Origin of the sequence: Cryobacterium sp. M91, from assembly GCF_002929615.1 — a bacterium.
GTDB lineage: Bacteria > Actinomycetota > Actinomycetes > Actinomycetales > Microbacteriaceae > Cryobacterium > Cryobacterium levicorallinum.
In genome coordinates this window covers 115,344-196,276 of the sequence record NZ_PJJT01000085.1, presented here as the reverse complement: position 1 = coordinate 196,276, position 80,933 = coordinate 115,344, and the positions used below count along the sequence as shown (strand labels likewise).

Sequence of the window (80,933 nt, the reverse complement as noted above, 5' to 3'; positions counted from 1 at the left end):
CGTACCTCGATGATCTTCCCTCCGCTGAACTGCACCTGCTCGACACCGGGCACTTCGCCTTGGATGAACAGCTGGACACCGTCGTGCATTTGATCGATGACTTCATCGAGCGACATACGCAGTAGGAGCCACTCGAAGTACACGTACCGCAAACACAGACAGAAAGATAACGACAATGTCATTTGAGCAGCGCCTCTTAGTCACGGATGTCGATCCTGAGGCCTATAAACCGATGGTTGCCCTTGAGAAGTACATCCACGCGGGAAGCTTGGGTGAAGCCTTGTTAACGCTGGTGAAAATTCGTGCGTCGCAGATCAATGGTTGTGCGTACTGCCTGGACATGCACGGGCGTGAAGCTCGAGCGGCGGGCATCGATCAGCGTCGCCTCGATGTGTTAGCTGGATGGGAAGAAGCGCCGAACGTGTACTCCGAACGCGAACGTGCCGCCATAGCACTCACTGAGGCGGTGACACTCATCGGAAACGGCGGTGTGTCGGACTCGTTGTGGGGGCAGGTGAGGGAATCATTCGAGGAGAGGGAAATTGTGCAGCTGTTGATGGCCATCGCCGCGATCAACGTGTGGAACCGTCTGGCGGTGAGTACTCACCAGAGCCTTCCTCCGCAAACGACCTAACAATCGTGCTACTTGTACGATCGATGGAATGGACGGCGGCATCGCGGTTGGCTCTACCGCCAGCGCCGTGGCGGAACCGTTCATCGGCTGGGAGGGGTTGTCCCTCGTACCCGTTCGGGCCTTTCGGGGCAGTCCCGTCACTGGACGGCCTAGTGAAGATGTCATCGAGAATGGCGCAGCCTGGCTGGGCGACGGACGAATCCACTGGTGCGGATCGGCCGTTACGCCTGAGCTGTCAGCTCAGTGAGCGTACCGCAGTATTGCTCGTGACCTTGATGAAGGAGAATGTTTATGTTGTTTGATACATCCACTACAGCGCTCGTGCTGACGGACCCACAAAACGATTTTCTTAGCCCCGCCGGTGTTACTTGGGAGCTGGTCGGTAAGAGTGTCGAAGAGAATAACACCGTCGAGCACATTGAGCAGTTGCTCGTGAGTGCCAAAGCCTCGGGGTATGAGGTTTTCGTGTCTCCGCATTACTATTTTCCCCACGATCACCAGTGGGAATTCGGCGGAACCTTGGAAAAGATGATGCACGAGATCGGTATGTTCGATCGGCCGGGGCCCTTGGATCTTGACGGATTTTCTGGCTCGGGTGCTGACTGGTTAGAGCGCTACAAACCGTTCCTGCAAGACGGCAAGACGGTAGTGTGTAGCCCGCACAAGATCTACGGGCCCGAGCAGAACGACCTCGTGCTCCAGCTGCGTAAACGCGGAATCAGCAAGGTTGTGCTCGCAGGAATGTCAGCAAACCTGTGCATCGAAAGCCACCTACGCGAGCTGTTGGAACAGGGATTTGACGTGGCCGTCGTTGCCGACGCGACCGCCGCTGCACGGCACCCTGAACTCGGCGACGGGTATGCGGCCGCCCTTACCAACTTCAACTACATCGCCGGGGTAGTGCTTACCACCGAGCGAGCAATAGAAATGTTGGAATCCGCCGTATCCGTAGGAGACCTGTGAGCCGCGGTTCGGCAACGCCACCACGGGTCTCCACCGAGTCCTCCATTTATGGTGATCTGCGGGCGGTTTTCATCAACGCTTGCTGAAGAAAAGTGAACCGTCCCGGGTTTCATGCCGCCGTTTTGTTGGCGGCTTCGATATTTATCGGGCCGTTTGTTTCAGCGTAGTAGTTGCGTTCATATTCTTCGGGCGGCATGTTCCCGAGTGCGCTGTGCAGGCGCCGATTGTTGTACCAGTCCAGCCAGTCGAAGGTGAATTTCTCAACGTCTGCGAGGGTCTTCAACGGTCCCGTCACGAAGGGTGAGTTCTTCGCCGCGGCCTCGTTCTTGTAAAGCCCCATGACCGTCTCCGCGGCCGCGTTATCGTAGGCGTCTCCGATGGTTCCGATCGAGGCGACGAGGCCTTCCAGAGCGACAGTCTCGGTGAATTTAATCGATGTGTATTGAGATCCGGCATCGCTGTGATGTATCAAACCGGGCCGTACGGCGTGGCCGGCATGGTCGCGACGCCAGAGCGCCATATTCAAACAGACCTCAACGAACGGTGTGTCTTTGACCGTTGACGCATGCCAGCCCACGATCGCACGAGAGTACAAGTCGATCGCGAAGGCCACGTAGACGAAGCCGCCCCAGGTTGGGACATACGTGAAGTCCGTGACCCAGGAGTGGTTTGGGCGGGGCGCACTGAAGTTGCGTTTGAGTAAGTCAGGGGCTCGCGCTGACTCCTTGCCCGTCGCCGCCGACGCCCGGGGCTTCCGGCCCCGGATGAGGCCGTTCATGCCCTCGAGACGCATCAACCGGTCGACCGTGTGCTTGGAGACGTCAGTGAACTCGCCCCGGCGGAGTCACGCCGTCATCTTCCGTCGCCCGTAGAGAATCTCGGGCTGCTGACGCCCGTACACATCTCTCACTTTCAAGGCTTTCAGCCGGTCGACGAGTGCCGCGTCGCTCTGAACTCGGGCCGCGTCGGCGCGAGTCTTCCATGCCCGAAATGACCGTGAAGTGACCGTGACGCCCTGCTCGCGCAGGACGCCGCACGTCAACTCGACTCCATGGCCGTTCGCCTTCATCTGGACGATGAAAGCGACTATAGACGGTTGCGAGGGTCGAGCTCCCTCGTGAAGAAAGACGCTGCCGCTTTGAAGATGTCGTTCGTCTCGCGGAGGTCACGGTTCTGGCGCTTGAGGCGTTTGATTTCCTCGAGCTCCTCGGTCGTGGGCCCGGTGCGTTCGCCGGCGTCGGCCTGCGCCTGGGTGACCCATTTTCGGAGCGTCTCGGCGCCGATGTTGAGCTTGGGGGCTAGGTCGCGGCAGGCCGCCCACATCGATGGGTAATCCTTCAAACGATCAAGAGTCATACGGACCGCTCGTTCACGAACCTCTGTTGGGTGTTTCTTGGGCATATCCGAATCCTTTTACCAGAAAGAAAGCGGCAGGAAATCAGGGACGGTTCACTTCGAGGGCCGTGATAGTCAGAAGCTGGGGACTTTCAGCAAGGGCATGCGTCAAAAAGTCGGAATTGCGCAAGCTGTGCTCCACTCACCGGCGGTGCTTTTCCTGGACGAGCCCACCTCGGGGTTGGACCCGGAAGGAGTCCGCACGCTGCACGAAACTACTGTGCGCCTCAACAGCGAACTCGGGATGACCGTATTTATGAATACACACGTGCTGTGAGAGGTCACGAAAACATGCACCAGCATCGGAATTTTGCGTGGTGGGTGCCTCAGCCATCACGACTCGATCGCGAATACTGTGGCGGCGTTCCTCGCGGATGGATCACTCGAGCAGATCTATTTTCAGCTAGAGTCAGCGCCCGCGCTATGAACACTTTTTTTGTCAGAGGACGGCATGAAATGCTGTCCGCCCGCCGTGCGCGAGTTACGCACCTGCTGCTGACCGTTTGAGACCTAACACGAAGTGGACCTTTCGTCTGGGGGTGTCAACGGGATTGCTTTTCGGCACAATGCGCGACCTCTTGCCCCCAGATGCCTCTAAGAATCGGCCCCCGGTGGGGCTCATTTTTGATCATTTTTTAGGAAGCGTATGATGTAATCGGATGATAAGCGCATTGGAACGGGTCTCTCTGGCCATTCGGATGACCTCGCGCGGGTCACCACAAACGGCCCGTTACCGGCTGATATCTGCAGTAGTTGCCCTGGCTAGCATGGTGGTGTCCTTATCGGGCTCCTGGATTCCCTCGTTATGGGGGGACGAGGCAGCGAGCATCATGTCCGCGCAACGATCGCTTTCAAGTTTGTTCACCATGCTGACCACGGTGGATGCAGTCCACGGCACCTACTATCTCGGGTTGCACGCGTGGATAAATGTTTTTGGTGCGTCACCTTTTTCGGTCCGCTTCCCGAGCGCAATCGCCATTGGCATCGCGGTCGCGGGCATCATGCATCTCACCGCACGTTTGTCCTCGAGACGGACCGCGCTGGTCGCGGGTATCGTCTGCGGCATCCTTCCGCGGGTAACGTACATGGGGGAAGAGACGCGTTCATACGCTTTCAGCGCCGCGATTGCCGCTTGGCTGACCGTGCTGCTAGTCGAAATCATTCGACGAAACGGATCGTCGCGGTGGCAGTGGTTCGCCTACGCAGCACTGTCCGCGACGGGTATTTATGTTTTCCTTTATTTGATTCTGCTGGTGTTGGCACATGCCGTCATTCTGCTCAATATTCGGGCTCCGCGCGGCTTCCTCCGAAAATGGTTCTTGTATGCCGCTGCTGCCATTATTTTGGCGACACCGGTGGTGATCTGGGCGGTGCTGGAACGACACCAAATAGGTTTCCTCGCGTCCCGCAATGAAGTGACTTCCCGGAAGTTGCTGGTGTCGCTGTGGTTCGGTAGCAACCAATTTGCAGCTATCGCGTGGACACTGATTCTGGTTGCCGGCATCGCTGCCGTGGTAATCGCCCGACGAGGTCGTCATGACAAACACAACGTCGAAGTCACCGCCGGAGGGCTGCGGATGCCGAGCCTGGAGCTGGTCGCGGCAAGTTGGCTGCTGGTCCCAGCAGTCGTACTCATTGGCGGGCAGTTCCTCGTTCCCGTCTATACCGCCCGGTACCTGTCGTACAGCGCACCTGCGGCCGCGATCCTCATCGCCTCCGGACTGGTGGTCCTCACCCGCAACAGGATGTGGGCGCTATCTCTCGGGGTGCTCCTTATCGTTGCCACCGCGGCTCCGGTTTATCTTGCGCAGCGGACCCCGTACGCAAAGAACCACAGCGACTGGGCGGACATCAGCACACTGCTCGGAGCGCACGCGAAACCCGGGGACGCGGTGGACTTCGACGAAAGTGTCCGTCCATCCCGCCGCCCGCGCCTTGCTCTCCACACCTATCCAGCTGGATTTATCGGGCTGCGCGACATCACCCTGAAGGTGCCGTTTAGTGCTGACCCGACCTGGCACGATACGGCGTACACCATCGCGGAAGCCGCGAACCTTGGCCGGCTCGCTGACGTCGACCGCGTCTGGCTCATCGAATATTCGATCGAGTCCCCAAACGATTACGACAAACAGCAGCTTGCCGAATTGGGCTACACCCCCGTCGCGCACTATGAAACCCACCGCAGCGTCATCTACGAATACACGCTGGCCGGCAACCCCGGACCCTAACCGCGCGTGCCGTCGCGATGTTTTCGATTCTTCCCGATTTCTTAATACTCCAACCGAAACCATAGAACTCATGACCCCTTCCTCAATCTTGTCCAGCGGCCTCATCGACCCCCCCCCCGACGCTCATCACGGGTGCGGGGGTGCGGGGTCTGGCTATCGTGTGTGCCATCGTGTGTGCCGAAACGGGCCTCCTGATCGGGTTTTTCCTTCCCGGAGATACGCTGCTGTTCTTCACCGGTCTGGTTGCGAGCGGGGCGATCACTCAGCTGCTTTGCCTGGTGATTCTGCTTATCGGCATATCCGCCATACTCGGCGACCAGGTCGACTACGCACTCGGACGCAGCACCGGCCCTCGAATATTCGAACGACACGAATCGGGCCCGTCGGAAAAGTATCGATCGAACGGAAAGGTTTTTCACACGATTTGGCCCGGTTGCGGTGATAGTCGCACGATTCGTACCCGTGGTACGAACCTTCGCCGCGTCGCCGCCGGAATCGGGCACATGCCGCGGCGCCGTTTCATTACCTTCAACGTCATCGGCGGTGTGCTCAGGTCCGTTGACACTGCTCACCCTGTCGATTCACCGCAGATGGTGGACCCCCGCCATCCTCATCACCGCTGCCGGGATCGAATCCCTCGCGATGACGATCGCCGGAAAAGACCTGATCGGTCGGGCGTGCCCGCCGCTGATCGGCGCGGTCGCTCCGTACGAATACTCCCATCCTTCCCATCCGGCCACACTCTGAACGCAGTCGTGATCGCCTACCTGCTGATGCTTCGCCAAACAACTCGCCGCGCGCGGGTGTTGACGGGCACCGTCGCAATACTTTTCGCACTCACCATCGGACTCAGCCGTGTCTACCTCGGCCACTACTGGTTCATTGATGTGCTTGTGGCCGTAACCCTCGGACTGGCGTGGCTCGCGATAATCATCACCGCCCACCGACTCTACCTCGCCTCCCGCCAGCGGCGAACAAGAATGCTCGCCTCGCCCCGGACAGGAAGGGAATGACCCGCTGATGAAGGTTTCGATCGTGATACCCACCTACAATGAGGCACCGAACATAGCCGAGCTTGTTGCACGAATTAGTGACGCCACAACCAACTATGACGCGGAAATCATCTTCGTCGATGACTCTTCGGACGACACACCACAGGTAATAGTTCACGTCGGCAACACCGCCCGCCTCCCCGTCCGCATTATCCACCGAAGTACACCCATCGGCGGCTTAGCGGGCGCGGTCCTCGCGGGTATTGCCGCCAGCGGCGGGAAGTGGTGCATCGTGATGGACGGTGATCTGCAGCACCCTCCCGAGATGATTCCGATTCTGCTAGCCGCAGCCGCCAGCGAACACGCAGATGTGGTTGTCGCCTCCCGGAATCTTGACGGCGGTTCATCCGGCGGGCTCGCAGGCATATCGCGCCATATCGTCTCCAACGCAGCAAACCTCCTGACACGCGCGATGTTCCCCGTCAGGCTGCAGAACTGCACCGACCCGATGACAGGCTTTTTCGCCGTACGCCGCGCCACCATAGATGTATCAGTTTTGCAGCCACGAGGATTTAAAATACTGCTCGAGATTCTGGTTCGCAATACGGTCACTGTGGCGGAGGAACCGTTCGTTTTCGGCGAACGACAAGCCGGTGTATCCAAAGCTGACTTCCGGCAAGGGGTCCGCTTCGTCACGCAACTTGCCGCACTCCGCTTCGGTCGCGTTTCCGGCTTCGCCACCATCGGCGCAGCTGGCGCGGTAGCGAACCTGATCATCATGGCGGGACTGCAGGCTCTCGGCGTGTGGTACATCGCTGCTGCAATCATCTTTGCAGCCGTCACAATCGTCGGCAATTTCCTCCTCCAAGAGCGATTCGTCTTCCGAGACCTCCGAGGACCTGCCGCATCCGGATATATCCGATTTGCCCGATTCTTCGCCTTCAACGGTATCGAGGCGACGGTTCGCACCGCTGTGCTCTGGGCCGTCGTCGCGACAGCAGCACTGCCAGAAATTGCAACGCAGGCCGTCCTCATCGGCATCGGATTCATACTCAGATTCGTTCACCACTCCCAACGCGGAACGTCAATGGCGGTATGGTCACCTCGTGGCCCACACAAATCCCTCCATGCTAAATCTCTAGGAAGAGAGTGAACACATGAGTCAAGAAGCAAATATTGCTGCGCAGCAGAAGTTTGGTGACGCCGTCAACAGCGGAGAACTCGACCTTCTCGACGACCTCGTGGCCGAAGACGCAGTTGACAACGATCCTGCCCCTGGCCAAGGCCCGGGCCCCGCAGGCTACAAAGCGTTCTTCGGCGAGATGATTGCCGCTTTTCCCGACCTGCACATCGCAGTCGAGCGCCTCGTCGCAAACGACACCGACGTCGCATTTGCTTACACCCTCAGCGGCACCCACCAAGGCCCACTCATGGGCCACGCCGCTAGCGGGAAAACGATGGCCGTTCGTGGCATGCAAATCAGCCGGTTTGAGAGCGGAAAGCTAGTCGAGCGGTGGGGCAGCAGCGACCAACAGGGCATGCTCGAACAACTCGGCCTCGCACCATAACCTGCGACAACTGGCGTTCCCAATCAGTGGCCGATACCTGTGCGATCTGTCGAACCCCGGCGTTCTGTGCCCGCAGTAGTGCGATCTCCTCTCGCTCGACGATGGTCAAAAACCGCCCGGAAAGCGGTACTCTGCTGATGTCTCGCATCCCGCCAGTATGACGGAACGACCGTGTCCCGACCGGCGCCGACACGCCCGCCCGCTCGCCAACGTCCTCGCTCGAGAGACCCTGCCCGACGAGGTTCCAAAAATCTTGCCGGTGCTCCCGGCGCCACGCCGGCGGCCGGCCCGGCGACCGCATCGGCTCCCGCCCGAGTTGCGCGGCCATCCACCCTTTTGGACGTCCCATAATCCACCTCCATGTCGGGGTGTTGCGACGACCAGTTGAATCCGCCGACGCTGCCGCGGTCGGAGTGCCAGATCGCGTCAGGCTCGATCAGGGTCGTCGCAGCGGCGTTGCGGAGGGCGGCGGCGACGAGTTCGGTGCGCATGTGGTCGGCGATGGACCACCCGACGACTTTCTTCGAATAGCAGTCGATGACGGTGGCCAGATAGATGAATCCTTGCCAGGTGTGGATGTATGTAATATCGCCGACGAACTTCACTCCGGGACGGTCGGCAGCGAAGTCGCGTTTGACGAGGTCGGGCATGCTCGCCGCCGCCTCGGCATCTGCCTCCGTCGTGATGCGGAAGGGCCGTGGTTGGCAGGCTACGAGGCCGATCTGGCGCATGAGCTGCCGCACCAGCTCGGGCGAGCACTCGGTCTGCTCCGCGGCGAGGTCGGCGTGGATTCGGCGGTATCCGTAGGTGCCGTCGGACTCCTCGAAGAAGTGTTGAATGCGGGAGATTAGGGCCTCTCGGCGGGCCGCAGTTGCGGACTGCGGCCGGATTGCCCAGTGGTAGAAACCGGACGTGGACACGGCCAGCCAGAGACACATTTTCACCACCGAATTGTGGTTGGTGGACTCAGATTTTTGGGAGTCGATGTACTCGTACTTGCTCACTACCGCTGCTCCCGCGCGAAGTAAGCGCTGGCTTTTTTCAAGAAAGCGGTCTCCGCCCGCAGCTCTTGAACTTCCCGCTCGAGTTCCTTCAACCTGGCACGTTCCGACACAGTCAAGTCCACTTCCGTGCCGCCGTTAGCCTCACGATATTTGCCCAGCCAGTTCCGGAGCGTCTCCGGGCCGACGCCGTACGCGGTGGCGACGTCCGTGATCGGCTTGGAGGTATTGATCACCTCGCGACACAGCTCGTCTTTGAACTCCTGCGTAAATTTTCTCCGCGCTGCGGTCATGCTGATCTCTACTTTCAGTGATCCCTCATTTTAAGAGGGCCCACTATCCGAGATATCCGCAGCAGGTCAAACCAACCCACTGGGTTAGGAGACACGCCCTAGCGGGCTTCGACTTCCCATTGGGTTTCGCTGCTCATACCCGTCGGCGTTGATCCAATGGCAGCACACATGCCCGCAAGGGGAATGCTAACCAAGCGCGAACCCGGAACTGTTGAGCGTCCATATAGGCGCGACGGTGGCAGCCACGACAAGCACGATCAAAAGGACCCGTAATGCTTTATCGCGGCGTCTGGGTTGAATTACCACGCCGGTGACCAACAGCGCCACAAATAGGGCAACGAGGAATGCGCTGCTAAGAAGTGCGGGACCGGAGCGTGCATCAGGAGCGCAGCTTGGCGGTGCGGGGTAAATTGCGGGGCAAATAGTGGGTAGCGATTGGGCTACCCAGATCAACAAAATAGAGACGGCGGCGATCACGGCAGCTGGCACCGTCCAGCGCCATAAAGCTCGCGCTTTAGCCTGTTCATCCGGTCTGGTCGTCATGGGCTCAGAGTAACGGGGAATTACGCTGGCCTGTAGTTCGTGAAAGCTGGATAAAGTTCTGCCCATAAGGCGACCCCTCTACGGGACCGTCCCAGTCAACCGTGAACGCGGCGTCAGGACGCCCCTGAACGGGCGGCGAAGTCTGTGCCGCTGGACGGCTAGAGGGCGCGAAGTGCTTAACGTTCATCTCGTTCTCGGCGGCTGAGTGCGTGGAGGACAGCCCTGTCTCCATTTCCGAGGCGACGACGCCGTCGGTGGCGATTCGGGTGAGGAGGGCGTCGTGTCCGGTGGGGTAGAACCGGTCAACACCTCCGGCGAGGTACGCGACGGTCTGGCCGTTGCTGGCGAGAGCGGTGCGGTGCGCCATCCCGTCGATGCCATACGCGGCCCCCGACACGATGGTGTGCCCGCGCCCGACGAGCCCGCCGACAATGTCCATACAGACGTGCTCGCCGTACCCGATGGCGGCCCGTGCGCCGACGACGGGGCAATACCGACCAAACGATTACCGCACATTACCCATAGCTCGGCTGTGCGACCAACAGAGCGGTATCGCCCCGGGCCCAGAGGGCCTGCGGGGCGTCCAGTCAAGGTCAGCAAATCCGGCGGGCCAGTGCGGGTGCTCCGGCGTAATCAGGACCGCATCAGCTTTCCCGGCGGCAGTAAATGCCCCACCATGGCGCTGTCAACGACGCGGGGGAGCACTAGCTCCCGAAGATTTGTCAGGTCCACTCCTGCGGCGGTGTCTTCGCCCTGACCCAGGAGCGTGAGGGTGTCGGCGGCTCCGACCGCGTCCTGCTCGCCCAGCTGCTGATCTTCGTACTCAGGACCCTGCTTGCGCTTCTTTGGGCACAAGAAGTTCTCCTTTCGCCGCAGCGACGCCGAGAGGTCTTCCCGGACAGGTACGCTCCACCCCTAGTCCACCGGTAGGACACCTGGGCGACACGTGCGCGTTGCAGCCTGAAGGAGTTCAACGCTTCCAACGCAAGGAGATCCCATGAGCACGCCCACCCTCACCGTTCCGGTCGAATCGTTTCGGCACCGTCGCACTGGCGCCGCCGCGGCCGTTGCCGTTGCCCTGGTCGCCGGTCTGTCCGTTGGCGCGGCACCCAGCGCCTTCGCGAGCGAATCCGACGACGTGATCAACGCCGCGCATCGCGGCGCGAGCGAATCGACTCCCGAGAACACCCTCGCCGCCTTCCGCGCCGGAACGGACCAGGACGCCGATTTGCTCGAGATGGACGTTCAACGCTCCGCCGACGGGGAACTCGTGGTCATTCACGACACGAACCTGGCCCGAACCACAAACGTGGAAGACCTCTTCCCCGACCGGGCACCGTGGAATGTGGGCGACTTCACCGCCGCAGAGATGCAAACCCTCGACGCCGGCTCGTGGAAGGGCGCCCAGTTCACCGGTGAAAAGCTACCGACCTTCGCCGAGGCGATCGAGGTCATTCGGAAGAGCGGCTCCGGCATGCTGCTCGAAATCAAGGCACCGCAGCTGTACACGGGGATCGAAGCCGAGGTATCCGCTGCGCTGCGCGAGTCCCGCGGCTACGTGCAGTCCGCGGTGGGCCAGGACAAGCTCGTGGTGCAGTCGTTCAACTTCGACTCCATGAAAACCTTCACCGAGCTCGAACCGACCGTTCCGGTGGGCCTCCTTGGCACACCGACCATCGATCAGCTCCCGGAACTCGCCACCTGGGCCGACCAAATCAACCCGTTCCACGCGTCGATTGACGCAGCCTACGTGGCTGAGGTTCACCGCCTCGGCATGGACGTGCTCGTGTGGACGGTTAACACCGAAGCAGACATGGTGCGGGCCATCGACCTGGGCGTCGACGGCGTGATCACGAACCGCCCCGACGTGCTCAACACCCTGCTCGAAGACTAGCCCGCGCTAGCAGGCTAGCTGTACCCGGCCATGGCGCTTGTGGCTTAAAGGGTTGAAAAGGGGGGACCTCCGTTGCTTAGTGGAGATGTTAAAAGTCTCACTGCACAGCGGAGGTCAACGCCTGGTTGACCGTTCGGGGAAGGGCTCTTTTGGTGGATAGAGTTCTCGGTGGTCGTCCGGCCACCGTCCAATGTCGCCCTGACCTCCATAGGTGATTTCCCACAAACCGCGCGCAGCCAGTGTGTGTCCAGTTGGCGCTTGGTCGTGAGCGTTGCGAGTGTGGGATCCGAGCCCGCATATGGGACTTGATGCGCGCACCTTTATTCAACGTTTATTGCGTCGAGACCGGCCGAGACGGGCCAAGGCGTTGAGATAGAATTGGACGCACATTCACAAGGAACTCCTGATCAGATCGAGATAAGTCGATATCTGTCGAGGTTTCGACGCGTAGGTCGACAGGTCGATAATGGCCTGTCACAAACCGTCGGTCCCGGGTTCAAGTCCCGGCCGCTCTACTGTAAATTTCATCTGATCAGGGTTTCTTGTCTGTACCGAAAGGGCAAGACTTGACTCACCCATAGTTTATCCATTGCTGATTCCAAAATTTCCGTCCTTCTGGGGTTCCCATAGAGAAGGTGCACGACCCGGTTCGAGTCATCTGGGATGACCTCGATCCATTCGGCCGCGGCGTCGTGGGCGCTGGGGAGGTTTCAGTCTGCCATCGCTGTTTCACCACCCTGGCGTGAGCCACTTCCGTCTCGTGCACGATTGCAGTCTGCGTCGACGCAGCATCCTGTTCGCTGCCCGGAAGCGCGCGATGGGCTCGGTCGACCTGATAGTTGGTACGCGCGAGGTCGTGGCCGACCTTCTTGGCGACGAACTCTTCGCGTTGGATGGCTGCGCCGTCGCGGTCGACCTGGAAGATGTGCGCTTAGCCTTCGGCGACGACGATGTGGCCTTTGGTAAAACGGGATGCCCGGTCCGCGGTGGCGCGGTAGGCGACGAGATTGTAAAGCGTCTGCTCGATGGCGGTAGTGCGATACACGCTGCGGAATCTGTCGGGCCTGTTTCGTCTTCGATTCGAATGAAAATCAACTGTTTGCGCGCACGCGCCTTTCCCGCCTGTCCCGGACGGCTACGTCCGCGACGGGCCAGCGGTGGGCGACGCTTCGAGGTCGGTGTTGCCGCGCGCAATAGACTTGGGAAGATGCGGCGACAAGGGAGACGAATGAGCGAGCTGGAGCATCACGTTCGGGCACTGTGGACGTTGTTTGAGCCGATCCACGCGGTGACGTATTTCTCCCCGGAGGCGAGGGAGGCGTTCGCGGGTATCGGACTCACCCGTTATTGGGACGGATACTTCGCCGGTCGCGCAGCCCCGCTCGGGGCGGTGACGGCTGCTCCGGTGGTGGCGATTTTCAGTGGGTTCGCTCCGTTCTTGGTCGAGCGGGTGCTGCCGGCTGTGTGGTCGACGATGACCGTCGACCGGGTCCTCGACGCGCGGTCGCGGGGTGCAGCAGCGACGTTGCGAAACCTCGTGCCCGACGAACGATCTGTCGCCGAAGCGGCTGACGTACTTGCCAAGATAGCGGCTCGTGTCGACACCATTGGTCGACCTCTCGCGGCGGCGAACAGCGCGCTGGCGGTGGAGGCGGATCCGTATCGCCGGCTCTGGCAGGCCGCTGCCACGCTTCGCGAGCATCGCGGTGACGGTCATGTTATGGCACTGGTGGAGGGCGGGATCGCGGGCATCAGTACTATCGTGTTGCGCAGCGCGGTGGATATCGACGCGACGAGTGTGCGGAAGGCGCGTGGCTGGACAGAGGAAGAGTGGGCTGTCGAAGTCGAAGAGCTCATGACTCGTGGGCTGCTGACCGGCCAGGGCGAGATCAGCGAGAATGGCAGGGTGGCAGTGGAGCGCGCCGAGAACATGACCAACCAGCTGGCGGTCGGTCCGTGGCGCGGATTGAACGACGCTGAGATCGCACGTATCGCCCGCACGCTCGCGCCCATCGCGAGAGTGTGCCAAACGGTTTTTCCGTTTCCAAACCCGATCGGGATGCCCCGGCCCTGGGATCCGAATCTCGACCCGAACGCATCCGCCGTCCCGGTGTCGCCGCGGGCGAGTTGAATGATTCCCCTGTGATATCGAGCAAGCCAACTGCGGCTCAGTAATTTGCCTGAAAGTGCGACGTCGGAGGTCCCGCTTGCGGGCCTGGATTGTGCTCGTTGACAACGGAATACATCTGACGTATGACTACACCAGCCGGCGGGACGTGACCTCGCTGATTGGATAGGTGGTTGCCCGAGCCGCGGTACGTCACGCCATCATACCGACGCCGATGCATCCCCACTCATCCGGTCGGCAGGCCACTCCCTCGCAAATTTTCAGAGATCATGCAGTCACCAACCGCCAGGTCGTGCGCTCCGCAAGTGGGGCCAGTTCAGTATTCGTCCCTACGACGGTAATAAAGCCTTCGCTCCAATTGACGGCGATATTGCCATCAGCTAGTCTGAAGGGAATAAGACCTTCGCGAGGAGAATGTCATGGCTGCACGTGGAGAAGTGAAGGGTCCTGAGGGTCTCGGTCGAATGCTGCAGCAGGGCCGTCTCGTGCGCGGCTTGACGCAGCGTGATCTCGCGGACAGGTTGGAGACCGACCAGAAATACATCTGGGGTTTGGAATCCGGAAAGAACACCATCGTGCTCGAGCGCATCTTTGCGATCATGCGGGAGACCGGTATCCGCATGTATATGGAGGTCGATCCAGGCACCGACGGGCCCCAAGACGACGTTGTGGATGAGCCCCGTGGGTGACTTACGCGTCGAGCTGTACGGCGAACTGGTTGGGCATCTGGTCGGTGCGGACCGTCGCACGTTTGATTTCGTAACCGCGAAGAACGCCATCGAGACCTTTGGGCTCGGCAGCACAATTCTCTCCGCATCGGTGCCGTTCGACCTGGTCAGCAACCGCAGCCGGGCAGCGCGAAGACGCAACTTCTTCGCCGAACTCTTACCCGAGGGCACCGCTCTGGACAACCTCGCCGCGGAGATCAGAGTCTCCACCGACGACACCATTGCGCTGTTGGCACGGTTTGGCCGCGACGTCGCCGGCGCTATTCAGATTTACGATCCAGAGGGTCCGGGGGAGCCGCGCACGCCGGCCGTCGCGCTGGTTGACGGGGTCGAAGTGGGCCGGATGCTCACCAATACTCAAACCGCTCCTCTCGGAAACCGGCCGCAGTCTGGGCGCACGTCCTTGGCCGGCGTCCAAGACAAGATCGTGCTCGCACGACAGGATGACCACTGGTTTCAAGTCCTCGAGGGGTACCCGTCGACCCATATCATCAAGCCATCGTCCGTGCGCTACCCGACCATCACCTTCGACGAAGAATACGGCTTCCGAGCCGCCAAAGCGGCCGGCCTCACCATGCTCCACACCTGGATCGAAGACTTCGGCGGAGTCCCCGGTCTGGTCATCGAGCGCTATGACCGATCACCGCACGCACCCCAGGGACGCCTTCACCAAGAAGACATGAACCAAGCTCTCGGCGCATCAAAGAACGAGAAATATCAAGAGTACGGCGGCAAGGTCTCCCTCAAGCGCATAGCGGATGTCCTCGGTCGCGACGGCGACCGAGCGTCCGTCGAGCAGCTCCTCCGGCTCCTGACCGTCTCGCAGGCCGTGGGTAACCTTGATATGCACGCCAAGAACGTCAGCATGCTCCACCTCCCGGACGGCGGCACGAGAATCACCCCGGCCTACGATGTCGTTCCGCAAACGCACCTCGACAGCGACGGCAAGATGGCTCTGGCCGTCAACCGAAAATACAGTCATGCCGCCATCACGATCGATGACCTTGTGGCCGAAGGCGAGGCGTGGAAAGTGCGCACTCCCCGGTTGATCATCACGTCCGTGCTGGAGACCGTGGAATCCTTTGCCCGTTCAGAGACTCCGGCCACGCAGGCTTATGCCGAGCTCCAGGACGACATTATGCGGTTCACCAAGAACCTCCTCAGCGGACGCCCCACGGGTAGCAACGTCGGCGCGTGAGAACTTGACGCACACATGTTTATTCACCGTTTATCGCTCCGAAACCCGCCGAGACGGCCCGAGGTGTTGAGATAATGACGACGACATCTCACGCAAGAAGCTCCAGATCAGATCGAGAAAAAGCGAGACAAACCGAGGTTTGAATGCGAGCCGAGTATCAGCCTAAATGGCCTCGGTGCAAACCGTCGGTCCCGGGTTCAAGTCCCGGCCGCCCTACTGTAATTTGGATCTGATCTGGGATTTTATCCGGCGAAAATCGTCGAGATTTGACTATAAGAACATCTGTCTCGGGTTCAATTCCGAGAGCGTCGTCAAAACGACACCTGATCAGGTCTTCTCTTCACTGGCGAACGTGTCACATTCGGAGTATTTCCATTAGTTCTGGGTTCAAGTCTCACCACCGCGATTGGAATTCGCTTTGATCAAGAGTTTTCAGTCCGCACAGATGCAACGACACCCGATGTGATTGACGTATATTCCTGAAAGCTGCCTATTGTTGGCGCTGGCGCAGAAGACGCTCAAATCATCTTAGAGTTACTAAGAGCGACCGCGATCGCCGATGGGTGAGGGGTGCCGAATGCCTCCTGAGTTTCAGCCTTGATTCACATTTAACCACGAGGGACCTGGCCAAGTATTTCGACGTGTCCGCTCCATTGAAACGAAGCCCGCTATCGGCGCCGGGGAGTTAGTCCGCGGCGTTGTTGGTGCGCATAGACAGGTGCTCGTGGATACCGAGCCAGGTTCCGCCTGTGAGTGAAAGCACGATGGTCTCAGATTCTTGACTTGTCGACCGTTCGCCCGCAACTTCGGAGACTGTCTCGACATCGTGGGTGAACACGGCGACGGAGCCAACCAGCTGAATGCGGCGGTTCGTAGACGTGCATGAGATGACCGTGAATCCGTCTGATTCCCATTCCAGCCAGAGCTGCTCATACTCTTCCCGCGACTCCAGGCGCCGCCCGACGTTGTGGAACATGAAGGTTGCCTGCGGGCTGAACCGGGCGAAATAGGCGTCGCGGTGGTGATGGCCGAAGTCCTCGATGATCTGGTCGGCTGCGGCCAACGCATCCGCTGTCACTGCTTCGGACATGCTCACGTTGCGGCTCCGACTCGGCGTGCTGCGACCTTGGCGGCGGTGGACGAATGGTCGGTTTCGATGGCAGGGATAGTCGATTCTCTGGTTGGTACGCCGCGTGCGCCTTGATCACCAAACACGAATCGGGGCTCGGGAAAGATCCAAAGCGCTCCAAGATAGAGTACGGCCGCCGAGATCACGGCGATCGCGAGGCTGAGATCGACGCCGCCGCCCAGATTGATGAAGGGTCCAACGATGATGGGCGGGTAGTTCGCAAAGAGCAGTCCGAGGGTAGCGGCTCCGATCCAGGCGACCATTCCGCGCCAGTTGACTCCGTTGTTGAACCAGTAAGCGCCGCCGATTTCACCGCGGTTGAAAACCTGGAGATCGCGCGGGCGAAAGTTGCCTCGGCGCACGATGTAGCCAATGGCCATGATGACCATCCATGGGGTGGTCGTGACGATGATGGCGCCGACGAAAGCGTTCACGGCGCCGAGCAGGTCGAAGAAGATGCGGCCGGTCAGGATGAAGAGGAAGGCGACGATGCCGATACCGATGGTGGCCTGGGCGCGGGTGAACCGAGGAAAGACCGAAGAGAAGTCGAGGCCCGTGCCGTAGAGGGAGGTCGTGCCCGTCGACAGTCCGCCGATGAAGGCCACTCCCATGAGGAGTACCGCGTACCAGATGGGCGATGCCTGGATGAGGGCGACGACGTAGTCGCTCTCGCCAGCGACGATCGTTGCGGTCGCCACACCGAAGAGGAAGGGAATGAGGGTGAGGGACTGGCCGATCAGTGTTGCGCCGAGGATCTTGCGAGTCGGGGTGGTGCGGGGGATGTAGCGGGACCAATCTCCGAGGAACGCCCCGAACGAGATGGGGTTGGAGGCCACGATGAGCGCGGCGGCGACGAATGTCGGCCAGAAGGAGCCGAGCGCAAAGGCCGCGGGTCCGGGATTGTAGGAGCTGTCAAACACACCGTTGAACGCGACTATAGCCAGAAGGATGAGGATCGTGTTGGCGATGACCGCGGTCTTGTTCACCAGCAGCATGAACTGATAGCCGTACACCACCACGACGATGACGATCACTCCGATCACTCCGTAGACCAGGGTGCGAAGTCCGATTGAGTCCGTTATGCCTCCAAGCCGGGTGAGCGCGCCCACGAGTGCGTCGCCACTGACCCACACCGAGATGGAGTAGAAGGCGATGGCGGTGAGAAGGGAGAGGAACGAGCCGACCACTCGCCCGCGCACGCCGAAGAATGCAGCGGATGACACCGCGTTGTTGGTGCCTGTTTTCGGGCCGAATAGTCCCATCGGCATCAGGAAGAACGTGCCGACGAGCACTCCGCAGATCGTTGCGAGGGCGGCTTGCCAGAAGGAAAGGCCAAGGACGATCGGGAAGGTACCGAGCAGCACGGTGGCAAACGTGTTCGCGCCGCCAAACTGGATGCGGAGGAGGTCGAGCCAGGTCGAGGTACGGTCGGCGTCGGGAATGGTGTCGACGCCGAGGGTTTCAACCTCGGTGATTTTTGGCCGCGCGTTTAGCTCGACGGCGGGCGCGGTGTGATGAACGCCATTGTTGTCACTCATGGGTTTGCCTTTGACTCGTGGAGGGGGGCCGGCGGAGGCGGCAGGTTTTGATTGACACTAGCGGGATGTTGTCTCCTGTGCAATAGTTTTTGACTATGAAGACAAACAAGGTCGTGGATCTCTCCCTCCTGGTGAACGCAGACACCCAGGTCTATCCGGGAGATCCTGTGCCACGGTTTGACCCGCACAGCACGATCGATCGCGACGGCTTTAACCTTCTCTCGGTGTCCATGGGGTCACAAACGGGCACCCACGTTGACGCTCCGTACCACTTTGATGATGCGGCCAAGAAACTCGATGAGTTGCCGCTGGACCGGTTCGTCGGCACAGGTGTACTCGTCGACGCCCGTGCCGCGGGCGCGCGCGGTCGCATCACGTGGTCGTACTTCAAGCCCGTCGAGGCGCAACTTCTGCCGGGAGCTATCGTGCTTCTCCACACGGGATGGAGCGCGCACTGCGGCTCACCGACGTACTTCGACAATCCATTCCTCGACGCCGATGCCTGCGCCAAACTCATTTCCCTGGGCATTCGCACCTTCGGGATCGACGCGATCAACATCGATGAGACACCGGACTCCACCCATCACGGTGAGGGCTTTCCCGTGCATCACCTCATTGCAGACGTTGACGGAGTGATCTGCGAGAACCTCACGAATCTTGCGTCGGTCGACTTCGATGAGCCCTTCATCTCTCTGCTGCCCATCGCCTTCGAGGCGGCGGATGGAGCGCCCGTGCGGGCTGTCGCGCTGCAACTTACGCCATAGGCAGGCCGCACTCCCTGTCACCACCGGCTCGCAGATCACTCTTCCACCGACTCCCTCCAAGAAAGCTCCCATGAACAATCCGATCGGTCCATCCGACGCCAGCATTTCACCCCGTTATGCCGGCATCGCCACCTTCGCCCGACTTCCCCGCATCGAAGACGTGCCCAACGCAGACATAGCCGTTGTGGGTGTGCCGTTTGACAGCGGGGTCAGCTACCGTCCCGGAGCCCGCTTCGGCCCGGCCCACGTGCGCGAGGCCTCCCGGCTGCTGCGGCCCTACAACCCCGTGCAGGATGTAGAGCCGTTCGCCACTCAGCAGGTCGTCGACGCAGGAGACATTGCGGCGAACCCCTTCAAAATCGACGAGGCAGTCGCTCAGATTGAGGCAGAGGCAACCCGTCTCGGCGCTGGCGGAACACGACTGCTGACGATTGGGGGGGACCACACCATCGCCCTTCCCCTGCTGCGGGCGGTCACCAAGGTGACGGGCCCGGTCGCGGTGCTGCACTTCGACGCTCACCTCGACACGTGGGACACCTACTTCGGCGCACCTGTGACCCACGGCACGCCCTTTCGCCGCGCATCCGAGGAGGGTTTAATTGACCTCGAAGCCAGCCTGCACATCGGTATTCGTGGCCCGCTCTACGGCCGCAAGGACCTCACCGATGACGCCCGCCTGGGCTTCGCCGTCATTGCCGCCCACGAAGTCGAGACCGAGGGCGTTGCCGGAGTCGTAAAGCGGATGCTGGCCCGCCTCGGCAACCGCCCGGTATACGTGTCCGTCGATATCGATGTTCTCGACCCCGCTCACGCTCCCGGAACCGGCACCCCGGAAGCGGGCGGGCTGACGAGCAGGGAATTGCTGGCCATCATCCGTGCGCTGAGCGCCGTGCGGATCGTCGGAGCCGACGTCGTCGAAGTCGCCCCCGCCTACGACCATGCGCAGATTACGGCCGTTGCCGCCTCCCATGTCGCCTACGAAATCCTTTCGGCCATGACACCGCGCTAAGCCCGGCCCGCGGCGACACCGGCCGTGCGCATGGCGGGGAGCGGCGAGAGATCGCGAGATACTGGGAAACAGTCCCATGTCAGGTCGAAACGCGTTAAGAAAGGCAAGGCACTGTGCGAGCTCTCAACCCGGCACCATCGGGCGCACCGCTCGCGATCGGAGCGAAACTCCGGGCAACGCGGCTAGCCCAGGCCTTGACGATCGCGGACGTAGCCGCGGCAAGTAACCTCAGCACCGGCTTCATCAGCAGAGTGGAGCGAGACGAGACCTCGCCCAGCGTGTCTTCGCTCGTGGCACTGTGCCAGGTGCTTTCCCTTCAGCTCGGCTCGCTCTTCGAGGCGCCCGATAACGAGGTCATAGCCCTCGCCGATGCGGCACTCATCAACATGGGTGGGAAGGGCGCGATCGAAAAGCTGCTCACCCCACGGGGCGAGTCACGGGTGCAAGTACTCCGCTCGACCCTCGCCCCCGGAGCCTCAGGGGGAGACGAGCTCTACACGATCAACTGCGATGTCGAGGTGTTGCACGTGTTATCCGGGAGCCTCGTCCTTCGGCTGGTAGGAGGCGAAGTTGAGCTATCGGAGGGGGACACGATGACCGTCGCGGGGCGCCAACCCCACTCTTGGGACAACCGCAGTGGGGGACAGACCGAGCTTCTCTGGACCATCGTTCCGGCCGCATGGAGCGGCTCGTCCTGACGGTTCCCACAGTTCGGCGCAACGGTTTGAGCGCGATCCGGTGCAGGAAGATTCATGTGGGAAATGGTATGCGCGATACTTTCGCCTGCCGACATCCGGTTCTAAAATAATCGTAGGCAGCCTCTTTTATGCGCCGTCGCGCGTTGCGATGGCATGACTCTCCGTCTTTCAGGTTCTTGTTGCCGAGCATCTGAAAGGCCGCGCCATGTTCGAACTTATTCTGGCCGCCACCGCCAGCACCTATTCTTTCTTGCGCCGGTTCATGCCGACCGCCATCGTGATCGACGCGATTAACACGCGGCGCGGGCTGAAGTGGGGCGTGCTGGCGATGCTGTTCGCCGTTCCGTAGGCGCTTGCAGCTATCTATTGCCGAGCACACATCCGCGTTCACCGCGCTCACCCGGCCGTGAGCAGATAGGCAATCATGGGTAGGCTCGATGAGGTGCGTTTGCTGAACTTGCTGACGTGCCGCTCGGCGGGCAATGTCCCGTCGCGCTCGGCTTGAACGTGAAGGAAACACCGTGTCTGATCACGCAAGAATCAAGGGGCACACAGTAACCCGCACCGTGCACATCGAGGCCTCGCGCGCGCGCGTCTGGAAGGCGCTGACCGACCCCGAGGTGATGGTCAAGTGGTTTGGCGACGGTGCGGGGTTCGCCGCGCTCGAACCCGGTGCTACTGGCAGCATCGACTGGGATGACTACGGCAGCTTCCCGATCGAAATCACCGAGGTCGTGCCCGACGGCTCGTTCGGCTTCCGTTGGTCGGGCATCCCCGCCGAACAGCTCGACGAGTACTCGACGCACGTGCGCTTCACCATCGCCGATGCTAGTACCGGGACGGATGTCACGGTGATCGAATCGGGCTTCGATACACTTCCCGGCGGCACCCGCTACCGTCGCGAACGTCTTGAGCAGAACCGGGAGGGCTGGGACGTCGAACTCGACGAGCTCGCGCTCCTCTTCGAGGGTGTCTCGGAGTAGCTCACGATGACGGGAGTTGCTCGACGAGTTAGCCACGTTGCGCGGCCGGTAGAGGACTATGTGGCGGAGCGCAGAGGATGTGCGTGAAAGCTCGCAAAATCTGCCCAGAGCGCGGTTCGTAACCCCGCCGACGTCGACCAAGGCGTCATGGCGGATTCGGTCGATCAGGGCGGCGTTGCCGGTGACGACGCCGTCCATCGCGTCACCGTGACCGTTGATGTACTTCGTTAGCGAGTGCACGGCGAGATCGGCGCCGTGTTCGAGAGTGCGGAAGAACGGTGGGTGTGTGAAGGTTGCGTCCACGCTCAACAGGAGCCCCTTGTAGTGGGTGATGGCCGCGAGGGAGCTGATGTCGGCGACCTTGGTGGTGGGGTTCGCGATTGTCGCGACGTGGATCAGCTTCGTGCTGGGCCGGATTGCTTCCCGGACCGCGTCGTCGTCGGCGACGTCGACGAAGGACGCTTCGATCCCGTACCGTTCCGGCAGCAGCTCAGAGAACAGTCGCCAGACAGCCTCGTAGGTGACGTCGGAGACGATCACGTGATCGCCAGTGCGCAGCAGGGTGAAGAATACCCCGTGTAGGGCCGCGACACCGGTCGCGAACGCTACCGTCACCTCCCCGCCTTCGAGCGCTGCGATCTTTCTTTCAAGGGCTTCCTGGTTGGCGGAACCATTCCGCCCGTAGACCAGCTGCTCGGTCGCTGATCAGTTCATCGATGCCGGGTCCTCGGGCAGCAAATAGGAGTTCGCCATCACCAACGGGCTCCGGATCGCGCCCGTACCGGCATCGATGCGGTTACCACCATGGACGGCCCAGGTGAGGTCGCCAACGGTCGAGGCGTCGTGCTTGTCCGGTGAAGGCGTCATGGCAGTCCTGTTCCGGGAGGTAGAACGCGAGTGGCGAGGTCAGTTGGGGGTGGGGCGCGCGAGGATTCGCGATTCGACGCCGACGTGGGGGCCGAGCCGGGCGAGGTGGGTGGCGAGGTCTTCGTGCAGCTGCTCGTCGGTCATCGCGGCAAGCGCATCCAAGATGGACAGGGCACGTGTGGTGCTGTCGCTCAGCCGCGTGAGGCGGCCTTGACGCCAGTTCCACCGCCGGCAGGTGACGCCGGCGTCATCGCACTAGACGACCTCACCGGAGTCGGGGTGCTCGGTGACGTCGGCGCCGCCGGCACTGGTATCGAAAGTGTCGTCGCCAGTGGCACGGATGAGGCGGGGTGCGCCGACGTAACGGTCAAGGTCCTCGCCGCCGAGAGGCACCTGATGCAGGACGGAGATCGCGTTATAGAGGTCCGTCAGCCGGTTCACCCGTGGCAGCCCGTCCCCGGCCCGGCGAAGGAGCGCCTCGAGGCTGTTCCTCGTGCGTTGCGGTTTCGCACCGAAGCCACGGTTGGCATCCCGCCACGCCGCAACGTGTGGCACCTCCTCGACCGGTGCTGCTGCCAGGAGGTGCCGGGCTGTTGTCTCCGCCTCGTGGAGCAGAGCGTCACTGGCGTCGTCGCTTTCCCCCGGGGTGAGGCCAGACACGGTGAGGAGGCAGGCGCGGTAGTCCGGTCGAAGCGCGAAGATCTCATCGTCGACGCAGGCCCCGCTGAGGAGGTCGTGTTAGGTCGTCATGGTGTTCCTGCCGTCAGGTGGTCTGGTGGGAGGGGCGTGGGCTGGACGTACCGACGCCGGGCTCGAAGACGGCAAGCGTGAACTCCGCAGTGGATTTCGACGTGTTCGCGTAGGCGTGCGCTTGGTCGCCATCGAACGCGAAGGTGTCGCCGGGGCTGAGGCTCACCTCATCGGGGCCGACGGTGAGGTTCACCACGCCTCTGCCGACGTGCAGGATCTCTCGTGTGCCAGCAACATGGGGCGTGTTTTCGTGGGTATCTCCGGGGGCAAGGGTCCACTGCCACAGTTCCAAGACGTCGGGCGACGGGGTACCCGCAAGCAAAATTCCACTACCGCCGCTCGGGCTTGACCAAAGTTCCGCGCCGTCGCCGCGACGCGTCAGTGCCGCTGGAACACCGTCCCGGGCTGCGACCAGCGTCGGAAGGTCGATTCCGAGCGCATCACTGAGAAGGAGCAGGGTCGCCACGCTCGGGTTGGCCTCGCCTTTTTCGACCTTGACGATCATCCGACGGCTGACCCCGGACTGCGCCGCCACCTCATCGAGCGTCCACTTCAGGGCATGCCGGCACGCTCGAATGCGCGCGCCGATGACCGCCGCCAAGTCATCCGGTTCAACACCCACACGGTGCATTATAGTGCACTAGGATGGAAGGACTGCCGCAGCTACTGCCATCCGAATGGAGTGCCCATGTTCACCGGTCTGAGCGCCTTCCCCTTGACGCCGCTCCGCAACGACGCATTCGACGAGACCGCCTACGCGGGGCTGATCGGGAAGTTGGTCACTGCGGGTGTCGACTCGATCACCGCTCTCGGCTCGACCGGGTCGTACATGTATCTGGACCGCGAGGAGCGACGCCGGGTGGCACTGTGCGCCGTCCAGCACGCCGAGACGGTGCCAGTGATCGTCGGCATTGGTGCGCTCCGCACGTCGCACGTCCTCGCCCTGGCGGAAGACGCGCAGGAAGCTGGCGCACGCGCCGTGCTGCTGGCACCGGTCAGCTACCAGCCGCTCACGGACGATGACGTCTTCGGGTTGTTCGAGGACGTGACCTCGAACCTGTCTGTGCCGTTGGTCGTCTACGACAACCCCGGCACCACCCACGTCACCTTCACCGACGACTTGTACGCCAGCATCGCCCGACTCCCGCAGGTGGCCGCGATCAAGATCCCGGGAGTCCCCGGAGTGCCAGCCCGTGCCGCCGCCCGGGTGCAAACAATCCGGGATGCGGTGCCCGCACACGTGACCGTGGGGGTCTCTGGTGATGCCTCGGCAGCGACCGGGTTGAACGCCGGATGCGACGCCTGGTACTCCGTGATCGGCGGAACACTCCCCGAACTCGCCCTCGCGATCACACGGGCCGCACAAGACGGCGATAGCAGCGAAGCCGAGCAACAGTCCGCGCGGCTCGAGCCGCTGTGGGCCCTCTTCGCCGAGCTCGGCGGGAGCTACCGGGTGGTTGCCGCGATCGCAGAACAACTGGGCTTGGTGGCCCCGGACTGTCTGCCGCGCCCCATCCGAGGGTTGAACGCTCCGGCACGCGCCCGCGTCGAAGCTGTGATGACCAGGCTGCAGCTCGGAGCCGAGACCGCGTGAGCTATTCGACAACCGCGGCCGCCACGGCCTGCAGGCCGCTGCGAATGCGGCTGTCCACCCGGTTTCCCACGGCCAGTTTACCGGGAGGTGCACTGCTTGTGTTCATCGCGTCGTTCGGTGAACTGCTCCGGGTAGGTGTTGAAGGAACCAACTCCTGCGGAGCGGGACTGAATGGTCAGTGAGAGCCCGTCCCGGCAGGCACAATTCTTAGACTGTTCTGTGACGTGACGGGTAAGTCTGGGGGGATGAGCTCAGAAACCCGACCACTGCACAGGTTCGTTCGGACCGCTCTTCCCGCGGCTGGAGTCATTCTCACCGTCATAGCCACTGGGTTCGTGGTCATCGGGTCGGCGGGGTGGACGGACGGGGAGATGAATGTTCTCCGGCAGGTAAACGCTGACCACAGCGCGCCTCTGGACGCGGTGGCCCTCGGCATTGACTGGCTGTTCAGCCCCGCAGTGGGCGTGGTACTGGTCTTGTTGGCAGCCGGATCGGTGCTGCTGTTGACCCGGCGACCCGGCGCGGCGATCCGCTTCGTGCTGGTGGTGATGATTCCCACGCTGGGCGCCGACGTGATCAAACTCCTGGTGCAGCGGGCGCGACCTGACATACCGTCGCTGCCGCACATCCTGCTGCTTGAACCGGGTGGTCTCAGCTTTCCGAGCGGACACACCAGCTTCGCCGCCTGCTTCCTGCTCGGGGTCGTCCTCGTCACGGCCGGTCACCGATGGCATCCGTTTGTGATTGGAACGGCCGCGGTGGTGGTGCTCGCCACGGCTGCGTCCCGGGTCTATTTGGGGGTGCATTACCCGTCGGATGTGGTGGCGTCGGTCGTGTACTCGCTTGCTGCCGTGGCGCTGGTGAACGCCGCTTCGGTGCTACTACTGGCACACTGGAGCGAACGTCGATCCGGCCTCCACGCTGGACCCGTGCACGGAGGAGTCTGGAATGCCCGCTGAGAGCACAGCTCGCCCCCGGCTGTTGTTGATCGAAGATGATGCCAAGCTCGGCCCGATGATCCGCGACGTGCTCACGGAAAACTACGATGTCACCCTGGTCGCCGACGGCGCGGAGGGACTTGCGGCCGGTCTCGGCGGCGAGTTCGAGGTCATGGTGATCGACCGGCGCCTGCCGACGTTGGACGGCCTCGGAGTGGTTGAAGCGCTCCGCCGCAAACTGGTGACCACTCCCATCCTGCTCCTCACTGCGCTGGGAACGACGGGGGACAAGGTGGCCGGGCTGGACATTGGCGCCAACGATTACCTGGTCAAACCGTTCGAATTCGATGAGCTCTTCGCCCGGCTCCGGGCCATCCGTCGGGTCTTCACCGGGGAGGGCCGCACGGTGCTGGTGGGCGCCTGGGAGTACTACCCCGACAGTCGAACGATCTATTCCCCGTATGACGGGCGCATCCTGCTGACGGTGAAGGAGAACGAACTGCTCAAATTGTTAGCGGATGCCCCACAACGCACGTTCTCCCGCCAGCAGATCCTGCAGACCGTGTTTAGCGCCGCGGACACCGCCGGGACGGTGGACACCTACGTGCATTATCTGCGGCGCAAGACCGAAACCGACATCGTCCTCACCGTGCGCGGTGAGGGTTACCGCCTGGGACAGCCATGATCCGAAGCCGCACCCGCATCGTTGACAGCGACACCCTCGCCATCCGTCGGGCCTCCCGACTCGTCGGGACCCGCATCGCGATCGCGTGCGCTGCGGTTGTCGCGGTGGTCATCGTTGCCGTCTTCGTTTACATCCTGTCCGAGATCTCGCCCGGTGAGCTGTTCGAACCGGTGCCCGACACCGACAACCTGCAAGTCAGCGCAGTCAACCTGCTGCGGGCCGCGGGAGTGTTGGGCGTGGCATTGATCATTCTGGCCGGGGTGTTGAGTTTTCTGGTCACCCGCCGGGCCGTGCAACCGCTCGGTGATGTGCTGCGCATCCAACGGGCGTTTGTCGCTGACGCCAGCCATGAACTCCGAACCCCGCTTGCGGTGCTTGATGCCCGCCTGCAAATTCTGCAGCGCACCCTCCCCGCCGATGACCCGTCGTCCTCGGTCGTTGCGGAGCTCCGCAGCGATGCGAAGGACCTCATCCACATCGTCAACGACTTGCTCGAATCTGCTGAAGTCGGCGGCGCGGCCGTGCACGATACCGTCGTCGTCGACCTGGTCGCTGCCGTCGATGCCGCCGTGCAATCGATGGCACTGATCGCCGTCGATAAAAACATCACCATTGAAATGGATGCAGCCCAGCCCGCGCCGGTGCGCGTGCCCGCCTCCAGCATCACCCGCTGCGCGGTCGCGCTGCTGGATAACGCTGTGCGCTTCGCCCCCAGCGGGTCGATTGTCGCGGTGGGCGTGGCCGTGACCAAGAAGACGGTGGTGGTCACCGTGCGCGATCGCGGCCCCGGCATTCAAGGCATCGACCCCGCCCGCATCTTTGATCGATTCGCGCACTCCGGCGCGGCCGTAGACGGTGGCGGGGACGCCCGAACGGGGTTTGGTATCGGCCTGTCCTTGGTGCGGGAAATTGCGGTGCGCTACGGAGGAGCCGTGCACGTCGTCGACAGCGGCGCCGCAGGCACAGCGATCAGCCTCACCCTCCCGCGCGCGAAGCCAGCCGCGGCCTGATCCTGCTCCGTCGAGCAGGTCGCCGCTTACCTGGTAAAAAAATCGATTGCGATGATTGCTTTCTTCTGTGAGAAGTCTTAGACACCACCGTGTTCGCTGGTGTTACCGACCCCATCCCAGGAGGAACACATGTCCACGACCTCGACCCGCTCCACGACCGTTTCGCCCGTCCGGAACATCCTCACCAAGGTGCCCGAGGTCACCCTCATCTTCTGGGTGATCAAGGTACTCGCGACCACAGTGGGGGAGACCGCCGCGGACTTCCTCAACGTCGACCTCGACCTGGGACTGACGATCACGTCGATTATTATGGCAGCCCTGCTGGTCGCCGCGCTGATCGTGCAATTCAGATCGCAGAAATACACCCCGGCGGTTTACTGGCTGGCCGTGGTGCTCATCAGCGTTGTGGGAACTCTGATCACCGATAACCTCACCGACAGCCTCGGCGTTCCCCTGTGGGTGACGACGGTCGTTTTCGCCATCGCACTGGCCGCGACCTTCACCGTCTGGGCCATCTCGGAGAAGACCCTGTCCATCCACTCCATCTTCACGACTCGGCGGGAGTCGTTCTACTGGCTGGCCGTGTTGTTCACGTTCGCCCTCGGGACTGCGGCGGGCGACCTCGTTGCCGAAGGACTCAACCTGGGCTTCTTCGTCGCGCTGCTCGTCTTCGCCGCCGCCATCGCGCTGGTCGCTGTGGCGTACTTCGTCTTCCACTTGAACGCTGTGCTGGCCTTCTGGATCGCCTACATCCTGACCCGCCCGCTGGGCGCATCCACCGGCGATCTGCTGTCTCAGCCTGTCGCTGATGGCGGCCTGGGGCTCGGAACGACGGGAACCAGCGTGCTGTTCCTGGCCGTGATCCTCATCCTCGTGATCGTGCTCACCCGCCGCGCCCGCACCACGAACGCCCAACTGACGGCCACCGCCTAAACACCTCGCGCAGCAGCGGATGCCCGGATCGCCTTCAGAAAACTCAGAGAAAGTCCCTGCAGCATGAACACCATGATCGCCACCGCACTACCCACGTCCGGTTTTCTGGATCCGCAATCTGTGATCGCCGGCGCCGGCGTCTGGGGCCTCGTGGTCGTCTGCGCGATCGTGTTCGTGGAGACGGGCCTGCTCGTCGGGTTCTTCTTGCCCGGGGATACCCTGCTGTTCTTCACCGGCGTGCTCGTCCTCAGCGGGGTGATCAGCCAGCCGCTCTGGATCGTCATCCCGGCCATCGCCCTATCGGCGGTGCTGGGCGACCAACTCGGGTACATTATCGGGCGCACGACGGGCCGACGCATTTTCGACCGGCGCGACTCTGGCCTGTTCAGCCGAAAGAGCGTCATCCGAACGCAGGGGTTCTTTGATCGGTTCGGCCCGGCGGCCGTCACCATCGCCCGCTTCGTACCGGTCGTACGCACCTTTGCCCCCGTCGCGGCCGGCGTCGGCAAAATGCGCCGGCGGGTGTTCACACTGTTCAACATCATCGGCGCCGTGCTCTGGACGACCGCGGTGGTGCTCCTGGGCTTCGGGCTGGCACACATCCCGGGCGTCGCCGACTTCGCCGCACGCTACATCGATCTCGTGCTGATCGGCATCGTTATGCTCTCCGTGGTTCCCGTCGTCATCCGAGCCCTCGTCTCACGCCGCCAGAATGATCGGGTGTGAGGATCAGCGGAACGCGGCAGTGCCTGCCGCAGTGATCGCCGTGAGGTTTCGGGCTTCTCATCCTGGTCTCCTCGGCCACGGTCTAGGGTCGAGGCTATGACCATCACCCGCTACCCGCCACGTCCGCAATCGGTCGGGCCGGGCAGCGTATGAAGGTGCTCGTTATCGAGGATGACGTCCGCATCGCGGACGTCATCCGTCGTACCCTCACCGAATCCGGCTATGCCGTCGATGTCGCCCACACCGCGCCCGACGGCGTGCAGGCCTTCGAAATTGACACCTACGATCTGGTCGTACTGGATTTGATGCTCCCGGGACTGCCGGGTGGAGGGATGGACGTGTGCCGATGCATCCGCTTGATCAATAGCGACGTGCCCGTGCTGATGCTGACCGCGCTGGATTCGATGCGTACCAAGGTTGAAGGGCTCGACGCCGGCGCCGACGACTACATCGTCAAACCGTTCCACCTGGTCGAGCTGTTGGCCCGCGTGCGGGCGCTCCTTCGGCGTTCTCCGCGGGCGTACGCACCCGTGCTGCAGGCGCAAGGGGTCTCCCTCGACCCCGCCACCCGCACCGCGATGCGGGCCGGGCGCACCATTGTGTTGACGGCGAAGGAATTCGCTGTGCTGGAATACCTGATGCGCAACGCCGGCACCATCATTAGTGCCACCGAGCTGATTGATCATGCGTGGGACAGCAACTATGAGGGATTCAGCAACGTCGTGCAAACCTACATCCGCTACCTGCGGCAAAAACTCACCCTGCCCGGCGAAACGGTCATCATCGAGACCCGGCGCGGCGCCGGCTACCTGATCCAAGCGGACAGCTGATGTTTCGCCGCGCGTTGGTTCGACTCACCGTCACCTACACGATTGTGCAGCTGGTGCTGTTCGCCGCGTTCGCGGTTGGCATCTACATCTTCGTCACCGGAACCTTCGATTTCGACGCCGCTGAATCGGACGGTGCCGGCGCCATTAACGCGGCCGAGCAGGGCTTCGCTAACCTCCGCACCGGCCTGCTCGTGCTCTACGCCGTCTTGTTGGTGCTGATCCCGATCGCGAGTTTTCTCATGGCCCGCGCAGCCCTGGCACCGTTGCAGAAAAGCTACGAGCTGCAGCAACGCTTCGTCGATGGCGCCTCTCACGAGATGCGCAGCCCGCTCAGTGTCATTGAGGGCGAACTCGAACTCGCCCTGCTCAGCATCCGCACCCCGGCCGAGTATGAGCGGGCGATGCAGACCGCGCTCGACGCCGTCGGCGGCCTCACCCAGCTCACCAATGACCTCCTGCTGCTATCGCGCGGCGCGGGAGCCGAGCTGAAGAAAACGTACGAACTCGTCGACCTGAATGACCTTGTCCGCCTCGACATCGACGCGCGAGCCAGTAGCCCAGTGGATGCCGCCCGGCTGGACGTTCACCGGGGGCGGGCCGCGGCCGTTCTGGGCTCCCCGGCCCTGCTCGCTCGAGCGATCGCGAACGTCATCGACAACGCGTTGAAATTCACCCCGCCGACGGGCGTCATCACCGTCAGCACTGCCGTCCACGACAGGACCTGCACCGTCACCGTGCGGGACACCGGCATCGGCATGGACAACAACGACCTGAAACACGCCTTCGACCGGTTCTGGCGATCGGACCGGGCGCGATCACAGCCCGGGCACGGCATCGGCCTCAGCCTGGTGCAGCAGATCATCCACGCGCACGACGGCCGCATCACGCTCACCTCACAAGTCGGCATCGGCACCACCGTGGCAGTGAATCTTCCCCTCCGCCCCTAAAGTGACTCTGTAGCTCTGGCTCTCACGCTTATCTCACGTGCCCCTCTTTAGCTTGGAAGTATGGCCCCGCAGTCGCGGAGCTCACTCACGAAAGGCACACACCATGCAGAAGAAGACGAAAATCGCCGGTGGCGCAGCAGTCGCTTTGGCTCTGGCCCTCGTCGGCGGCATCACCCTCACCGCCGGCGCCCAGTCCACTCCCGCCAGTCCCTCATCGTCCACCTCGCACGTCGAACGAGGCGTCACGTCGGCCGACACGGATAACGTTCAGGACGAGGTCGAAGACGGCACCAACGACGGCGAAACCGCCGACGAGTCCGGCACCGAGTCTGGTACCGAAACCGAAACCGAAACCGACACCGAGAACACGAGCGACGACATCAACGGTGTCGCCGTCGAAGACGGCACACAGGACTAACCCCTGATTAGGGATGGCCGGGGCACACATGCGCCTCGGCCATCCCTTCGTCAGCATCGGGTTTCTCCCAATGCTTCGGGCGTCCACAGAGTCGTCCACTGTTCCGTGCTGTGCGTGGCAATATTTTGGCAGCACTTGAATGAAATCGCATCGGTGTCCCGGGTGTTCAAAAGATTGAAAAACCCGGTAATCCTGCTGATCTGGGCGCGGTCCGCCGTCTGATTAGGGACGGTCTAGTTTTCAAATCCCACCGGTACGGTGGAGACCACGTCTCACAAGCTGGCGGCTGACGCCACGATGGGACGGGTCGACGTTGCGCGATAGTGACGAGCGCCACGGTCTACATCCTTCTCGGTGATCGGGTTGTGGGCATCGCAGTCTGAAGGCAATGTAAGAAGCGGCGTGTCTCGCATCGTTTGTCAACAATATGCAGGCAGGCAAGGACCGTTGCGAGACATCGAAAGGCGTCAATGACGAAGCTTATTGGGTCTGCGCGGGTATCGACCAAGAGCGTGACAACGGTTCAGCAAGTCAGCGATCCGCTCGCTGCTGGCGATCGCCGCCCCAGGCCCGTGGTCTGGGAGTTACGCCAGCGCAGCTGGCTCGGCTTGCCGAGCATGGTGCTCTGGCACGGCTGCAGCATGGCGTGTATGTGGTTGTCGGGGTGCCGTTCGATCGGCATCGCGGGCTGCAGGTAGCGCGGCTTGCCCTTGACCCCCGGCCGAGAGCGTCCGAGCGCCTCGTGTCACCCGAGCTGGCGGTTGTTTCTCACGAATCATCCGCTGCGCTGCACGGCATCGGAAACCTGGATGCCGACGTCTACGAGCTCACCTTAGAGGACCACAGAACAGTTCACCAAGGACCGAGCCCTGGACCTTCTGCGCCAGCTAACGCGCAGCGCGACTTGACCGTGAACGCGCCAGGGATGATTCGATAAGAGGATGCGTGAGCCCCGGTACGCCACGCCCGCCGCGTTCCAGCGCGCAGAATGCCACTTCGGGTCTGGACGTCGGTCTTTGAGGCAAAATCGGATCCGCTTGAGGTTGCGGTGTTCTTCACGTGGTGGTCTCGTAGTTTGGGCCGCTAGATGCTGCGGTGGTCGCGCACCGCGAGTTCGAGGGCTTCGAGGCCGGGAGCCAGTGCGGCATCCACGGCCAATGGGTCGGTGAGGTTGAGTTCCTGCATTGCCCGGCGGCCCTCGGGTGCGGTGTTGATTTCATGCTCACCTGCCTGCAATGCAGCGATCAGATCGGTGATGACGTCGGCCAGGCTGCGGCGGCCCCAGCCGAGTTCGGCACCGGCGTTCTGCGAGGTCATCATGGCGGTATCGGTGGCCCCCGGGTAGACGGTCGCAACGTGCACGCCCGTTCCGATCAATTCCCGGCGCAGCGATTCGCCGAACTGGGCTAAGCCTGATTTCGTGGCCGCGTAAATCGAATAGAACGGCATCCCGACGAGGGCTATCCCGCTGGAAACGTTCAGGAGGATGCTTCCACGGCCCTCGCCACTCAGACGAAGCGCCGGCAGGAGGGCTTTGGTGAGCAGGATCGGAGCGGTGAGGTTCAGATCGATCATTGAATGGACATCCGCATCGCTGATGAGCTCAAGCCGACCCGCGCGTACATTGCCGGCATTGTTGACGAGCAGGTCAACCGTGCTCCACGGTGCAACGGTGTCGGCGACCCGTTCAACAGCGCCAGGCTGAGTCAGGTCTTCGACGAGGATTTCGGTTGTTCCGCCCGCGGCGGCGACGAGGCGGGCGGTTTCGGTGAGTGTGGCCAATTGGCGGCCGACCAGCAGGAGGTGACCACCGCGTCGACCAAACTCGAGGGCGATGGCCTGGCCGATGCCTTGTCCTGCGCCCGTGATGATTCCGCGGCGATTGGCGAGATCCAATTTGTTGAGGTCCATGGCGATCTTCTTTCCGTTGAGTTGAGCGACGGTCCGTCGGGCGGCATTACACCCGCCGATTCCGATACGTCTAGAAGACAACCATGAGGCAGGGGAGGAATTCCCGGCGGTGCATCCCACGCCTCACAGGATCAGTTTTAGGGCGCGGGCGAGGTTTTCGTAGACTGGAGGTCCGTGGGTCCGTGGGTCCGTGGGTCCGTGGATCGCATCGTGTTCGCTGCCGTGACTCTGCCTATTGGGTGGAAGGGGTCGACCACATCGTTTGTCCGACTTCGTGTTTGAGTCGAGGCACGACCGGCGTGAACAGACGCCGTCGGTTTCCGATCTCGGGCACGTTGATCAATCTTAAGGAGCCCATCATGAATGCAGCCGCGTCAGTAATCGTTTTCGATGTCAATGAGACCCTCTCGGACATGTCACCAATGGAGAATCGTTTCGTGGAGGTCGGTGCCCCGGGTTATCTGGCCCGGATCTGGTTCGCATCATTGCTTCGAGACGGATTCGCCCTCGCCGCGTCTGGCGACAGTGCGAGATTCTCCGTGATCGGCACCGCGATCCTGCATGATCTGTTCCGCGGCATCGCCCTGACGCGCACTGCCGATGAGGCCGTATCCCATGTCTTGGAGGGCCTCGGGACGCTGAACCTGCACCCGGATGTCGCAGACGGGGTCAGGGCGTTGAAGGTCTCGGGGTACCGCCTCGCGACCTTGTCCAACGGGTCGGCACGGTTGGCACAAGCCATGCTGTCCGAGGCGGGGATTCGAGATAACTTTGACGCCCTTCTCACCGTCGAGGACGCACCGGCGTGGAAACCTGTCGGTTCCGCCTATCACTACGCCGCGAATGCTCTGGGGGTTCAGCCGGCCGACATGCTCCTGGTCGCCGTGCACCCCTGGGACATCCACGGGGCAGCCCAAGCGGGCCTCAGCACCGCTTGGATCAACCGAGGCGATGCCCCTTATCCGAGCTACTTCGCGCAACCGGACTACACCGTTCCCACCCTCCACGAGTTGGCTGCACGCCTAAACGCCTAGGCAGCTGTGTGTTTGGGGCTCGGCAGCACGATCCTCTCCGCCTCGGTGCCGTTCGACCTCGTCAGCAACCGCAGCCGGGCGGGGCGAAGACGCAACTTCTTCGCAGAACTTTTGCCGGAAGGCACCGCCCTGGACAACCTCGCTGCCGAGATCAGAGTCTCCAGCGACGACACTATTGCGTTGCTGGCCCAGTTCGGCCGCGACGTAGCCGGTGCCATTCAGACCCACGTCATCAAGCCACCGTGCCGACATCGGCATAACATTCATCTGATCCGCAACACGTTCAAGCGCCTCGAAGACGGATTGGGCGGTGCACCGCCCACACGATATGGGTGGTGCACCGACTGCTCTAACCTGCCTGGCGGACTATTTGCTGAGGTAGCCGTTCGGGTCCAGGACATACTTCGTGGCGGCGCCCGCATCGAATTCCGCGTACCCCCGCGGGGCATCCTGGAGTGAAATGGCTGTGGCGTTGACCGCCTTGGCGATCTGGATCCTGTCATGCAGGATCGCCATCATCAGGTGCCGGTTGTACTTCATGACCGGACACTGGCCGGTAGCAAAGGAGAGGGACTTCGCCCAGCCGGTGCCCAGGGACAGTGACAGGCTGCCCTTCTGGGCCGCCTCGTCCGCGGCGCCCGGATCCCCGGTGACATACAGGCCGGGAATGCCCAGGGACCCGCCGGCGGCGGTGAGATCCATCAGTGAATTGAGTACGGTGGCCGGCGCTTCCTGGGCCCCGGCACCATGTCCGTGTCCGCGGGCCTCGAAACCGACCGCGTCGATACCGGCATCGACCTCCCGGACCCCGAGAAGCTGCTCGATCTGGTCAGCCGGGTCCCCGTTGGCCACATTAACGGTTTCGCAGCCAAAGGATCGGGCCTGGGTCAGGCGATCCTCATTCAGATCCCCCACGATGACCACCGCAGCCCCCAGCAGTTGGGCGCTGGCTGCCGCGGCCAGCCCCACGGGACCGGCCCCGGCAACATAGACGGTGGACCCGACGCCAACACCTGCAGTAACGGCCCCGTGGAAACCGGTCGGGAGGATGTCCGAGAGCATGGTCAGGTCCATGATCTTTTCCAGGGCCTGGTCCCGATCGGGGAACCGCAGCAGGTTCCAGTCCGCGTAGGGGACCAGGACGAACTCCGCCTGCCCGCCGACCCATCCGCCCATGTCGACATAGCCGTAGGCGGAACCGGGACGGTCTGGGTTCACGTTCAGGCAGATTCCGGTCTTGCCTTCCTTGCAATTCCGGCAACGTCCGCAGGAGATGTTGAAGGGGACCGAGACGATGTCCCCGACCTTGATGAACTCGACGTCGGGCCCGGTCTCGATGACTTCCCCGGTGATCTCGTGCCCCAGGACGAGACCGGCCGGGGCGGTCGTGCGGCCACGAACCATGTGCTGGTCCGAGCCGCAGATGTTGGTGCTTACGGTGCGCAGGATGACCCCGTGCGGGATCTTCCGGCCGACATTGAGGGGATTGACGCCTGGGCCGGCTTGCAGTTCGAAGGTGGGATACGGGGTATCGATGATTTCCACGATCCCCGGCGCCTTGTATGCAACGGCTTTGTTACCTGACATTAAATGGCTCCTATGGGTTGGCGATCGAACCCTCACGGTGATGCTGGTCGCATCAGACTGCCTGTGAGGACGTTGTTGTCACTTTCGTGAAGCAAATTGGGTCTATTGAGACGCTCCCGGGGGGAGAAGCTGGAGGCGGCTAGGCATCGATCACTAAATCAGTGAGCGCGGTCGAGCAGCACGGCAGGAACTTGCCTGCATCGATTTCCCGAGCCCGGATCCCGCCCTGGTGGTTCATGTCGACTTCCCCGGAAAGCTTGACGACCTTGCAGGAGCCGCACATGCCTTCCCTGCAGTTCGCGCCAATCCTGACGCCCGCACGCTGGGCCACCCCGAGGATATGTTCGGTGGGGTCGATGCGCACGTTGATGCCGGTGCGCAGGAAGGAAAGGGTGAGACTTCCCGTGCCGACCGTGTCGAAGTTCGAGACATCGGTGGACCCGGCCTCCGGCCCCACATCCGGACTGGCGTCGGGGGCTTCGGGACAGGACGAGTCCGAGTCGACGGTTTCCAGCGGCAGCCCCGTGGCCTCCAGGGTTCCCTCGGCATCGTAGCCGGGCTCGTAGAGCCCGAATGCTGCGGGCTGGCTTTCGTAGTAGTCCTCGGCGGAATCGGCGATTTCCTCGGCGATTTCCTCTGCAATGTCCACTGCAAGCGCGACCTCCGCCTGGTATTCAAGAATGGTCTGGCGGTCTCCCGAGAAGAATTCCACGTGGATGGAGGTGTCGTCGACGCCGACTTTCTCAAGGAGCTTGGTGGCTGCGTTCAGGTAACCCTCGGGGCCGCAGGCATAAACCTGGCGCCCGTTGGCATCCGGGGCTACCTGGTCGAGCATGGCCGCCGTTAGCCTTCCGGTGAGCCCTTGCCACCCCTCGGGTTCGCTGCGGTTGCCCAGGGAGTAGAAGACCTTGACGCGTGAGTCCACGGAGGCGATGTAGTTCAATTCCTGGTGGAAGGCAAACCCTCCAGCCTCCGCTCCGTGGAAGAGCAGCACGACATCGGCCTGTCCGGGCAGGGAGTGGATGGTCCGCACCATCGACATGATGGGGGTGATGCCGGAGCCGGCCGCCAGTAAGAGGTACCGTGCCCGCCGGTCGACGTCGGGCAGGTGGAAGGCCCCGACCGGCCCGAGCATCTCCAGGACGGTGCCGGGTTTGACGTTCGCGTGCACCCACGGCGAGACCTGCCCCGTGGGGTCGCATTTGACTGTTATCTCAAAGGTCCACGGCTTGGTGGGCGAACTGGACAGCGAGTAGCTGCGGTCCACGGCGTCCTGGTCCTCGCCGTTCACGGGAAAGGCGACATTCACGTACTGGCCCGGACGGAACGCCAGGGGCGCCCCGTCGGAGCGGCGGAACACGAAGGTCATCATGCCGCCCGCCTCCGGAATGGTCTCGACACATTCGGCCATAAGCTCCTGCGGATTCCAGGGTCCCAATGCGCGGGCCGCACCGGCGGGTCCATCGGTGCTGCCCAGCACCCTGTTCCACGGCATCTCCAAGCCGCGAATGCGCTGTGGCTCCTGGATGGCCGTGACGGTGCCGAGTTCAATCATGCCAAGTGCTCCTGCACGCGCTGTACATACCAGTTGATGAATGCCTCGACTTGGTATTCACTCTTCATGTACGGGCCGGGCTCGTAGGCGGGGCTGCTGGCGCCCTTCTGGCACAACTCCACGAACGCCTTGTCCTGCAGATTGGTCTGCTTCCAGGTGTGGGTGAGCTTCTCCAGGTCGTAATCGACGCCTTCCACGGCGTCGTCAGCCACCAGCCAGGTGGTGCGTACCAGCGTCTGGTGCTCATTGACGGGGAAGACGGCGAACGTGATGATGTGGTCCGCGACGAAATGGAACCAGCTGTTGGGCTGCAGGTGCATCGAGCAGCGGCCAAGGCGGAAGTCGCGCAAGTCGCCGAGCAGCTTCTTGGAGAGTCTGCGCCCGTCGGGCGAGAACGATTCGCCGTCGCCGTCGAGAGCGTCTCGTGAGATGCGGATTCCCCCTACGCGGGTGTCGAGTTCCTCGACGGCCTCATAGGGAAGGCCATAACGGCGGCAACGGTCCTCGAGCGAGGACTGTGCTTCCTTGTTTCGGCCCCACACCTCCTCAAGATGGAGTGGGATCAGGCCCTCCGTCAGGCCCCAGGTGGGAAAGAGGGAGCAGGCGAGTTCCGGGTGGCCGTCGCAGTGGTAGCACTCACGGTTGTTCTCCATGACGAGCTTCCAGTTGCCCTCCTCGACGATGTTCTGCTGGTAAGCGATTTTCGTCTTCGATAGGTCGTGGGGCGCGAGGTAGGGTTCGAAGATCTTTCCGGTTTCGTCGAAGTCCGTTGGCAGTTCATCCGCAATGCAGACGAAGATGAGTCCTGCGAACACGCGGCTGTGGGCGCGCTTGAGACCGAAACAGCCCTTGTCGAACTGCGTTTCCCCCGGTGCCGAGGCATGGACCAAATCGCCGCGGGGGGAGTAGGTCCACGAGTGATAGCCGCAGACCAGGTTGCCCGTGGTCCCCGAAGCTTCGGTCAGGACGCGGGCGCCCCGGTGGCGGCACACGTTGTGCAGCACGTTCACGCCGCCGTCGTCGTCGCGCAGCACGATCAGGGAATACGGGCCGTAATCGACAGTGACGTAGTCTCCTGGTTCCGGGAGCTCGGCGATGCTGGCGGCAAAGATCCAATGCTGGCCAAAAATGGCCTTCATGTCAATGTTGAAAATCGTCGGATCGGTGTAGAAGGGGGAATTGAGGGAATATCCCACCCGCCGAAAATCAAACAACTCGGTAATTTCCGCCATCTGCTCGGCTGGCAAGTATGAAGCGAGTCTTCCACGTGAATTGAGGGGCATGTGTACTGGAGCAGCCATGGGTTTCCTCCCGAGAGGGTTGGATGAGTGTGCGATGAGTGAGACCCGGAGTGGGGGGCAACCGGCGTTGTCGAAAACGGCTAATCCTGAGATTAGGGAGCATAGATCTGCAACAAAAGCGCAAGATTTAGCAAATAACAGTGCAGAATAAGTGCATGATCGATCCACGGCTTATAACACTTCGGGTACTTGGCCGGTGCGGCACCGTTGGGGCTACGGCGGCGCTCACGGGTTATTCTCCCTCCGCGGTCTCCGCGCAATTGCGTGAGCTCCAGCGTGTGCTCGGAATGCAGCTGCTGACGAAGGACGGTCGAGGGGTACGGCTAACCGCCACGGGCCGCTATCTCGTGGCGGGCTCGGACGCGCTCATTGCGGAATGGGAGAGCCTGCGCGCCGCGGCCATGGAGGCCGGCGACCAGGTGCCGTCCCGTTTGGGGCTCGGTGGATTCTCCACGGCGGCTGCCCAGCTGCTCGCGCCGCTGGCCGCCACGCTGCGCTCGACACGCCCCCTGCTGGAGGTGCAGGTACTCGAGGCCAACCCGGCTCGCTGCTTCGACTTGTTGGTTGCCGAGCGAATCGACCTCGCGGTCATCGTCGCCATGCAGTCCGACACCCCGGTTGAGGATGATGCGCGCTTCGAACAGACTGTTCTGCTCGACGATCCCCTGGACGTGATCATTCCCGCCGACCATCCGTTGGCATCACGGCAAACGGTGACGCTCGAGGAGCTGGCCACGGAACCCTGGATCACCGAGGCCGCCGGTTCCACCTACCATGCCCTATTTACGGCGGCGTTCACGGCAGTCGGGGTGACACCGCGAATTGCCCATGAGGCCGTGGAATGGGAAACCCAGATCGCCTTCGTTGGTGCGGGGCTGGGCTTGGGACTGCTGCCGCGGCTGGCGCCGCTGCACGGTGCCGAAAACGTGGTTCGACTGCGCATTGCCGGCAAGGGCAAACCCTCGCGCCGCATTGTCGCTGCGGTGCGCAAGGGCAGCATCACATCGCCCCTGATCCAGGAGTCGCTCGGCATTTTGCAGGTCAGCGCCAATCGGATCCTCACCGCCCGACCCGAAGACGATCTCTGAGAGCGGATGCCCACGATTCGTCGCAGACAGGGCCAGCAGATCCGCATGGTGGCGACACGTTCGCGCTGCCCGAACAAGGAGCTGAAAACAAGTCACTCACCCACCCACGGATTTCCGGTGGGTGGGTGAGTCTACCGACCCGGCTGAGATCAGTGAGACAGCCCAGGGAGGACTCGCCGCCGCATAATCTGAACGTTCTGGACTAGTTGAGCCAGGCGTTCACAGCATCCTCGTTAGCATCCACCCATTTCTTTGCCGCCTCCTCGGGCATCATGCCGCCCTGGATATCCGTAGCAACCGCATTCTGGTCCTCATTGGTCCAGTTGAATGATTTCGCAAGCTTGGCTGCGGGCGATCCACTGTCCGCAAACTTCTTCGAAATAATCTTGTTGAGCTTGTATTCCGGGTAGTCACAGGCTACTTCTTCCGCGTTCGCGTCGCAGCCCTCGGTCCACGCCGGCAAGTTGACCTTTTTAAGCGGCACCTGGGCCAGGAACCACTGCGGCTCGTAGAAATAGCCCAGAATCGGCGTCTTATTCTGCTCCGCTGTACGGAATGACTGGATCAGGGCGGCCTCCGAACCGGAGAACACCACCTTGTAGTCCAGATTGAGGTTCTTCACCAGCGCCTCGTCATTGGTGACGAAGGCGGGATCGCCGTCGAGTAGCTGCCCTTTGCCTCCGGATTCGGACGTGGCGAGCATCGAGGCATACTTGTTCAGGTTCTCCCATTCCGTGATGTCCGGATACTTCTCGGCCATCCAGGGCGCCACGTACCAGCCGATGTAGCCCACGTTTCCGGTGGCGCCAGCGTCGACGGCCACTTTCTGATCGGTGATGTACTGCTTGGCGAGATCATCGTGGCCCCAGTTCTCGATCACGATGTCCACCTCGCCGGAGGCAAAGCCCTGCCACGAAATCTGCTCATTCAGGTCCTTCTGCACCACGGTGCAGCCCAACTCGTTCTTCGCCACATAGCTGTACACGGCGGCATTGGCCGTGTACCCCACCCAGGCGTTCATTGCGACGTTGACCGTTCCGCACGCCGTCGCGCCATCGGCAGCCGACTGATTGACGGAGGCACCGCCGCAGCCTGCGAACAGCATGATCGCGGCAGCAGCTCCAGCCACTGCCGGGACAGTTCGATTCAACAGCAATCTAGCTTTGTTCATTATCTGATCTCCTTATTGGGGGGAATGCGGGGGTCCACCGCGCCGGGCGCAGGGCGATCATGCGGTCAGGTTGTCGACGTTTTGGGCGAAGGGATTTTTCGCGCCGGTGTGGCTGCGGCGGCCTGGGTCATCCTGTCCAGCAGGATGCCGAGGAAGACGATGGCAAGGCCTGCAGCGAGGCCCTTGCCGAAGAGCGAGCTTTGCACGAAGCCAGCAACGACGTCGTACCCGAGGCCGCCTGCGCCCACGAGCGCACCCACCACCACCATGGCCAGGACATAGATCAGGCCCTGGTTCGCGGCGAGGGCCAGGGTCTGCCTGGCCATCGGAAGTTGGACCTTGGTGATGACCTGCCAGGGGGTGGAGCCGCTGGATACGGCGGCTTCGACAACGGTGGGGGAGATCGCCGCGATGCCGTCGGCCGTGATCTTGATGGCCACGGGGGCGGCGTAGATGATTCCGGCGATGATCGCTGTAAAACGGGTGGCGCCGAAGAGGCCCAGGAACGGGACCAGGTAGACAAAGGCGGGCATGGTCTGGCCCGCGTCCAGCATGGGCCGCATAATCTGGTCCACCCGAGCGGACCGTCCCATGGCGACGCCGAAGACTATACCCAGGACCATGACCACCGTGGTTGCTACCAGCGTTGCGGCCAGGGTGACCATGGAGTCGCTCCAGAGGCCGAGGTAGATAATAACGCCCAGGCAGGCAGTGGTCAGGGCCGAGAGCTTCCAGCCGCCCAGGGCGTAGGCGGCTAGGGCAATAGCGGCCACCAGGATGTAGAAGGGTGTCTCGGTGAGCAGCGACTGGAACGGGTTGAGGATCCCGGTGGTGACGGCTTCCCGGAAGGAGACGGTGAAGAGGGATAGGTTGGCCTGCGTCCATTCGCTGGCCGAGCTCACGGCTTGGACGATCACCCGGCCGATGTCAAGGTTGGCCGGGAATGCGGCGGCCCACAGCATGGTCCGGGAGAACTGCACCATGACCAGGGCCAGCACCAGGGTCATGCCCAGGAGGATGTATCTGGTCCTGCGGGAGACCCTGCGGTTGCGGGCTGCTCCTGGTTCCGCGCGGCGGCTTGCGGCGGTGGTCACCCGGTCCAGCATGATCGCCAGCAGGACTATGGACAGTCCAGCGTTGACGGCGGTGCCGACGTCCAGCGACTGCAGCGCCCGGACCACCACCTGGCCGAGCCCGGGGGCTGCGATCAGGGCGGCGATGGTGACCATGGACAGGGCAGCCATGGTGCTCTGGTTGATCCCCATGACGATGGTGCGGCGGGCCATGGGAAGCTGCAGGGTAAGGAGCCGCTGCACACCAGTTGTGCCCAGTGAATCGGATGCTTCGCGGGTGTTCTCGGGGATGCCGCGGATGCCGTGCGCCGTCAGGCGGATCACGGGCGGAGCCGCGTAGATCACTGTGGCGATAACGGCCGATGCCGGGCCGATGAGGAAGATCAAAGCCAGGGGGGCCAGGTACACGAACGTTGGCAGCGTCTGCATGAAGTCCAGTACCGGCGTGATCAACTTGGCGACGCGGCCGTACACGCCGGCCAGGACACCGAGTGGGATTCCAACCAGAAGGGTCAGCAGCACAGCGGTGACGACCAAGGCGAACGTGTAGGTGGCCTCGAGGAACAGGCCCTGGAAGCCAAAGAATATAAGGATGGTCACCGTCAACAGTGCGACCCGGGCATTTCCGATCGCCAACGCGATCCACCCCAGCAAGCCCACCGTTCCGAGCCAGCCGATTTCCGGCAGACGAAGGCCCGTGGAACTCGCCGCAAAGGTGGTGATGAACAGGTTGGCCACGGCGTCGACGCCGGCACGCAAGGGCGTTAAGACGTACAGGAAGACGGGGTTGTCCGCGCGGTTTGCCGCTACCCAAACGTTGAACTGGTTGAGGGAGCGGTGCAGGTCCGTCAGCTCAGAGGCCGGCAGCGTCAGGGTGGAGGTTCCATGCAGGAAAACGAATCCCAGGATCCAGACGACGACTGCGCTGGCCAACAGGATGGTGCGTCTGCTGGGCCTGCGGCGCGGTTCGAGGGTACGGGAGGGGGAGGGGAACGGTGCAGGCTGCGCCGTGGCCCGATCCCGGACGAGGACGGACACTAGGCCGCTGCTTCCGTGCGCTGTAGTACCGACAGGATGCTGTCACGGTCGATCTGCCCGGTGATCCGGCCGGAATCCTCCACCAGGACGGGGCAGGGGGACTGCATGACCGCCGCGATGGCATCGCGGATGATCATCCGTGAACTGAGAACGGGCGCGTCAGCCGGTGTTGCGGCCTCAACGGGCCGGGTGATCCACTTCAGGGTCAGGACATCCGCGCGGAGGACTTCGGACACGAAGTCCTCAATGTATTTGTCCGCCGGGGACCCCACCAGCTCATCTCCCGTGCCGCACTGGACCGTCTCTCCGTTTCGCATGATCAGGATGCGGTCGCCGAGCTTGAGCGCCTCGGAGAGGTCGTGGGTCACGAAAACCATGGTCTTGCCCATTTCCTTGTGCAGCCGGATGACTTCGGCCTGCATATCACGGCGAATGAGCGGATCCAGGGCGGAGAAGGGCTCGTCGAAGAGGATGGTGTCCGGATCCCCGGCAAGGGCCCGGCCCAGGCCCACGCGCTGCTGCATCCCGCCGGACAGCTGGTCCGGGTAGTGCTGTTCGTAGCCCTTGAGGCCCACGAGTTCGATGATCTCCCGGGCCCGGGTGAAGCGTTCTTTTTTGGCCGCCCCGCGGACCTGCAGCCCGTAAGAGACGTTGTCGAGCACGGTGCGGTGCGGGAGGAGGCCGAAATGCTGGAACACCATGGACATCTTCCGCCGGCGCAGTTCGCGGAGCTCGGCCATGCCTGCCTGGAGAACATCCTTGCCGTCCACCAGGACCTGCCCGGAGGTGGGTTCGATCAGCCGGGTCAGGCACCGGATCAGGGTGGACTTGCCGGATCCGGAAAGTCCCATGACCACGAAGACCTCGCCTTTGGCGACGTCGAAACTCAGGTCACGGACGGCAGCGTTGCAGCCGGTACGTTCCAGCAGTTCCGCTGAGTTGAGGCCCGAGAGTTCGGGGTTTCCGGGAATCTGGTCGCCCCCCGGTCCGAAGACCTTCCAAAGGTTGCGCACGGAGATGTCGGGACTATTCATTGCTGTACTCCTGCCGGTGGAGACTCGAACCAGTGGCTGGGCTGGGGGTTGATGTTTTGCCAGATGTGTTTGGTTTCTCGGTACTCCGCGAGACCCTGAAGCCCAAGTTCGCGGCCGTTTCCCGACTTGCCGAACCCGCCCCACTCAGCTTGGGGAAGGTAGGGGTGGTAGTCGTTGACCCACACCGTTCCGTGCCGGAGGGATCCGGCAACGCGCTGGGCGCGGGAACCGTCATTCGTCCAGACGGCGCCAGCCAGCCCGTAGGCGGTGTCGTTCGCCAGCATGATGGCTTCCTGCTCAGTGCTGAAGGTCTCCACGGTCAGGACCGGTCCAAACGACTCTTCCTGGACGGCGTTCATGGACGTGTGGCAGTCATCCAGGATGGTGGGAGGGTAGTAGCTGCCGATTGCCAGCGCGCCGGTGTCGGGGATATATCCGCCGCACAGCAGCGTGGCTCCTTCCGCGATGCCGGCCTGGACATAGGCGTGGACCCTGTCACGGTGCGCGGCCGAAATCAGCGGGCCGGTTTCCGCGCGCTCGTCGAAGGGACCGCCAAGCCGGATGGACTGGGCGCGCCGCACCAGTTCGGCCATGAACTCGTCGTGGATCGATTCCTCAATAATGAGCCTCGTGCCGGCCGAGCACACCTGCCCGGAATGCAGGAACACCGCAGTGAGGGCATTATCCAAAGCAGACTCGCGGTCGGCGTCAGCGAAGACAATGTTCGGATTCTTCCCGCCCAGTTCCAGGGCGACCCGCTTCACGGTGTCGGCCGCGGCCTTCATGATGCTGATCCCGGTGGCCAGGCCGCCGGTGAAGGAGACCAGGTCAACGTCCGGGCTTTCGCTCAGGACGGCGCCGACCTCGGGGCCCGTGCCGGTGACGAGGTTTGCGACGCCGGGCGGCAACCCGGCTTCCAGGAGCGTTTCCATCAGCAGGATGGCCGTGGAGGGAGTCAATTCGCTGGGTTTCAGGACGAAGGTATTACCGGCCAGCAGGGCCGGGGCCACCTTCCAGGAGGCCTGCAGGAGGGGGTAGTTCCACGGCGTGATGAGTCCGCAAACCCCGACCGGTGCGTGGACAACGCGGCTGATGCTGCCGGGATTTCCGGTGTCGATCACACGGCCTGCGTCCGTCCCGGCGATGCCGCCGTAGTACCTGAAGCAGGCGGCGATATCGTCGATGTCGTATTCCGCTTCGACGTAGCGCTTGCCCGTGTCGAGGGCCTCGGCCCGGGCATACAGGGCCTTGTCGCGCTCCAGCAATTCGGCGGTGCGGAGCAGGACCTGGCCACGCGCCTTCTCGCTGGTTCCCGGCCACGCTCCGCTGTCGAACGCGCGACGGGCGCTGGCGACGGCTTCCCCGGCGTCGGCGGCCGTGCATTCGGCAACCTCGGCGACCTGTTCACCGTCCGCCGGGCAGCGGATGACCCGGGTGTACCCGGCGGCCGTTTCAGTCCACCGGCCGTTCGCAAACAGCCCCGGCACCGGTGCGTCATCGGGGACCGTGACGGTTCCAAGGCCGGTCAGCTGAACACCCTGAACGCGGTTCATGCGAGACCCACACTGGGCGCGGCCTCGGTAGTAGCTGCAGGTGCGTGCCGGTAGAAGTCGGCGTGCTGGGGTGCCAGTGGCGTACGGTCCAGGATGAGGTCCGCACCCTTTTCGGCGAGCATCATGACCGGTGCGTAGATGTTGCCGTTGGTCACATAGGGCATCGCGGAGGCGTCAGCCACGCGGAGCCCCGAGGTCCCGTGGACCTTCATGGTGAGCGGATCCACCACCGCCAGGGGGTCAGAGGCAGGGCCCATCTTGGCGGTACAGGAGGGATGGAGCGCCGTTTCGGCGTCCCGAGCCACCCAGTCCAGGATTTCCTCGTCCGTCTGCACGGACGGGCCGGGTGAGAGTTCGCCGCCGCTGTAGGGAGCCAGGGCCGGCCGGCCGAGAATGTCGCGGGTAACCCGGATGGCTTCGACCCATTCGCGCCGGTCCTGGTCCGTGGACAGATAGTTGAATTGCAGGGACGGGTGCGTGGCCGGGTTCGTGGAGATGATCTTCAGACTGCCCCTGGTGTCGGAGTACATGGGGCCGACGTGGACCTGATACCCGTGTTTGGCATCGGCCTTCTGGCCGTCGTAGCGCACAGCCACCGGCAGGAAGTGAAACATCAAGTTGGGGTAGGCGACGTCATCGTTGGAGCGAACGAATCCGCCTCCTTCGAAATGGTTGGTGGCAGCCGGGCCCTTGCGACTCAGCAGCCACTGGAGTCCGATCAATGGGTAGCGCCAGAGGCTGAGGCTAGGCTGCATGGACACGGGCTGCGTGCAGGAGTGCTGGACATAGACCTCCAGGTGGTCTTGCAGGTTTTCGCCGACACCGGGCAGAGCCACGACAGTCGTGATGCCCAGCGACGAGAGGTGGGCCGAATCACCAATGCCGGACAGTTGCAGCAACTGGGGCGTGTTGATGGCCCCGCCGCACAGCACCACCTCCTTGGCGCTGACGGTGTGCAGCCTCCCGTTCCGGCGGTAGCTGACCCCCGTGGCCGTTGTGCCGTCGAAGTTGACTCTGGCCACCAGCGCCCGGGTGCGGACTGTCAGGTTCCGACGGCCCTTGTTGGGGCGAAGGTAAGCCCGGGAAGCCGACAGCCGCTGGCCCTTGTGGATGTTACGGTCGAACGGGCCGAAGCCTTCCTGCCTGTACCCGTTGACGTCATCGGTGCGTTTGTGACCCGCTTCCTCGGCGGCGCGGAAGAAGGCCTGGAACAGGGGATTGCGGGCGGGCCCGCGCTCCAGGACCAGAGGTCCGTCATGGCCGCGCAAGTCATCGTCCAGAGCTGCGGCCAGCGTGGTTTCCATGCGTTTGAAGTAGGGCAGACAGTGCGCGAAGTCCCAGGTCTCCATGCCGGCGTCCGCTCCCCAGCGTTCGTAGTCCAGGGGGTTACCGCGCTGGAAGATCATCCCGTTGATGGAGCTGGAGCCGCCGAGCACTTTGCCGCGGGCGTGGGCGATCTTCCGACCGTGCATGCGGGGTTCGGGGTCGGATTCGTATTGCCAGTCGTAGAACCTGTTGCCGCTGGGGAAGGTGAGGGCCGCCGGCATCTGGATGAAAAGGTCCCACGGGTAGTCGCTGCGGCCCGCTTCAAGGACCAGCACCGTGTGCTGTCCGTCGGCGCTCAGCCTGTCTGCGAGGACCGATCCGGCGCTTCCGCCGCCGACTATCACGTAATCGAAGCTCTCGTTCGTCATAAGGTGAATCTCCTTGGGCGTGATCTGGGAGTCATTTTGGAGGGCCAGCAATGGTAAAGACGAACGGACAGGATCTGCCGTTTGCTGAGCCGTTTGCTGAGCCGTGTATGGATGCGGTATTCGCGAATGTGGTCCATTGCGCGTCGCTGTCGAAACAGTTCCGAAAATGCGGCCGGGCGCCAAGGACTATTAATCAGGGCGCGGGACGCCGCTGCCGTCAGCGAGGACCGAGGTCACTGTCAACATACGAGCCCGGGCGGTTCCCTTGGTCGTGTTGGCAATTGCAGCCGCCATCCAGTTGCAGCTGAACAGTGACTGGATTTGAGCACTCCAACTGGATATCCACGAAATCTTTCCCTTCGCTGCTAATCCGTAGCGTCTGTTGTTGGTCGCGGAGCTGGGACATGTACATACCTTTGCTATTCGTTGGGGGTGGGTGAGGCTCGGCGGCACGGGCCTGAAGAAGCCGCGTGCCGCCGAGGTGGGCTGCTACCTAAGGTGCGCCGCTATTTACCGTCCGGGCCCGGCTGCTGGGGCTCGAAGGTTGGGATGCTCCCCGTGCGAGTGCCCCCCGGGCAGTCCGAGTCGGAGCATTTCTCGGCGCAGTCGTGCTTTGTCACGAGGTCGAACTGCACGCCGCCGTGTTGTTCCACGCCGGTGCGCATTGCTCGCTCTACGACGGATGTGGCCAGGCGACGCCGCAGGAAGAGAGGATCGCGACGCAGGTCCTTGGTGAGAGCGAAGCAGAGCAACACCATGACGATGACGAACGGTAGCGCTGCCACGATGGTTATTCGTTGCAGGCCAGCCAAGGCTTCCGATGGTGCATCGCCGCCGGCCAGCAACATGACCGCCGCCACGGCACCGGTGAGGCAGCCCCAGAAGATGATCACTCCGCGGCGGGGGTGCTCGGCGCCATTGGAGCTGAGCGATCCCATCACGATTGAGGCAGCGTCGGCACCAGTGATAAAGAAGATAGCGACCAAAACCATGGCCAGCACGATAACGGCAGTAGTGGCCCAGTCAGGCATGCTCAGGTTCTTGATCAGGTCGAAGAGTGCTCCGTCGAAGTTGACGGTCGGTGTCCCGTCGACCACGGTGACCAGGCCCGGGGTGTTGGTTCTGTCGGCTTCCTGCTGAATTTGGAAGGCTGCGCCTCCGAAGACGGCAAACCAGATCACGCTGACGACGCTGGGCACCAGAAGCACTCCGGTGACGAGCTGGCGGATGGTGCGACCGCGGCTAATGCGGGCGATGAAGAGACCGACGAACGGGGTCCATGAGATCCACCAGGCCCAGTAGAAGATTGTCCAGCTGCTCATCCAGCTGCGCAGCGACTCATCGCCGACCGCTTCAGTCCGGGACGACATTTCGGCCAGGTCGCGGGCGTACTCGCCAACTGCAGAGGGGATCAAGTTAAGGATGAAAAGAGTGGGGCCCGCGACGAAGACGATCAATGCCAGGACGACGGCCAGGACCATGTTGATGTTGGAAAGCCACTTGATACCGCGGCTGATTCCAGAGACGGCTGAAGCGACGAAGCACAAGGTCAGGACAGCGACAATCGCCACGAGCACGGGGGTGCCGATCTCGCCGAACCAACCGTTGGACGTCATGCCGCTGCCAATCTGCAGGGCACCAAGGCCCAACGATGCAGCGGTTCCAAACAAGGTGGCGAAAATGGCCAGGATGTTGATGAACTTCCCGACTGGCCCTTCGACCGTCCTGACTCCGAAGAGTGACGTGAATGCGACGGAGATCAATTGCCTGCGACCCAGGCGGTACGTCCCGTAGGCAATTGGGATGCCGACAATGGCATACATGGCCCAGGGGTGCAGCGTCCAGTGGAAGATCGAGGTGGCCATGGCAGTCTGGATGGCTTCGGGGGTTCGTCCGTCCACGGTGCCGGGCGGGGGAGAGATATAGTGATAAAGGGGTTCGGCCACGCCGTAGAACATCAGCCCGATGCCCATGCCGGCGGCGAACATCATTGCGATCCAGGAGACAGTGCGGAATTCGGGCCTTTCGCCGTCCTTACCCAGCGGGATGTTGCCGAACTTACCCAGGGCCAGCCACAGGACAAAGATCACGAAGAGCGATGCCACGAGCATGAAGAGCCAGCCGGTGTACTCCATGACCCAATTGAGGGCACCCGTGGAAGTGCTGGACAAACTATCGCGTCCCACAAAGCCCCAGACAACAAAGGCAATGGCGATGGCGCCGGTGATCCCGAAGATGATTTTGTCGAGACTGAGCTTATGGTTGCGGCGATCCGCAACTGCCTGCTCGGTCTGGGCATGACGCAATTCTTCGAGGATTTGCCCGTACTCGGCGTCCGGCACGGCGCGTGCGGGGATTGTGTCTACTTCGCCGGAGACACCAATGATTGCATTACTCTTCTCCCCCCTTCGGGACTCGTCATTACGCGGAGTCTCTGCCACATCATTGTTGGCAGGTAACTCCCCGGGTGTATGGGATTTTAGGTCACTATTAAAAGGCATAAGCGTGTCCTTTGTTCGATGCGGCATAGGCCTGTGGTTACACATGGCCCTTGGGGTCAGATCGGGCAGAAGGTTGAGAGCCTCCTCCAAATCGAAAATCATAATTCGGCCTTTGACGGCTGATATTCCTAAATCACCAGTAAAGATATATCTGAGGCATCGTATTGCAGGCCTGGATGTGTGTCCAGAGATTTCTTCGCGGTCGTGCATCACGGCTGAGTGCTTCAGTCCGGACCGCCAGCAGAGCTTGCTCCCGGCTTACGGCTAAACGGGAAGTCGTGGCCCGGGTTTGCGCACACCGCGCATCGACCCTCAGAGGTGCTGGCACTCCATTTTCATAACGGCCCCGGCGGGGCGTTAGCCGCGCAACCTGGACATCGTGGGGTCGTAGAGCGGATCTGCGGTGACCGTGGCCTGAATGCGCCGGCCGAAGTACTCGATCTCAACAGAGTCCCCGACAGTGACAGCCGTCGGAAGGTACGCGTAGGCGATCGGTTTTGCGACGGTGTAGCCGTAGGCGGCGCTGGTGACGTAGCCGACCGCCTGGTCCTTGTAAAACACCGGTTCCTTGCCCAGGACGATACTCCGGCCGTCGTCGACCGTCAGGCAGCACAGGTTCCGTTCGGAGTTTTCCTCGCTACGGCCTTCCAGCGCTTTTTTTCCGACGAAGGATGCCTTGGCCATCTTCACGGCGAATCCCAGTCCGGCTTCCAGGGGGTCGTGCTCGGTCGTCATGTCCGTGCCCCAGGATCGGTAACCCTTTTCAAGACGCAGCGCACCAAAAGCTGCACGGCCTGCCGCTATGACACCGTGAGGCTGGCCGGCCTTCCAGAGCGCATCCCAGAGGCGCTGACCGTTGTCGGCACTTGTGTAGAGTTCCCAGCCCAGTTCGCCGACGTAGGACAAGCGCATGGCCGTTACGTTGACGCCGCCGATGACTACTTTCTTGGCGCGGAAGTATTTGAGACCGTCATTGCTGAAATCGTCGCTGCTGACGGTGCTGATCAGGTCCCGAGCGAGGGGCCCCCAGAGGCCAATGCAGCACGTGCCGCCCGTCGTGTCGCGCACCTGTACCCAGTCGCTGGCGCTCCCGCTTTCAGTCTGATGGCGGGCTGCCCTCTCAAAGTAGGCAGTGTCGATGTTTCCGTTGGCTCCGAGCTGGAAGGTGTCTTCGCTCAACCGGGCCACGGTGATGTCGCTTCGGATGCCGCCGGCGTCGTCCAGCAGGAGGGTGTACGTGACTGCACCGGGCTTCTTGGCCAGGTCCGCAGTGGTGAGTTCCTGCAGCAGCTTCAGAGCGCCCGGGCCGGAGACCTCGAGGCGCTTGAGCGGAGTCATGTCGTACATGGCAACTGCCGTGCGGGTCTTCCACGCTTCCGCGGCAGCAATGGGCGAGCTGAACATCCCCGACCACGCGTCGCGAGCTGGCGGCAGCCAGCTGTCCGGCATCTCCTTCAACAGCTCCGCGTTTGCTTCGAACCAGTAGGGGCGTTCCCATCCGCCGCTCTCCAGGAAGAACCCGCCCAACTGCTTGTGGCGCGCGTGGAACGGACTCACGCGGAGGTTGCGGGGGGACAGCTTGGACTGGAGTGGGTGGAGGACGTCGTAGATTTCGACGAAATTCTGCTGTGATGTTTCGCTGACGTATTCCGGGGTTAACTGGACCTCTTCAAAGCGGTGAATATCACAATCACCCAGATCGATCTCCGACCTTCCGGTGGTCAGCAGTTGGGCAACGGCGCGGGCGATACCGGCAGAGTGGGTCACCCACACGGCTTCGGCAACGAAGAAGCCGTCCAACTCCTTGGACTCGCCCACCAGGGATCCGCCGTCGGGGGTGAAGGAGAAAATGCCATTGAAGCCATCCTCTATATTGCTTTCCGAAAGCGCGGGCAGGATCCGCTTGGTGGCCTCCCAGGCCGGAAGGAAGTCATCCACGGTGAAGTCCAGCCGGGAGGGCATGTTGTGTTCGCTGATCGTGGCGGGCTCAAAGGTGCCGAGTTCGTCGAGGTCCACGGGCATTGGGCGGTGGGCGTAGGAACCGATGCCGTAGCGCTCGCCGTGCTCGCGGTAGTACAGGTCCTGGTCCTGGTGTCGCAGGATGGGTAAGGAGGCCCCGTTGGGCAGGCTGTTCTTGCCCTTCAACGCTGGTACCGGAGTGGTCGTGACGTACTGGTGGGCCAAGGGTAGAAGAGGAACGGACATGCCGATCATTTCGCCGATCTTGGCCCCCCAAAAGCCTGCGCAGGAAACCACGATGTCCGCGGGGATAACACCGTCGGACGTCTGGACACCTGTGACGCGCCGGCCGGACTGTTCAATACCCGTGACAGTGGTGTTGCCCAGGTACTGGACGCCCGCGGCTTCCGTGCGCTTGATCAGCAACTGAACGGCGCGGGCGGCGTTGGCCAGGCCGTCGCTGGGAACATGTAGTCCACCGAGGATATCTTCCTCGTTCAGGAGCGGGTAGAGCTCCATGCACTCTTCACGTGAAAGAATTTTTCCGGTAATTCCATGCGATGCTGCGTATCCGAGCTTTCGCTTCAGGTCAGCGAGACGGGTCTCGGTGGTGGCGACTTCGAGGCCGCCGACCTGGTTGAAGCAGTTGACGCCGTCTTCGGTCAAGGAGAGTAGCTTCTCCACCGTGTATTTGGCGAAGAGTGCCATGGATTTCGAGGCGTTTGTCTGGAAGACGAGACCGGGGGCGTGGGACGTTGAGCCCCCGGGCATGTGCAGCGGCCCTTGGTCCAGCACAGTGATGTTGTTCCAACCTCGGGTGACGAGTTCATCGGCCAGGTTCGTTCCGACTATTCCAGCTCCGATAATGACAATGCTTGGCGTCGATGCCATGTGGTTTCTCCTCCTGATTTTTGTGTGTCAATACCTGCTGGTTGGGTGGCTTCTACTTACCGGAACACGACGGTGCTGTTCCGATCCAGAAGTACACGGTGTTCGCAGTGCCAGCGCACGGCCCGGGAGAGTGCCAGTGCTTCGGCGTCCCGTCCGACTGTTGAAAGAGCGGTCGGTCCATAGCTGTGGTCGACCCTGATGACTTCCTGTTCGATGATTGGCCCCTCATCGAGTTCCGCAGTGACGTAGTGGGCCGTGGCGCCCACCAGCTTTACGCCACGGTCGTAGGCCTGGTGGTAAGGGCGTGCGCCCTTGAATCCCGGGAGAAAGGAATGGTGGATGTTGATAGCGCGGCCTTCCAGCGAGCGGCAGAGGTCATCGGACAGAACCTGCATGTACCGGGCAAGCACGACGAGGTCGATTTTCTGCTCCTCCACCAGTTCCAGTAAGCGCCGCTCGGCGTCCAATTTGGTCGCGGGAGTCACCGGGAGGTAGATGAAGGGGACGCCGGCGGCCTCAACCATTGCCCGGTGGGTTTCATGATTGGAAACCACAAGGGCAATGTCGCCGTGGAGGCTTCCGCCCCGCCAGCGAAAGAGTAAGTCGTTCAGGCAGTGCCCGAACTTGGACACCATGACCAGGATGCGTTGCTTCGTCTCGTCATGAAAGCTAAATTTCATGTCGAAGCGGGCAGCAATCGATCGGAATTCTTCCTCGAGACCGTCCGGGGTGTAAGTAGAAGGGCCCGAGAATGCGGTGCGGAGATGCAGAGTCTCTCGGAGGCCGTCATCGAACTGCTGGTGTTCTTCAATGTTGAAGCCACGCTCGAACAGGAACGTTGTGACCGCGTGGACGATGCCTGCGCGTTCGACGCACGACAATGTGAGAACGAACTTCTTCGTCTGCTCTTGCCCAAGAACCTCCGATTGAGGCAGTGTGCTGGTAGATGAGTCTGTCGAAATTAGCGTCATGTCTCCGCCCCTATATATATTGGCAGTATTACTACTGATATATCTGATTTGGTGATCAGCGTATACTGGCGACTGAGATAGGTCAATAGCCTTCTTGCTCGATTTGAAAGGGGTCAACGAATGGCGGTTGAAGCTTCAGTGAGTGCTGGTGCTGGTGCTGGTGCTGGTGCTGGTGCCGCACGGAGGTCGTTGGCGGATATAGCCTACGAACGCGTTCGCGATCGGCTGCTGACTCTGGACATCAAGCCTGGCGATCTACTCAGTGATGGCGAGCTCGCCAAAGACTTGGGCGTCGGGCGCACGCCGGTGCGCGAAGCCTTGAAACGGCTGGAGCTCGATCGCCTCGTTGTGTCCTACCCGCGGAGAGGAACTTTCGCGACCCGCGTGGACGTTACTGACCTTGCGTTCATTTCCGAAATCCGCACGCAGCTGGAACCCCTTGCCGCTTCCCGGGCTGCCCGCGTGGCCACGGTGTCTGCCAGGGAACAGTTGCGGGAGGTCATGCGCGCCGTCGAGGGATTCGACGCGAGCGCAGCGTCCGTCGTCGAAACGCTGCGGTTGGACGCCAGCGTGCACCGCGGCATTTATGCGGCGGCCGCCAATCCCCACCTCGAAGATGTCCTGATCCGCTACGACAATCTTGCGACACGAATCTGGTGCATGGTCCTGGATCGCCTGCCTGACCTGTCCCGGCACGTCCATGAGCATGTGGACCTGCTCCGTGCCGTTATCGACGGAGATGAGGCAGGTGCCGCCGAACTCGCGCGGATCCACGTGAGTGGCTTCGAGCAGGCGGTACGCGAAGCTCTTTTCGCCGCCTGAGGCAGGCGCCGCCCACCAGGAACCGTCTAAAGGGCGGTGCGGATGGTCTTCTCAAAGTTGGTCACGTGCTCGAGGGCCAGCCCAGCGGAAAGTTCGCCGTCACCGTCGGCGATGGCCTGGAGCAGCTTGACATGCTCGGTGATGTGCCCGACCACGGATGGGATTTTGTCGAGCACCAGACACCAGATGCGCGTTGCCAGGTTGTCGTAGCGGATCAGCACGTCTTCCAGATGCGCATTGCCGGCTGCGGCATAGATCTGCCGGTGTACTTTGATGTCAAAGCGCATCAGGTCATGCTGGTCCGAGTTGCCAGGTTCTGAACGCGCAATACTAGCGGCTAAATCTCGGAATTTTGCGCGCATTGGCGCGGTGGCGTTCTGCGCCGCACGTCGGGCCGCGAGTGGCTCCAGTAATTGGCGGATCTCCGAAATGTCTGCCAACTCGGTGAAGTCGACGCGGGTGGCAAAAGTTCCGCGGCGCGGGTACGAGACGACGAGGTGATCGCTCTCGAGTCGCTTGAGCGCCTCGCGCACGGGGGTGCGCCCAATACCGAGGCTCGCCGCCAGGGCTGAATCGTTGATGGCATCGCCCGGGCGTATCTCCAGCATGATCAGCTGGTCGCGCAGACTGCGGTAGGCATGCTCTGACAACGACAGATCTGGCTCAGCCGCTGCTGTAGCGTTCGTCATGGTTTCTCCTCGGGTCGCTTGCCCCAGAGGAAGTCCTTGACGTCGAACTGGCCGCACTATATTGTTGCACTTAATCTAATATATCAATTGGCTAATAGTTACGTATTAGCGGCGATTTGCAAGGAGCTAACCCATGGCCGATGTGCTCACCGGTACTCTGTCCAGCGTAGATGCCGAGGTCGGCGAGGCCATCACTCGAGAGCTGGCTCGTCAGCAATCGACACTGGAAATGATCGCCTCTGAAAATTTCGCCCCCGCAGCCGTCATGGAAGCACAGGGCTCGGTACTGACCAACAAGTACGCGGAGGGTTACCCGGGCAAGCGCTATTACGGTGGCTGCGAGCACATTGACGTGATTGAACAGCTGGCGATCGACCGAGTGAAGGCACTCTTTGGTGCCGAGGCCGCCAACGTGCAGCCACACTCGGGCGCGCAAGCGAACGCCGCCGCCATGGCGGCGCTCCTAAACCCCGGCGACACCATCCTGGGATTGGACCTGTCCCACGGCGGGCACCTGACGCACGGCATGCGGCTGAATTTCTCCGGCAAGTTGTACAACGCCATTGCGTACCACGTGCGCGAATCAGACATGACCGTGGATATGGTCGAACTGGAAGCGCTGACATTGGAACACCAACCCAAACTGATCGTGGCCGGGTGGTCCGCATACACCCGACAGCTCGATTTTGCGGAGTTCCGCCGCATCGCAGACCTCGCCGGCGCATATCTGATGGTGGATATGGCGCACTTCGCCGGGCTGGTAGCTGCTGGTCTGCACTCGAACCCGGTTCCGTACGCCGACGTCGTCACCACGACGACACACAAGACCCTGGGTGGCCCTCGGGGCGGGGTGATCCTCAGCCGTGAGTCCCTGGCACGAAAGATCAACAGCGCGGTGTTTCCCGGTCAGCAGGGCGGCCCGTTGGAACACGTCATCGCCGCGAAGGCGGTCGCCTTCAAAATTGCCGCCACGCAAGCTTTCCGCGAGCGCCAAGAACGCACCCTCGAGGGTGCCAAAATCCTCGCCGAACGTCTGCTCGCCTCGGATGTCGCGGAATACGGAATCTCCGTGGTGGGCGGCGGCACGGACGTGCACCTCGTGTTGGTCGACCTGCGCAACTCCGCCCTTGACGGCCAGCAAGGCGAGGATCGGCTGCACCGCATCGGCATTACCGTGAACCGTAACGCCGTTCCGTTCGACCCGAGGCCGCCCATGATTTCCTCCGGGCTGCGGATCGGCACACCGGCACTGGCCACCCGCGGATTTGGCCGTGCCGAATTCACCGAGGTCGCTGACATTATCGCGGCCGCCATTTCGGGTGACCTGAGTGAGGATTCCGCGATCCTGTTGCGCGAGCGGGTTCGGAAGCTGACAGAGAAATTTCCGCTGTATCCGCAGCTGTCCGCGCCGGTATCGTCCGAAGAACCAATCGTGGCCGTGCTGAGCGGAGTCGCTCAGTGAGTACCCAACAGCTGAAGGAGCACCCGGAGTTCCTGTGGCACAACCCCGATCCCAAGAAGTCGTACGACGCCGTGATCATCGGTGGCGGCGGTCACGGGTTGGCGACGGCGTATTACCTGGCGAAGAATCACGGGATGACGAACATCGCGATCCTGGAGAAGGGCTGGCTGGCTGGCGGGAATATGGCCCGCAATACCACCATCATCCGCTCTAACTACCTGTGGGATGAGAGCGCGGCGATCTACGAGCAATCGCTCAAACTCTGGGAGATCCTGCCGGAAGAGCTCGAATACGACTTTCTCTTCAGCCAGCGTGGCGTCATGAACCTCGCCCATACTCTTGGGGACGTTCGTGAAAGCATCCGTCGGGTCGGCGCCAACCAACTCAACGGGGTCGACGCCGAATGGCTCGACCCGAAGCAGGTGAAGGAACTCTGCCCGATCCTGAACATCAGCGACAACATCCGTTACCCGGTCATGGGTGCCACCTACCAACCCCGGGCCGGCATCGCCAAGCATGATCACGTGGCGTGGGCGTTTGCCCGCAAATGCGACGAGCTGGGGGTCGACATCATCCAGAACTGTGAGGTCACCGGCTTCATCAAAGACGGCGAGCGGGTCACCGGCGTGGAAACCAGCCGTGGCACCATCAGCACCGGCAAAGTGGGACTGTGCGCGGCCGGACACAGTTCGTTGCTCGCCGAAATGGCCGGGTTTCGGCTGCCGATCCAGTCCCACCCGCTGCAGGCGTTGGTGTCCGAGCTGCACGAACCCGTTCACCCGACGGTGGTGATGTCGAATCAGGTACACGTGTATGTCTCCCAGGCCCACAAGGGCGAACTGGTGATGGGGGCCGGAGTCGACTCGTACAACGGCTATGGCCAGCGTGGATCCTTCCACGTCATCGAAGAGCAGATGGCCGCCGCCGTCGAGCTGTTTCCGATCTTCGCCCGGGCCCATGTGCTGCGCACCTGGGGCGGCATCGTCGACACCACAATGGATGCCTCGCCCATCATCGGGACCACACCGGTTGAGAATATGTACGTTAATTGCGGGTGGGGAACCGGCGGCTTCAAGGGAACGCCGGCAGCGGGCCTGACCTTCGCCCACACCATCGCCACCGGGGCCCCGCACGCCCTGAACAAGCCGTTCTCTCTGGAACGTTTCGAAACCGGCGCCCTGATCGACGAGCACGGCGCCGCCGCCGTGGCTCACTAGAAATCGACCCCTCAGAACGTAAGGAGCACGCCATGCTGCTGTTTCCATGCCCCAACTGCGGGCCGCGCAACGAAACCGAATTTCACTATGGGGGACAAGCCCACGTGGCCTACCCCGAGCATCCGGCAGAGCTCACCGACCGGGAGTGGGCGGAGTACCTCTTCTACCGCCAGAACACGAAAGGGCTCTTTGCGGAGCGATGGGTGCACAGTGCGGGATGCCGAAAGTGGTTCAATATGCTCCGGGACACCGTGAGCTATGACATCACGGCCGTCTATCGCATTGGCCAGGAGCCGCCAGCCCTGCGGACGTCGCAACCCACGACCGGTATGGGCATGAGTACTACCCGCCAAGGAACACCGGAAGGAGTCCAGCTATGACCGGTCAGCACACTCAATCCAATCGGCTCAGCCATGGCGGACGCATTGACCGCGGTACGGTTTTCAACTTCATCGTGGACGGCGTCGGGTACGCCGGCCATCCTGGCGATACTCTGGCCTCCGCGCTGCTCGCCGCAGGCCGCGTGTCGGTTGGCAATTCTCTGTATGGGAACCGACCGCGCGGCATCATGTCTGCTGGCGTGGAGGAGCCCAATGCGCTGGTCAAGGTGGCGGGACGATTCCCCGGCCACGTCGCCGAATCTATGCTCCCAGCCACGACCGTGGAGCTGGTTGACGGTCTTGAGGCTGAATTCCTGTCCGGCTTGGGTCAGCTTGACCCGAGCGATGACGAAGCGGTTTACGACAAGAAGTATGTTCACACCGACGTTCTTGTGGTCGGCGGCGGTCCAGCCGGGCTGGCAGCGGCACGGGAGGCGGCCCGCACTGGCGCCCGCATAATCCTCATCGACGACCAGCCCGAGCTGGGCGGAACACTGCTTTCCGGCCGTGATGAGCAGGTAGCCGGCGTCGATGCCCTCGAGTGGGTCGCCGACATCAGAGCCGAACTTGCCAGCATCCCCGAGTGCACGATCCTGTGCCGCACGACGGTGTTCGGCTCCTACGACAGCAACTTCCTCATCGCCGTCGAGAACCGTACCGACCATCTGCAGACGGCCCCGGCCGACGGCGTCTCGCACCTCCGCATCTGGCACATCCGTGCGAACCAGGTGGTGCTGGCGACCGGCGCGCACGAACGACCGATCGTCTTCGAAAACAACGACCGCCCCGGCATCATGCTGGCGTCTGCTGCCCGCACGTACCTCAACCGGTACGGTGTGGCAGCGGGCTCCCGCGTCGTGATCGGGACCACAAACGACAGCGCATACCTGCTCGCGTCCGACCTGTGTGCGGTGGGTATAGAGGTGGCAGCGGTAGTCGACGCTCGGCCAGCGCCGTCGGCGCTCGCAGCGCTCGTGGCGGCCAAAACGGGCGTACGCGTTCTCTACGGCAGTGCTGTGGTTGACACCGTGGGTGAGCAGCGCCTGGCGCGGGTCTCGGTCGCCCGGATCGACGACGACGGTGCGCCGGTGGGTGGCATTGAGGAATTCAAGGCTGACCTCCTGGCAGTCTCCGGCGGTTGGAGCCCCGTGGTACACCTGCACAGTCAGGCCCAGGGCAAGGTGCGTTGGGACCAGGATCTCGTCGGATTCGTACCGTCGACGGTGGTTCGCGACCAGCAGGTCGTCGGCGCAGCGCGGGGGAGCTATGCACTGGCCGACTGTATCGCCGAGGGTGTATCCGCGGGAGCGATTGCCGCTGTCAACGCCGGATTCTCCACGGGAGCGGCCGTAGCTGCTGCCATCGCCACGTTGGCCCGTCCCGCTCGTCCGGCGCAGCCCGTCGCGCCGACCCGTGCCCTCTGGCTGGTCGGCGGAACCAAAGGGACGACGTCAGACTGGAACCATCACTTCGTCGATTTTCAACGCGACCAAAGCGTGGCCGATGTCTGGCGGTCTACGGGGGCGGGGCTCCGCAGCGTGGAGCACATCAAGCGCTATACCTCTATCAGCACCGCCAATGACCAGGGAAAGACCTCTGGTGTGAACGCGATCGGCGTCATTGCTGCTGCTTTTCGCCGACAGGGCACCGCCGTTGACGCCGACATCGGCTCGATCGGCACCACGACGTACCGTGCTCCGTTCACGCCGGTGTCGTTCGTGGCCTTGGCCGGTCGAAAGCGCGGGGACCTGTTTGACGCCGCTCGCCGGACGTCCATCCACACCTGGCATGAACAGCGCGGTGCGCTGTTCGAGGACGTCGGCCAGTGGAAACGTCCGTGGTACTACCCGCTTGCGGGCGAGGACATGGACGCTGCCGTGCTGCGCGAATGCGCGGCTGTGCGCGACTCTGTGGGCTACATGGATGCCACGACTCTGGGCAAGATTGAAATCCGCGGCACCGGAGCCGGGGAGTTTCTCAACCGCATTTACACCAATGCCTTCAAGAAGCTCGCGCCCGGCTCGGCCCGTTACGGCGTCATGTGCACCCCCGACGGCATGATCTTCGACGACGGCGTGACGCTTCGACTGGATGACGACCGCTACTTCATGACCACCACAACCGGCGGTGCAGCGAAGGTGCTGGACTGGCTCGAGGAATGGCTGCAGACCGAGTGGCCGGAGCTGGACGTGAGCTGCACGTCAGTGACGGAGCAATGGACCACGATCGCCGTCGTCGGGCCGAAGTCCCGTGCGGTGCTCGGCAAGCTGGCGCCGGGGCTTGATCTGTCTACCGAGGCCTTCCCTTTTATGACGTTCCGCGAAACGGTGCTCGCCTCCGGCGTTGCTGCTCGAATCTGCCGAATCTCCTTCTCCGGTGAGCTGGCTTACGAGATCAACGTTCCGGCCTGGTACGGGCTGCAGACTTGGGAGGACGTGACCGAGGCCGGCGCAGAGTTCAAGATCACCCCATACGGTACGGAAACCATGCACGTGTTGCGCGCAGAAAAGGGATACCCGATCGTCGGCCAGGATACCGACGGTACCGTCACCCCGCAGGATGCGGGCATGGAGTGGGTGGTGTCCAAGGTCAAGGACTTCATCGGCAAACGCTCATACGAGCGTGCCGGTGTGCGCTCGGAGGGCCGGAAACACCTGGTGAGCGTAATGCCCACGGATGGGACGATCCGGTTGCCGGAAGGTACCCAACTCATCGACCACGGTGTGCCCATCACCCCCGCAGTCGGACCCGTTCCGATGCAGGGTTTTGTGACGTCGAGTTATCATAGTGCTGCCCTGGGCCGGTCCTTCGGGCTCGCGCTGATCACGAACGGTCGAGACCGGATCGGGGAACACCTGGTGGCCGTCTTCGGAACAGAGCGCGTGGACGTCGTCGTTGGGGAAACAGTACTTTTTGATGCCGAAGGGAAGCGCCGAGATGGTTAACACGATTGAAAGCACGGATGCTCAAATAACGGATGTCCAACAAACGCACCTGACGGCGCGTCGCCACAGTCCCGCGGAACATCTTTGGGCGGAATTCGCTGAAACCGCGTCGGCCGAGGCTCGGGTCTCCCTCCGGGAGATCCCGTTCCAAGTCATGGTGGGCATCCGTGTCGACCCGCTCTCCGAGGGTGGTCGCCGCATCGGCGCCGTCACCGGAGGGCTGCCGACCGCGTGTGGGCAGGTGACCACAGGGGTCGCCGGAATGGCCGTGCTGTGGCTGGGGCCGGACGAGTTTCTGCTGGTTGCCGAGGAGGAGGCACTTGACGGCACACTCGCTGCCGAGCTAGTGGCGGCCCTCGGCGATGGAGCCGGACAAACCGTCGATCTCTCCAGCAACCGCACGACGTTCGAACTGGCCGGACCCTCCGCCCGGGCAGTGTTGGAGAAGAGCTGCGCGGCCGACTTGCATCCCCGCGCCTTCTCGACCGGCGTGGCAATCGCCACCGTGATCGGCAACGTTCCGGTCGTCCTGTGGAAAACTGACAACGAAACGTTCCGCGTATTCCCTCGGGCATCATTTGCCGATTACCTGGGCCGCTGGCTCCTGGACGGTATGCGCGAGTTCACGGTAGCGGAGAGCACGACATGGCATTGAGCGTGTTGGACCTTTTCTCCGTGGGCATCGGGCCCTCGTCCTCCCACACGGTGGGTCCGATGCGCGCGGCGAAACGCTTCGCCGAGGGTCTGGCTCGGGACGGTCTGCTCGACGGAATCGTGCGGGTTCAGGCGGAGCTGTTCGGCTCGCTGGGCGCGACCGGCCGTGGCCATGGCTCGGACAAGGCTGTGGTTCTCGGGCTCCAGGGCCTGGACCCGGAAACCGTGGACACGGCAACGGCCGACGACCAGGTGGCGGCGGCCGCACTCGACGCACGGTTGATGCTGGCCGGTCGGCACGGCATTGACTTCAACTTCACCGAGGACGTGCTCCTACATCGGCGCAAATCATTGCCCGCACACCCGAACGGCATGATCTTTCGGGTCATGAGCCACGATGGTGGCGTGGTGCGGGAGCGCACCTACTACTCCGTCGGTGGAGGCTTCGTCGTGGATGAGGATGCCGTGGGTGCGGATCGTGTGGTTGTGGATGAAACCGTCCTGCCGCATCCGTTTACGACGGCCGATGAACTGCTGGCAATCTGCGCCCGGGAGGGAGTCGGCATCTCCGACGTGATGCTGGCCAACGAGCGCACCTGGCACACGGAGATCGAGCTACGCACGAAGCTGCTGAACATTTGGTCCGTCATGCAGACGTGCGTGGCCAACGGATGTGCTGCCGACGGTATTCTGCCTGGTGGCCTGCAGGTCACGCGCCGGGCACCGGGGCTGTTCCGCGCGCTGCAGGCGCCGGAGGACACCACCGACCCCCTGCGGGCGATGGAATGGGTGAATCTCTTTGCGCTGGCCGTCAACGAGGAAAATGCGGCCGGTGGGCGGATCGTCACGGCGCCCACCAACGGGGCGGCCGGGATCATCCCAGCCGTGCTGCACTACTACGTGAAGTTCGTCCCGGGGGCCGACGACGACGGTGTCGTGCGTTTCCTGCTGACGGCCGCGGCGATTGGAATCCTGTTCAAGCTGAATGCGTCCATCTCAGGCGCGGAAGTCGGGTGCCAGGGCGAAGTCGGCGCGGCCTGTTCCATGGCCGCCGGCGCCCTTTGCGAAGCGCTGGGAGGAACTCCCATCCAGGCGGAGAACGCTGCGGAAATCGGAATCGAACACAATTTGGGCCTGACCTGCGATCCCGTGGGCGGGCTCGTGCAGATCCCGTGCATCGAGCGCAACGCTATTGCCAGCGTGAAAGCCATCAACGCTGCCCGCCTCGCCCTCCACGGAGACGGCAGCCACAAGGTGTCACTCGACAAAGCGATCAAGACCATGCGGGACACCGGTGCCGACATGATGACCAAGTACAAGGAGACGTCTCGAGGTGGCCTCGCGGTGAACGTGATCGAATGCTGAAGGAGCATCCTCTCCGCCCGGTGCCGATCCCGACGATGACGGGCACCGTGCCGGTATGTTGCACAGTGATTTGAGCGACGCGATGGCGCTCGTCTCGATCGAGGTGCATGTACCAGTGCGGTGATCGAGTCGGCTCCGGCGAGGATGCGGTCAGGGCTGGCCCTGATTAGCTGTCGGCTGTCGGCTGCCGACTGTCGGCCAGGAGGCGAAGGCCATCCCTGTCTGTTTCATACTCGGATGGGCCGTCTCGCGTCATGCCGTCGAGGATAGCGTTCGGTCAACCGTCGAGGCCACGGCGGTGACACTCGACGGCGCCCGGGCGAATAGTGCGCTCGCCACGGATGAGCGCGAGCCTGTGTCGGGAGCGCGGGCCAGCATCCGCTCTGAAATTGCACGCGCGAAATTTCGCGCCATTGACCACGCACGCCGTCGAAGCGATAGTGGGTCATGGCCACCGCGCTGAGATCGCCCTCGTCCAAAGACTTCCGCGCGTGCCTGGCGGAAATCCCGCGAACCGTTTCAACGGGATCGGGACCGGTTGAGTTCGCCGAGCGAGGCAGGGGCGAGCCGATTCTCGCCATCTACGGCACCCTCGGCGGGTGGGATCAAGGGCTCGTGGCGGTCGAGTACCTGCTCGTGAACGGGTTCCGAATCATCGCTCCAAGCATGCCTGGGTACCTGGGAACACCGCTTGCGACGGGGCAGACCTTTGCGCTGCCGGGCGGCGGCATGGCAGCGCTGCTCGATGCGCTCGAGATCGACCGCATCATCGTGTTGTCGGGCCAGGCAACTCAGCAACGGGAGAACCGAACCCAGAGACCGCCAGCAGTCATTCCGATGGTCGAGCCGTGTCACAGGGAGACCTCTTGCAGGACACGTAGACCTCGGGTCAGTAGCGGTCGCGAGCTTGCAGGATGATGATGTGGTCATCCGTGACGTAGTAGACCAGCCGATTCGTGTCGTCGATGCGGCGGGACCACTCGCCGGCAAGGAGGTGCTTGAGGGGCTCAGGTTTGCCTCTCCCCGCGAACGGATCGCTCAACGCGTCGCTGACTAGCTGGTTGATGCGCCTCAGAGTCTTGCGGTCCTGGGTTTGCCAGTAGATGTAGTCGTCCCACCCATTCGGGTCGAAGGCGACAGTCCGACTCACTCGGCTGTCAGGTCGTGCTGCTTGAACTCTCCGCGCCGCACCCGCTCGATCGCCGTGAGCAGCCGCTCGGCCTTCGCAGGGTTCCGAAGCAGGTAGGCAGTTTCGGTTATCGCGTCGTAGTCGTCTTTCGACATGATCACCGAGTTTCCGTGCCGGGAGGCGACCTCGACAACGGTGTGGTCATCGTTGACCTGCTGGATGAGCCTTGAAAAAGGCTGCGTGCTCGAAGCACTCCTCGACCTGCCACACCAGCGGATCGCTCGTCGGGGTGACGTTAAACGAACAGCATCCCGGTTCGGCGCGGGTCAGGGCAAGGTGCCGTGGGTAGGTGATCCCGGACAGTGTTCGCCTGGTCCTGAGTGTGGCAGACAAGCTGCCCGCTCAGGCACACCGCGCTGTCGAGGAGCTTTTTTTTCATCTTGTAATTGGTCAGCGACACGCCGCCCATCACCGAGTGCTGTTCTACCTCGACGGTGAAGCCGTGGCGCTCGAAGAAGGGGCGGGCTGTGATGCTGACATCGGCTATCAGTTCTGTCAGCTGCGCCTGACGCGCGTGGACCTCAACGCGTCCGATCAGTTGTCGTGCTACCCCTTGTCGCTGGTATCGAGGGGCAACGAACAGCATGTCGATATACCCAGCAGGGTTCACATCGGAGAAGCCTGCTGGTGCACCATCCACGGTGGCCACGTAACTGTTCCGCTCCTGCATCGACGCATGCCAGGTGGGCAGATCTCGCGCTTCTGGCCGAGCCCACGCCTGAATCTGCTCCGGCGAGTAGTCGGTGGCAGCGGTCTCGGTCACCGCAGCAAGGAATATTGCCAATGTGTCTCCGGCATCCGCTTGACCGTAGGGGCGGATGAAAACGGCTTGCGCATCGGTGCCCTGGTTCAATTCCACAGAACTAGCATCTCATCGTGACTGGCCCGACCGCGCGGCACACACTGTGTCCCGGTAGCCGAACCTGGACCGGGACACAAGTAGTGGCTGTTGCTCAACCGATACTCTGAGGCTCATGCTTCAAGGAGTCTTTGTCGACGCCAATGTCTTGCTGAGTTGAACGACGCGTAACTGGCTCTTCCTCATGCTCAACAAGACGCAGCAGTTGTTCCAGCTCCACGCAACGATTGACGTCGTCATCAAAATAGTTCGTGCTCGACGGGGCGTGAAGCCTGAACTCGACGGAAACATCACCCGTCGTCTCGACGATGACGTCGTCGAGAACCTTGACGAGATTATCGCCGACTTTGACGGGTCCATCGCATTCCACGGCTCTGATGCCCACGACCGACACGTCCATGCCGCCGCAACTGCAGCGGCCTCCAATTTCTTGCTCACCAGTAACGGCAGCGACCGGCCGAATTGTGTGCTTTCTTTGCCCGGTACAAGACTTACTGCCTCACACGGGCTTCTGACGTTCGCGTGCGGTGTGACACTGATCAAGCTCTAGTCCCAGGGGATGAACTTGCCTTTAGCTAGTCTGTAGCCTCGCGAACCTGGGTCCGACAGGTCCCACGCTGCTTCCTGGAGCAAGACCGAAAACAGACGGAAGGCCCTTACTCGAAGTGAGACCGGAGCCGGATCGTCTACCGCGGATGAAAGGAGCTCACTGTAGAGCGATGAGAACTCACTAGCGGAAATCAAGACCGGCGATTGTTCACTGGCGTCCGGCGCTGAAACCGACACGACAGTGAGCGAACGATTGGCGCTAAAGATGGGCGGAGTGAACTCGTCGAGGTAGTAGAAAAGTTCATCAAGGAGTTTAGCGCTCGAGACCGAAGTAGGCATGATCTCTAATTCTAAGCTCAAGAAATGTATGAGGTCACGACGACCCGGTCGCTTGTGCGTACTGACACTCGGTTCTGATAAGCCTTCTGAAGGGTCCCGTTGCTCCAAATCTGAACCGGCGCTTGGAACAGGTAAGTGGCGTTGGACTTTTGATACGTCGCACTCGACGGAGAACCAAGAGTTTGCCCGATGCACCACTTCGCGAAAGTGTCCCAGCTCTTGCCCGAGGGAGCACCAATTTTGCTGTAGTCCCCCTTGTGTCCCTCGGCAATGTGCCGAAGACAGTCCGCATGGTTCCACGTCTGAATTGCAGCGGTAAATGGCGGTGAATTCGCACCGATTAATGGCGTGAATGAACGTTGTGCGCTAATGGTGAGCTTGGGTGAAGAGGTGACAGACACTGCCCGCTTCGCAATCGCCCGGATCGAGATGCTGGGTCCCGTCAATGAGGTGTTGCAGCTCTGTTTCAAGAAGTACAAGTTCTTGTTGGCGGCGGTGCACATTCGAAAGTTTCCCCGCGAGAAGGTCTAAAACGTGCCCGCACGGCACCTCGCCTGCTTCTCTCACCGTGATGATGCTGCCAATTTCGGACAAGGTTAAACCAGCCGTCTTGGCAGACCGAATGAATTGCAGGCGCGAGAGGGCCGCTTCGTTGTATCGGCGGTAACCGTTCCCCGCACGTTCTGCGGGATCCAACAGACCGCGCCGCTCATAAAACCGTATGGTCTGTGCGGTTGCGCCGCTCGCGATGGCCAGGTCTCTAATTTGCATAGTCCCATTCCACCACTTGACCTTGCACCATGGTGCAACGTCTACGGTAAGGGCATGGATATTGCGTTGCAGTACTTCGATGGGTGCCCGAACTGGAAAATTGCCGCTGAGCGGCTAGCGGTGATCGCAGTCGAACGCCCCGGCACCGTCGTGACCCGGCGGTTGGTCGAGAATCTGGAAGACGCAGAGGCAATCAATTTTCGGGGATCCCCGAGCATTCTGGTGGGGGGAACAGACCTTTTTCCTGACCCGGCAGCGCCGGTGGGAATGGCCTGCCGCATCTACACGACCCCGACAGGATTGGCCGGCGCCCCGACTCTGGAGCAACTGCGCGATGCGATCACCACAGCATGAGCGACACGTTTGAGGAATACGACCTGTTTGTGATCGGCGCCGGAATGGCCGGCACCACAGCAGCCAATAGGTGCGCTGCACAGGGATGGCGCGTGGGGATCGTTGATGCCCTGCCGTACGGGGGCACGTGTGCGCTGCGCGGGTGTGACCCGAAAAAGATTCTCCGTCGGGGAGCGGAAGTGATCGATGCCGCCCATCTGATGCAGGGCAAAGGCATCAGCGAGAATGAGCTCACACTGGACTGGGCGGCGCTGATGCGTCACAAGCGCGGCTTCACCGACGGTGTGCCGCAGAGCATGGAAGACGAACTTCTGCGCAACGGTGTGAGCACTTTTCACGGTGCCGCGCACTTCACCGGGCCCCATCACCTCGAAATCAACGGCGTGCAGCACCAGGCGAAGCGGTTTCTCATAGCGACCGGTGCCCGACCGCGCCCCCTCGACTTCCCCGGACACGAGCACCTCATCGATAGCACCGACTTTCTCAACCTCGAGGAGCTGCCTGGCCGAATCGTATTCGTCGGTGGCGGGTTTGTCTCCTTCGAGTTCGCCCACATCGCAGCCCGCGCTGGTGTGGACTGCGTGGTCATCGATCACGGGGCGCGGCCGTTACGCGCGTTCGACCCCGATCTTGTCGATCTGCTCGTGCAGCGCAGTGAGCAAGCCGGCATCCGCGTGAATCGCAGCACCTCAGTTAGTGCAGTGGCGCGCACCGCTACGGGGCTTCAAGTGAGCGTCGAGCAGCACGGCGTCACGACCGTCGTCGAGACAGATCTGGTGGTGCACGGCGCAGGCCGGGTGCCCAACATCGACGGCCTGAATCTGGCGGCGGCAAACATTGCCTGGGGCCCGAAGGGGATCGATGTGTTCGGACACCTGCAAAGCCGCAGTAATCCGTCGGTCTTCGCCGCCGGCGACGCCGCCGACACTCCCGGAGAACGCCTCACGCCCGTCGCCGTTTTTGAGGGCAAGGTGGCAGCATCCAACATGCTCAAGGGCACGATGACCGTGCCGGACTATGCCGGCGTCCCCACCACAGTGTTCACGATCCCGGAACTGAACCGCGTCGGCATGCTCGAGCACGAAGCTGTGCGTGATGGCCGTGATATCGCTGTGCGCTACAACGACACCAGCAGTTGGTACGCCAATTACCGAGTCGGTGAGACCGTCGCGGCGACGAAGGTCATCATTGATACAGCAACCGATCAGATTCTCGGCGCACATTTGCTCGGCCCCGGCTACTCGGAAGTGATCAACATCTTCGGCCTCGCAATCAAGCTGGGCCTAACCACCCGACAACTAAAATCGGCGACCGCGACATATCCGTCCGTCGGTTCCGACCTTGGCTCCATGCTCTGACCCAGGTCTCCGCAGACGACCGTCCATGGAGCTTCCACGCTCATCAATGCGTGTATGTGGTCTTTGGCGCTACTTGGTGGCGTTCTGAGGTCGCTTCCTCCCAGCGTTGGTCGGGCGCCACCCGGGAGGGCGGGTGCACCGGTCGGGTGTTGAGCTCGAATGCCCGCAACGCAGCTGATGTCTTCATTGATCGCTTCCCTGGAAGCTGAGTTTTAGACGAGTTCTTGTGCCATGGTGCTGGCCTGGCGCACGAGTCCAGCGTCGCGACCCACTTTAGCGGCCGTGATGGCCGCGTCGTAGAGCAGAAAGAGGCGAGACACCAAGGTGGAGGTTGGGTCCTCGCCGGCGATGGAAGCGAGGTGGGCGCGAACGACTTCACGGTAGTGTTCGGCTACCCGGCGCACGCTGACGCACTCGGGCAGCTCGATCACCGCGTTGGTGAACGGGCAGCCGTGAAAGGTGTGGGATTCGACTGAGACCGCTAGCGCTTCGAACATGGCAGCCACGCGCTCCGGGCGCGCGCCGAACGGGTCGTCCAGGGAGCGCGAGTGCTGAACCCAGCCGTCCAACTCTTGTTCCAGATAGGCCACGACGAGCGCTTCCTTGCTCGCGAAGTTGTTGTACAGGCTGGCCTTTGCTACTCCTGCGTTGCGAACGACGAGGTCGATTCCGGTCGCGTTGATGCCGCGTTCCTGAAACAGCTGAGCCGCGGATGCCAGCAGGCGTTCCCGGGCGCTGCGTGTCGCAGCGGTAGTCGTGGATCCCATGATTGGACAATACCAGACAGATCGGTATAGTTAGAAGTGGCCAGATCGGTCTACCTAGGAGGTATATGTTTATGTCTGAACTCAAGATCGCCGTTGTCATCTACGAGCCCATCGGCTCCGACACCTCACGCGTTTACCGCGGCCTTAAGACCGCCCTCGAATTCAAGGAGGCCGGCGATGAGGTCGTGGTGGTCTTTGACGGCTCCGGCGTTGAGTCTCTCGCCGCCATCTCCGACCCCAAGCACAAGATGAACCCGCTCGCCGTCGCGCTTCAGGACAACATCCTGGGTGCCTGCGGTTTCTGCGTCAACTCCCACGGAGTCTCCGACCCGATCGAGACCGGCGGATGGCCATTACTCACCGACTACAAGGGCGAAGCGAGCACACGCAACCTGGTCGTTCAGGGCTACCAGATCCTCAGCTTCTAGACGCTGCACCAACCCTACCTGATCGGAGCATCCATGGCACTCACCGTTTTACTCGACCTTCGTCTGAAAGCAGACGCTGTCGCCAATGCACCGGCCATGCTGAGAGATATCCTCACCGGCACCCGGGCATTTGACGGCTGCCTCGGTGTCGACGTCCTGGTCGATGCCGAAGATTCCTCCCACCTGATCCTGCTGGAGCGATGGGCCTCCGCCGAAGCCGACTCGGCCTACCGTGCCTGGCGCGCCGGCGCGGGTGCGACCGAGCTCGGCTCACTCCTCGTCAGCGCCCCGCAGGTCTCGCAGTTCGAGATCGCCACCGACATCTAAATCACGCCATGCGGCGCAGACCTGAGGTAGACCTCGGTTCTGCGCCGTTGTGTGTCGCGTGTCACGGACGTGGAGCCTGCAGGGCGCCGACGCCTGATGCAGGCGCGGGTCCAAGGGCGGAGACCCCGAGCAGGCTCACGACTTGTTGGCCTAGTGGCCGTTGCGGCGGGCCTGTAACGGGCAGCGTGCAGGCGGTCAAGGTTTTGTGATGGCCGGCCCTGCTGGCTGGACCAACGCGATCACGTTCCTCGTATGCACTGCCGGTGCATCCGTTGATGGAGTCCTTACCTCCATCGGAAATACGCGTACGCGCCCCTGAGCCGCACCGGGACGCCAGGGCATTCCCGGCTAAGCGTCCCGCAAGACGTTCCCCATCCGGGATGGCAGCGACGGTCGATGCCGGCAGAATGACCAGTGCAAACGAGTGCTGAAATTTGTGCAGCCAAGTACGGCAAATGACACCCACGCGCATGGTTCCGCGTACGCCCGATTCCCGTAAGCCCCGCCCGAGAAAATGCTCGGTCAAGAGGGGTAAATGGTACCTGCTAGAAGCAGGTCCGGCATGCTAATAGGCTACGCGCGCGTATCCACCAACGACCAGGACCTCACCGCCCAGCGAAACGCCCGGGCCGCTCATGGCGTGACGCCAGAGAAGACGTTCACCGTCCAAGGCCTGACCGGCGCCAACCGGGCACGACCCGGACTCAGGGAAGCACTAGCCGCCTGCCGGGACGGTGACACCCTGGTCGTGACCAAACAGGACCGACTGGCCCGTACCCTGCGCGACGCAAAGGACGTTGTCGACGAACTCACCCGCCGCGAAGTCAAGCTCAGCATCGGAGGCTCCATTCACGACCCCACCGATACCGTCGGCCGGCTCCTCTTTAACGTCCTGGCCATGGTCGCGGAACTCGAAGCCGACCTGATCCGCGCACAAACCCGGGAAGGGATGGCCGTCGCCAAAGCCAAGGGCCGCCTACGAGGCAAACGGTCCAAGCTTTTCAAAGCACAGGAGAAGCCCGAATTCGCAGAGGGCAGCGCGCCTCGCAGCCCGGGACACCCTCACCATTGCGCCGATCTGGGTGCTGACCCACGCGACCAGTCCGACGCTCACTGCACTGTTCCTCGTATTGGGCAGCCAGACCAAGGCGGTCGCGTCTGATCGCGCTGCGCTGCTCGCGGCGATCCCCGGCCGCACAGCGCAGCTGGAGGCGACGCTTCGCGCGTCGCTCGGTGCGAAGCGACGTCGGCGGGGCGTGGAGAACGACTTCCGTCTGTTCACTCCGGCATCGCTGAATCGCGTCACGTGCCCGACGCTGATCGTGCACTCGCGCTCGGATAACACGTTGCCACCGTCCAGCGCCGAGCATGCCCATGCGCGTCCTGCCGGCTCCGAGCTGTATGGATGGACCGGTCCTCGCGTTCGCTCTCGAGGCCGCCGACACGGCTCCGGGGTGCGTCCTGAACTGGCTGCGCAATGCCGGCGCGTGGTGCGCAGATGCGGTTGCCACCAGTTCGATAAAGTACCGTTCTCGGCGGCGGCGGCCGCCACCTTACGTACGTGAGTGTGCGGAGATATGATCTTTTCAGATTTCCATTACTGAGTGCCGTACGGCCCATCCGTCTGGGCAGGGCAGTTTGGTCCACAAATCATGACGACAACAATGCCGCCCGACGTGGCGGAAAACCTGATCGCTTTCAGAGCAGCGCTGGCCGCAGTGGTGCCGCCGAAGCACCCCGCCGGTCTACTGATCGCGACCTGGAACCTTCGGGCATTGGGGGATCTGACAGCCAAGTGGCACGCCGAACCGGGGGATACTCCCAAGCGGGACTGGTACTCCCTCGCGTGCATCGCTGCGGTCGTGGCCTGCTTTGATGTGATGGCAGTTCAAGAAGTGCGTCGCAACACAACCGCCCTGCAATTTCTGCTCGAGTTGCTCGGAGATGACTGGAGAGTGGTTGTCTCCGACGTCACCGAGGGCGGCCTAGGAAACGGAGAACGGTTGACGTTTCAGTATGACTCGACTCGGGTGCAGCCTTCGGGACTGGTGGGTGAGATCGTGCTGCCAGCACAGGTCGAGGGGCCGACCGAACAGTTCGCCCGAACGCCGTACGCCGCCAGTTTTGTGCGCGACTCAGCGGAATTCACCTTGACCACCGGGCACGTCATCTGGGGTGCTGACCCGACTGCGCGGCTGCCGGAGATCACGGCGTTCGCGGAGTGGATGCGTGCCTGGGCGGATCGGACCGACCGATGGAACCAAAACCTTTTCGTGCTGGGCGATTTCAACCTCGACCGCATTGGTGACCCGCTGTTTGAAGCATTTGTATCGACCGGGCTGTGGCCTCCGACCGAGCTGAATGACATCCCACGAACGGTGTTCGACAACGACACCTCGAGGCACGTCTATGACCAGATCGCATGGTTCTCGGACCCAGACGGAAAATCCCTGCTGACCTCCCTGACCTACACCCTGCGGGCGGGTTCGTTCAACTTTCTGCCACACCTGCTCGGCAGCCTGACACGCACCGAGGTCTCCTGGCGGATCCCTGACCACTTTCCGTTGTGGGTTGAATTCCAGCTGGCTCCGTGAGCCACCTTCTCTCAGCGTGTGCAAAACCGGGGAGCGAGCTCAGGTATTCCGCGATCAGAATCCTCTCTTTGACGCATCGGCGATCTGCTCCGGTCGGCGCGCCAGGCAACGAGAACGCCGAGGCCCGGCGCCGTATTTGATCGAAGAAGTTGACCAGCCCGGATGCAGCGCCTACATCCGCTTGCACCCGCCTAAATTGGGGGCATGGATCTGCTGGCGAAAGGAAGACCATGAGCATCACCAGCAGCAAAGAAAAAAAGCTGCCCAGCAAAAGCAGAAAAGGCGGGCGACGATCTGGAGGCCGCGCGCCGTGCAGCGATCGCGCAGCCGACCGGCACGGCCCGACTCACCTCGCGCCGCTTTCATGCTCGACATTTGGCAAAACTTGTCCCTGTTTATTCTGGTGGAAACATCAGAAACGATTCGCGGCACGTTCCTGCGATGGCTGAAAGCGCCGCTGTCACATCAAGCGAATGCTTCTGCCGGACGCACATCTCGACGGGGTCGACTTCTGGCCGATCTCCTCTGCCGTGACCAATCTGACCGCTGCCGAACAGGACCAACTTGTGGCACTTCGGGAAAGGGCCGTCAGGTTATCGGCACACCCGCGTTCCTATGTCGGCGCAGACTTCAAGATTGCAGCCTGATATCGATTCAGTGGATATGCTCTGCCGGGCTGAACCAATCGGCATGGTATCTCGTTCTAATTCACGTAGCTCCTCGTTACGCACCACGTGATCACGCACCGCTCAATCACGCACCATTTCAAAGCAGTGCACCGAGAAAAGGAAGCAATCATGAACAGCAAAATATGGCTCAAGGTCGGGCCTGTCGTCGGGGCGCTGGCGATCAGCGTCCTCGCACTGACCGGATGCTCGCAGGGCGCGACGCCGCCGGCAGACGAGTCGAGCTCGTCAAGCGAAGTAGCCGAACCGGCCGCCGACGCGACACTCGCGACGGCCGACAGCGACCTCGGCACGATCGTCGTCGATAGCGCCGGAATGACCCTGTACGTGTTCGACAAGGACGTCGCCGACTCCGGTGAGAGTACCTGCGAGGGTGACTGTCTCGTTAAGTGGCCGCCGGTCGTCGCGGAATCGGACACCCCGACGGTCGACGGAGTCACCGGTACCGTTGGCGTGATCACCCGAACGGATGGCACCAAGCAGGTCACCCTGAACGGTCTCCCGCTTTACTACTGGGCTGGCGATGCGGCGGCCGGTGACACCACCGGTCAGGCTGTCGGCGACGTCTGGTGGGTGGTGTCACCCAGCGGCGACAAGATCGCTGGCTAGACGGCACGCACAACCCCCGTACCCATCGGCACCACGAAGCCGATGGGTACGGTGCCGTTCTGCCCGGCGCCGTGAACAGGTCAGCCACGCTGAATCGGGCAGAATAGAAGGGTGTATGTAGTGGTGCGGCAGGCGGGCGGTGGCGACGTGGTCGTCGAACCCCGCGATGAGGCCGGAGCTTCGCTGCAACCGCCGCGCCGGCTGAGTCTGGACGAATTTCGAACGTTTGTGGCCGCCAGGGAATCCTGGGCCCTTGAAGGCCGCCCGCGGTGGGTCTGGGACGACACGGGCCACACCTATCCGCTGCTGCTCAGTGCCGGAATCCGGGTGGAGCGCTGCCACGATCTGCGCCTGTGCCACGTGATCCTCAAGAATTCCGCCCTGACCCAGTTGAGCGAACTGGCCCTCGCCGCGCCGGATCGCTGGGACGCAGCGAGCGCGCTGACAGCCAACCAGATCGAGCTCCGGGCGACCCTGTTCGAGTTTGATGTCGACGATGACCATGGCGGTGACGATCTCGCCGACCACGCCGCTGACGGCACCGGCGACTCTGGTGGCACCGAACCTGGCCCCGATTCTCGCGCCCCCGAATCGACGTCCGGGCGTGAGTTCCGCCGTCAACTCGACGCCGTGGCATCCGCTGCCGAACCGGGCCGGTTGCGCCTGCTGCTCGCTGCGGAATCGGCGGGCGCGCTCGTGGCCGCCGAAATGCGCTTCGCTGGGCTTCCGTGGCGCACCGACGTGCACAATCATCTGCTGACGCGGGAGCTGGGACCCCGCGCCCTGCCGGGTGTGCGACCGGACCGTCTTGAACTGCTCGCCCAGCGGATCCGGCTGGAACTGGATGATGATGCCCTCAACCCGGACTCGCCGCAGGAACTGTTCAAGGCCCTGCAACGCGCGGGACTGGCCGTGACCTCGACCAGGGGCTGGGAGTTGAAGAAGCTCGAGCATCCGGTGATTGAGCCCCTGTTGCAGTACAAGAAGCTTTCCCGGTTGCTCAGCGCCAACGGCTGGACCTGGATGGAGTCCTGGGTCGTCAACGGTCGATTCCACCCCGACTACGTGCCGGGAGGCGTGGTGACCGGCCGCTGGGCGACGCGCGGCGGGGGAGCGTTGCAGCTGCCCAGACAGATTCGCGGCGCGGTGGTCGCCGATGACGGCTGGAAACTCGTCGTCGCCGATGCCGCCCAGTTGGAGCCGCGCATTCTCGCCGCGTTGGCCCAGGACGAGCGAATGGCTACGGCCGGGCGTGGAACCGACCTCTATGCCGGAATCGTTGCGAGCGGCGTCGTGGAGACGCGCGATCATGCCAAGGTCGCCATGCTCGGAGCTATGTATGGCGCCACGACCGGGGAGAGTGGTCGGCTGTTGCCGCGCCTGGCGCGTGCCTACCCTCGGGCGATCGCCCTGACAGAGTTGGCTGCCCGCGCCGGCGAGCGAGGCGAAGTCGTCACCACCCGGCTGGGGCGGTCGTCGCCGGTACCCGGGCAGGGTTGGCATGAGGTGCAAGCTCAGGCGTACGATCTGGCGGCCACAGCGACCGATGAGCGCCGGGCCCGCAGCCAGGCGAGGGACTGGGGCCGCTTCACCCGAAACTTCATCGTTCAGGGCAGCGCCGCGGAATGGGCGCTGTGCTGGATGGCCGAGATTCGCCGAGAACTTGCCGCCCTCCCGGCCTCCGGTGCCGGTGCGACCAGCGCACTCAGACGAGCGGATGCTGGGCCCGGCCTGGCTGCGTCGGCCGCGCGTCCCGCGGCACCGGGGCGGGCACGCGCGCCCTTCGATTACGAGCCGCACCTGGTGTTCTTTCTGCACGACGAGGTCATTGTTCACACGTTGGCAGCCCAGGCGGAGGTCGTGGCGAAGATCATCGTCACGGCCGCCGAAACCGCCGGTCGGCTTCTCTTCGGCGATTTTCCGGTCGATTTCATGCTCACGGTTGCGACCGTCGACAACTACGCCCAGGCCAAATAGGGCGAGACCACCAGCGCGCCGACGTGACCAGGCCCGCGGGACGCGCCCATGCCGTCGGTCGAAATCTCAACAGGCTCGATCCAAGCCCCGCATACGAGGCTAAGTCGATCAACGCAACTGATCTGCGGGGGAGGCACGCAAATGGGTGGGCCGCGCGGGCTGTGTGCACGTGGGGTCCGCCTGGTTTCCTGCGAGGGAATTCTTAGTGGGAGCTAGCTGGGAGGTGAGTCCTGCGGCTTAGGCGCCCTTGCGGATGGTGACGGCGGCGCCGTCGGTGAAGAAATTGCGGAAGTGATGGAGACGGCAAAAGGAGTCGTACGAACATTCTTGAAGGACATGGTTCACATTTCGTGTCGTGCACAGGTTCGGCCCGAGTTCGGGCACGCGGCCCAAGGCGGATCTGCCACTCGCGATCATCAGGTCGTAATGCCCGCACACGCTTGTCAATCCATAGCTCCCTGGGGCATAATGGCGCTATCGACTTCACGGGATCTCCATAGGGGTGAACGCGACTGCCGCATAATTTCACATCCACCATCGTGCTCACAGCTTCAGGTTGGGAGTCCGGTCGTTCCGAGGTCGTTGGGGAAGACGCACCTACAGAACGGAGAAACGCGATGGACGCAAAACAGAACCGTCGGGCGCCGATCGCGCGGGGGGTGCTTTTTGTGCACTCTTCTCCGCGCGCCTTGTGTCCGCACGTCGAGTGGGCCGCTGGGCGTGCGCTCGGCGAGGCGGTGAACTTCGAATGGTCTGAGCAGCCCGCGCTGCCCGGATCCCAGCGGGCTGAATATTACTGGCAGGGCGCCCCAGGCACCGGCGCTGTTCTCGCTTCTAGCCTGAGAGGCTGGGAGCACCTGCGCTTCGAAGTGACCGAAGATGCCGGGCGGGGAACGGATGGCGGCCGTTGGCTGCACACACCGGGTCTGGGCATTTTTCATGCCCAGACGGACAGCGTGGGCAACATTGTCGTGCCGGAGGACCGCATCCGCTCTGCTATGGACAACGCCGGCGCCAATGCAATCGACCTGCACCGCGAGTTGCGGCTCGCCCTCGGGCAATCCTGGGACGACGAGTTGGAACCATTCCGGCAGGCGAGCGACCTGAACGCGGTGGTCTGGCTGCACCAGGTGGGTTGAACCGCCAGGCCGCGCAACGTGTGGTTCGCCGGTAGTGGCGCGGCCTGTCGACCGGTGACTTTACCCGGCGGCAAGATAACGCAGTCACCTGAACCGCCCGACAGAAATGACCCCGTCCAGCTGGACGAGGTCATTCTCTATTCGCGCAAAACTAGACCGAGCGGAACGCGACGACGGCGTTGTGACCGCCGAAGCCGAAGGAATTGCTCAGGGCGAGCAGCTCTCCGGCCGGCAGTGCGCGCGGCGTCGTGACGACGTCGAGCGGAATTTCCGGATCCTGCGACGTGAGGTTGATCGTCGGCGGCGCGGTGCGCTCAGCGAGGGCCTTGACCGTGAAGAACGCCTCGAGGGCGCCGGCACCACCGAGCAGGTGACCGGTCGACGCCTTGGTGGCCGACACCGGGATGCCGTCGAGCAGATCTCCGAAGACCCGCTTGAGGGCGTTGTATTCGGCAATGTCACCGACCGGGGTGCTGGTGGCGTGGGCGTTGATGTGCGAGACGTCGGCGAGCGAGGCGCCGGCGTTCTGAACGGTCGACACCATCGCACGGGCGGCTGCGGTCCCCTCGGGGTCCGGCGCCGTCACGTGGTAGGCATCGCTGTTGACTACGCCACCGACCAGTTCGGCGTAGATGTGTGCGCCACGTGCCTTGGCGTGCTCTTCGGTTTCGATGACGAGTGCGGCAGCGCCCTCACCGAGCACGAATCCGTCGCGGGTGACGTCGTAGGGGCGGCTCGCGGTTGCCGGATCGTCATTGCGCGTCGACAGGGCGTGCATCGCCGCGAAGGATGCGATGGGCAGCGGGTGGATCGCGGCCTCAGAGCCGCCGGCGATGACGATGTCGGCCAATCCAGCCTGCAGACGGTTGTAGGCGTTGACCAAAGCCTCGGTACTGGAGGCACAGGCGGAGACCACGGTGGTGATGCCGGCCCGGGCGTGCAGGTCCATTCCGATGGCCGCTCCCGGGCCGTTCGGCATGAGCATCGGCACGGTCATCGGCAGCACGCGACGGGGGCCGCGTTCGCGCAGGGTGTCCCAGGCGTCGAGCAGGGTCCAGACTCCACCGATTCCGGTGGCCCAGTCCACGGCCAGGCGTTCCGGCTCCACCTCGGGGGCGCCGGCATCCGCCCAGGCTTCGCGCCCGGCGATGAGGGCGAACTGGCTGGACGGGTCAAGGCGTTTGACCTCAAAGCGCTGCAGCACGTCCGCGGTCTTCACGCGGGCCTGTGCGGCAAAAGTTACGGGGATCGCCGTTTCGGCGACCCAGGCTTGTTCGAGGGTGGTAGCGCCCGATTCGCCGGCCAGAAGGGCCGTCCAGGTGTCGACCGCCGTGCCGCCCAGCGGCGTAGTGGCACCGATTCCGGTGATAACGATTTTCTTGGTCATAAGTCAACTCTCCATGGAACGACAAACGTGTGGGCCGGCGCGATCTGCCACCAGCCCAATGAACAGGTCGGCCGATTTCCGGCCGACCTGGTTCAGGATCGGGCCTAGTCCTGTGCCTTCACGATGAACTCAACGGCGTCGCCGACGGTCTTGAGGTTCTTGACCTCTTCATCGGGGATCTTCACGTCGAACTTCTCTTCTGCGTTGACGACAATGGTCATCATCGAGATGGAGTCGATGTCGAGATCATCGGTGAACGACTTGCCGAGCTCAACCGTGTCGGTTGCAATTCCGGTCTCGTCGTTGATGAGCTCGGCCAGGCCGGTCAGAACTTCTTCGGTGGACAGTGCCATGTTTTTCTCCTTGAGGGGTGTCTCGGTTGACCGAGACCTAGTTTAGGGGGTGGGTTGGTTAGGGCAGCACAACGACTTGCGCACCGAACACGAGTCCGGCACCAAAGCCGATCTGCAGCGCGAGGCCGCCGCTGAGCTCGGGGTGTTCCTCGAGCAGACGGTGCGTGGCGAGCGGAATCGAAGCGGATGACGTGTTGCCCGTGTTAGCGACATCACGCGCGATGACTACGGAGTCCGGCAGCTTGAGCTGCTTGGCGAACTCGTCGATGATGCGCATGTTGGCTTGGTGGGGAATGAACGCGGCAAGGTCGGCGCTCTCGATTCCGGCTACTTCGAGGGCTTTCTTGGCCACCTTGGCCATGTCCCAGACGGCCCAACGAAAGACGGTTTGCCCTTGCTGACGCAGGGTTGGCCAGTCGGCCTCGCCGCGACGGTACTCCTGAAGGGTGTGATTCATGTGAATCGCGTCTGCTTTGGATCCGTCGGAGCCCCACACCGTGGTGGAGATACCCGGGTAGTCGCTCGGGCCGATCACGATAGCGCCGGCACCGTCGCCGAGCAGGAACGAAATGCTGCGGTCGGTCGGGTCGACGAGTTCGGAGAGCTTCTCGGCACCGATAACGAGTGCATAGTGCGCGGCCCCGGTGCGAATCAGCGCGTCGGCCTGGGCGACGGCGTAGGCATAACCGGCGCAGGCCGCGTTGATGTCGTAAGCGGCGGCTGGGTTGGTGCCGACCCGATCGGCGACGACGGCAGCGATCGACGGGGTCTGGCGGCTGTTGCTGATGGTCGCGACGATCACGGCGTCGATGAGGGCTGGGTCGATGCCGCTTCTCTCGATGGCCTCGCGGGCGGCATCCGTTGCCAGATCGACGGCATCGATGTCCTGGCCGGCCCGAGCACGCGTGATGATGCCGGTGCGCTGCTGAATCCACTCGTCAGACGAATCGATCGCTTCGACCAGGTCGTCGTTGGGCACGAGGTGTTCGCCGCGGGCGGCGCCGACGGACAGAATGCGGGTGTACTGCGGTCCGTGGGACTGCTGGAGTGTGGGCTTTGGCATTGTCTCTCTCATAACATTCAGGACTGCTGGTCGATCATGGCCCAGGCCGCGGGCAGGTCGTCCGGGGTCTTGATGGCGACACTCGGGACGCCTTTCAGGCCGCGTTTGGCGAGACCGACGAGGGCGCCGGCGGGTGCGAGCTCGATGATTCCGGTGACTCCCGCCGCAGCGAAAGTCTCCATGCACTTGTCCCACCGTACCGGCGAGGACACTTGACCGACGAGTAGCTTCACAAAACGGATGCCCTCACTCACCCGGTCGCCGTCGCGGTTGGTCCAGATCGGGAGGGTCGGATTGGCGGGGCTGAGCGAGTCGGCGACTACGGTCATCCGCTCGACGGCCGGTTGCATATAGCGAGTGTGGAATGCACCGGCGACCTGAAGCGGGATGACCCTGGCGCGGTGCGGGGGAGTCTCGGCGAGGGCGTCGAGGGCGTCGAGGGCACCGGCGACGACGATTTGGCCGCTGCCGTTGAAGTTGGCCGGTTCCAGACCGAGCTCGGCGACCCGGGCCAGCAGCTCGGTTTCGTCGGCCCCGATGACGGCGCTCATGCCCGTGGGTACCAGCGAGGAAGCCGCCTGCATGGCCAGGCCGCGTTCCCGGACAAAGTGCACCGCCTCGGCGTTGCTGAGGATGCCGGCGCCGGCAGCCGCGGTGAGTTCGCCGACCGAGTGTCCGGCGATACCGGCAATGCGGTCGCGGCGTCCATCCGTGAGCAGGGCCTCGAGGGTAAGGATGCCGGCGGCGACGATTAGGGGCTGGGCGATCGCAGTGTCGCGGATCGTGTCGGCGTCGCTGAGGGTGCCGTGGGCGACGAGGTCGAGTCCAGCGTCTTCGGAAATTTGGCGGAGGCCGGCACTGAAGGCCGGCATAGCTAGCCAGGGTTCGAGGAATCCGGGGGTTTG

General features: G+C 62.6%; 77 protein-coding genes and 4 pseudogenes (1 of these 81 only partly in view). 48 read left to right on the top strand and 33 right to left on the bottom strand.

Annotated elements, in window-relative coordinates; all coding sequences use genetic code 11:
* Positions 1–175 precede the first annotated feature (175 nt).
* Both CXY80_RS11175 and CXY80_RS11170 read left to right on the top strand, forming a co-directional pair.
* A complete protein-coding gene (locus CXY80_RS11175) occupies positions 176–634 on the top strand; it encodes a carboxymuconolactone decarboxylase family protein (RefSeq protein ID WP_104132554.1) in 459 nt (152 codons plus the stop codon).
* Between the two features lie 291 nt (positions 635–925).
* Positions 926–1,597: an isochorismatase family protein gene (locus CXY80_RS11170; protein WP_104132563.1), complete on the top strand. Its 672-nt coding sequence runs from the start codon at positions 926–928 to the stop codon at positions 1,595–1,597.
* A gap of 109 nt (positions 1,598–1,706) precedes the next feature.
* Here CXY80_RS11170 and CXY80_RS11165 read toward each other — a convergent pair.
* A pseudogene (locus tag CXY80_RS11165) lies at positions 1,707–2,998 on the bottom strand (IS3 family transposase).
* Between CXY80_RS11165 and CXY80_RS20215 the strand changes: the two are divergent.
* The 6 genes from CXY80_RS20215 (at position 2,991) to CXY80_RS11135 (ending at position 7,780) form a co-directional block, all read left to right on the top strand.
* A complete protein-coding gene (locus tag CXY80_RS20215; RefSeq protein WP_233195279.1) occupies positions 2,991–3,269 on the top strand; it encodes an ATP-binding cassette domain-containing protein in 279 nt (92 codons plus the stop codon). The pseudogene CXY80_RS11165 and the gene CXY80_RS20215 overlap by 8 nt on opposite strands.
* 553 nt (positions 3,270–3,822) lie before the next feature.
* Positions 3,823–5,220 carry a glycosyltransferase family 39 protein gene (locus CXY80_RS11155; RefSeq protein WP_158251636.1) on the top strand — a complete coding sequence of 466 codons (1,398 nt, stop codon included), beginning with the start codon at positions 3,823–3,825 and terminating at the stop codon, positions 5,218–5,220.
* 558 nt (positions 5,221–5,778) lie between these two features.
* The gene (locus CXY80_RS20210; RefSeq protein WP_233195287.1) at positions 5,779–5,967 is read left to right on the top strand and encodes a hypothetical protein; all 189 of its coding nucleotides are present in this window, start codon (positions 5,779–5,781) and stop codon (positions 5,965–5,967) included.
* Positions 5,898–6,233 carry a phosphatase PAP2 family protein gene (locus CXY80_RS11145; RefSeq protein WP_233195278.1) on the top strand — a complete coding sequence of 112 codons (336 nt, stop codon included), beginning with the start codon at positions 5,898–5,900 and terminating at the stop codon, positions 6,231–6,233. Before CXY80_RS20210 ends, CXY80_RS11145 begins: the two co-directional genes overlap by 70 nt.
* Before the next feature lie 7 nt (positions 6,234–6,240).
* Complete coding sequence (locus tag CXY80_RS11140) at positions 6,241–7,365, top strand: glycosyltransferase family 2 protein (RefSeq protein ID WP_104132551.1); 1,125 nt, start codon at positions 6,241–6,243, stop codon at positions 7,363–7,365.
* 4 nt (positions 7,366–7,369) lie between these two features.
* Positions 7,370–7,780, top strand: a complete 411-nt coding sequence (locus CXY80_RS11135) for an ester cyclase (RefSeq protein WP_104132550.1) — start codon at positions 7,370–7,372, stop codon at positions 7,778–7,780.
* 395 nt (positions 7,781–8,175) lie between these two features.
* Here the strand turns inward: CXY80_RS11135 and CXY80_RS11130 are convergent.
* From CXY80_RS11130 to CXY80_RS11120, 4 genes and pseudogenes are all read right to left on the bottom strand, one after another.
* A pseudogene (locus CXY80_RS11130) lies at positions 8,176–9,074 on the bottom strand (IS3 family transposase); the annotation flags it as partial.
* 186 nt (positions 9,075–9,260) lie between these two features.
* Positions 9,261–9,617 (bottom strand): hypothetical protein, encoded by a 357-nt coding sequence (locus tag CXY80_RS19140; protein WP_134477564.1) that lies wholly within the window; start codon positions 9,615–9,617, stop codon positions 9,261–9,263.
* Between the two features lie 4 nt (positions 9,618–9,621).
* Positions 9,622–10,095 (bottom strand): annotated as a pseudogene (locus CXY80_RS11125) (DNA-processing protein DprA); the annotation flags it as partial.
* Between the two features lie 155 nt (positions 10,096–10,250).
* Positions 10,251–10,472: a hypothetical protein gene (locus CXY80_RS11120; protein ID WP_104132548.1), complete on the bottom strand. Its 222-nt coding sequence runs from the start codon at positions 10,470–10,472 to the stop codon at positions 10,251–10,253.
* A 142-nt stretch (positions 10,473–10,614) separates the two neighbouring features.
* On the opposite strand from CXY80_RS11120, the gene CXY80_RS11115 reads away from it, so the two are divergent.
* From CXY80_RS11115 to CXY80_RS11100, 4 genes are all read left to right on the top strand, one after another.
* On the top strand, positions 10,615–11,511 hold the full coding sequence (locus tag CXY80_RS11115; protein WP_104132547.1) for a glycerophosphodiester phosphodiesterase family protein: 897 nt from the start codon (positions 10,615–10,617) through the stop codon (positions 11,509–11,511).
* A 742-nt stretch (positions 11,512–12,253) separates the two neighbouring features.
* The gene (locus tag CXY80_RS11110; RefSeq protein ID WP_146070721.1) at positions 12,254–13,642 is read left to right on the top strand and encodes a hypothetical protein; all 1,389 of its coding nucleotides are present in this window, start codon (positions 12,254–12,256) and stop codon (positions 13,640–13,642) included.
* Positions 13,643–14,058: 416 nt separating this feature from the next.
* Positions 14,059–14,328 (top strand): helix-turn-helix domain-containing protein, encoded by a 270-nt coding sequence (locus tag CXY80_RS11105; protein ID WP_092448714.1) that lies wholly within the window; start codon positions 14,059–14,061, stop codon positions 14,326–14,328.
* Positions 14,321–15,565 carry a type II toxin-antitoxin system HipA family toxin gene (locus CXY80_RS11100; protein ID WP_104132545.1) on the top strand — a complete coding sequence of 415 codons (1,245 nt, stop codon included), beginning with the start codon at positions 14,321–14,323 and terminating at the stop codon, positions 15,563–15,565. The genes CXY80_RS11105 and CXY80_RS11100 overlap by 8 nt, the downstream gene beginning before the upstream one ends.
* 685 nt (positions 15,566–16,250) lie before the next feature.
* Here CXY80_RS11100 and CXY80_RS11095 read toward each other — a convergent pair.
* Together CXY80_RS11095 and CXY80_RS11090 are read right to left on the bottom strand one after the other, a co-directional pair.
* Positions 16,251–16,655 carry a nuclear transport factor 2 family protein gene (locus tag CXY80_RS11095; protein WP_092448712.1) on the bottom strand — a complete coding sequence of 135 codons (405 nt, stop codon included), beginning with the start codon at positions 16,653–16,655 and terminating at the stop codon, positions 16,251–16,253.
* A 2-nt stretch (positions 16,656–16,657) separates the two neighbouring features.
* The gene (locus tag CXY80_RS11090) at positions 16,658–18,232 is read right to left on the bottom strand and encodes a cytosine permease (protein ID WP_092448711.1); all 1,575 of its coding nucleotides are present in this window, start codon (positions 18,230–18,232) and stop codon (positions 16,658–16,660) included.
* A gap of 95 nt (positions 18,233–18,327) precedes the next feature.
* Here CXY80_RS11090 and CXY80_RS11085 point away from each other — a divergent pair, with 95 nt between their 5' ends.
* The 5 genes from CXY80_RS11085 to CXY80_RS11070 all read left to right on the top strand — a co-directional run bounded on the left by CXY80_RS11085 (position 18,328) and on the right by CXY80_RS11070 (position 21,686).
* The gene (locus tag CXY80_RS11085; RefSeq protein ID WP_104132544.1) at positions 18,328–18,996 is read left to right on the top strand and encodes a cyclase family protein; all 669 of its coding nucleotides are present in this window, start codon (positions 18,328–18,330) and stop codon (positions 18,994–18,996) included.
* Between the two features lie 70 nt (positions 18,997–19,066).
* The gene (speB, locus tag CXY80_RS11080) at positions 19,067–20,005 is read left to right on the top strand and encodes an agmatinase (RefSeq protein ID WP_104132543.1); all 939 of its coding nucleotides are present in this window, start codon (positions 19,067–19,069) and stop codon (positions 20,003–20,005) included.
* Between the two features lie 113 nt (positions 20,006–20,118).
* Positions 20,119–20,703, top strand: a complete 585-nt coding sequence (locus CXY80_RS11075) for a cupin domain-containing protein (RefSeq protein ID WP_092448708.1) — start codon at positions 20,119–20,121, stop codon at positions 20,701–20,703.
* Between the two features lie 205 nt (positions 20,704–20,908).
* On the top strand, positions 20,909–21,052 hold the full coding sequence (locus CXY80_RS19490) for a hypothetical protein (protein ID WP_158251635.1): 144 nt from the start codon (positions 20,909–20,911) through the stop codon (positions 21,050–21,052).
* Between the two features lie 172 nt (positions 21,053–21,224).
* Positions 21,225–21,686 carry an SRPBCC domain-containing protein gene (locus tag CXY80_RS11070; protein WP_233195273.1) on the top strand — a complete coding sequence of 154 codons (462 nt, stop codon included), beginning with the start codon at positions 21,225–21,227 and terminating at the stop codon, positions 21,684–21,686.
* 219 nt (positions 21,687–21,905) lie between these two features.
* Here the strand turns inward: CXY80_RS11070 and CXY80_RS20205 are convergent.
* The 4 genes and pseudogenes from CXY80_RS20205 to CXY80_RS11055 form a co-directional block, all read right to left on the bottom strand.
* Positions 21,906–22,325, bottom strand: a pseudogene (locus CXY80_RS20205) (aminotransferase class I/II-fold pyridoxal phosphate-dependent enzyme); the annotation flags it as partial.
* 66 nt (positions 22,326–22,391) lie between these two features.
* Positions 22,392–22,553 (bottom strand): hypothetical protein, encoded by a 162-nt coding sequence (locus tag CXY80_RS20200; protein ID WP_166791268.1) that lies wholly within the window; start codon positions 22,551–22,553, stop codon positions 22,392–22,394.
* Between the two features lie 255 nt (positions 22,554–22,808).
* Entirely contained in the window at positions 22,809–23,213 is a 405-nt protein-coding gene (locus CXY80_RS20770) for a B3/4 domain-containing protein (protein WP_369828680.1), read from the bottom strand.
* Positions 23,214–23,316: 103 nt separating this feature from the next.
* A complete protein-coding gene (locus CXY80_RS11055; protein ID WP_233195269.1) occupies positions 23,317–23,925 on the bottom strand; it encodes a helix-turn-helix domain-containing protein in 609 nt (202 codons plus the stop codon).
* A gap of 66 nt (positions 23,926–23,991) precedes the next feature.
* Here CXY80_RS11055 and CXY80_RS11050 point away from each other — a divergent pair, with 66 nt between their 5' ends.
* From CXY80_RS11050 to CXY80_RS20765, 10 genes are all read left to right on the top strand, one after another.
* A complete protein-coding gene (locus CXY80_RS11050; protein ID WP_092448706.1) occupies positions 23,992–24,897 on the top strand; it encodes a dihydrodipicolinate synthase family protein in 906 nt (301 codons plus the stop codon).
* A 371-nt stretch (positions 24,898–25,268) separates the two neighbouring features.
* Positions 25,269–25,856: a phosphatase PAP2 family protein gene (locus CXY80_RS11045; protein ID WP_166789501.1), complete on the top strand. Its 588-nt coding sequence runs from the start codon at positions 25,269–25,271 to the stop codon at positions 25,854–25,856.
* Positions 25,846–26,520 (top strand): response regulator transcription factor, encoded by a 675-nt coding sequence (locus tag CXY80_RS11040; protein ID WP_104132541.1) that lies wholly within the window; start codon positions 25,846–25,848, stop codon positions 26,518–26,520. The genes CXY80_RS11045 and CXY80_RS11040 overlap by 11 nt, the downstream gene beginning before the upstream one ends.
* Positions 26,517–27,530, top strand: coding sequence for a HAMP domain-containing sensor histidine kinase (locus tag CXY80_RS11035; protein WP_104132540.1), 1,014 nt, complete (start codon positions 26,517–26,519; stop codon positions 27,528–27,530). The genes CXY80_RS11040 and CXY80_RS11035 overlap by 4 nt, the downstream gene beginning before the upstream one ends.
* 129 nt (positions 27,531–27,659) lie before the next feature.
* Positions 27,660–28,463 carry a hypothetical protein gene (locus CXY80_RS11030; RefSeq protein WP_104132539.1) on the top strand — a complete coding sequence of 268 codons (804 nt, stop codon included), beginning with the start codon at positions 27,660–27,662 and terminating at the stop codon, positions 28,461–28,463.
* A gap of 63 nt (positions 28,464–28,526) precedes the next feature.
* A complete protein-coding gene (locus tag CXY80_RS11025; RefSeq protein ID WP_104132538.1) occupies positions 28,527–29,189 on the top strand; it encodes a DedA family protein in 663 nt (220 codons plus the stop codon).
* 149 nt (positions 29,190–29,338) lie between these two features.
* A complete protein-coding gene (locus tag CXY80_RS11020; RefSeq protein WP_104132537.1) occupies positions 29,339–30,019 on the top strand; it encodes a response regulator transcription factor in 681 nt (226 codons plus the stop codon).
* A complete protein-coding gene (locus tag CXY80_RS11015; protein ID WP_104132536.1) occupies positions 30,019–30,966 on the top strand; it encodes a cell wall metabolism sensor histidine kinase WalK in 948 nt (315 codons plus the stop codon). Before CXY80_RS11020 ends, CXY80_RS11015 begins: the two co-directional genes overlap by 1 nt.
* A gap of 103 nt (positions 30,967–31,069) precedes the next feature.
* Positions 31,070–31,384, top strand: coding sequence for a hypothetical protein (locus tag CXY80_RS11010; protein WP_092448699.1), 315 nt, complete (start codon positions 31,070–31,072; stop codon positions 31,382–31,384).
* A 427-nt stretch (positions 31,385–31,811) separates the two neighbouring features.
* A complete protein-coding gene (locus CXY80_RS20765) occupies positions 31,812–32,321 on the top strand; it encodes a type IV toxin-antitoxin system AbiEi family antitoxin domain-containing protein (protein ID WP_134477546.1) in 510 nt (169 codons plus the stop codon).
* A gap of 146 nt (positions 32,322–32,467) precedes the next feature.
* Here CXY80_RS20765 and CXY80_RS11000 read toward each other — a convergent pair whose 3' ends face one another.
* Entirely contained in the window at positions 32,468–33,295 is an 828-nt protein-coding gene (locus tag CXY80_RS11000) for an SDR family oxidoreductase (protein WP_198415602.1), read from the bottom strand.
* Between the two features lie 359 nt (positions 33,296–33,654).
* Between CXY80_RS11000 and CXY80_RS10995 the strand changes: the two genes are divergently transcribed.
* Positions 33,655–34,329 carry a haloacid dehalogenase type II gene (locus CXY80_RS10995; RefSeq protein ID WP_092448697.1) on the top strand — a complete coding sequence of 225 codons (675 nt, stop codon included), beginning with the start codon at positions 33,655–33,657 and terminating at the stop codon, positions 34,327–34,329.
* A 6-nt stretch (positions 34,330–34,335) separates the two neighbouring features.
* A complete protein-coding gene (locus CXY80_RS20195) occupies positions 34,336–34,788 on the top strand; it encodes a HipA N-terminal domain-containing protein (RefSeq protein WP_255411846.1) in 453 nt (150 codons plus the stop codon).
* On the opposite strand, the gene fdhA is transcribed toward CXY80_RS20195, so the two are convergent.
* The 3 genes from fdhA to CXY80_RS10975 all read right to left on the bottom strand — a co-directional run bounded on the left by fdhA (position 34,696) and on the right by CXY80_RS10975 (position 38,772).
* Positions 34,696–35,916 (bottom strand): formaldehyde dehydrogenase, glutathione-independent, encoded by a 1,221-nt coding sequence (gene fdhA / locus CXY80_RS10985; protein ID WP_092448695.1) that lies wholly within the window; start codon positions 35,914–35,916, stop codon positions 34,696–34,698. The genes CXY80_RS20195 and fdhA overlap by 93 nt on opposite strands.
* A gap of 139 nt (positions 35,917–36,055) precedes the next feature.
* Positions 36,056–37,471 carry a ferredoxin reductase gene (locus tag CXY80_RS10980; protein WP_092448694.1) on the bottom strand — a complete coding sequence of 472 codons (1,416 nt, stop codon included), beginning with the start codon at positions 37,469–37,471 and terminating at the stop codon, positions 36,056–36,058.
* On the bottom strand, positions 37,468–38,772 hold the full coding sequence (locus CXY80_RS10975; protein ID WP_092448693.1) for an SRPBCC family protein: 1,305 nt from the start codon (positions 38,770–38,772) through the stop codon (positions 37,468–37,470). Before CXY80_RS10975 ends, CXY80_RS10980 begins: the two co-directional genes overlap by 4 nt.
* Before the next feature lie 155 nt (positions 38,773–38,927).
* On the opposite strand from CXY80_RS10975, the gene CXY80_RS10970 reads away from it, so the two are divergent.
* Positions 38,928–39,860: a LysR family transcriptional regulator gene (locus tag CXY80_RS10970; RefSeq protein ID WP_092448692.1), complete on the top strand. Its 933-nt coding sequence runs from the start codon at positions 38,928–38,930 to the stop codon at positions 39,858–39,860.
* A 202-nt stretch (positions 39,861–40,062) separates the two neighbouring features.
* Here CXY80_RS10970 and CXY80_RS10965 read toward each other — a convergent pair whose 3' ends face one another.
* From CXY80_RS10965 to purU, 8 genes are all read right to left on the bottom strand, one after another.
* Positions 40,063–41,031, bottom strand: coding sequence for an ABC transporter substrate-binding protein (locus tag CXY80_RS10965; protein ID WP_199182255.1), 969 nt, complete (start codon positions 41,029–41,031; stop codon positions 40,063–40,065).
* A 65-nt stretch (positions 41,032–41,096) separates the two neighbouring features.
* Positions 41,097–43,142 carry a proline/glycine betaine ABC transporter permease gene (locus CXY80_RS10960; protein ID WP_092448691.1) on the bottom strand — a complete coding sequence of 682 codons (2,046 nt, stop codon included), beginning with the start codon at positions 43,140–43,142 and terminating at the stop codon, positions 41,097–41,099.
* Positions 43,142–44,155, bottom strand: coding sequence for a glycine betaine/L-proline ABC transporter ATP-binding protein (locus tag CXY80_RS10955; protein WP_233195267.1), 1,014 nt, complete (start codon positions 44,153–44,155; stop codon positions 43,142–43,144). Before CXY80_RS10955 ends, CXY80_RS10960 begins: the two co-directional genes overlap by 1 nt.
* A 17-nt stretch (positions 44,156–44,172) precedes the next feature.
* A complete protein-coding gene (locus CXY80_RS10950; RefSeq protein ID WP_104132559.1) occupies positions 44,173–45,663 on the bottom strand; it encodes an aldehyde dehydrogenase family protein in 1,491 nt (496 codons plus the stop codon).
* A gap of 62 nt (positions 45,664–45,725) precedes the next feature.
* Positions 45,726–47,423: a choline dehydrogenase gene (betA, locus tag CXY80_RS10945; protein WP_104132534.1), complete on the bottom strand. Its 1,698-nt coding sequence runs from the start codon at positions 47,421–47,423 to the stop codon at positions 45,726–45,728.
* 506 nt (positions 47,424–47,929) lie between these two features.
* Complete coding sequence (locus CXY80_RS10935; protein WP_104132533.1) at positions 47,930–49,924, bottom strand: BCCT family transporter; 1,995 nt, start codon at positions 49,922–49,924, stop codon at positions 47,930–47,932.
* A gap of 357 nt (positions 49,925–50,281) precedes the next feature.
* Positions 50,282–52,774 carry an FAD-dependent oxidoreductase gene (locus tag CXY80_RS10930; RefSeq protein ID WP_104132532.1) on the bottom strand — a complete coding sequence of 831 codons (2,493 nt, stop codon included), beginning with the start codon at positions 52,772–52,774 and terminating at the stop codon, positions 50,282–50,284.
* Between the two features lie 56 nt (positions 52,775–52,830).
* A complete protein-coding gene (gene purU, locus CXY80_RS10925; RefSeq protein WP_092448684.1) occupies positions 52,831–53,745 on the bottom strand; it encodes a formyltetrahydrofolate deformylase in 915 nt (304 codons plus the stop codon).
* A gap of 120 nt (positions 53,746–53,865) precedes the next feature.
* On the opposite strand from purU, the gene CXY80_RS10920 reads away from it, so the two are divergent.
* Positions 53,866–54,567: a GntR family transcriptional regulator gene (locus CXY80_RS10920; protein WP_104132531.1), complete on the top strand. Its 702-nt coding sequence runs from the start codon at positions 53,866–53,868 to the stop codon at positions 54,565–54,567.
* Positions 54,568–54,593: 26 nt separating this feature from the next.
* On the opposite strand, the gene CXY80_RS10915 is transcribed toward CXY80_RS10920, so the two are convergent.
* Entirely contained in the window at positions 54,594–55,256 is a 663-nt protein-coding gene (locus CXY80_RS10915; RefSeq protein WP_104132530.1) for a GntR family transcriptional regulator, read from the bottom strand.
* Positions 55,257–55,389: 133 nt separating this feature from the next.
* On the opposite strand from CXY80_RS10915, the gene glyA reads away from it, so the two are divergent.
* The 7 genes from glyA to CXY80_RS10880 all read left to right on the top strand — a co-directional run bounded on the left by glyA (position 55,390) and on the right by CXY80_RS10880 (position 64,197).
* A complete protein-coding gene (gene glyA / locus CXY80_RS10910) occupies positions 55,390–56,718 on the top strand; it encodes a serine hydroxymethyltransferase (protein WP_092448681.1) in 1,329 nt (442 codons plus the stop codon).
* Entirely contained in the window at positions 56,715–57,935 is a 1,221-nt protein-coding gene (locus tag CXY80_RS10905; protein ID WP_092448680.1) for a sarcosine oxidase subunit beta family protein, read from the top strand. Before glyA ends, CXY80_RS10905 begins: the two co-directional genes overlap by 4 nt.
* Positions 57,936–57,967: 32 nt before the next feature.
* Positions 57,968–58,315 (top strand): sarcosine oxidase subunit delta, encoded by a 348-nt coding sequence (locus CXY80_RS10900; protein WP_092448679.1) that lies wholly within the window; start codon positions 57,968–57,970, stop codon positions 58,313–58,315.
* Complete coding sequence (locus CXY80_RS10895) at positions 58,312–61,260, top strand: 2Fe-2S iron-sulfur cluster-binding protein (protein WP_092448678.1); 2,949 nt, start codon at positions 58,312–58,314, stop codon at positions 61,258–61,260. Before CXY80_RS10900 ends, CXY80_RS10895 begins: the two co-directional genes overlap by 4 nt.
* Entirely contained in the window at positions 61,253–61,915 is a 663-nt protein-coding gene (locus CXY80_RS10890) for a sarcosine oxidase subunit gamma (RefSeq protein WP_104132529.1), read from the top strand. Before CXY80_RS10895 ends, CXY80_RS10890 begins: the two co-directional genes overlap by 8 nt.
* Positions 61,906–63,279: an L-serine ammonia-lyase gene (locus CXY80_RS10885; RefSeq protein ID WP_104132528.1), complete on the top strand. Its 1,374-nt coding sequence runs from the start codon at positions 61,906–61,908 to the stop codon at positions 63,277–63,279. Before CXY80_RS10890 ends, CXY80_RS10885 begins: the two co-directional genes overlap by 10 nt.
* A gap of 447 nt (positions 63,280–63,726) precedes the next feature.
* Positions 63,727–64,197, top strand: a complete 471-nt coding sequence (locus tag CXY80_RS10880; RefSeq protein ID WP_092448675.1) for an alpha/beta fold hydrolase — start codon at positions 63,727–63,729, stop codon at positions 64,195–64,197.
* On the opposite strand, the gene CXY80_RS10875 is transcribed toward CXY80_RS10880, so the two are convergent.
* The 3 genes from CXY80_RS10875 to CXY80_RS10865 form a co-directional block, all read right to left on the bottom strand.
* A complete protein-coding gene (locus CXY80_RS10875) occupies positions 64,169–64,429 on the bottom strand; it encodes a Txe/YoeB family addiction module toxin (RefSeq protein WP_092448674.1) in 261 nt (86 codons plus the stop codon). The two genes, CXY80_RS10880 and CXY80_RS10875, sit on opposite strands and share 29 nt — an antisense overlap.
* Positions 64,426–64,629: a type II toxin-antitoxin system Phd/YefM family antitoxin gene (locus tag CXY80_RS10870; RefSeq protein ID WP_369828682.1), complete on the bottom strand. Its 204-nt coding sequence runs from the start codon at positions 64,627–64,629 to the stop codon at positions 64,426–64,428. Before CXY80_RS10870 ends, CXY80_RS10875 begins: the two co-directional genes overlap by 4 nt.
* A 74-nt stretch (positions 64,630–64,703) precedes the next feature.
* Entirely contained in the window at positions 64,704–65,327 is a 624-nt protein-coding gene (locus tag CXY80_RS10865) for a GNAT family N-acetyltransferase (RefSeq protein ID WP_233195265.1), read from the bottom strand.
* 184 nt (positions 65,328–65,511) lie between these two features.
* Between CXY80_RS10865 and CXY80_RS19130 the strand changes: the two genes are divergently transcribed.
* Complete coding sequence (locus CXY80_RS19130; protein ID WP_134477528.1) at positions 65,512–65,877, top strand: hypothetical protein; 366 nt, start codon at positions 65,512–65,514, stop codon at positions 65,875–65,877.
* Positions 65,878–66,581: 704 nt separating this feature from the next.
* Here the strand turns inward: CXY80_RS19130 and CXY80_RS10850 are convergent.
* A complete protein-coding gene (locus CXY80_RS10850) occupies positions 66,582–66,986 on the bottom strand; it encodes a heavy metal-responsive transcriptional regulator (protein ID WP_092448670.1) in 405 nt (134 codons plus the stop codon).
* A gap of 54 nt (positions 66,987–67,040) precedes the next feature.
* Between CXY80_RS10850 and CXY80_RS10845 the strand changes: the two genes are divergently transcribed.
* Both CXY80_RS10845 and CXY80_RS10840 read left to right on the top strand, forming a co-directional pair.
* Complete coding sequence (locus CXY80_RS10845) at positions 67,041–67,340, top strand: thioredoxin family protein (protein ID WP_092448669.1); 300 nt, start codon at positions 67,041–67,043, stop codon at positions 67,338–67,340.
* Positions 67,337–68,698 carry an NAD(P)/FAD-dependent oxidoreductase gene (locus CXY80_RS10840; protein WP_104132526.1) on the top strand — a complete coding sequence of 454 codons (1,362 nt, stop codon included), beginning with the start codon at positions 67,337–67,339 and terminating at the stop codon, positions 68,696–68,698. Before CXY80_RS10845 ends, CXY80_RS10840 begins: the two co-directional genes overlap by 4 nt.
* A 212-nt stretch (positions 68,699–68,910) precedes the next feature.
* Here CXY80_RS10840 and CXY80_RS20530 read toward each other — a convergent pair whose 3' ends face one another.
* Complete coding sequence (locus CXY80_RS20530) at positions 68,911–69,465, bottom strand: TetR/AcrR family transcriptional regulator (RefSeq protein ID WP_104132525.1); 555 nt, start codon at positions 69,463–69,465, stop codon at positions 68,911–68,913.
* Between the two features lie 71 nt (positions 69,466–69,536).
* Here CXY80_RS20530 and CXY80_RS10830 point away from each other — a divergent pair, with 71 nt between their 5' ends.
* The 7 genes from CXY80_RS10830 (at position 69,537) to CXY80_RS10795 (ending at position 77,225) form a co-directional block, all read left to right on the top strand.
* Complete coding sequence (locus CXY80_RS10830; RefSeq protein WP_092448666.1) at positions 69,537–69,893, top strand: DsrE family protein; 357 nt, start codon at positions 69,537–69,539, stop codon at positions 69,891–69,893.
* 33 nt (positions 69,894–69,926) lie between these two features.
* Entirely contained in the window at positions 69,927–70,220 is a 294-nt protein-coding gene (locus tag CXY80_RS10825) for a putative quinol monooxygenase (RefSeq protein WP_104132524.1), read from the top strand.
* Positions 70,221–70,782: 562 nt separating this feature from the next.
* Complete coding sequence (locus CXY80_RS10820) at positions 70,783–71,382, top strand: recombinase family protein (protein ID WP_233195261.1); 600 nt, start codon at positions 70,783–70,785, stop codon at positions 71,380–71,382.
* A gap of 490 nt (positions 71,383–71,872) precedes the next feature.
* Positions 71,873–72,814 (top strand): endonuclease/exonuclease/phosphatase family protein, encoded by a 942-nt coding sequence (locus CXY80_RS10815; RefSeq protein ID WP_104132522.1) that lies wholly within the window; start codon positions 71,873–71,875, stop codon positions 72,812–72,814.
* Positions 72,815–73,611: 797 nt separating this feature from the next.
* Positions 73,612–74,109, top strand: a complete 498-nt coding sequence (locus CXY80_RS10810; protein ID WP_104132521.1) for a hypothetical protein — start codon at positions 73,612–73,614, stop codon at positions 74,107–74,109.
* A 111-nt stretch (positions 74,110–74,220) separates the two neighbouring features.
* Positions 74,221–76,086 (top strand): bifunctional 3'-5' exonuclease/DNA polymerase, encoded by a 1,866-nt coding sequence (locus CXY80_RS10805; RefSeq protein WP_104132520.1) that lies wholly within the window; start codon positions 74,221–74,223, stop codon positions 76,084–76,086.
* Between the two features lie 617 nt (positions 76,087–76,703).
* Positions 76,704–77,225 carry a DUF3145 domain-containing protein gene (locus CXY80_RS10795; RefSeq protein WP_092448663.1) on the top strand — a complete coding sequence of 174 codons (522 nt, stop codon included), beginning with the start codon at positions 76,704–76,706 and terminating at the stop codon, positions 77,223–77,225.
* 151 nt (positions 77,226–77,376) lie between these two features.
* Here CXY80_RS10795 and CXY80_RS10790 read toward each other — a convergent pair whose 3' ends face one another.
* From CXY80_RS10790 to CXY80_RS10775, 4 genes are all read right to left on the bottom strand, one after another.
* Entirely contained in the window at positions 77,377–78,612 is a 1,236-nt protein-coding gene (locus CXY80_RS10790; protein ID WP_104132518.1) for a beta-ketoacyl synthase, read from the bottom strand.
* Positions 78,613–78,716: 104 nt separating this feature from the next.
* A complete protein-coding gene (locus tag CXY80_RS10785; RefSeq protein WP_092108059.1) occupies positions 78,717–78,965 on the bottom strand; it encodes an acyl carrier protein in 249 nt (82 codons plus the stop codon).
* A gap of 58 nt (positions 78,966–79,023) precedes the next feature.
* The gene (locus tag CXY80_RS10780; RefSeq protein ID WP_104132517.1) at positions 79,024–80,028 is read right to left on the bottom strand and encodes a beta-ketoacyl-ACP synthase III; all 1,005 of its coding nucleotides are present in this window, start codon (positions 80,026–80,028) and stop codon (positions 79,024–79,026) included.
* 17 nt (positions 80,029–80,045) lie between these two features.
* A protein-coding gene (locus tag CXY80_RS10775; RefSeq protein ID WP_092448660.1) for an ACP S-malonyltransferase crosses the window boundary here: on the bottom strand, positions 80,046–80,933 show its 3' portion. Its footprint extends 33 nt past the window's final position; 888 of the gene's 921 nt are visible here — the last part of the coding sequence; the start codon falls outside the window, past its right edge — the gene reads right to left on this strand; it ends in the stop codon at positions 80,046–80,048.

What these genes read in the sequence shown, in the direction of transcription:
- CXY80_RS11175 (WP_104132554.1), top strand. Translation starts at nt 176, where the DNA reads ATGTCATTTGAGCAGCGCCTCTTAGTCACGGATGTCGATCCTGAGGCC.
- CXY80_RS11170 (WP_104132563.1), top strand. Translation starts at nt 926, where the DNA reads ATGTTGTTTGATACATCCACTACAGCGCTCGTGCTGACGGACCCACAA.
- CXY80_RS11155 (WP_158251636.1), top strand. Translation starts at nt 3,823, where the DNA reads ATGTCCGCGCAACGATCGCTTTCAAGTTTGTTCACCATGCTGACCACG.
- CXY80_RS11140 (WP_104132551.1), top strand. Translation starts at nt 6,241, where the DNA reads ATGAAGGTTTCGATCGTGATACCCACCTACAATGAGGCACCGAACATA.
- CXY80_RS11135 (WP_104132550.1), top strand. Translation starts at nt 7,370, where the DNA reads ATGAGTCAAGAAGCAAATATTGCTGCGCAGCAGAAGTTTGGTGACGCC.
- CXY80_RS19140 (WP_134477564.1), bottom strand. Translation starts at nt 9,617, where the DNA reads ATGACGACCAGACCGGATGAACAGGCTAAAGCGCGAGCTTTATGGCGC.
- CXY80_RS11115 (WP_104132547.1), top strand. Translation starts at nt 10,615, where the DNA reads ATGAGCACGCCCACCCTCACCGTTCCGGTCGAATCGTTTCGGCACCGT.
- CXY80_RS11105 (WP_092448714.1), top strand. Translation starts at nt 14,059, where the DNA reads ATGGCTGCACGTGGAGAAGTGAAGGGTCCTGAGGGTCTCGGTCGAATG.
- CXY80_RS11095 (WP_092448712.1), bottom strand. Translation starts at nt 16,655, where the DNA reads ATGTCCGAAGCAGTGACAGCGGATGCGTTGGCCGCAGCCGACCAGATC.
- CXY80_RS11090 (WP_092448711.1), bottom strand. Translation starts at nt 18,232, where the DNA reads ATGAGTGACAACAATGGCGTTCATCACACCGCGCCCGCCGTCGAGCTA.
- CXY80_RS11085 (WP_104132544.1), top strand. Translation starts at nt 18,328, where the DNA reads ATGAAGACAAACAAGGTCGTGGATCTCTCCCTCCTGGTGAACGCAGAC.
- speB (WP_104132543.1), top strand. Translation starts at nt 19,067, where the DNA reads ATGAACAATCCGATCGGTCCATCCGACGCCAGCATTTCACCCCGTTAT.
- CXY80_RS19490 (WP_158251635.1), top strand. Translation starts at nt 20,909, where the DNA reads ATGTTCGAACTTATTCTGGCCGCCACCGCCAGCACCTATTCTTTCTTG.
- CXY80_RS20200 (WP_166791268.1), bottom strand. Translation starts at nt 22,553, where the DNA reads ATGACGCCTTCACCGGACAAGCACGACGCCTCGACCGTTGGCGACCTC.
- CXY80_RS11050 (WP_092448706.1), top strand. Translation starts at nt 23,992, where the DNA reads ATGTTCACCGGTCTGAGCGCCTTCCCCTTGACGCCGCTCCGCAACGAC.
- CXY80_RS11045 (WP_166789501.1), top strand. Translation starts at nt 25,269, where the DNA reads ATGAATGTTCTCCGGCAGGTAAACGCTGACCACAGCGCGCCTCTGGAC.
- CXY80_RS11040 (WP_104132541.1), top strand. Translation starts at nt 25,846, where the DNA reads ATGCCCGCTGAGAGCACAGCTCGCCCCCGGCTGTTGTTGATCGAAGAT.
- CXY80_RS11035 (WP_104132540.1), top strand. Translation starts at nt 26,517, where the DNA reads ATGATCCGAAGCCGCACCCGCATCGTTGACAGCGACACCCTCGCCATC.
- CXY80_RS11030 (WP_104132539.1), top strand. Translation starts at nt 27,660, where the DNA reads ATGTCCACGACCTCGACCCGCTCCACGACCGTTTCGCCCGTCCGGAAC.
- CXY80_RS11025 (WP_104132538.1), top strand. Translation starts at nt 28,527, where the DNA reads ATGAACACCATGATCGCCACCGCACTACCCACGTCCGGTTTTCTGGAT.
- CXY80_RS11020 (WP_104132537.1), top strand. Translation starts at nt 29,339, where the DNA reads ATGAAGGTGCTCGTTATCGAGGATGACGTCCGCATCGCGGACGTCATC.
- CXY80_RS11015 (WP_104132536.1), top strand. Translation starts at nt 30,019, where the DNA reads ATGTTTCGCCGCGCGTTGGTTCGACTCACCGTCACCTACACGATTGTG.
- CXY80_RS11010 (WP_092448699.1), top strand. Translation starts at nt 31,070, where the DNA reads ATGCAGAAGAAGACGAAAATCGCCGGTGGCGCAGCAGTCGCTTTGGCT.
- CXY80_RS20765 (WP_134477546.1), top strand. Translation starts at nt 31,812, where the DNA reads ATGCAGGCAGGCAAGGACCGTTGCGAGACATCGAAAGGCGTCAATGAC.
- CXY80_RS11000 (WP_198415602.1), bottom strand. Translation starts at nt 33,295, where the DNA reads ATGGACCTCAACAAATTGGATCTCGCCAATCGCCGCGGAATCATCACG.
- CXY80_RS10995 (WP_092448697.1), top strand. Translation starts at nt 33,655, where the DNA reads ATGAATGCAGCCGCGTCAGTAATCGTTTTCGATGTCAATGAGACCCTC.
- fdhA (WP_092448695.1), bottom strand. Translation starts at nt 35,916, where the DNA reads ATGTCAGGTAACAAAGCCGTTGCATACAAGGCGCCGGGGATCGTGGAA.
- CXY80_RS10980 (WP_092448694.1), bottom strand. Translation starts at nt 37,471, where the DNA reads ATGATTGAACTCGGCACCGTCACGGCCATCCAGGAGCCACAGCGCATT.
- CXY80_RS10975 (WP_092448693.1), bottom strand. Translation starts at nt 38,772, where the DNA reads ATGGCTGCTCCAGTACACATGCCCCTCAATTCACGTGGAAGACTCGCT.
- CXY80_RS10970 (WP_092448692.1), top strand. Translation starts at nt 38,928, where the DNA reads ATGATCGATCCACGGCTTATAACACTTCGGGTACTTGGCCGGTGCGGC.
- CXY80_RS10965 (WP_199182255.1), bottom strand. Translation starts at nt 41,031, where the DNA reads ATGAACAAAGCTAGATTGCTGTTGAATCGAACTGTCCCGGCAGTGGCT.
- betA (WP_104132534.1), bottom strand. Translation starts at nt 47,423, where the DNA reads ATGACGAACGAGAGCTTCGATTACGTGATAGTCGGCGGCGGAAGCGCC.
- CXY80_RS10935 (WP_104132533.1), bottom strand. Translation starts at nt 49,924, where the DNA reads ATGCCTTTTAATAGTGACCTAAAATCCCATACACCCGGGGAGTTACCT.
- CXY80_RS10930 (WP_104132532.1), bottom strand. Translation starts at nt 52,774, where the DNA reads ATGGCATCGACGCCAAGCATTGTCATTATCGGAGCTGGAATAGTCGGA.
- purU (WP_092448684.1), bottom strand. Translation starts at nt 53,745, where the DNA reads ATGACGCTAATTTCGACAGACTCATCTACCAGCACACTGCCTCAATCG.
- CXY80_RS10920 (WP_104132531.1), top strand. Translation starts at nt 53,866, where the DNA reads ATGGCGGTTGAAGCTTCAGTGAGTGCTGGTGCTGGTGCTGGTGCTGGT.
- CXY80_RS10915 (WP_104132530.1), bottom strand. Translation starts at nt 55,256, where the DNA reads ATGACGAACGCTACAGCAGCGGCTGAGCCAGATCTGTCGTTGTCAGAG.
- glyA (WP_092448681.1), top strand. Translation starts at nt 55,390, where the DNA reads ATGGCCGATGTGCTCACCGGTACTCTGTCCAGCGTAGATGCCGAGGTC.
- CXY80_RS10900 (WP_092448679.1), top strand. Translation starts at nt 57,968, where the DNA reads ATGCTGCTGTTTCCATGCCCCAACTGCGGGCCGCGCAACGAAACCGAA.
- CXY80_RS10895 (WP_092448678.1), top strand. Translation starts at nt 58,312, where the DNA reads ATGACCGGTCAGCACACTCAATCCAATCGGCTCAGCCATGGCGGACGC.
- CXY80_RS10890 (WP_104132529.1), top strand. Translation starts at nt 61,253, where the DNA reads ATGGTTAACACGATTGAAAGCACGGATGCTCAAATAACGGATGTCCAA.
- CXY80_RS10885 (WP_104132528.1), top strand. Translation starts at nt 61,906, where the DNA reads ATGGCATTGAGCGTGTTGGACCTTTTCTCCGTGGGCATCGGGCCCTCG.
- CXY80_RS10880 (WP_092448675.1), top strand. Translation starts at nt 63,727, where the DNA reads ATGGCCACCGCGCTGAGATCGCCCTCGTCCAAAGACTTCCGCGCGTGC.
- CXY80_RS19130 (WP_134477528.1), top strand. Translation starts at nt 65,512, where the DNA reads ATGCTCAACAAGACGCAGCAGTTGTTCCAGCTCCACGCAACGATTGAC.
- CXY80_RS10850 (WP_092448670.1), bottom strand. Translation starts at nt 66,986, where the DNA reads ATGCAAATTAGAGACCTGGCCATCGCGAGCGGCGCAACCGCACAGACC.
- CXY80_RS10845 (WP_092448669.1), top strand. Translation starts at nt 67,041, where the DNA reads ATGGATATTGCGTTGCAGTACTTCGATGGGTGCCCGAACTGGAAAATT.
- CXY80_RS10840 (WP_104132526.1), top strand. Translation starts at nt 67,337, where the DNA reads ATGAGCGACACGTTTGAGGAATACGACCTGTTTGTGATCGGCGCCGGA.
- CXY80_RS20530 (WP_104132525.1), bottom strand. Translation starts at nt 69,465, where the DNA reads ATGGGATCCACGACTACCGCTGCGACACGCAGCGCCCGGGAACGCCTG.
- CXY80_RS10830 (WP_092448666.1), top strand. Translation starts at nt 69,537, where the DNA reads ATGTCTGAACTCAAGATCGCCGTTGTCATCTACGAGCCCATCGGCTCC.
- CXY80_RS10825 (WP_104132524.1), top strand. Translation starts at nt 69,927, where the DNA reads ATGGCACTCACCGTTTTACTCGACCTTCGTCTGAAAGCAGACGCTGTC.
- CXY80_RS10820 (WP_233195261.1), top strand. Translation starts at nt 70,783, where the DNA reads ATGCTAATAGGCTACGCGCGCGTATCCACCAACGACCAGGACCTCACC.
- CXY80_RS10815 (WP_104132522.1), top strand. Translation starts at nt 71,873, where the DNA reads ATGACGACAACAATGCCGCCCGACGTGGCGGAAAACCTGATCGCTTTC.
- CXY80_RS10810 (WP_104132521.1), top strand. Translation starts at nt 73,612, where the DNA reads ATGAACAGCAAAATATGGCTCAAGGTCGGGCCTGTCGTCGGGGCGCTG.
- CXY80_RS10795 (WP_092448663.1), top strand. Translation starts at nt 76,704, where the DNA reads ATGGACGCAAAACAGAACCGTCGGGCGCCGATCGCGCGGGGGGTGCTT.
- CXY80_RS10790 (WP_104132518.1), bottom strand. Translation starts at nt 78,612, where the DNA reads ATGACCAAGAAAATCGTTATCACCGGAATCGGTGCCACTACGCCGCTG.
- CXY80_RS10785 (WP_092108059.1), bottom strand. Translation starts at nt 78,965, where the DNA reads ATGGCACTGTCCACCGAAGAAGTTCTGACCGGCCTGGCCGAGCTCATC.
- CXY80_RS10780 (WP_104132517.1), bottom strand. Translation starts at nt 80,028, where the DNA reads ATGCCAAAGCCCACACTCCAGCAGTCCCACGGACCGCAGTACACCCGC.